The organism is Paenibacillus radicis (ex Gao et al. 2016) (genome assembly GCF_014641555.1).
GTDB lineage: Bacteria > Bacillota > Bacilli > Paenibacillales > Paenibacillaceae > Pristimantibacillus > Pristimantibacillus radicis.
The window spans coordinates 1-82,953 of record NZ_BMHY01000012.1 but is presented as its reverse complement, the minus strand read 5'-3'; the positions used below and the strand labels follow the sequence as shown (position 1 = coordinate 82,953).

The window sequence follows — 82,953 nt, the reverse complement described above, 5'->3', positions numbered from 1 at the left end:
GGGATCGCTGCGCGTTTCGGTTCATGCTGCCGTTCTTGATTCCATTGGCCCATCGCTTTCACGATAGTAATGGATAGCATCTGCAAAATGCCAGCCTGAACTCGAATCGCTCCGCTCTCCCTACTCGCAAACCACACAAACATTAACAATGTGTGGGGATCGCACACGCCGGGATCGCTGCGCGTTTCGGTTCATGCTGCCGTTCTTGATTCCATTGGCCCATCGCTTTCACGATAGTAATGGATAGAATCTGCAAAATGTCAGAATGAACTCGAACCGCTCCGCTCTCCCTGCTCGCAAACCACACAAACATTAACAATGTGTGGGGATCGCATACGCCGGGATCGCTGCACGTTTCGGTTCATGCTGCCGTTCTTGATTCCATTGACCCATCGCTTTCACGATAGTAATGGATAGCATCTGCAAAATGTCAGAATGAACTCGAACCGCTCCGCTCTCCCTACTCGCATCACACAGTTCATACAGCGAATACAAAGAAAAATATCATTGAATCACGAAGCTACAATTGTTTGCCGCTAGCAGAAGTTTCAGAATGAAACTACACGACGACGAAGAAGCAAAAATAGAGACTTCAACTGATCAAAATGTAAAAGTGCAGGTTGTCAGCCGAAATTTCGGCGATTTATCGCTTCAAAATGCAAATGTGCAGGTTGATCGTCCTAAAAAGCGCCGAAAGGTCCATATAGAGTGATTTCAAATGTACTTTTGCATTTTGATAGCTGTTTTAAGCCACTTTGAGGGTAATCAACATGCACTTTTACATTTTGTTAGAGATTCAGCACATGAAGTTAGTAAGAGAAAGGTAGTTAAAGCCTTGTATCACGCCGCTTATATCACCAGTTAGCGAGAGGAGGAGTTTAGCCCGAATCCTCATCAGAAAAGTGTGGCCCTTTAGCTGCTTTTTAGCGCAGAAAAATTGGCTAATCCCTTACATCTCGCAAAATCCATCAGTTAGCGAGAAGAGATTAGCCAGAGCTTTCAGCAAAGCAAAACGATATCTATATTTGAGAGGCATTAACCTCTCTCAACCTTACTTTTTAGAAATCTTTTTGCGCATCAGGTCCATTGGCTTCACTGGTTGCGCCGTCTGTATGCGAATCAACTGCAGTGGGTGGCGGGCTGCGTCCAGGGAATTGCCTTCGGAATCGGTAATTTCGCCGACCGTTTGTTTAAAGAATCGGCCGCCGGGTCCTACGAACTCGACTTCCTGCCCTGGCTTGAAGTGGTTCCGCTGCTGAATCACCGCGACACCGCTCGCCTCGTCGTATTCCAGCACGACGCCTGCAAAATCATAAGGCGCAGCCTTCTCTTCCGGCTCGTAAATATGATCCTCCGCCCCCGGAGTATCCAGGAAAAAGCCGGTATTCAGCGGACGGTTAGCCGCCTTATTGATCTCCTCCACCCATTCCGGCTTCAATACGTAGCCTTCCGGGTCTTCGAAATACGAATCGATCGCCTGGCGATAAGCGTTGACGACAGTCGCGACATAATGAAGACTTTTCATCCGGCCCTCGATTTTGAAGCTGTCCACGCCAACTTCGATCAGTTCCGGCATATAGTCGATCATGCACAAATCTTTGGAGCCCATCGTGAACGGATCGGCCTCCTCATCATAGAGCTGCTCTTCGTCGACATGCAGATCGTATTTCCATCGGCAGGACTGGCAGCAGCCGCCACGGTTGGAATCCCGATCGGTAAAATGATTACTCAATACGCATCTTCCGGAGAAGGAGGAGCACATTGCGCCATGTATAAACGCCTCGATCTCGATATCGACACGTGATTTGATTTCAGCAATCTCCGCAAAGCTCGTCTCGCGTCCAAGTACGACACGGGGCAAGCCCTCCTCTTTCCAAAACTGAACAGCCTGCCAGTTCAATGTGGATTGCTGCGTGCTCAGATGCACTTCAAGACCTGGTGCCACCCGCTGCGCTGTCTCGATGATGATGGGGTCCGCCGCGATAATCGCTGCGATGCCAACCTCTTCAAGCTTTTGCAAGTAATACTCCAGCCCATCAATATCCTCATCATGAGCATAGATGTTGGTGGCGACAAAAACTTTGGAACCGTATGTTTTGGCGAATTCGACGCCTTCCTTCATTTCCTCAAAGCTGAAATTGCCGGCATTGGAACGGAGGCCGTACTTTTGTCCGCCGATATAGACCGCGTCCGCCCCATAATGGACGGCAAACTTCAGCTTCTCCAGATTGCCCGCCGGCGCGAGCAGCTCGGGACGGTCAAGCCGGTGTCTTTTCCCCTTGTAACGCGGTATCGTTTGCTCTGCTGTTGTCATCATTGCTGCACACCTCCTGATCCATTAATACACTTGCTCTTTGTAAAAGAAACCATAGCTTAGCTCACGGTTCGGGTCCTGCACCGCTTTAATATCGTCCAGCCACTCCTCCTGAAAAGCATAAGCTTCAGGATCAGCCATATAAGCATCGATCGCCTGGCGATAAGCCCGGACAACGGCTTCGTTGTATTCGATAGACTTCATTACGCCTTCAATCTTCAAACTATCAACCCCGACCTCCAGAAGCTCGTGTACATTTTCCAGCATGCACAGATCGTCGGAGCTCATAATATGCGTGCCGTTCGCATCCTCGTATATCGGATATCGTTCACCTGGACGCTCATCTTCGGTTAAATATAGCCCCCGGTGCTGATCCAACTGATCAAGCCGTCCCGTATCCTGCTGATGGTCGAGGTAGCTGTTGACGAGAGAGCGTTTGGAGTGATAAATGTTCGTAATCCCGTGAACCTGCACCTCAAGCTGCAGCTTCGTCGCCGATTTCATCTCGATAATCTGATCCATATTCAGCTCGCGGGCAAGCACGAAACGGGTAGCGCCTCTCTTGCCCCAATACTCGGCGGTCCGATAATTGGTCGACGTCATTTCCGCATTCCAGTGCAGCGGAATATGAGGCGCTTCGGCACGAACCGCCATCAATACGGCCGGGTCGCCAAAGACGATCCCGTTGACGCCAGCTTCAGACAGACTCCGGACATAACCTGGCAGTGAATCCAGTACGCTATTGTCCATCAGATTGTTCAACGACACATAAATGTTGACGCCTCGGGGCGAAGCAAGCTTAACAGCTTCCGCTATCGCCGCAGGGTCAAAATCACCGCCCAGACGCATGCCATAACGGGCTTCCCCGATGACAAAGGCGTTGGCACCAGCGTCCATTAATCGCTTCAACTCTTCGATGGAGCCGGCTGTCGTCAGCAATTCAGGCTTGTAAGTCATGGCCTTTACTCTCCTTACTTAGCAGTCTTGTTGCTTTTCTCGATGTTACGCAAATGTTCTTTATAGGTAACGGCAAACAAATGAGTTTGCGAGCCGTCTTTTTTCGTCACGTAATAGTAATAGTCGGTCTTTTCCGGATAAAGTGCAGCTTGAATGGACGCCAGACTCGGATTCGCAATGGGACCCGGCGGCAAGCCATTTACTTTGTACGTGTTATACGGGCTCTCTACCTGCAAGTCTTTCTCCATCAGTCTTTCCTTCGGCTTATCAAGCAAATATTGAACCGTTGCATCAATTTGCAGCGGCATCCCTTTCGCCAGCCGATTGCTGATAATTCCGGAGACGACTGCCCGTTCTTCTTTCACCACAACTTCCCGCTCCACGAGCGATGCAATGGTCAGCAGCTGATGCAGCGTCAGCTTCCGTTCCGCAAGTACATCTTCCCAGTCCTCAGGCAGCTGAGAAAGCTTGTTGTCCAGCTCTGAGATCATACGCTGCAAAATATCAGCCTCCGTACTGCCGATCTTAAGCTCATACGTTTCAGGGAATAAATATCCTTCCAGCCGGTGATGCAGCTTGGTGTCAGCCGGTATGGAACGAACCGCTTCCGCATCGCCCCATGCCGTTTGCTTCTCAGCAAGATCCATGAAGACGGTTTTGTCGATCAGCTTATCTTGGGACAGTTTGTCCGCGATTTGGAGCAAAGTAAAGCCCTCAGGAATTGTAAACTTAATCGTTTTCTCGGCAACGGTCTCCCCGCTGTTCAGCTTGGCGATAATTTCGTCGTTCTTCATACCAGGTTTCAACTCATAGATGCCAGCTTGAAAACGGGAACCTTCTTTTTTTAGCTTTAAGTAATATTTAAACAGAAAGGAATTTTTAATGATGCCCTGTTCCTCCAGCACATCGGCTACTGCAAATGCTGAAGAACCCTTTTTAACTTCAATTTCCTTTACATCGCCGGCAGACGTTGGCTTAAGACCTGTCCATATATAGAGAAATACGCTGCCTGCACCAATGAGCATAATACTTAGCAAACTAATAATGACCCACATCGCGATGCGTGCCGGTCTTGGTCCGGATGAAGAACGTGCGGATTGATTCAACCTAAGCTTCCTCCCAAACGACGGTATTTTAATTCATTACTAGTACTTATTGATCTTTATTCCGCGAAAAAGAGCGGTGTGAGCCGCTCTTCGTCACTAGCTATCCTATTGTCAGGACTTCCGGCTCCTTAAGGCATTTCGTCGCCTGCAAAAAGCAGGTCATCGTAAGCCTCAGCCGCAAGCTCCCATTCCTCGTCATCTTCGATCGTCTCCAGCTGCGGTTCGCCGCTGTCTGACAAAATGACGCGGAACAACTCGACTTCCTGTTCTTTTGCCATCGCAGCCGATTGCAGCGAGGCATAGACATGAGGTCCAAGTTGAAATTCGGCCTTGATCTCATACACTTCCGGGCGGCCGTCTTCAGCAACAAGCTCAATCTCGTTGCCAAACGTTTCCTTCAACCGTTCCAGAGGTACAGGGACGAGATTGTCATTCATTAATTCTCTTCCTCCATCTCGCCAAGCAGCGTATTAAACGTCTCCTCAACGATGTTCCATTCTTCCTCGTCTTCGATCGTATACAGCTTCAGATCGTCGCCGTCTTCCTCGTAACGGAAAGCATAGACTTCGTCTTCCTCTTCATTCTCTCCAGAGAGCGGAACAACCATCATATATTTCGAATCAGAGCCGTCCACTTCGAACTTCATGATGACTTCGAATTCTTCTTCGTTGCCGTCTTCATCCGGAATATAAATGATTTCCGGTTCTTCGAACTGCATGTCATCCTTTGTCATCTTAACCCTCACCTTTTCGTTTTAGAATCGAGATAATTTTGCAAAATGAGCGTAGCCGCCATTTTGTCCACGACAAGCTTCCGCTTTTTCCGGCTAACGTCCGCTTCAATCAACGTTCGTTCAGCGGATACAGTCGTCAGCCGTTCATCCCAAAGGTGAACAGGCAAGTTCAACCGCGTCTGCAACTGCTCTGCGAATGCAATGCTTATTTCGCCGCGCGGCCCGATCGTATTGTTCATATTTTTCGGCAGCCCCACGACGATTTCCGTTACTTCATATTCTTTCACCAGCTCAGCGATCCGCTCCACCTCGCCGCCGTCTCTGCGCTTGTGAACCACTTCTTTCCCCTGCGCAGTCCAGCCGAACGCGTCGCTAATCGCGACGCCGATGTTGCGGTCGCCGTAATCCAATCCCATTGTCCTCATCGCTATGAACCGGCTCCCGACTTATTTCTTATTGTTCAAATAGAACCGGACAAGCTCCTCAATGAGTTCATCGCGTTCTTTTTTGCGAATTAAGCTTCTGGCGTTGTTATGCCGTGGAATATAAGCGGGATCTCCGGACAGCAAGTACCCTACAATCTGATTGATCGGATTATACTCCTTCTCCAGAAGCGCTTCATGCACCGTCAGCAAAATGTCTTGTGAGGAAGATTCTACGTCCTCCCCCTTTACACTAAACTTCATCGTTTTGTCCATGGAACTCATCGCCAGCACCTCGCTTTCATCCGCAGTTCTTTTTCCAAATTACAATATTATCATATCACATTTGATTGGGCTAGAACCAGTTCTTCCGCAAGTTTCAGCGCTTCTTCCAGTTTCGAAGCGTCCTTGCCCCCTGCTTGGGCCATATCCGGACGCCCGCCGCCGCTGCCTCCGCAGTGAACCGCAGCCTCTTTGATGATCTTGCCCGCATGGTAGCCTTTCTTCACCAAATCAGCCGATACCGCCGCTACGAGATTGACTTTGTCCTCTTGAACAGCGCCAAGCACAATGACTGCCGATGGCAGTTTCAGCTTCAGCTCGTCCGCGATGCCGCGAAGTGCATCCATAGAAGGCGCGCTAACTTTTGCAGCCAATACGGTAACTTCGCCAACTGTTTTCGCCTGATCCTCGAGGGAGCCCGCTTCAATCCGGCTCAGCTTCGCTTGGAGTGACTCATTCTCGCGTCCCAGCTCCTTCACTTGACCGAACAGCGCTTCAATCCGTTTCGGAACGTCATTGGCATTGGACTTCAGCAGGCTTGATGCTTGCTTCAGCAGGTCCAACTGTCCTTCCATGTAGCTGTAAGCATGACGGCCAGTTACCGCTTCGATCCGGCGAACGCCCGATCCGATGCCGCTTTCGCCAAGCAGCTTGAACAGTCCGATTTGTGAAGTGTTCGCTACGTGACAGCCGCCGCACAGCTCAATGCTGTACTTGCCGACTTGTACGACACGAACGACATCGCCGTATTTCTCACCGAACAGAGCCATCGCTCCCATTGCTTTTGCATCAGCAATCGCTTTGCTTTCGATGACAACACCCGTACCGAGCCATACTTGCTCGTTAACGCGGCGTTCGATTTCTGTCAGTTCCTCCGGCGTAATGCTGCCAAAGTGGGAGAAGTCAAAGCGGAGACGATCGGCTTCAACCAGCGAGCCCGCTTGATTGACATGATCGCCGAGTACTTCTTTGAGCGCTTTATGGAGCAAATGAGTTGCCGTATGGTTTTTAATAATATCCTCACGAACAGAACGCGCTACTGTCGCTTCTACCTTTTCGCCTGTGCGAACCGTACCCGATACGACCACTGCATGATGAACGTTTTGTCCATGAGGCGCTTTGGTCACATCTTCTACCTGCAGCTCGAAGCCTTTGCCGGTAATGGTACCGCGGTCACCGATTTGGCCGCCGCTCTCCGCATAGAACGGAGTTCGGTCCAGCAGTACGAGAACCTTGCTGCCTTCACCTGCAAGATCAACCAGAGCATCGTCGATTACGATTGCCGTGATCGCAGACTCTGTTACGAGTTCATTATAGCCAACAAACTCGCTTTTAACCGTTAATTCGCCAAGCGGACCGCCTTGAACCTTCATGCTGCCCGTATCCTGACGAGCGGCGCGAGCCCGTTCCCGCTGTCCTTCCATCGCCGCATCAAAGCCTGCGCGATCAACCGTTAGACCGTTCTCGGAAGCAAAGTCCTCCGTCAAGTCAAACGGGAAGCCATATGTGTCGTACAGTTTAAAAGCATCGTCGCCGTTGATTTCCGTTGAACCGGCTTTACGAGCGGCTTCAACCAGCTCTGACAACATCGTCAAGCCGTCCGACAGCGTCTCATGGAACCGTTCTTCCTCGGTGCGGATGACGCGCTCGATGAACTCGCGTTTTTCTACCACTTCCGGATAGTAGACGCCCATCACTTCGCCAACTGTAGAGGTCAGCTCGTACAGGAACGGACGGTCGATACCGATCGTTTTTCCGTAACGGACTGCACGGCGGAGCAAACGGCGGATGATGTAGCCCCGGCCTTCGTTCGAAGGCATTACACCGTCGCCAACAGCGAAAGCAACAGTCCGGATATGGTCGGCAATTACTTTGAGCGCAACGTCATGCTCTTCATTGACGTGGTATTTAACGCCAGCAATGCTGCAAGTTTGCTCAATAATCGGTACGAACAAGTCCGTATCGAAGTTGGAATCGACATCTTGAAGGATGGAAGCGAAACGCTCCAAGCCTGCGCCTGTATCGATGTTTTTGTTCGGAAGCGGCGTGTAACTGCCGTCTTTATTATGGTTGAATTGCGAGAATACGAGGTTCCATACTTCGAGGAAACGCTCGTTCTCTCCGCCTGGCCAGCATTCAGGATCATTCAGATCGCCGTATTTGTCGCCGCGGTCATAGAAAATTTCGGTACAAGGGCCGCATGGGCCTTCGCCGATATCCCAGAAATTCTCTTCCAGCTTGTAGATACGCTCCAGCGGCACGCCGATTTTCTCATTCCAGAACTTCAGCGCTTCCTCGTCTTCGGTATATACCGTAACCGACAAACGCTCCGGATCGAAGCCGATCCACTCTTTGCCCGTCAGAAACTCCCAAGCCCAAGTGATCGCTTCTTCTTTGAAGTAATCGCCGATGGAAAAGTTGCCGAGCATTTCGAAAAACGTATGGTGACGGCGCGTTTTGCCGACGTTCTCGATATCATTGGTACGAATACACTTTTGCGAGTTCGTAATGCGCGGATTTTCAGGAATAACGCGGCCGTCAAAATAAGCTTTCAGCGGTGCCATGCCTGCATTGATCCACAGAAGCGACGGATCGTTGTGCGGAACGAGCGATGCGCTTGGCTCGATTTTATGGCCTTTGCTTTCGAAAAATGCCAGCCATTTGGAACGGATTTCACTAGCTTTCATTGTTGATACGCCTCCATTGTGTTCGAATTTTTTGTTCGCAAATGCGAATGAAAACATAAAAAAGCCCCTGTCAGAGACAGGGACGAATTCACGATCGCGGTACCACCCTGGTTATCGCTCCGCCAGATCTGCAATGTGTTATGCAAATGGGCCAATGAGCAATCGCCTTATATGGACGTTAACGGATCCACCCGGTGAAGTTTGTTCACACTCCGAAATTAGCTTCGGCCGTTCTTCGCCATAAGAGCTTTCTCAGCCATCGCCTGAACAGGCGAAGAAGCTCTCTCTCTAGTTGACGGGCTGCGGCTTACTTCTTTTTCATCAACGTTTGTATAAAGTATATCGGCCGTTATGGCCGCTGTCAAATAATCTTTCTGCGCACGTAGTATGCGAATATATGCTGAACGACTACCTTTAAAGCGGCGAATATCGGCACGGCCAAAATCATCCCGACAACGCCTGCAATCTCCCCTCCCACAAGCAATGCGAAAATGATCGAGAGCGGGTGCATATGGAGCGTTCTTCCTACTACCTGAGGCGAAACAACGTTGCTCTCGAGAATTTGGCAAATGACGTTGACGACCGCCACAAGTATGACCAGCTTAATGGAAACGGTAGACGCCACAAGTATTGCCGGAGCAGCGCCGAAAAACGGCCCCAGGTAAGGAATGATGTTCGTCACCGCCACGACAGAAGCGAGAAGAAGCGGATACGGCAGGTCGATAATCGTATAGCCGATGTAAGCCAGGATGCCAACGATCGCACAGACGATGAACTGCCCCCGAATATAGCTCCCTAGAGCCGAATCGATATCTTTCAACAATCTGACGGCGTTTTTACGATGAGCTTTCGGTACATACGTAATGACCGTTCGTTCGAATAGATCAAAATCCTTTAATATGTAAAAGGCTAAAAAAGGAATAATGAACGCGATAAACAGAGCGCTAACGACGGAACCAATATTATTGACGAAATGGATTAGCGTTTCGGATAGCTTTTTCTCCATATGGATGAGCGATTTATTGATTCCATCCCGGAAGCTCTCTGGCAGGAAGGAAGAATTGTTCATGTCTGTGACAAGGTTCTGAGCCCGCATGGTTAAATCCGGCACATGATGGTTAAGCTCCTGCACCTGCTCGACGAACATCGGAATGACGTTAACCAGCACAACTGCAAGTCCCGCGCAAAATACAGCATAGATCAGCAAAACGGCGATGGTACGCGGCACTTTCCTCGCATGCAGCATGGAAACTACAGGATTGAGGACGTAAGAAATGATCATAGCGATCAGAAACGGAGCGAGTATCGCTTTAAAAAATACATACAGATGTATAATGATCGGTTTGACGAGCAGCAGCAAATATAAGGCCAGCAATCCAAGTATCAAATAAACAAGCCAAACGAACAGACGGCTTTTCGTAAACCGTTCCATCGCCTGCACCCCCCGCACTTTCGGATAACCCCTCCCGGGGACGGTCGCGATTACGGCTGCGGGCCGCATCTGATACAGTATATGTACAAGCGGGGAGCTTCATCCATCTGGGTGGTGAAAAGCGGACTTGTAACGTTCGCGCAGTTGAGCGGGAGGTCCCAACACCTGCATGCGTTACCGCCGGGGTCGCTGCGTGTTTCGGTTCGTGCCGCCATTCTTGATTCTATTTCTCCATCGCTTAAGCGATTATGAAAAAGTCGAATCTTCAAAAAGTCTACCCGAACTCGAAACTCTCCTCTCTCCCTTCTTCGGGACACATCAAGGTCGCTGCGTGTTTCGGTTCGTGCCGCCATTCTTGATTCTATTTCTCCATCGCTTACCCGATTATGAATAAGTCGAATTTTCAAAAAGTCTGCCCGAACTCGAAACTCTCCGCTCACCCTCGCTTCTGAACACATCAGGGTCGCTGCGTGTTTCGGTTCATGCTGCCATTCTTGATTCTATTTCTACATCGCTTACCCGATTATGAATAAGTCGAATCTTCAAAAAGTCTGCCCGAACTCGAAACTCTCCGCTCACCTTCGCTTCCTGTCTGCTCTTATCAACCAACTAAGGAAGTCTGATGATACGCGATATTCGGTACGCTAAAGTGATCATCAAGGTTTTTTACTTATTTGGTTGATGCGATGTCTAAGCTATGTATGCGGGTTCGGGTTCGGCTTTCCTTTTCGTCACCCTTACTTATTAGTGAAGCGACTTCGCAATTTAACGGAGGAAAGTTCATTAATTAGTCAACGAATCGGCGTGTTTTGGAGCTTTTGGGAGCAATAGAGGAAGTTTTTTCTCTGTTGAGAAAACGATGTACACTATAGAGTAAATTTATGCGCTACATCCTTTACGACCCTCTTTTGCCACCATTTAGAGAAATTTACTACGTTCATTAGCGAACTTGCTTCGCTATTGACCCATTGACGGACAACTAGAGATAGTAATTAGTTACTTTATAACAGAGTAATTGATCATTCAGCGATCCATTAGACGATATAGCTGCTCTGAAGTAATCCAGCCAGAACTTACAGCAGATTGGTTCGCCTGTGGGTCACCCACACTTATTAGCGAAGCTACTTCGCAATTTAACGGAGGAAAGTTCATTAATTAGTCAACGAATCGGCGTGTTTTGGGGCTTTTGGGAGCAATAGAGGAAGTTTTTTCGCTGTTGAGAAAACGATGTACACTATAGAGTAAATTTATGCGCTGCAGCCCCCACGCCCCTCTTTTTCCACCATTTAGAGAAATTTACTACGTTCATTAGCGAACCAGCTTCGCTAATTACGCCGATTCCCTTGCGATAAACAACAAAAAAACGCTCCCTAGTCAGGGAGCGTAACTTCATCATGCATATGCCATTTAATTGGCATGGATTTGCGGCATTTCTTCCTCGAAGAACAAGTCGTCGAGAGAGCTTAGCGTGCCATCCTCTTCCACCTGGTAGACCGACATTTTCTCACCGTTCACTGTCAGCTCAATGAAGCAGCCCCAGCAATAAAATTGATGGGAACCGATTTTACCAATATCTTTGGAATTGCAATTGGGACATCTCATCATCTTTCATTTCTCCCTATATTCTGAATTGGAAGCTGCGACAGGCTCCAATTCCGCTTCACTGACAGCAGGAACAATAATCGCGTCTTCCCCGAGCAGCACGGCCTCCGGATCTTCCGGGGCTCTAAGCCATTTGCGCCCTTCCATCAGATCCGATATAAAACCATCCGTAAGCTCATAGCCTACTATTTGTGTACCCTGAAACGGGTAAAAATAAACATCGGACACTCGTCCAAGCTGCAAGCCTTGAACGGTTACGACCGGCAAATCTTTAAGTTTTACGACTCCGGTCTCGAAGGATCTTAGAATTTCAGCCGATTTCACCGGCTTCACCGCTTCTTCTCCAGAGATAAGCACCGCGTCCTCGCCGCAGGTCAGCACATCCGACCATTTGACTGCCAGCACGGCCGATCCGAACCATTTGGCGTTCGAGAGAACCAGGCCGAGCAGCTTCCAATGCTCATCAAACCATGCATCCCTTACCACACCGGCATGTTTGCCGGAATGAATGACGATGACCGGAAGTCCGATTAGTTGTTGAAGTTTGATCACGCTGCGTTCGGAGGCCTCCTAGACGTTAGTACGGATACGAGCGGAAATCGTTTCAACGATTTTCGCAGCGTCTTCCAGTTCCTCCACAGTATTCCCCAAACCGAAGCTAAACCGAACAGCGGAATTCAATCTTTCTTCAGGCAAATCCATTGCACGAAGCACATGGGACCGCTCCAACGCGCCCGACGTGCAGGCGGAACCGCTAGATGCGGCTATACCAGCCAGATCGAGACTCATTAGCATCGTCTCTGTATCAATCCCGATAAAGCTGAGATTGACGATATGCGGCAGTCCGTCTGCCTCATCGCCGTTGACGATGATTTCAACGTCTGGCATAGCAGCTTTCAGCCGCCCTATCCACTCCTTACGAAGCTTGTCCATCAAAAGTTGCTTTTCGGCACGATTGTTCACACAAATGTCAACAGCTTTAGCGAAACCGGCAATGCCGGCGACGTTTTCCGTCCCTGCTCTCCGCTTTCGCTCCTGTGATCCGCCGTGTGCAATTGGCTCAAACGGTGTACCGTTCGCAATATAAAGCGCGCCTATCCCTTGCGGGCCGTTAATTTTATGAGCGGAAAAGCTCATGAAATCGACGGGAATCTGCTGCAGCCGATAGTCCAGCAACCCAAAGGATTGTACCGCATCAACGTGAAAAAGCACGCCTTGTGCTTTCGCAACAGCTCCAATCGCCTCGATCGGATTCAGCGTGCCTACTTCATTGTTCCCGTGCATAATCGTAATCAGACCGGTTTCCGGCGTAATCGCAGCCGCAACATCCTCCGGCGACACCTTACCTGTACCGTCGACGGGTAAGTAAGTGACGCTGAAGCCTTCGCGGCTCAAAAATTCACATGTATGAAGAACCGCATGATGCTCAGCAGTTGATGTAATAATATGGTTTTTCCCGTTTTTTCTCATCGCCATGGCTGCTCCGATGATGGCAGCGTTGTCGCTTTCCGTTCCACCGGAAGTAAATACCAGCTCGGTCGGCTTGCAGCCCAGAGCGGCCGCAATCGTATCGCGGGCGCGGCTTACTTGCAGCTTCGCTTCGCGGCCGAAAGCATGCATGCTGGACGGATTGCCGCCAGCTCCTTGCATAATCGCCAGCATCACTTTAGCGACTTCCGGATGCATGGGCGTTGTCGCCGCATGGTCAAAATAATAGCTTTTCATATCGCATACCTTCTTACATTAAATGTAAAACATATAATTGTCGACTTTGCCGGCATCTTGAAACGTTACAAGATCGGCAAGCGTCGTCGAATCCAGCACCTCTGCGATGCTGTCACGGATGCGCAGCCACAAATCACGTTTAGCCGGATCGTCTTCTTCCGTGAAATCAACAGGCGAAATTGGCCCTTCCAAAATACGAATAATATCTCCTGCTGTAATCGTCTCTGGCTCTTTAGACAAAATATAGCCGCCGTAAGCGCCACGAATACTTTTCACTTGACCTGCATTACGCAGAGGCGCTACCAATTGCTCCAAATAGTGCTCGGAAAGCTGGTTCCGCTCGGCAATGCTTTTGAGCGAAATCGGACCTTCTCCAAATTTAGCCGCAAGCTCCATCATAATCGTTAGACCGTAACGGCCTTTCGTCGATATTTTCATAATCTGCACCTCTCTTTGTTTAATAACTAGCTTATGTGAATGTTTCCTTGATCTCTTCGCTATAAATCATGGTATTCCCATATCACATCTATGTTAACATATTCGGCAGCGAACATGCGAGAAAAGGTTTGTGCTTCCATGAAAAAGTTTTTCTTCTATGATACAATGGTACGAGGCTCGGTTTCTGTCAAACAAACGCAACCGGCTGGAAGTTTGCAAAATAAAGGCGGTGCAACATAATGGAGCAATCGAATAAAAATACGAGAGTCGTCGTGGGCATGTCCGGCGGTGTGGACTCGTCCGTTACCGCGCTGCTGCTGAAGCAGCAAGGCTACGAAGTAATCGGCATCTTCATGAAAAACTGGGACGATACTGATGAGTTCGGCCACTGTACGGCGGAGGAAGATGCAGAGGATGTGCGCCGCGTATGCGACCAAATCGGCATTCCATACTACACGGTCAACTTTGAAAAGCAATATTTCGATAAAGTGTTTACTTACTTTCTCGATGAATATAAACGCGGCCGCACGCCAAATCCAGACGTCATGTGCAACCGGGAAATCAAGTTCGGCGATTTTCTGCAAAAGGCCAACGAGCTTGGCGCAGATTATCTCGCTACCGGACACTACGCCCGTGTGGAACGCACAGCAGACGGCGAGACGAAGCTGCTTCGCGGCGTAGACGGCAATAAGGATCAGACCTACTTCCTTAGCGCGCTCAGCCAACGCCAGCTGGCAAAAGCGATGTTCCCCATCGGTCATCTGCCTAAGCCTGAGGTTCGGCGGATTGCCGAAGAAGCCGGGCTCTATACGGCGAAGAAAAAAGACAGTACCGGTGTCTGCTTTATCGGCGAACGCAACTTCAAAACCTTTCTCGGCAGCTATCTTCCAGCTCAGCCCGGCGAGATGATTGACATTCGCAGCGGCGAGGTGAAAGGCCGTCATGACGGTTTGATGTATTACACGCTTGGTCAACGCCAAGGTTTGGGCATTGGCGGGTCCGGCAACGGCGAGCCATGGTTTGTCGCCGACAAAGATTTGGAGCGCAACATTTTGTACGTTATCCAAGGCGAAAACCACCCAAGCTTATACTCCACAGGCTTAACGGCGAGCGGCTTCAACTGGATCGCGCCTGCTAAGCCGGAACAAAGCTTCCGCTGCACAGCGAAATTCCGCTACCGTCAGCCGGACCAAGCCGTTACGGTAACTTTCGGAGCAGACGGCGAAGCGAGCGTCGTATTCGACAGCCCGCAAAAAGCCATTACGCCAGGACAAGCTGTCGTTCTATACGACGGCGATATTTGCCTCGGCGGCGGTACGATCGACAAGGTGCATAAAATCGACCCTGCCGTATACGAGCTTGCTGTCGCACAAGCTTAAATTAAACATTTTACAAGCAGCTTAACCCGTATCCGAACACAACAACGGGAACAGTCTGCTGATTAACAGAAAGGACCTCAAAATCCCACCAACCGGGAAGAGGTCCTTTTTTTCGCACGCCTATATTATAACTGAATTAATCGCTGCCGGGAGATGCATTTCCATACCGCCTTCCCCGGTCGCTATCGCTTCCATCACGACCCGCTCCGGCATTTTCACCTGTCTTCTCCACTGCAATTCGTGATATCCGCAAATGATCCGTTTCTTCGATGACAAAGACGATGCCTTCACCATAGGCGACCCGCTGCCCGCGCTGCGGCGGATTCTCAATTCGCGAATATACCCAACCGCCAATCGTATCATAATCATCGCTGTCGATATCCAATCCGAAGTAGCTGTTCACTTCCTCAATCAGCATAAGTCCGCTTATAGAAAAAGTGGAATCGTCCCGCTTCTCGATTTCCGGCCGCTCTTCATCAAATTCGTCCTGAATTTCGCCAACGATTTCTTCCATAATATCCTCCAGCGTCACAAGGCCGGAAGTGCCTCCGTACTCATCAATCAGAATGGCAATTTGCGACTTCCGCTTTTGCATCAGCTTCAATAAATTGCTAATCTGCATCGATTCGGGAACCGTCATGACCGGCCTCATCATTTGTCGAATGTCCGAGAGGGCATGGTCCGAATCCTTCAGCATATCTTTAATATGGACAAACCCGATAATATTGTCTTTCTCATTCTCGCATACCGGATAACGAGTACGCATATGCTCCAGCGCGATCGTCTTATTTTCCTCCAGCGACAGCTTCATATAGAGGCAAATCATTTCCGTGCGAGGAATCATAATTTCACGAGCCGTCGTTTCTGCAAAATCAAAAATATTGTCGACCAGCGTCAGCTCCGTATTGTCGATCAGTCCGCTTTTATGACTTTCTTTCATCAAAATCCGAATCTCTTCCTCCGTATGGGCGGATGCAAGCTCGGAGGCCGGCTCCAGTCCGAACCGCTGCAGCAGCCATCCGGCAAGCCCGTTCAGCACCCAAATAAACGGATACATCAGCTTGTAAAAGTAAACGAGCGGCAGCGCAGTCAGAAGCGTTACCTTCTCTGCCTTGCGGATCGCAACCGTCTTGGGTGCAAGCTCGCCTAGAACAATATGCAGAATCGTAATAAAGAGGAATGCTATAGCGAAGGAAACACCATGAACGAGAACGGCATTGCGGAAGCCGAGCGCATGAAACCACGGCTCGATCAAATCCTTAATCGCAGGCTCGCCGATCCAGCCAAGCCCGAGCGAAGCAAGCGTGATACCAAGCTGGCAGGCGGACAAATAAGCGTCCAGATTTGCTGTCAAATGCGTGGCAAGCTTTGCCCGCTTGTGTCCTTCAGAGGCAAGCGTGTCAATCCGGCTGCCCCTTACTTTCACCATTGCAAACTCCGCTGCTACAAAAAAACCGTTCATAAATACCAGCATCACGATAAGCGCCAACTGCCAAATGATCGGTAAAGGATCGCCCAACGATTCCTTACACTCCTTTTACAAGCCATATTTCGCGGAATATAAACTCCCTATGAAACCAACAGTATGGGATTCCAAGCTTTATCGTCAAATGCTGGAAATCGCAATATTGCCGATTAGGGTCGCAGTAATTCAATGTATTCGGTTCGCACGGCGCAATATGCGGCAAATGCTTGCAAATCCTTTCGTTTTTTGCGATTTATTGAAACAATGTTCATAAAGCCGCAATCAATTGCCCCTTTTTTGCCGTTCGCGGCCTCCATCTTTCTGTTATAATGCTATCAAATTCGATTATGACTAGCCTTTTGGGAGGAAATTCACATGCGTTTAAAAATGATGGCAAGCAACATATTTGTACTTTTGGCAGCCTTACTCATCCTGTTCCCATCCGCCGCTATGGCGCACTCCAAGATGGACAGCGCCGTTCCGGGGGATGGTGAAACTGTCAATGTCTCACCAAGTGAAATTACAATGACTTTCAATACAAAGATTGAAAAGCTCAGCAAATTTAAATTGCTCAACGAAGCCGCTGAAGAAGTGAAGACGGGCAAATCCGTCGTAGACGGAAATACGATGAGCGGCGATTTGCCGGAGAAGCTTGCTAACGGCAGCTATACGGTCAAATGGACGATCATGGGCGCTGACGGTCACACCATATCAGGCGATTATTCCTTTACTGTCGATGCGCCAGAGGAAGCAGCTGCCACGGCAACGCCGGATGCGACTCCGGTTCCAAGCGCTGATCCAACGGAAACGCCGGCCGAAACACCAACAGAGGTGCCAGCGGTACCCGATCAAGCTTCCAATAACGGAAACACTCCCACTACGCAAAATAGTGATATGGCACTTGGGCCGATTCTTGTTGTTGCCGTCGTCATTACAGTCATCGCTTTGGTAGCAGCAATCCTCATCTCGCGGAGGCGCAAAGGATGACCTATGTCAGCGAGGCGCTTCTTTATCTTTGCTTTGCTATACTGATGGGCACGTTTATCATTCGTCTCGTTCCAGAGAGTCGGCGTCCTGATGTCACCGTGCCAAACGGGTTGCTTCTGGCCTGCGTCATTGCAATCCCGCTGCTCTCCTTCGTGCCGATTCACCAGTCGGCGCTGCTGTTTGCCAAAGAATTCGAAACACCCTACGGCACGATGATCAAGAGCATTCTGATCGATATTAAAGCCGGAAAAGCATGGATTTGGACGCTGGTCGCCTCGCTTGGCTTAACCGTGCTGCTGGCGCTCCCATCGTTCCGCAATGACAAGCATATGCCCAAGGTCGGATTGTTCATCACACTGCTCCTGGCCATTTGGCTCGGGTATGCCAGCCACGCGTCAACGTTATATGGCACAAAAGGACTGATCGTCCACTCCGCTCATTTTATAGCTGTCGCGGTTTGGATCGGCATCCTGCTGATAGCAGGCTGGTTCTCGCGGAATGAGCACCATTGGGAGGCATTTCTCGGCTGGTTCTCACCTGTCGCGATAGGCTGTTTCCTAATCGCAATCCTTGCAGGCATTATGCTGATGGGCTTCACAACGCCGCAATATGTGGCTTCCTGGATGCTGCCCTACGGCCAATTATTGCTGATCAAACATTTGCTGCTGCTGCCGCTCGTTTTATTTGCATATTCGAACGGGTTTGGCTACCGCTCTATGATCAAGAAGAGCAGCAGCTTCAATCCTCGGCCATGGTTGAAAGCGGAAAGCGCGGTGGCGCTGCTCGTATTTATCGTGACAGGCATACTGGGTCAGCAAACACCGCCGCATAATGTTAAAGATACGCTGCAATCGGTATCGCCTTCGCCTTTGTTCACATCGATTTATCAAGGCAGTTTCAGCCCGGATCTGGTTCTTGGACTACACCCGAATCTGGCAAGCCTGCTGATGCTTGCGGCTGCATTGATTATGCTCGTCGGTTTCGTCCTCATGTACCGCAGTAACCGGCTAGCTCCGGCAGCCGCAATGGGTTTGCTCGCTTCGGTATTCGGTTATTTCACGCTTATGTTCGGCTTATCCGCCTAGCAAGCGACAAGTGGTTAGACGCAAAAAAAGGCTGTGGAACAAGCAGATCATTCTGCTTTCCACAGCCTTTTTCTATTAGGCAGCTAAATTAGTTTTTCAATTGAATGCCGTAGATTTCAGCCAGCTCAGTGAGCATCAGGTTCGCTGCTTTAATGCCGCCTGCCGTGTTCCAGATCGCATCGTTCACACGGTAAGCGCGTTTTTCTTTTACAGCGCTAAGACCTGTCCAGAGCGGGTCATTCGTCCATTCCTTCTCTTGGTCATTGCCTTTGCCGTCGCCTGTCTCATAGGTGAAATAGATAATGCGGTGAGCATCCACTTCTGGAAGGCGCTCTTTCGTAATTTCATCGGCAAACGTTTCTTTCGTGTTCAGCGTCATTTCGTTGCGGGCAAGACCGATTTGGCTTGCAATAATGCCGGAGAACGTATCCAGTTGGTACACACGGGTTTTACCGCCCATGAAGCGTACGAATGAGATCGTTTCTTTCAGCTTGTCGCCAGCTTGTGCTTTGAAATCTTCGATACGGGCATCGAAGTCCGCCAGAAGCTTGTCGCCTTCCGCTGTTTTGCCAAGCGCTTCTGCATACAGCTTGAAGTTATTTTTCCATTCGCCGCGCAGCGTCTCGGACTCTACTGTTGGAGCGATCGCTTTCAGCTGCTCATAGATTTTCTCATGACGCATTTTGTTCGCGATAATCAGATCCGGCTGAAGACCGGCAATCAGTTCAACGTTTGGCTGGCCTTCTTTACCCAGCACCTCCACGCCTTCCATCTCGGAAGCAATATGATCGTACCATGGATTGCCTGTAAAAGATTGAACCGCGCCTACAGGTTTGATGCCAAGCGCCAGAACAGCTTCCGTTCCTTCATTCGTCAGAACGACAACACGCTTAGGCGTACCTGTAATTTTTGTTTCGCCCATCGCGTGCTTTACAATGCGAGTCTCTCCGGAAGCTTGCTCGGAATTTCCTGCTGCTTCATTACCACTCTTATTAGTAGAGTTGTTTGCTTTAGCCCCACAACCCGTTGCAATTATTGCCAATACCAGTGCGCAAATAACCAATCCAACCGACTTCTTGCCCAACCATCTGTTCATTATTTTTGTACTCCCCCTGCTGATTATTATTCTCAATGAAACACTATATAGAGGGACGACCTAGAAGTCAATGAATTTTTTGAGAACGATTATCATACTCGTTGACAGGGGGAAGCCATTCCTCTAAACTGCTTTATAGAAGGTTTATAGCAAATTGAAGGGTCGGCTACATCTACTATGCGATTATTTGGACTACTACTTTCGATTCTACTGTTAGGTGCAGCGATCGTTTGCAGCATTGCTTTCGGCACAACAGACATTCCGCTCTCACAGGTTTTGGACTCATTCCTCCATTATGACGCCTCCTTGCAGCAGCACCTGGTTATCCAGACAACAAGACTTCCACGGGCCCTTATTGCCGGTGCGGTTGGCGCTTGTCTTGCGGTAGCAGGAGCGGTCATGCAAGTTATAACCCGCAATCCTATTGCTTCTCCAAGTTTGTTCGGCGTCAATGCAGGCGCTTCCTTTATGGTTGTTATCGCTTCCGGGTGGCTAGGCTTATCCGGCATGCAGCCGCTGGCTTTATTTGCACTGCTTGGCGCGGCTATCAGCGGCGCAATTGTTTTTGTGCTGGGAAGCATCGGACGCGACGGCATGACCCCGGTCAAAATCACACTGGCAGGCGCATCGATCTCTGCTTTTTTCGCTTCGCTGACGCAAGGCTTCATGCTGTCGAGCGGCAAAATGTTTGATCAGGTGCTCGTCTGGCTTGTCGGCTCCGTTGCAGGCCGCAATATGTCGATGCTGCAAGGCGTTCTTCCTTATATGGCTGTCGGCCTTATTATCGCACTAGCGCTTTCCCGCCAGCTTAACTTGCTTGGCATGGGCGATGACATTGCTAAAACGCTCGGCCAACGGACCGCTATGGTTAAAGGGCTGGCTTCAGTCGCCGTCATTTTGCTGGCGGGCGCTTCAGTCGCAGTAGCCGGTCCAATCGCTTTTATCGGCATCATCATTCCGCATATCGTACGTTTTCTGATCGGCAGCGATTACCGTTGGGTCATTCCATACAGCGCCGTCCTTGGAGCTGTCTTGCTCGTCGCCTCCGATATCGGCTCCCGTTACATCGCAATGCCTAAAGAAGTTCCAGTTGGCGTCATGACAGCCGTCCTAGGCGTTCCATTCTTCGTCTATATCGCCCGGAAAGGACGGAAAGCATTATGAGCAAATACAATACCATCCGTACGAACAAACCGAAGCTGAGCCTGCTGCTTGAGCGCAAAACGGTCATAATAGCGATTGTGCTGCTAGTGCTATGCGCCGCAGCCGCTGTCCTGAGCACCGGCATAGGAAGTAAATTCATCGCTCCGCTCGATGTTGTCAAATCGATCTTTGGGTATGGAAACCCGATGCATGATGTCATTGTGCTCAAGCTTCGTTTGCCGCGCATTATCATTGCTTTATTGGTAGGAGCTGCGCTCGCATCTGCCGGGGCCGTGCTTCAAGGACTGATCCGCAACCCGCTCGCCTCGCCTGATGTGGCAGGCATTACGGAGGGTGCTTCGCTTGGCACCGTGCTGTTCATGTTTTTTTTCAACGAGAAGCTTTCCATTCAATGGATGCCTTTGGCCGCTATTATCGGCGCGTTTGCCGTAACCTTCCTGCTCTATGTGCTCTCCTGGAAGGATGGTGCTTCGCCTCTGCGTATGGTGCTGATCGGAACCGGCTTATCGGCCGCATTCAAATCCATCTCTTATATGCTGCTGATCTCCGGCCCGTTTTTTATGGCAGACCGGGCGTTGACGTTCATGACTGGCAGCATTTACGGCGCCTCTTGGGAGAAAGACGTTTTCACGCTGCTCCCTTGGCTCGTCGTGCTTCTGCCGTTAACATGGCTCATGTCCCGACATGTCAATATTCAGTCTCTCGGCGATGAAGTAGCCGGAAGCGCTGGGGCCAGCGTACAGCGGCATCGGCTGCTGCTGCTCATCCTGAGCGTATCGCTTGCCGGTGCGGCAGTTGCCATTGGCGGCGCCATCGCCTTCGTTGGACTTATTGCGCCGCATATCGCCCGCAAATTGGTAGGCTCCTCCTTTGGAGGATTGCTTCCGGTAAGCGCGATGATCGGAGCCTTGCTCGTATTACTATCAGACTTGGCCGCGAGGACGCTCTTTACCCCGCTTGATATTCCCGCGGGTGTATTCACGGCCATTATCGGCGCGCCGTTCTTCTTATATTTATTATACCGTCATCGTAACCAATGAGAATGAGACTAGCAGGAGGTAAAGTGCAATGAGCTTGCTTGAAGCGAAAGAAATGGCGCTTTCCTACGGGGGAAACCACATTTTTGAAAACTTGAATCTAACGATACCCGAAGGCAAGGTAACGGTGCTGATCGGCAGCAACGGCTGCGGCAAATCAACGCTGCTCCGCTCGCTGGCCCGGCTGCTCAAGCCGACACAGGGCTCTATTACGCTGGACGGGCAGGATTTGCTGGCGATGGCGCCTAAAGCTGCGGCTAAGCAGCTCTCGCTTCTTCCTCAAGGTCCTGTGGCTCCGGAGGGACTGACTGTGCTCCAGCTCGTCAAGCAAGGCCGCTATCCTTACCAAAGCTGGCTGCAGCAATGGTCCAAGGAAGACGAGCGCAGTGTGCGCGAAGCGCTTCAAGCGACGGATATGGACAGCATGGCTGAACGCTCGGTCGACTCGCTCTCCGGCGGTCAGCGGCAGCGGGCGTGGATCGCGATGACGCTGGCGCAGCAGACCGGCATTATTTTGCTGGATGAGCCCACGACTTATCTGGATATGACGCATCAGATTGAGGTGCTCGATTTGCTCCAGGAAATGAATGAGCGGGACAATCGTACCATCGTTATGGTGCTTCACGATATTAATTTGGCTTGCCGCTATGCGGATCATATCGTCGCGGTCAAAGACGGCGCAATTGCCGCTCAAGGAGCTCCGGGCGAGATTGTAGATGCAGCGATGATCGAATCGGTCTTCCGGCTCAAATGCGAGGTTATTCCTGATCCGCTGTACGGTACGCCGATGATTGTGCCGCATGGCAGGAAGAAAAGCTCCTTATAGTGGATGCATAAGAGCTGCAAGGAAAAAGGACAGGCCTTCGGGTAAACCCGAGGGTCTGTCCTCTTTTGTTGCACAGGTTCGCTGCGCGTATTGGTCCTTACTGCCGTTCTTGATTCCACTGCCGCATCGCTTACACGATGAGTAGTGGATCGAACCTGCGAAAAGTCAGCAAGAACTCAATACGCTCCGCTCTCCCTAAAACCTATTTATCAAACACTACTTGCATAGCTCCGCTCCGCTCTCCCTACCCGCACCACACAGTCACAAACACGCAGCTCACAGCTTTTCTCTAATCAAAATGTAAAAATACAGGGTGTAAGCCGCTTTTTCAGCGATTTATGGCCTCAAAATGCAAATGTGCATTTTGAGTGGCTGAAAAAACCTCTGCTGAGTCAATTCGAGCGATTTCAAATGTACTTTTGCATTTTGAACGCCTTTTTAGAGCTTTTGAGGCGTATCAGCCTGCACTTTTGCATTTTGTTTCTCCTTTGGCACGATGAGACTGGTAGCGGCAGGGTGATTTCACATCTAATAGGCACAATAGGGAGGGAGTCTATCAGACGTTTGCAATATGCTTGTCTAACACTTGGCTTATGTCCTCACCTATCACTTCGTATACGCTAGCAGATCAGTTAGAGTATTCGTCTATGCATACCAAATCAATCACAGTATTCATCTACTAAGCTACTGCCTGGCAAGAAAGCTACTAAGATCCATTAACCGGAGTTTAGGGCATATTGGCTATTAATTAAAGAAGGGGCTGTCCCAAAAGGGGAAGCCAGAGTGAGAGAATCCCATAGTATGTGCAAAAGAACCTTCAAAACCACGAAGAAAGTGGATCTGAAGGTTCTTTTTTACGCGCATATTACACAAAAAGTGGGGGCTTTTTTTTTTGAAACTGCTTTTGAGAAAGCCCTTTTCCATCACATGATCTTATCAGCACAACGAGCCACAAAAGACGCGTATTATTTGTTCAGCAAATTGTAAATGATCTGAGCGGACTCCGCACGAGTGGATATGCCTTTGGGATCAAACACACCTGCACTCCGTCCTTTAACCAGACCAAGCTCAGCAGCCCGATTAATATACTCAATTGCCCAGCCGGAAGCCTCCGGCTCGTCTTCGAACGCCATCTCTTTGCCGGTCGCAGCCTGACTTGATCCTTGAGCCGCTTGATAGGCTCGTATAAGCATAGTGACCATTTCCTCGCGCGTAATTTGGGCATTCGGAGCGAATGCATGATCTCCCTTGCCCGCAACGATTCCGGCCTGTGCCGCTATTCTTACGGCATCTGCATACCATGCGTTCTCCGCCACGTCAGCGAATGCCGCTTGACCGGATTCAGCTTTGGTAAGCTTCAATGCGCGTACCAGCAGTGAGACAAATTCGGCACGGGTTATCGCCCGATTAGGTTCGAATGACGTGTCACTCGTTCCATTGACGATTTGCTTGGCCGCAAGCTCTTGAATGACGGTTTCCGCCCAGTGCCCGGACGGCACATCCGTGAAGCTCCATACCACTTCCAGTACTCCGTAGATGCCAAGCGCATCTGCTTCGCTTTGCCATTGGCCCCCATTCTCGGCCCCGCCTACATAGCTTGGCTTGGCATTGCCGTCCAGACGAAAAATCCCCGCAAGCTTAGAATTGATCACATTCCCGCCGCTCGTCTTCAAGCGCACAACGATAGGTTCATCTGCATAATCCGCTTTTATCGTTTTACCGTCGCTTCCTGTGAAAAAGAGACTAAACTCATACGCGGTACCCGCTGATGTCACCCGCGTCCGCTCGCCCGCTTTCAGCATCGATTGCAGCGCCGCACCCGATACCGGCTGGATGCCTATGGTCAGCTTGCCCTCCAACAACACGGATGCAACAGCCTTCTCTCTCAACTGCTTTACGAGCGCCGCCGGCAGCTCAAGTTCATAGTTTTGCGAGCGGATCACGATTCGGCTGTTCGCCGGCAGCTCCGTCGCTTCCAGAGGAAGGACGACCTGTCTGATGTTCCCCGCGACCGGTAAGATGACATTGCCGTCTTTTACCGATTGCAGCAGCTCCGCGGAAGACACTGTCAAGACATCAGTTGACTGAGCACCTCCACCTTCGCTTCCGCTTCCGCCTCCATTGCTATTGCCCCCCGTACCACCGTTTCCATTACCCGAAGCAGCCGTGCCAGGGACGATAACTTTCAGTGCGATTGTATCCGCTGTGCTTCCATCCGATAGTCTCGTTACGGTCAGTACAACCGTCACTTCCGTTGCCGATGAAGACGGCGTCAATCGTCCATTCAGAGCGATAATAGCCGGGTTGTCCGTGCTTTTGATCACTACCGAATATCCTGCCGGAACGACAGGAAGCTCCAAGCTCGTCTCGCCTCTGGCCGGCGCTTGCAGAGCCGTTATACCCGCCGCAACACTTGCTGCGCTTGGACCTTGCTCTGAGACCACCATCCCGAAAACTTTCATTTCGTAGATCGAATACCCCCATTGCCCGGACTTCACTGTACCTTGCATCCGGATATATCTTGCATCCTCATTCAGATCGATAATGTCCGTACCGCCATTGCTGTTGCTTTCGACAAAGGCATCCGTCCATTGCTGGCCGTCAGAAGAAACTTGAAGCTTATACCCTTTGGCATACGAGTCCTCCCAGTCAATCTGAACCCGAAAGATGCGATAGATTTGTTCCAAATCCACCTGTATCCAGTTGTCAGCCGACTCGCTTGCGCTCCACCGGGTAGACTGCTCGCCGTCAAAAGCCGCCGCGGCTGTCTGCTGCGGATTCGAAAAGGACGATGTCTGTGCAGGTTTGCCAAGCGCAAGGTTTGGCGCATCTTGACCGTAAATCTCCATCTCGTAAATCGAATATCCCCATTGCCCGGATTTCGCTAGCCCTTGCATCCGAACGTAGCGGCCAAGTGCATCCACCAAGATTTTTTCCGTACCGCCAGACGAATTTGCTTGTTCATATACATCCGTCCAATGCGTTCCATCAAGCGAGACTTGAAGCTTATATGCCTTGGCATACGAAGCTTCCCACTGCAAATTCACTTCGTCCAGCGCATAGATGCTGCCCAAGTCCACTTGGAGCCAGTTATCCGCACTTTCACTCGCGGCCCAGCGTGTAGCCGGATCGCCGTCGAAAGCATGATTGGCGCTTTGCTGAGCATTCGATTCCGAGGAGGCGCTGGCGGTTTTGCCCAAAGCCAGGTTAATCTTGGACGCATCCTTCAACTTGAGGCGGATTACCGCCTTCTTATTCGCTTCAAGCGGTATGATGCGTGCGATGCTGCCAAGCGGCGAGCTTGCAATCGTCACATCCTCACTTACGATTTCTTCGATACCCGCGCGCTGAATCAACGTCAGGTTCTGATCGATGGCAGACGTCAGCTCGACGTCGACCGTCAAGTTATCCATATTCCACTTGAGCTCGTCGACGGTCACTTGCCCTCTTGCGAGCATGCCGGAAATGGAGCCGTTAGTTAACGATTTAGGCAAAGCCGGCAGCAGCTCCAATGTGCCTCTATCGGAAATAGCCAGCATTTCCATCATAATCGTTGGAACGGAGTTGACAACGTCCGTAGCAAACGTGCCGTGGTTGTTATAGTGCGACGTCGACAGACTGGAATAGTAGTAATCGTCTTTGGCAAACCGTACGAGCTTGGCATTGACGGAATCCGCGTTGTTCAAGTTCGCGGCCGCCAGCGCGCTGTGAAGCAGCCCATGCCCGGCATTCTCATAATTGCCCCCGTCTTTTTTCTGTAAAGAAATACGGGCGGCATCGTACAGCTCCCGGTTTTTCTCCGGATTGACCTCGCGATATGGCCAGACAGGCATCATGGCGCTTGAATGGCGATGTTGATAATTGTTTTTGTTCATCAGATCCGGCCATGCCCATTCGGCAAACGCTCCATCGTCGTTAACCAGATAAGGCGGCAAATGATCGAGCAGCTCTTGCCAGACCGGTATCTTCTCTTCGTCCCGTCCAAGGAGGGTGCTTGTCTCAATCAGCGTCTCCAGGGCAAAACGCGCGCCGGAGATATCATAGACTGAGTTGACCGAAAGCGGTACGCCGCCGGCCGGCCTATTCTCGGGTGAAATGGATCCTGCGAAAATATAATGGCCGTTGCTATCCTTCTCGACCAGGAAATCCTCGTAAAAGTCGCCCATGTCCCGGATGAGCGGGTAATATTGATCGGCTAGGAAGGAGGTATCTCCCGTAACCTGATAGTGCTCCCAGAACGGATAGAGCAGCCAGGATTCACCGCCAGTCACATACTGGTACGGATAATCGAAATTAATATTCGAGATCAGTCCCTCTCCGTTAGGCGTATTGCCGCCTGTAAGCATGCCCCTTGTTCCGAGCAGTTTCTGCGCGTTGGTTCGGAAATCTTCCTGCCATTGATGATTAAGATAGTAGTACCCTTCCATCGCCTCCGGCATATTCCCGATGTTGCCGCCAGATATTTGCAAATTGAGATTGGCGTCGAGGTGATAATAGCCGTCCCAGCCTACGTTGCTGTCGCCTGTCCAGTTGCCGAGCAAGTCAGGCGCCGCTGTAGCGCTGCTTGATCCTAGCAGATGATAGCGGCCCGAATAGAACATCCGCTCGAACAAAGCCGGAATAGGCGTCGTTGATGCCTTCTGCATCGCGAGCAGCTCTTCGTTAGATTTGGAGCGGTCCCCCTCGCTTGCCCCAAAATCGATCAAAACGCGGTCGAAGATCTCACTGTGCATGGCGGTATGGCGGCTGAGCAGCGTTGCGTAATCATCAGCCACACCCGACAGCTCACCTTGAAGAAGCTCCTGATTCCATTCCTGTTCAGCCGGCAGCCCGCCCTCAAACGTCCCGTCATAGCGCTGAGTGAGGGACAATAGCATAACGTAGGTCGCCCCTGTGACGGACACCGCATCGCCATCCATCGTCTTCTGGCCGTCCGTCACGATGCGTGTGACGCCTTCGTAACCCGCGTTGTAGGTACCGTTAGCGTATTTCGCCCGCAGGTTGAGGTAATCGACCGAGGAATGGTTCTCGTACGTTACCCCTTTATTCAGCAAATTCATGCCGGGATCCATGCTGAGCGCCAGCTTGACATCCAGCGTCTCGCCGCTAGGAGCAGGCAAATATTGTACCGTCATTCCGTCTGGTCTCGACACGAACGACTTGCGCTCCCAATCCCCCTTGCCGTCTGTCCAGTTGACGGAGACAACGCCGTCGGAATAATCCGTTGAACGAACGTAATTCGAAATCGGACCGTTATCCGGCATCGTGATCGTCATTTTATAACCCGGATGCTTGCTTCCTTCTCCGCCTCCCCGATACCCTTGCACGTCAGCTGCAAGCTGATTGGCCTCCTGGTAACGGCCGGAAATGAGCAAATCTCTAATCTCTTCAATATCCGCTTCACTTACCGTATTAAAGGCGCGGTGAGGATTTGCTTCCGATCTTGCCATGAAGAAATCCCGGTCGTTAAAAACAACGGTTTCTTCCCGCGGATTGCCAAATACGATAATGCCCTGCTTGCCGTCACCAGCCAGCAGCCCTTCTTCCCAGTCCCCATAGTTGCGAGGATACGTAGTCGAAAGTGCTTTCGTCGCCGGATTGCCCGATGTTGTAAAGGTCTTCATCAGTCCCCCGCTTTCGTTCCCATTCTCATCAATCGCCGTTACTTTGATTGTATACGTGCTGCCGGCGTTCAGCCCCGCAGCCGTATAGCTGCGTACACCAGCAGCAAGCGAAGCGACGAGGGTACTTCCCAGATATACGTTGTAGCCGGATACCGTCCCATTATCTATTGCGGCAGGCCATTGGAGAGATGCCGATTCCGCCGTTAAACCCGTCAACTCCAGCGCTGCCGCTGCCGGCCATTGGGGTGCAGTATCGGCTGGCTTGACCTTGCCGTATACTTCAAATTCATACAGAGAAAGTCCCCACTGCGTTGCCGCTGTTACACCCTGCATACGGACGAAGCGTCCTGTTGCAGGCTGTTGAAGCTCGATGTCGTCCACATGATCGCCAGCCGGCGAAGCATCATCATGTTCATATACATCCGTCCAGACGCTGCCGTCATCGGAAACTTGAACCTTATATTGCGCTGCGTATGCTGCCTCCCAGGCAAGTACGATTCGGTCGATGACATGCGGCTGGCCCAGATCTACCTGAAGCCAATTGTCGTCCCCGCCGTTCGATCCCCAGCGTGTGCCGGTATTGCCATCGAACGCCCGGAAAGCAGAACGGTCCTTGTCTGGCTGACTGTTCTGTTCCCCGCTTCCATCATTGGACTGCGAAGATGCCGTATAAGCAGAAGGCGCCTTGTTCAATGCCACGTTCATAGGCACCTCCGGCTGAATTGGGGTGCCATACACTTCAAACTCGTACAGCGAATATCCGTAAGGCGTGTTTGGTACGACGCCCTGCATCCGGACAAATCTTACGTTTTGCCGGATCGTGACCGACTCGTTGCCGCCTGCACCGCTTGTCGTATGGTACACATCCGTCCAGCTTTGTCCATCATCGGAAATCTGGATAAAATATTCGCGGGCATAAGCTGCTTCCCACGAGAGCACGGCTTTCGAAACGTTATACTTGGCTCCAAGATCGACATAGATCCATGCGTTATTGTCGTTGCTGTGATCGCTCGACCAGCGGGACGAGCCGTTGCCGTCAATTGCCTTGTCAGCGGTCAAGTTGCTGTCCTCATAGGATGCAACAGCCACTGCATTCGAGCCTAACGATAAATTGAGAGGCACGTCGGTTGGCTGAGCCGGTGGAGACGGCACGGTCTGCCCTTGCGGCGGCCACAGTACGAATTGGTTAGCACCATTTTGCACGTTCGCGAACGGACCAGCCTTCACACTTCCCGCTGGGAATGCGTTGCCAAAAAAGTCGGTCGAAACATCCGCCGCAATGCTTTCATTCGCATTCGGTATCACGCCGACCCGTGCCTGCGTCACAATATCCAGACCATTCATCCCCGCAGCGTTCAGATTGAAGCTGATGCTCATCGCATCATTGGTCGTCGTGTACGCCACATCGGAGATTACATTTGTGAAGTTATCCTCCTTCACATGCGTTTTATTCGCCGCATCAGACGGCAGCACAGAGCCTTGTACCAGATTGTTGTACCAATGGAACTTTTGTACGGTGTTCATGGCATTTGTCTCGTTCATCGTACCGGGCTGAAAATAGTAATTTTCCCTTCCCCCGCCGTCAACGTTGATATTGCCGTTGTCGATGAACAGATTGTTCGCATACACGACACCTGTTGCGTCCAGCATCCGAATGTCGTTGTTGCCGATAAACACGTTATTGTCTACAAGGATAGGGCCATGAACCGCTTCTGCGTAGTAGCCCCACGGCGTGTTCATCACAATGTTGCCGGTAACACGCACATTCTGATTGCCCCAGTCCGTCCAGATGCCGGCGGAGTTGCCGCCCTTGGAGTTTTTAATATAATTGCCTTTTATGAGCCCTTCGTTCATGTAATGCACCTTGATCGGAGCCGTCTCCGCACCGCTGAATTCACCGCGGTAATTCGTATCCTCGATCCTGTTGTACATAATATCAGAGTTCCATGAGAACACGCCGGCGATGCCTGACTGGCCCGACTTGGCGATATAGTTATTGCGGACAACATGGGAACCGTACTTGTCCGTCTCCCTGAAATTCGTTCGCGTTACGCCCGGACGGTTGCCGGCCCATTCATCGTTGCCAAGGCCGATATCGATAGCAATCGTACGTGCATTTATGACGATATTGTTCTGAATAATCCACTTCAAGCCGCCATTAACGCTGATCGCGCCCGCTTGGCGTCTGGAAGGCGATCCTGGAAAGTCGGAATACGTATTGGCGGCATGCTTGACAGTAAAGCCGTCAACCGTTATGTAGCCAAGCCCCCAGGCATCCGGTGCGAACACTTGCCTGCGGACATTAATTTCCGCCAGCTTTTGATTCGGATCGGCTCCATCAAAGTTCGCGTAGATCGTCGTATTTCCGCCGGATACTTCCGCGTACCACGTATTCCCCGCAGCCAAGACATTGCTCAAGGAGCCTTTCTGATAATAGGCCTGATCGTTCAAATACACATCGCCAGCCGTATATACCGGGAAGAAGCCGCCTTCTCCGCCTTGCGGGTGTCTTGCCGCGAAAGGATTATAATCCCCGAAGAAGCTATTGGGCAAAGCAACCTGCCACACATCTCCGCTATAAGGCACCCAATCGTTGATTTCCTCCGAGCCTTTGATGACGACCTCGCCGTCGCCAGCGTTCGTATATACGATCCGATGCTCTTCATCCGTTCCTCCACGCGCCGGCTTTACCGTCTCCCGGTACAGTCCCGCATGTACAACGACGGTATCGCCGGGCTGCGCTTCCTCCGCCGCAAAGTTAATCGTTAAGTACGGCTCCGCTTCCGTACCCGGATTATTATTGCTGCCATCCTTCGCAACGTGAATGACGCGGCCTTCACTAGGCGACAGATCTGCGGCTGCTGACGGCAGCCCTACTGTCGTTAGCACCAAACCGGCGCATAACACGGTGTAGAATGTTTTTTTGCTGGCACGAGCTGCCTGCTTCCATGAACGTATCATTATTTTGTCCCCTTCCATACTTCTATTTTTCATTAAAGCAAACGCTTACATTTTTAATTGTAGTCTTGCGGTCACGCTATCGTAAGGGTAGTAATCTATAATTACATCCACTTTTTTAATACTTTCCTTTACAGCCAAAGAGGCAATGCCCTGCGCACTGCCTCTTCCTGGTCAGTTAGCCTAAAATAAAGTCCAAAAGCTCGTTGACCGGTACGGTTGCCAATCCGATCGAGGTATCACAGCAGCCATAATAGACGTACAGAATATCGTCTATGATGAGATTGGCTGTCGGGAAGACGACGTTAGGGATGACAAGCCCGGTTTTCTCGTAATATTCCTCCGGCTCCATAATGAATGGCTTGGTTCGCCCGATGACGATTTCCGGATTGTTCAAATCGAGCAGAAGAGCACCGACGCGGTAAATCGACGAGCCATCCACGCCATGGTACAGCACGAGCCAGCCCTTTTCCGTCCGAAGAGGCGTAGCTGCAGCGCCAATCTTAGCGCCCTCCCACGCTTCCTGCGCGACAGCCAGCAGCTTAGGCTCCGACCATTCCAATAAATCATCGGAGTAGGAAATCCACATGCCCGGCCTGTCCGTTCCATAGGCTTCACCCACGTATTCCATCGGTCTTCGCAGAAGAGCAAACTTCCCGTTTATTTTCTCAGGAAACAGGGCGTTGTCGCGATCATCAATCTCCGGCGGCGTCGTATAGCACAGCTGCTTGAAATGAATGCCATCCTCCGATACCGCAATGCCGGAACGAGTCAGCATCGGCTTCACGCCATTGCTTGCCCATTCCGGATAATGCTCAGGAAAATAATTAGGTACGGCTATGCCTGTCGGCCAGCAGTCGAACGCATACGGCTGCAGCGCATAACACATGTAATACAGACCGTCTATCTTGACGACCCTCGCGTCCTCCACGCTTCCTCCAGGAAAACCGAGCATTTCACCCGTAAATACCGCTTCCTCCTGAACCGGGGTGAAATGAATGCCGTCGTCGCTTTCCAGCAGACCAATGCTGGTCTGGAACGGCGTTAAAGAGCTCGCGGCTCTGTCATACATCCAGAACTTCCCTTGATCATGTATAACGCCGGGATTAAACGTAGCGACTTGCCGGATGGCTTCTCCCCCTGGCACAACGATCGGATTCGCCTCACAACGTGTAAATTTCATAACTGATATCCTCCTTTAATAGCTATCAATCCACTGCTACGCTTAGCATACGCCCCATAAAGGTTTAGAAAAATAGACATGACGGCCATTGTTGTGCAATAATGTCGCAAAAGTAGAAGGATTTATTCTCCCCTTGCAGAATGGTTACATTCGGAGGTCATTCAGATGGAACACTTGCAAAGGCATGAGCCGATACGCCATATGGATCTGGATATTAAAGTATCCATTGGCCATATCCGGTTTAATATTCTTTATATCAATTTCGAGCCGGCTACACCGGCCTGGCATTTCAAGAACCACAGCCATAGCAGCTATGAGCTGCACTTTATTCCGAGCGGGCGGGGCATGCTTCGTGTATCCGATCAGCAATTCCCCATTGAACCCGGCGTCTTCTACCTCACCGGACCCGATATCTACCATGAACAGCAGGCAGACGATGAAGACCCGATGTGTGAATACTGTATGAACTTCGAGCTTGAGGTAACCGGCCGGCGGAAGAAAAAAAATGATGACTATATTGAAACCGAAGTAGAGGAAATGCTGGAAACGCTGCGGAATACCCACTTTTGGTTTGGACGCGACGCGTTCGAAACGATTCCGCTATTCGAGCATCTATTTGCAGAGGTGTCCAGCCGCAAGCTCGGCTACTACGCCTACATTCAGAGTCTGGCATCCCAAATTATTATCCATGCCATCCGCAACTTCGCCGATGGGGATCGGGCGCCCAGCTATTATTTTCCGCGAAAAATACTGGACGACAGACGAAGATTTATTGCCGACAACTATTTCAAAGACAGCCACCAGATGCTGACTCCTTCCGAGCTGGCGGGTCTGATTGGCGTAAGCGTCCGTCAGTTGGAACGTATTATGCAGCTGTATTACAACAAATCGTTCAAGGAGAAGCTTCAAGAAAGCCGCCTCTCTCACGCCAAGAGTCTGCTGTCCAGCACCGCTCTTACCGCCAAAGACATTGCAGAAGCGACCGGATTCGCCTCGGCTCCTTACTTCTGCAAAGTGTTCAAAACCTGCATAGGCATGACCCCGCTTCAGTATCGCGCCAAGAAAAGATAAGCTCTCCACACACAAAAAAACGACCTGTAAACGTCACCCGTTTACAAGTCGTTCGTTTTGCTATTGATATCTCGTTTCCCGATACTCGGACGGCGATACACCGCATGTTTTTTTGAACACGTTTACAAAATATTTGTAGTCATTGTATCCGACACGATCTGCAATATCGGCAATTTTCATATCCGTGTCCCGAAGCAGCCCCTTGGCTGTTTCAATCCGCACGTCATTCAAGTAATTATTGTAAGACTTGCCCGTCTCCTGCTTGAAAATATGGCTGAAATAATTCGGCGTAATATGAAGCCTGTCGGCAATAGTAGAAGCCTTCAAATCCTGAGTAAATTCCTGGTGAATCCATTCCTTCACCCGATTGACGACCCAGCGGTTTTTCCCCACATTCGAGCTGTTCATAATCGTCTGGAGCGTCATAAGCTCGTCCCAGTACAGCCGCTCCAACGATGCATAGGAATTATGGACGAATAAGTCCGCATCCGTAAAATAAGAGTCCTTCTCATCAACCCGGACGCCTACATGCTTCAGACGACGATAAATGAGCACTTTAATGAGCTGACACACCTTCCAGCTCTCTTGCAGCAGAAACAGGTTTTCCTTCAAATAGAGAAAGAGCTCCCGGCTTGCTTGCCGCAGCTGCTCGACATCCTGTTGGAAAAACGTCTCCACGACCTGCTTCTCCAGCGCCTCTGGATAAGCCGACACGGCATCCGCTTCCTGTCTTCTCTCTTTGGTTCCCCCGTCCATCCCTATCTCCAGACGCTTCAATTGCAGCACGACCTGCTCGTACGCGTTCTTCAATGATGCGAGACTGGTCTGTGGCGGAGACTCACACACCCACAAAGGAATATCCGAGCCGTTCCATTCCAGCGTGCAGAACGACTGCGGAAAAACCTCCTCCTGCAAGCCGTCACTGCCGTAACCGTATATGAAATGCAGGTTCGGATGAACGAATACCGATATCGTCTCGTATCCAAGCCCCTTCAGTCTAGCCTCTATCCTATTCTGCCATGCCGCATGCAATTGCCGAACGGCTTCATCCGTCATCCCGTATGACAAATGATCATAGCTTGGCACAGCGCTGGCAAACAGCCGATATGGCAGCGGGAAGAGCATCTCCTGCTCCGGCATGGAAAGATCATGCACGCCTTCATGCGCCTGCATTAGCAATTGACGAAGCCGATGCTCCAGCTGATTGCGAAGCTCGCTGCCCTGCTTCTCACGCGCTGCCCGAATCGTCCGGCAGACCGATTCCACGGTTCTCATCAATTGATCAACATCTACCGGCTTAATCAAATAATCTCTCACATTATATTGAATCGCTCTTTTTGCATATTCGAATTCTTCGTATCCGCTGAGCAGAATGAAGGAAGCAGGATGCTCGATCTCATGCAGCTTGGCCGCCAGATCCAACCCATCCATCTCAGGCATGCGAATGTCACTCAGAATGAGGTCCACCTTTTCTTTCTCCAGAATAGCCAAAGCTTCCAGACCGGAATAAGCCTCACCTGCGATTTCGATATCGAGCTCATGCCAAGGCAGCGTTTCCTTCAATCCCATACATATAATGGGCTCGTCGTCCACGATCAGCATTCTAAGCTTCATTCCCATGTTCCTCCCTTAGATGTCCAGATGCTGCTGGCTAGCCCTTAACGGCACCCGCCGTCATTCCTTTAACCAAATAACTTTCAAGGCATAGAAAGACGATAATGACCGGAATGAGTGCCATCGTCAAGCCTGCCATCTGCGTCGTATATGATGTGGTATATTGACCTACGAAATTAGAAAGCCCGAGCGGAACGGTTTTCAAATCCGGATTGCTCACAAGCACCAAGGCAAATGAAAACTCATTCCAGTTGTTGATAAAGTTAATGATGACGACCGTTGCGATCGACGGCATCGACATCGGCAATATAATGGACCAAAAAATACGCAGCGGCCCGCAGCCATCCATGATGGCAGATTCCTCAATATCTTTGGAGAAGCTCTTCATAAAGCTTACCAGAATAAATATGGTGATCGGCAGTCCAAAAGCGATATAGGGCACGATCAACGACAGATACGAGTTTTGCATATGCAGCTTGTTTTCGAGTATAAATAACGGAACGAGTGTCGCATGGATCGGAATCAGCATGCCAAACACGAAATAATTGTAGATTTTCGTCTGATGCTTAAATCGGAATCTGGCCAGAAAATAGGACGCGAAGGCGCCTAATAGTACCGTAAACAAGACAGCCAGCACGCCAATAATCATACTGTTGGAAAAGTACAGGCCTAGCTTGGCTACTCTCCATGCCTCCGCATAATTGGCGAACAGCCATTGCTTTGGCCATGCCAGTACACTTTGGGAAAAGGCGTCATCCGACTTAAAGGAGTTCATGAACATCCACAGGATCGGGAATAAATTGACTATACTATAGGCGGTTAAAAAAATATAGACGACTAGCTTGAGTATCTTTTTTCTCATCGAATGTCTCGTATCCCTCTCTAGCATCGCTTTCTCTGGGGGAACGGTAATGGTATGGGGCATCTCTCGCCTCTCCTCTCTTAATCTTCTTTCGCTTTCAGCAATCGTGAAGCAACGGAAATCAATAGCAGACTGACCACGAAGATGGCAACGGATATCGCACTACCGTATCCATACTGAAAGGAGGAGAATGTTTTGTTGAACATATAGATGGCCATGACATCGGTCGTATGAGCCGGTCCTCCGTTCGTCATGACATAGATTAAATCGAACGTTTTTAAGCTTCCGCTAATACATAAAATAACTGAAACCAGAATCGTGCCCCATATCATCGGAATAATGATTTTAACCGTTTTGACGAAGCCGGTTGCCCCGTCGATTTCCGCTGCCTCTAGCGTTTCCGCCGGGACGTTTTGCAGCGCTGCCAGAAAGATTACCAGATACAAGCCGACATATTGCCATATAATCGTCAGACATACCGCCAGCATGGCCCATTTCGGATCGCCCAGCCAATTGTGTGCCAAATGATCCAGACCAACCGCTTTGAGCAGCGTATTAATTAATCCGTATTGCGTGTTATAGATCATGTTCCAGGTCAATGAAATAATGACCGTCGAGATAGCTACCGGCAGGAAACCTACCGTGCGGAAAAACTTAGCGCCTCTCAGCTTACTGTTCAACAGCAAAGCGAACAACAAAGCGATCGGAATTTGTCCAAGCACGGACGCCAGCAGTACGAACATATTATTTTTCAGCGAGCTCCAAAATACTTGATCTTTCATTAAAGCCGCAAAGTTGTCCAATCCGATAAACGAGGGGTCGGAAAATCCGTCCCAATTCTGAAAGGAATAATAGAAGGAAATGCCAATAGGAATCATGCAAAACAATGTGTACACGATAAGGGAAGGAGAAATTCCCAGCCAGATCAGCCACTTGTTGCGATTTAATAGATGCATGCGAGAGATTGCTCCTTTCTTAATTAAAGCGGAGAATCAAGGAATACCCCTGATTCTCCGAAGTTCGTTCCTATATGAACTATTTAGCCTTAGCCGCTTCCAGCTCGCTTGCTACTTCCTCAGGCGACTTGGTGCCCATCGTGATGGACTGAAGTCCATTGTTAATAATTTCGGTTAACTGAGGGGTCAGCACCGCATCATATACAGGAGCCACGCCACCGCTGGTCAGACTAATGAGCTGCTTCAACGTATCGGACGCATCAGACGGAACCGTCACAGTTGCCGGAACAAGCTGATCCTTGGCCAGAAGACGATTATACGTATCCTCGCTGCTCAGGAACCGGATAAACTGGCGGGCTGCATCCAGCTTGGCTGGATCGATATCTTTGTTAATCGCAACGCCTTGTCCCGTAACCCCCGACAAAGCTTGCGGGTTGCCTGCTCCGCCTTCAACAGCCGGGAAGATGGCAAGACCCAGATTACGATCTTTCGGCAGCTTCTCTTGTACACCGCCAAGAGACCAAGTGCCTTCAACGAACATAGCCGCTTTACCTTGGACAAAATAATCCAAATGCTGATTGTTGTCGATCGTATTCAAATCTTCATTGAATGCTTTCAAATCCGTCAGTTCTTTAATGACATTCAAACCGCCGACGAACTCAGGATCGGTAAACTTCTTCTCTCCGCTCATCGCTTTGACCAGGAAGTCGCTTCCTGTCATGCGGTCGCCGATCGTGGAGATGTAGCAGGATTGAAGAACCCATTGCCCTTTGTTGCCGAGAGCGATTGGCGTAACTCCCAACTCACGGACTTTTACAACCATTTCCTTGAATTCCGTATAGGTCTTCGGAAACTCGCTGTAACCCGCTTGGGCCAAAATGTCCTTATCGTAGTAAATCATATGGGTATATACGACAATGTTAGGAATCGCGTATTGCTTGCCATCAATTTGATAGTCGATCAAGTTGGCGCTCGGAATGAGCTTGTCCTTATATTCCGCGGCAAGATCATCGATTGGCAGGACCGTATTGCCGTCTACCATCGGCTTCAGCTCTGCGCCTGGCCATACGACGAACATATCCGGCAATTGCCGGCCTGCTGCACTTGCCTTTAATTTCAGCTTGTACTGGTCATGCGGCATTTGCTCGATTTTGACTTTAATATTCGGGTTTTCTTTCTGGAATTCGCTTACCTTATCATTCAGCACGCCCATGTACGCATCTGACCCGTTCCAAATGTTCCAGAACGTCAATTCTACGTTTTTGGCCGGTGCTTCTGTGGTCGTTCCCCCATTGCTCGGTTTATTCTCCGGTTCGTTGCTGCTGTTGCTTCCGCTTCCGCATGCCGTTAAACCAATAGACAAGATCAGAACCAGCATGATGCTGACAGCTTTACTTATGACTGTGTGTGCGCGTTTCATCGTAATCCCCCTCATTTTTGTTTTGCGGTGTTTGTAACCGTTATCATTATTGTAGGGAAAACGGTTCCAGCCAGAAACCGATTAAATTAACTCAGCATCCACTATTTTAAACTTACTGTGAAGATTCGGCTGGTATCGTATCGACGAATGGAATCGTTAACCGGATATGGGTTCCTGCCGCTGCCGGCAAAAACTCCATACGGAACCGGTCGCCAAACCATAGGGATAACCGCAGATAGACGTTGCGCATGCCGTGGCTCCCTTCGCCTGTGTAGGCGATCAAGTCGGATAACGCCTGAGTATCAGCGCCTAAGCCGTCATCGATAATATCAATATGATAGGCGTCGCCTGCAGAAAGCCGCGTGCTCCGTACCGTTATATGCATCGGCTTTTGCTGGCCCGGCATGCCATGAACGATGCTATTCTCAACAAGCGGCTGCAAAATCATCTTTGGTACATAGGAAGCCAGCAATTCATCCTCTATATCGATCTCGCAGGTCAATCGCGCACCCAGCCTTTGCTGTTGAAGATCAAGATAGCTCCTCACGTACAGCGCCTCGTCCTTCAGCTCAACCCAAGTTCCCGATCGGTGAAGACTCAAGCGGAACAACGTCGATAACACTTGAATTAACCGGCTCGTTTCCATCGCTTTTTCAATTCTGGCCTTCCAGCGAATCATGTCGAGCGTGTTGTACAGAAAGTGGGGATTGATTTGCATCTGGAGAACATGCAGCTCAATTTCCTTCTGCTTGAGCGTCAGCTTGTATTCCTTGTCGATAAGATCGTGAATCCGGTCCATCATGGCGTTGAAGTTCGCCGCCAGCAAGCCGATCTCATCCTTAGAACGAATCCCGGTAATTTTTCTAAAATAGTTGTCATCCACTTTTTTCATCATTTTGGTCAATCTTTCAATCGGCTTAAGTATCCAGTTGAAAATAAGCCAAGAAGCGTAAAGCACGGTCGCGATCGATATCGCCACGATCAGTATCGTATAGAACTGGATCGACCTTGATTCTTTGAACAGATGATCCTTATCGACCCAGGAAATTAAACCCCAGCCGGTATAGGCAATTTTTTTGTACAACAGCAGATTATCTTTGTCATCGACAGGCTTTCCTTCACTGTTGACAAGCTGCTGTATGCTGCTGCTATCCAGTTGAAACTTGTCTCCCGGCTCAGACCGTTGTTCCGTAATCGAATTGCTGTCATGATCGAGCAGCAAAGTGCCCGCGATAGCTCCTGAATCCTTGCTTTGAATAAGCTCATTCACCTTGGAGACCTTTAGGCGGATAATGACGATGCCTAGCGCCTTATCGATCGCATTATAGTCATTAATGACGCGGACTAGCGAAATGATCGGTTCATGATGGATATCACCGTTCTCATAACGTCCTGTCCAGGTGATTTTCCCTCTCTCTTGAACCGCTTTGTCGATCCATTCTTCTTCATTTCCGATAAATCGGGAGCCATAGGCGATCTGACGGTCGTCCACCCCTCTAAACTCTACGGAATGAATGTAGCCCTTGGAAATTAAAATAAATTCGATAAATCCTTTTATGTTATCGATAAGCGCCGATGCGAGCTTCGGATCGGAATCGACGGAGGTCATCGTTAAGTAGCTGCGAATATCTTTATTGACGATCGCGTAGCTTGAGGTCGACTCTACCTCGCGGATAACGGATTCAATATTCGCTACGTTGGCATCCAGCAGCGTCGCCGTCGATTTCACAGCCTGATTCGTCATCGCTCTCGTTGAAATGTTGTAGGACAAGGTGCTGAGCGCAATCAGCGGCAGAAAAATCAAGACGCAAAAAAGAATGAGCAATTTGGTCCGAATACTAATAAACGCCGGCTTCTTCTCTACCTTCATCATCTAGTTCCCCTGTTCTATACTATTATTGGCTGGAATGTGCATCCATTGTCGCTCAACTCTATTAAAATTGGCAAGAGGGGGAATGTAGCGATGCGTTGTAGATTTGTATAAAAAAGAAGCCGGAGCTTGGAAGCACCGGCTTTGTTTTAAACCTATAAAAAAGGCTGCGTTCTTTAGCAGACTTCAGTTATTTTCCTCTATCATAAATGAACTGACCGACTGGTCCTAATTTAACATTAAGTTTGTTAACTGATGCAATGTACATGCGAGAAAAAGCTCTATATACAAAATATCCGATAAGTGTTCCTGTGAAATTAAAAATAACATCATTAATATCAACAACCCGATATGGATATCTCATGCTGATACTTAATAACAGCTGGGTTAATTCAATAGATAAACTACCAAATAACCCCAGGAGAACAACCCTCTTCAGGGTAAGATTAAATAAATAATTACTCAAATAGCCCAAAGGTACAAATAAACATATATTAAGAATTTGCTCTTTAAGCGGGAACAAAAAGGTCTCTGAAAGCCAAAGTGGCTTATAATTAAGCTGCAATATAGTTCCGTTTCTTACGACTTCTAGATACTCCCTAATTGGAATAGGTAATAATGTGAACTTCAATACATACAGCGAATAAATAAAAAATAAAGAGCTGAAAGCAATATAGGCCATATTCTTTTTAGCGAAAAGCTTTAAACATACGATTAGAATCAATAAAAAAGGGAATTGGAAAATTAATAAATCAGGTATATTTATATAAATTTTGACCTCTCCTTTATACTTACTGTAATTTAGCCTTTTTTCAATTAAATACAGCAGAAAGTACGGAGAAGCAGGCATTTGATAATTATAGAATACGTATTGCTTTACTATACAAATCATTTAAACATAGCACCATCTTTGGCATATTGGACTATGCGGATAAAAAAGGCTGACATCTTTGTGATCACAATTTTGATACAAAATAACTTACATTTACATAATTTACTATTCTGCACAAATCCCGATGTTCCTCTCGGCAGGACAAAAAATTGTCGAGATATAGAAAAGCAACTCTGGAGCGCCCTTACAATAGGCATTGGAAAAACCCCCTGACCGAATAAATTCTAGGGGGTTCATTTTTTATGGCGAAGAGGGGACAAGCGTTAAGTTTGACCGTCTATTTCAATAATTATTTCTTCCCTTTGCCTCGCAGCTGCTGGTTATGCGCGATCTTCTGCTCCATCCCCTGCTCTGACGCTTTGTAAAAACTCATGTTCCTGAGCATATCCGGCAAATACTGCTGCTCTACATAATGCCCCGGATAGTCATGCGGATATTTATAGCCCTCATGCCCAAGCTGCTGCGCCCCCTTGTAATGGGTATCCCGCAGATGGAGCGGCACTTCGGCGCTGCCCATCCCTTCAATCGTCGCTGTCGCCTTAGCGATCGCCATTGCCACGGCATTCGACTTTGGACTTTCCACTGCGAATAGAATGGCTTGTGTAACATTATACTTCGCCTCGGGCCAGCCGATCTTGTGATAGGCGTCCATTGCTGTCACGGCCTGAATCATCGCTTGCGGATTGGCTAGGCCAATATCCTCACTGCAAGCGACGATTAACCGGCGGATGAACGTCATCGGGTCCATGCCCAGCTTCTCTACCGCATAGAGAAACCAGAAAAGGGCAGCGTCGCTGGAGCCTCTTACGCTTTTATGAAACGCCGAGAGCACATCGTATTGCGTGGAAGGATCGGCCCGCAGCGCTTTGTTGCGGATCGATTCCTGCGCCACTTCGATTGTAATATGGACGGACCCGTCCGGCTCCGACGGCGTCGTTACGGCGGCAAGCTCCAGCGCATTGAGCGCACGCCGGATATCGCCTCCTGCCATTGCTGCGAGATGCGCTAACGCATCCTCCTCGACCTTCAAATTCATAAAGCCAAGTCCGCGGTCCTTATCGTTCAGCGCCCGCTTCATCGCCTCCAGCGCATGCCGCTCATCAAGCGGCTGGAGCTGAAACAGCGTAGAACGGGACAGCAACGCTCCGTTCACATGATGAAACGGATTTTCCGTTGTCGCCCCAATAAATATAATGATACCTTGCTCAACCGCAGGAAGCAGCGCATCCTGCCGTGACGTATTAAAACGATGTACCTCGTCAAGAAACAGAATTGTTTTTTTCCCGTACAGCATCTTGCTGCTGCGCGCCCGGTCGATCACTTCGCGAACGTCCTTCACGGAAGCGTCAACTGCATTCAGCTTCACGAAATCACCTGCCGTACGCTTGGAAATAATGTTCGCCAGCGTCGTCTTGCCGCAGCCCGGCGGCCCATAGAGCAAAATAGACGACACCTGGTCGCCTTCTATCGCTCTTCTAAGCAGCTTATCTGGTCCTATTATATGTTCTTGCCCAATATATTCGTCGAGCGTCTCCGGCCTCAGCCGATCCGCCAGCAGCCTCGCACGCGGCGTTTCTGCTTCCTGGTAGCTAAATAAGTCCATGCGCATTCACTACTTTCTTTATCCGTTACTACGATCATAGCATATCGTACAAGTGTTCGCCAGAACTCAAGAATTCCCGGGAATGGGCCTTTTGTTTCACTATATCTTCACAATCCCTAGGTAAAACGTAGGTTTTAGGTATTAACATTTTTATTGAATATACCGATAATAATTAGTGGTAAATTATTCTTTTATGCAACATCGTACGATCGACTTGCTGTATGGAGAGGGAACAAGTAGAGACTAGATAACTAATCTGTAAAGAGAGAGAGGATAAGAGGAGTGCTGTCGATTGTTCAAGAAAGTCGAGACTGAATGGGAACTGACGATGTTCAACAGTATTTGGACCACCGTATGGAAAGAAAAGGGCTATGAGCTGGAGTATGCCGAGCAAGCGCTGGAGAGATACGTTGCGATCTCCCCGGAAGGCCAATACGTCGGCACCTCCGAGATCAAAGCCTATACACCTGGTGTTAGCATAATTGATTCTGTTGCGCCTTTCCATAACCATCCGAAAATTGCAGCTGATCCTGCACAAGTAGCCGAAATCGACAAAATCGCAGTCATTAAGCAATACAGGGGCCATCCGATAACGGACCTGCTCTCTTCCGCCGTTTTTAGCGCAGAGACGCATCAATTCCGATACTTTATATCTTTGCTGGAGCCGGTATTTTACCGCGCGCTGCGCATTACATTCCACGTGCCGATGGAGAAAGCAGGAGAAAAAACCTTTTATAAAGGCGATTATGTCATTCCGGTTATTTTCGATATGGAGCGCATGTACAGCAACAAAGAGCAATATGAGTGGCTTGCCTATCCGGACAGTCATAGAATTGGATCAGGCATAACCACTACCTAAAATTCAATAGTCGGGAAGAGAAGGTAGATGACGATGAAGAAAGAACTGACTGTGCTAGACAAAAGAAATCGTTTGTTCATAAAAATATTATGGGGCTTGCTCGCGCTCGGTATCGTTGCCGATATCGGCGCAGGGCTGGGCACCGATATGATCTTGCTGCTTGTGATAGTAGGCACAGTCAGTATCGGCATTGCTACCTTCATGACTTACAAAAGAATTTTAGTTTCTTACATTATGTATTATGTACCGATTATATTAATGGCGATTACGACGCTTCTTATCGTATCCGATCCAAATCCGATCATAAGCACATACTTCTTAACATTCGTTGGCATCGCACTTATGACGCTGTATGCGGACTATAAGCCTATTGTGTTCTCCGGGCTGCTTAGCATGGGTCTTAGTACTTATCTGTTTTTGACCCCGAAATACAAAGATATCTTATTCCCTAACGATTCGCTGATCTACTTGTATTTGTACATTATTTTCATCACGATTGCGCTTGCTTCTTCGGCCAAGTTTAGCCAGAAGCTGCAAGAGGAAGTGCTAGTAGAACGAAGCGATGCGCTTGCTTCCAAGGAAATGGCTGAGCAACTGGTAGAGAAAATGAAATCTTCGATTCTCGTTCTTGGAGAATTCAGCAGCGAGCAGAAAAATACGGCGCAATCCACCGGACAGATTTCACGCGAGGTTACAACGACGTTTACGGAAATGTCGGCTTCCATCGAGAAGCAAACTGGTATGGTGCTTAACGTCAGCAGCTCTGCGCAAACGATTGAAAGCGCAGTGACGCAGCTTCTGGAGGGTGCTACCCGCCTTCAGCAATATTCGGCGGATACAGCCGCACTGACTGAAGATGGAAATACGCTCGTCCATACGTTGTCTACAGAAGTGGAACGCGTGCGCGCGATCATCTCACAAACGGTAGAAATGATGAAGCAATTGATTGAACAGAACGAGCGTGTCAGCTCCATCGTTGGCTCTATCAGTGAAATCTCAGAGCAAACGAATTTGCTGTCGCTCAATGCTGCAATTGAAGCGGCTCGTGCCGGTGAACAAGGACGCGGCTTTGCCGTCGTAGCCGGTGAAGTGCGCAAGCTAGCTGATAATGCCAGTCTGGCTGCCAATGAGATCAACGATATTCTCGGCGCCATCCATACACAAATTAGCGCAGTCAGCGAGCAAGTCAATCTCGGCGACCAGGCTGCCGATGTGAGCTATAACGCAGCGCAGCAGGTCGAAAAAATCATTCGCAGCATTAACGGCAACACCGAGCAAGTGAAGCAGCAATCGGATACGGTTGGCGTTTCTTCCCGTCAGCTGCATGAACAATACTCGTCCATTGCTGACGAAATGACATCCATGGCTGCGACGACAGAGCAAAATATGGCTTCCGTCGAAGAAGTTTGTGCGAGCATGGAGAACCAGGATTCTAAAATCAATCATCTCGTTGACGGCTATGGCAAGCTGGATTCACTTATCTCTGAGCTCACTCAGCTGGTCGAGCAGAAAAAAACGAAACAAAATTAATCACGTTACGATTGCATTGAAAAAGGGCGGTCGCAGGAGGGAATTCCCTTCTGCGACCGCCCTTTTCTGTTTCATTAAACTTCAATACCAGCTTTGCTCAACATATCCTGCACCACAACGCTGACCATAATCAGTCCGGCAACCGGCGGCACGAATGCGTTGCTTGCCGGAGGCTGCTTCGCTTTACGGATTTCCGGAGCGTTCTCCGGTACGATCCGCTGCGTTACATCCTCACGCGGCTTTTTCGGAAGCTCGTCCGAAAATACGACCTTCACGCCCCTCTTGATGCCATCCTTGCGCAGCTTTGTGCGAACGACGCGGGCGATCGGATCGGTATGGGTTTTGGAAATGTCGGCTACACGGAACCTTGTCGGGTCCATCTTGTTCGCCGCACCCATGCTGGAAATGATCGGAATGCCGCGCTCGAGGCATTCCTTGATAAGATGCACTTTATACGAAATCGTATCGGATGCATCTACAACATAATCGAGCTCATAAGCAAATAATTGCTCGTACGTCTCCTCCGTGTAAAACATCCGCAGCGACACGGCATCGCAATCCGGATTAATGAGCTTAATCCGGTCGCGCATCAGGTCAGCCTTAGGCTGGCCTACCGTCGTCGTCAGCGCATGAATCTGACGGTTAACATTCGTAATATCAACGACATCCTTATCGATCAGGATGATGCGTCCTACACCCGTACGGGCGAGCGCTTCGGCTGCGATAGAACCTACCCCGCCGATGCCGAGCACAGCAACCGTGCTCCCCTTCATCAGCTCAAGTCCTTCAGGACCTATCGCAAGCTCTGTACGCGAAAATTGATGCAGCATATCGTGGCCGCCTCCTTCGCCTTATTCCTGCGGTTTAGCCGCTTCAGGCTTTGGTTTCAGAACCGTGCGGATATGAAGCTGCTCCAGCTGCGACTGCTCGACAGTGGATGGAGCGTCCATCAACAGGTCGGTTGCACTTGCCGTTTTCGGGAAGGCAATCGTCTCGCGCAGGTTCGTTCTGCCTGTAAGCAGCATCACAAGACGGTCTAAACCGAAGGCAATGCCGCCATGCGGAGGCGTGCCGTATTCGAACGCGTCCAGCAGGTAGCCAAAGCTTTCATGCGCTTCTTCCATCGTGAAGCCCAGCGCTTTGAACATTTTTTCCTGAACATCACGTTTGTAGATACGCATCGAGCCGCCGCCTACTTCATAACCGTTGAGCACGATGTCGTACGCTTGCGCACGGATTTTGCCCGGATCGGTATCGAACAGGTGCACGTCTTCGTCCTTCGGACGTGTGAACGGATGGTGTTCCGCTACATAACGCTTCTGATCCTCGTCCCAGCCAAGCAGCGGGAAGTCAACAACCCATGCGAATTTGAACTTCGAATCGTCGATCAAGCCAAGCTCGCGGCCTACTTTCAGACGCAGGTTGCCAAGCACGTCGGCTACGACTTTTTTCTTGTCGGCCGAGAAAGTCAGCAAGTCGCCTTCTTCTACTTGCAGGCGCTCTGTAAGAGCTGCGATTTCTTCCGGCTTCAGGAATTTAACGATTGGACCTTTCCATTCGCCTTCTTTAATCGTAATCCACGCCAGACCTTTACCGCCGTAACGGGCAGCGAATGGCTGCAGATCGTCAAGCTCTTTGCGGCTCCAGTGGCCGCAGCCTTTTGCGTTGAACGCCTTCACGACGCCGCCGCTTGCCGCAACGCTTGCAAATACTTTTACATCGCTCGTTGCAACGATATCCGTAATGTCTTCAATCTCCATACCGAAGCGAAGATCCGGTTTGTCCGAGCCGTATTTGTTGATCGCGTCTTCATACGTAATACGTTGGAAAGGAAGCTCCAATTCTACGCCAATCGTCTCGAGGAACAGACGTGCAGCGAGCTGCTCCATCATGCCCAGCAATTGATCTTGCGACAGGAACGAAGTCTCGATGTCGACTTGCGTAAACTCCGGTTGACGGTCCGCACGAAGATCTTCATCACGGAAGCAGCGTGCGATTTGGTAATAGCGCTCGATACCGCCGACCATAAGCAGCTGTTTGAAAATTTGCGGCGATTGCGGCAGGGCGAAAAATTCGCCTTCATGCACACGGCTTGGCACCAAGTAATCACGCGCGCCTTCTGGCGAGCTTTTCGTCAGGATCGGTGTTTCTACATCGATAAAGCCTTCGTTATCGAGGAAGTCGCGGAAAATTTTCGATGCTTTCGAACGAAGCAGCAATGTTTTTTGCATTTCCGGACGACGCAGGTCGAGGTAACGATATTTTAGGCGAAGCGACTCGTCAACTTCAACGCTGTCTTCAATTGGGAACGGAGGCGTCTTCGCGCTGTTCATTACTTCGATTTCCGTTACGCGGATTTCAATCTCGCCTGTCGCGAGGTTTTTGTTAACCGTTTCCGCATCACGTTCAACGACTGTGCCGGTTACCGCAAGAACAAACTCGTTGCGGGCGCGGTCAGCAATGGCCAGTGCATCGCCGGAGAAATCCGGGTTGAATACGGTTTGAACAATGCCTGTACGATCGCGCAAATCAATAAACAATACGCCGCCAAGGTCACGACGACGCTGAACCCAGCCGTTCAATGTTACGGTTTGGCCGATATCAGCTTTCGTTAAAGTACCGCAATGATGAGTTTTGAGCATCATAGAGTTCAATCTCCCTTTTTGATCAGATAATGTTGGAATTGCTGTTGGAGCTTGTTGCTTGTTTGTTTGTTTACTAAGACTTCACTTGGGCGGAGAGCTGATCAAGCGCTACGAAGCGCTGTTCGCCGCTCGCCATGTCTTTCAGTGCAATTTCTCCGCGCGACAGCTCGTCATCGCCAAGAATAGCGGTGTACCGGGCTTGCAGACGGTCGGCCGATTTCATTTGCGCCTTCATTTTCCGGCCCAAATAATCCCGCTCCGCACGAATGCCGTCCTGACGAAGCTGATAAACAAGTCTAGCCGTTTCGCGTTCCGCCGCCTCGCCAAGACCAACGAGATAGACGTCCACCTGAGGCTCGCTTGCTTGCTCAGCTTGCTTGTTGAGCAGCATGATCGTTCTCTCGAGGCCAAGACCGAGACCGATGCCCGGCTGATCCGGACCGCCGATTTCTGCAACCAGACCGTTGTAACGCCCGCCGCCGCCGATTGTATCGATAGCGCCGATGCCTTCCGACTTATACTCGAAAGCGGTATGGGTGTAGTAATCCAATCCGCGTACAAGACGTGAATTGATTGTGTAAGGGATGCCCATATCGGAAAGGTATTGCTGCAGCTTGTTGAAATGCGTGCTGCACTCCTCGTCCAAGCTGTCGAGAATCGAAGGCGCCCCCTCGAAGTGATGCTGATCGTTCTTGCAGTCCAATACGCGCAGCGGATTGCGGTCCATACGCGATTGGCAATCCTTGCACAGCAACTCGCGTTTTGGCTCGAGAAAAGCCAGCAGCTTCTCACGGAAATCGGCGCGAACCTTAGGTGTACCGACGGAATTTATCTCCACGCGGACTCCCTTCAGGCCAACCTCTGTATAGAAGCTGTAACCAAGCGCAATGACCTCAGCATCAATAGCTGGATCAACCGAACCCAACGCCTCGACGCCAAACTGGTGGAACTGGCGATAACGGCCGGCTTGCTGTCGCTCATAGCGGAACATCGGACCGATGTAATACAGCTTCGATACATCCGGCTCGCCAAACAGCTTGTTCTCAACATAAGATCTGACAACGCCAGCCGTTCCTTCAGGACGAAGCGTCACGCTCCGGTCCCCGCGATCGGTGAACGTATACATTTCTTTCTCGACGATATCCGTCGTCTCGCCTACGCCCCGCTGAAACAGCTCCGTCGATTCGAACATCGGCGTTCTAATTTCACGGAAGTTGTACCGCCGGCAAATATCACGAGCTTTCTGCTCCACATACTGCCAACGCTCCGACGCTCCAGGCAATATGTCCTGTGTGCCCGGCAATTTCTGAAATGCCATGCTTTTCCCTCCTGACCCCTGTCCGTTCTTTGTTGCCTTCATCTGGAACGCAAAAAGACTCTCGTCGCTGACGACTATTCATCGCCAGGGACGAGAGTCTGAACTCCCGTGGTGCCACCCAAATTCCGGACTGTCTTATAAGACCTGTCCGCTCATAAACGGTTAACGCCCGTTACACGCATATCGGCTACTCAATGTCAGCTCTGTTCAACAAAGCTATTCTCGTTCGCCGATTGTTCTCCGGAAGGTCTCTTCATCCTGCCACCATAAGGATGCTTGCAGCCTAGGCATCCATCTCTGGGTACGTGCACGGGATTACTTCGTTCCATCAACAAATCATTTTTATGATATTAAGGCTTAATATTACCCGTATACGGCCGAAAAGTCAAGCAAACATTTCCTCTACAAAAGCAATCCAAGCTTTAGCCGCCAGTGACAAATACCCTTCCCGCCTCCATACCATAACAAGCTCCCAGGGAATAATCGGCTCTATCAACGGAACTGAACTGATTTGCACAGGATCCAGCGCTCGGCAGATTGTCTCCGGCAGCATAGCAATGCCAAGACCGGACGCCACCATCTCCGTAATGAAATCCCATTGTGAGCTTTCGTAGACAATCTGAGGTGAGAAGCCTGCGTCACGGCAATGTTCGATAACCCGATCATGAAGGGTAAATTCATTGCTGAACAAAATAAACCGCTCGGAAGAAAGCTCTGATAAGGCAATCGACTGTCTGCCCGAGAACGGATGGGAAGTCGGCATGATGACATTTAGTTTCTCTCTGACGAGAGGGATTGATTCAAAGAGTTCCGTATCCACAGGAGTCAGGACGACGCCAACATCCAGATCACCACTGCCGACGCTTTCTTCAATTCGGACTGCGCCGTACTCCACCATCTGTACGGAAATGCCGGGATAACGCTCCTGGAAACGCTTGAGTACCGAGGGGAAAAACCGCGACCCTGCCATTGGCGGCAATCCAATCGAGATCGAGCCTTTATGAAGGAACGACAAATCGTTAACCTCCGCCGTCAAGCTGTCGAACAGCTGCAGAATCGGCTGCGCGTAGCGATACACCACTTCTCCGGCATCCGTCAGCTTCACCGCTTTGCCATCCCGGTTGAATAACTCAAAGCGCAGCTCATTCTCCAAATTACGGATCGATTTGCTGATTGTAGGCTGGGCAACATGCAGCGACTCTGCCGCTTTGGTGAAGCTGCGCTGCTTCACGATTTCATTAATGTACTGCAAATGCCGGATATCCATGTGAGCCCTCCATTTATATCATAGCCGAATGGAATGTAAATCATTCTGTATATTCATTTTACCTATAATACAACTTGCAGTACACTAAGAAAGCAACAAGAAGAGGAGCTGAACCACATGTACAGAAAAACACTTCGCACGATTGGGCAAGTTCTGCTGCTCATCGTTATTTCCAAGCTTTCAGCTCTGGCCGTTCAACTGCTTCATTTGCCCATTCCGGGCAGCGTTGCGGGTATCGCTGTATTGTTCACCCTGCTGAAAACAAAACTATTGCGCATCGAATGGGTCGATGCCGGAGCCGCTTGGCTGCTGGCCGAAATGCTGCTATTCTTTATCCCGTCCACTGTAGGGATCGTCAATTATAAAAGCTTAATCGTCTCAAGCGGTCCTGTAATTTTGCTCGCTATTATCGGCAGCACGGTCGCAGTCATGCTCTGTGCTGGCATGATTGCACAGCGGATCGCGCCTAATGAAGCTGCTGTGGCAGGAGCTGTTGTTGGCGGCGGAAAACGGGAACAACGTGAAGGAGGGGTGGCAGGATGATTGAGGCTGCACTATGGCTGCTGGCTACGATTGCTGTATATGCCTGTGCAAAGCGTCTCTACCGCTTTTATCCGAAGCTGTGGCTAACTCCGCTTCTAGTCACACCAGCTATCATCATTATCGCAATTGAGCTGTTAGGCGTACCGTTCAAGCAATATAACAACGGTGCAGGTGTACTAACCGACATGATTGAGCCAGCTACTGTTGCCCTCGCCGTCATTCTCTACAAGCATCTTGATGTGCTGAAAAAAAATGCCCTGCTCATTGCGGTTAGCGTCAGCTCGGGCGCTATCGCAGCCATTATCACTTCCGCCGGGTTGGCCCGGCTGCTTGGGCTGAACGCACAGATGATGGAGACGCTCGCCCCTCGCTCGGCTACAACGCCGATCGCGCTAGCCGTTTCCAATATGCTTGGCGGATTGCCGACCATTACCGCCGTTGCCACACTCATCACCGGCCTGCTCGGCATGATTGTCGGCCCGCTAATCGTCCGCTGGTGCCGAATTCGGAATCCGATCGCACGAGGCGTTCTCTTCGGAACGAGCGCCCATTCCGCAGGGGTCAGCAAAGCATTCGAATACGGCCAAGTGACCGGCTCGGTAGCGGGCATCGCCATGCTATTGACTGCTTTCGTTACGCTTTGCACAGCGCCTTGGATTGTATCTTTGTTTCTATAAACTAAAAGACAGCATCAATGGACCGGGAAGTTGGTCTTTGATACTGCCTTTTTATTTTTCATTATCCTGTGATGTCACCACTTAAGTCCGTAAAAAGAAAAAAACCTACAAACGAGTTGTAGGTCCAAGAAATTTATATTTTTAAAAAGGGGGTCGAGTTCTATTATAGGTTAACGATATTAAGGAACGATTATAAATTGATTACAGCATTATTACAAAATAGAAAGCGGTTGCGAGACTCCGTGGCTTCGGTCCATGCTGCCATTCTTGATTGCCTCCGATCGTTAACTCGATCGGGACGATGCAATCATCGAAAAGTCATCATGAACTCGAAGCCACTCCGTCTGTTGGTTTAAGTTCAAATTCAAGTTCAAGGGCACTGGACTCCGTCGTTTCGGCTCATGCTGCCGTTCTTGATTGCCACCGATCGTTAACTCGATCGGGACGATGCAATCATCGAAAAGTCAGCATGAACTCGAAGCCACTCCGTCGGTAGGTTTAAGTTCAAGGGGTAGCTATTGCACAGGAGAAGGGACAATTACAAACCGCAAACCTTTAGCTACTTTAGAGTTACGTCTTGTAAGACCCGGCTCATCCGTCTGTTGGAGATTGCCAAAGCTTCATCCCTGCTGTTTGCAGGCGCACTGAACATCAATCCGTCCTCCGCTCTCCAAGAGCCTGAGGATGATTGTTCCTTTCGATCAAAGATTGCGATGGTTACTTCACTGAAATTTGAATTGGTGTAAAGTGTTCCGTAACTATACATGACGGGTATCCCCTTATCATTATAGTTATATATAATGATGCCCGAGCCATCACGCTGCAGTTTGATTTCTAATTTCCTATGCTCTTTAGGCACAGGATTATCATCACCTGATATATCTATCGTTCCAATGAAGGTTCTCTGACCGGTAATGCTTTTCTTCACCTTGCCATCGATTTTTAGCACCGCAGACTCCGAGACCTGTGCATGTTCTTCGCCTAGCTGATACTTTAATCCTTCTAAACTGACATTATACCCTCTAGCAATGTATAGAAAACATATTAAAAAGACAGCAATTATAATACCAATTATAGTTAGAGGTAAACCTAATTTCCTTTTCATAACTAAGCCAAACCTCCTCCCTCAGGTAAAACAATTATAGTATTATTTTCTATCTATATCCATATTTATTGATGTATTTCACCTTCCCCCCTGCCCTGATTCTCTTCTCTCCGGATCGTATATGATCAAAATGCAAAAGTGCATTTTGCCACGCACTTTTTCGGCTTAAATTGCCTTCAAAATGCAAATATACAGTTTGATTGGGCTAAAATGAGCCAAATAGCCCCTTTGGGGCCATTTCACCTGCACTTTTACATTTTGATCGCCTTTTCAGCCTAAAAATGGCCAATCATCAAAATGCACTTTTGCATTTTGACATACCTAACCCCTAATAAAAACAAAATTGTCCTAAGCGAAACAGCCTTATACTCTTCCGCAAAATAAAAAAGGCACCCCCTTACGGGAACGCCTTCCACTCACATCTCCATTTAACACACATTCAGTTTGCTGCTATTTACTGGGCTGGTCGTGCTTCGTACCCATTGGGGTCACTGCCCACTCTTCGGCTGCTTCGATGTCGCCTTCGAGCTGCGACCAGATCAGAGCCTCTCTACGGTCGGCATGGATCAGTCTGCGCGCCGTTCGCTCCATGCCTTGCTCCTTGCGGGATTGATGCATATGCTTGGGACTCCTTCGCCTGATTGGATAGCAAGCTTGCCCCTTTAAGTCGGCTGTTCCGCTCCTTCTCACCACGCGATGAAAATGCACCATACTGCTTCTCCGCGGAGAGCAAAGCCACACAGTCAAACAAAAAAGGGACGCGTTGCCGCTGTCCCTAGTGTTGCCCGCTCCCGTCGCTCGCATTCAAGCTGAATATGCAGCAGTCGGAGAATAGCTGCAACTATTCTCCGACTAGCCATAACCGTATACAAGCCTGTATGTTTAAACCGGTTTAACATGTATCTCAATCCATGCAATTTATAATGCTGCATCATACCTGCGTAAACTCATTGCACCCCGTGCGGTTTTGCAGGATCGCGGTGGACCAAATACTGGCCCAATCACGTCTCAAGCCTTTATACAGCATAAGCTGCATAAAGCCTGAACATACTCACCGCTCGCGGTGTAACGATGCATATCGGTAATTCAACCACATGCCCTAATCACGCTCTCAAGCCTTGCTATCCACAATGAGCGTAACTGGCCCCCAGTTGACGAGAGAAACGTCCATCATAGCGCCGAATACGCCAGTCTCCACAGTTAGCCCCGACGCCCGCAGCGCCTCGTTAAATCGCTCATAGAGCGGCTGGGCCTGCTCCGGTCTTGCCGCGGCCATGAAATTCGGCCGCCGCCCTTTCCGGCTGTCGCCGTATAGCGTAAACTGCGAGACCGATAGGATCTGACCGCCGATATCAACGACGGAGTGGTTCATCTTGCCATTGTCGTCTTCAAAGATTCGTAAGCCGGCCACCTTCTCGGCCATCCAGCGCACATCAGCTTCCGTATCCTCATGAGTTATGCCGACAAGCAACACGAGACCAAACTCGATTGCACCTGTCACGCTCCCGTCAACGGTCACTTCGGCGCGCTTGCTCCGCTGTATGACTACTTTCACTGCCGTAAACCTCCGATTAGCTGTTCATAATACGTTGAACCGAATAAATATCCTGCACCCGCTTGATCTTCTCGACAACAGAAGACAAGTGGTCGATGTTGCGGATAAGCACCGTCATATGAATCATAACCATTTTATTTTTGACCGAACGTCCAGTGACGGCCGATATATTGGTCTTGCTCTCCGAAACCGCCTGCAGCACTTCATTCAACAAGCCGTCGCGGTCATGTCCGGCAATTTCAATATCCACACTGTAATTGGATTCGATCGAAGCTTCCCATTCCACTTCAATAACGCGTTCCGCTTCTTCACCATCCGTGCCGAACGGAATGTTCTGGCAGTCCATCCGGTGTACGGAGACACCGCGTCCGCGCGTAATATAACCGACGATCTCATCACCCGGAACTGGATTGCAGCAGCGTGCAAAACGAACGAGCAGATTATCGATACCTTTAACGGTTACGCCATGCGTCGGACGGTTTTTACGGCTGCTCGCTTTCGATTCCTTCTCGATAATGAGCTCATTGCTTTTTTCTGCTTCTTTGCGCAGCTTTTCCGTCAGCTTCGTACAGATCTGTGCCGCGGTAATGCCGCCAAAGCCAATCGCACTCATCATATCCTCGATATCGTTGAACGCAAATTTCGCAGCCGCTTCCTGCAGCTTATCATCCGCCAGCCAAACGTGCGGCTCCAGGCCAAGACGCTTTAACTCGCGCTCGAGCATATCGCGGCCTTTGGCAACATTCTCTTCACGCTTCTCTTTCTTGAACCATTGGCGGATCTTACTCCGTGCATGGGAGGATTGCGCGATTTTAACCCAGTCTTGGCTAGGTCCGTAAGAATGCTTGGAGGTCAAAATCTCAACGATATCGCCGGTTTTCAGCTTATGGTCAAGCGGCACAATCCGGCCGTTCACTTTCGCGCCAATCGTCCGGTTGCCGACTTCTGTATGAATCCGGTAAGCGAAATCAAGCGGCACGGATCCAGCCGGCAGCTCGATGACTTCGCCGTTTGGCGTAAAGACGAATACCAAGTCGGAGAAAAAGTCCATTTTGAGCGATTCCATAAATTCTGCCGCATCGCGAGTTTCGTTCTGCAGCTCCAGAATTTCGCGGAACCAGGACATTTTATCCTCGAAATTGCCTCCAGGAACAAGTGAGCCTTCTTTGTATGCCCAGTGAGCCGCGATACCGTATTCCGAGGTACGATGCATATCGACGGTCCGGATTTGCACTTCTGTCGGTTCTCCGTTAGGTCCGATTACGGTCGTATGCAAGGACTGGTACATATTCGCCTTCGGCATCGCGATATAGTCTTTGAAGCGGCCAGGCATTGGCTTCCACAACGTATGAATAATGCCTAGCGTAGCATAGCAGTCTTTAATGTTCTCCACGATGATGCGGATTGCCATCAGATCATAAATTTCATTAAACTGCTTGTTTTTCGCCGTCATCTTTTTATAAATGCTGTATATATGTTTAGGACGTCCGGATATATCTCCTTCAATGCCCATTTCCTCAAGCTTTTCTTTAATACGGAAAATAACGTCAGAAATGAATTGCATCCGTTCCGCACGTTTCTTCTTCATTAAATTGGCAATGCGGTAATATTGCTGCGGGTTCAAATAGCGGAGGGCAATATCCTCCATCTCCCATTTGATCGCGGAAATACCGAGCCGGTGTGCAATTGGACAAAAGATTTCAAGCGTTTCGTAAGCGATTCGCCGCTGCGCTTCCTCTGACTGGAATTTCAGCGTACGCATATTATGGAGCCGGTCGGCCAACTTAATGAGAATGACGCGAATGTCTTGGGCCATCGCCACGAACATTTTGCGGTAATTCTCATTCTGCTGTTCTTCCTTCGAACGAAAACGAATCTTCTCCAGCTTTGTCAAGCCGTCGACAAGCATTGCGCAGGTTTCGCCAAATTTCGACCGCACTGTCTCCAAATCCACAGTCGTATCCTCAACGACGTCATGCAGCAGCGCTGTTATAATCGACAGCACGTCCATCTGCATATCGACCAATATATCGGCTACCGCAACCGGGTGCAATATATAAGGCTCCCCTGATTTGCGCACTTGTCCATGATGGGCTTGCTCCGCAAACTCATAGGCTTCCCTTATGCGTAATAAGTCTTGTTCCTTCATATAGGCCGATGCCTTTTCGAGTAACTGCTCAATGCCCATGAAAATTCCCTTTCTGAAAAGCCTTCGGTTCGACTCCGATTCCGCATTTTCCGAGTTTTCTTAATATTATCCTGTAAGAGCGGCGTTGCGTCAACTATGGAGTCATGGTAATCGCCCGAAAATCGTTAACTTTCCGAATTAGCGATTGGATGGATCTGCGCCGGAATCATCACTTGTACACAAGTTCCTTCACCCGGCTCACTCTCAATGGCAACGCCGTATTCTTTGCCATAGTAAAGCTGGATGCGCTCGTGAACGTTGCGGATGCCGTAGCCACTGCGCTCAGCGGCCGCCGTCTCGTTAAATATGCCATCTATTGTCGACTGCGGCATGCCGCTTCCATTATCGATAATGTGGAAGAAAATCATCGCATCGTCCTGCCAGCCTCCGACAATTCGAATCTGAATTCGATCGCCCCGCCAAGCGTGCTCCAGAGCGTTCTCAATAAAGGGCTGCAGGATGAGCTTCACGGCCGAATAAGGAAGTATCGACGGATCAATCTCATAGACGACCTCGACCCGCTCCGCGTATTTGATTTGCTGAATATCCATATAGGCCTTCACTTGCTCGATTTCCTTAGCGATAGGAATGATCGTCTGCCCTTCGTTCAGCGTCAGCCTGTAGAACTTAGCCAGGTTCATGACCATCTGATGCTGCTTGTCCACCTCGCCGAATTTGGCAAGACGGCTAATCGAAGAAAGCGTATTGTATAGGAAATGCGGATTGATCTGCGCTTGCAGCACTTCCAGCTCCGCTTCCTTTTTCTTCAAGTTCGTTACATACACCTCTTCAATCAAGCTTTGCGTCTTTTTCCCGAGCTCGTTCAGCGAAGCTGCAATCGTCGTAAACTCATCATTGCCGCTGTATTGGATGCGTCTATGAAAATCTCCCTGACGGAAAGATTGAAGCACCGATACAACCTTCAGAACACGACGGGAAAATGTACGGGACACGAAGGCTGCGACAAAAGAGATAACGATACCGCATAGCAGGCAAATAATGATCGTCAGCCTGTCGACCTTCTTCCTATCCTCCTCAAATACGGAAGAAGGGATCAACGCCGTCAATTTCCACCCTAAGCCCGGAAGCGTCTGATCGATCGTTAAATGGCTTCCGCTGCTCGCCTCATTGCGGAATTCATCCTCTGACTGAACAGCACTTCCCGATGAATAAAGCAGATGGCCGTTTTCATTCGTAATGACGAGCGTGCTGTCGCCACCGATTTTATGATAATCGACGCTCTGAAAGATGTCGTTCAAGTAAGTGCTGATTCGCACAAAGCCAATTTCCTTTAGCTTAGTCGGGTCCGTCGTATCGACGATACGCCGCAGCAGCGAAATCCGGCCGTACTTGGCATCATCCTCAACCTGCTTCCATTCCATCGTCTCGCCGAATTTTTCCTTCGGAAAATCAGCATACCATTCCTTATGCTCGATCCGCTTCAAATGCATGACATCAAAGAACCGGCCCTTAATTCTCAACGGATCGATATTTGAGGTGTCATAATAGATTTCCGGGAGTGTTTCGTTGCTGAAATAGATCGTCAGCCATACGTTCCGATTGGTCGATTCAATTGTCTGCCAGAACTTAGGCATAAGCAGGTTGGTCGTCGCTTCATAGCTCACCCATCCCTCTTCGTAATGCATCAGCTGCTTGGACAGCTTGGAATCGAAATACAATAAATCTGAGAGTCTGGTCGTATCGTCGATCTTGTACATCATATTGTCCTGAATCTGCTGCAGCGTGCCCTTAATCGCCGTTTTCGTCTGCGTACGAATCGAATCTACCATAATGGAATTGGCGATATATCCGAAAATAAAGATCGGGATGACGATCAGCAGAATGTACGATACGAGAAGCTTCACGCCAAATGGAATGAAGCTTCGTTCTTGCTTATGCAGAGGTGCTCCAGCCATCGTCAAATTTTTCTCCTGAATTCGATCGGTGTCATCCCGAACGTCTCTTTGAATTGTCTGCTGAAATAGGGCATGTACCGATAGCCGACGAGATCGGCAACCTCGTAGATTTTCACCTTTGGATCTTTAAGCAGCTCTCCTGCCTTCTCCATCCGCAGAGAAATAACATATTCGCTGAACGTTTTGCCCGTCTCTTCCTTGAACATTAACCCCAAATAGTTCGGCGAAAAACAAAAGTGGTCTGCCACTTCTTTGAGCGTCAAACTCTGATTCATATGCTGCTTCATATATTGGATCATCTCATGAATGAGCTTCGTATTCTTCTTTAGTTCACCGCCCGCATTGAACAACGGGGGCACAATGGCAGCGGTTTCTTTGTTTTGATGCTGAATCGCTTGCAAGTACGTATCCCTGAGCTGTTGTTCCTTAGCCTGACGTTCCCGTTCCTGATTCAAATCCTTCGTTATCGCAACAAGCGCCTTAATGAGTTCATTATCGTCCATCGGCTTCAGCACATAGCTGTAGGCCTTTAATGACAACGCTTGCTTCACGTAGTGAAAATCCTGATAACCGCTTACAAAAACAATCCGCAAGTCGCTGCATCTGCCTGAATCAAGCGCTTTGCGAGCAAGCTCCAGCCCGGACATGCTGGGCATATGGATGTCTGATACGAGAATATCAATCTCTTTCTCCATTAATACATCATAAGCGGCAAAGCCGTTATGAACTGCTGCGACCACTTCCAGTCCCAGTTCGGTCCATGGAATAAATGTGCGCATTCCTTCGAGATCTAATACTTCATCATCCGCAATCAATACTTTATACATGGGATCATCTCCGTTTGAAAAAGAATAGAAATGAAGGGACAGGCTCAAAACGGCATCGCCGTCCCTAAGAGGACGGCGACCGTTTTTACCTATTATAACCCGAGATAATGCCCGATGTTAATTACCTTGCATGCTTTTCAGGTTTTCTTGCCATTTTGCAGTTTTGTAAGCGAGCAATTTGTCGTAGCCGACCGCTTGCGCGTCCTTCTCCGCTTTATCGAGGATCGAAAGGACTTCCTCGTCGCTTTTTGCATAAAGCGCTTTGGCTCTAGCTTCTTTATAAATCTCCTCGAAGCTTGATGCAATGATGCCTTCCGGGGAATCCGGAGCCGGCGCCATGTTGATGAATTGCGTCGCGTTGTCCTGCGTTTTCCAAGTAATCTCGTTTTGCCAACGAGCTTCCCAGCTTTGTTTCTCAACTGGAAGCGTGAGCTCATGCTTCATTTTCGACTTATCGATAAATACGCTGTTGCCGTTCCATTGGAAGTTAACAGTCGCATCCATCATTTTCGTACGGCCTTCTACGTCTGTATCGTATGCTTCCGTAAAGATAGGAGCACCGTCTTCGTCATGTCCGTTCCAGTACTTGCCTTCAGGTCCCCAGAACAATGTCCGTGTGCCTTCTGGTCCAGTCAAGTAGTCGAGGAATGCGAAAATTTTCTCAGGATCTTTAGCGGATTTCGTAATGACGCTTACGTTCCAGCCCAGTTGGGTGTACGTACCCGTCCATACTTTGTTTTTGTCCACGCCTTCTTTGTGAACCGGCCAGATCATAATGTAGCCGTCGTTTGGATCTTTTTTCTTCAGCTCGGCATCGCCTACTGCGCCGTACTCTGTCGGGCTGGCGCCTGCAAATACAGCAGCTGTGCCGTTATAAGCTTGCTCTTTCACTTGGTCCTTCGTTTGTGTCAAAGCGTCCTGCGACATCAGCTTCTCGCGGAACAGCTTGCTTGCATATTGCATCGATTCGCGGAATACCGGGTCTACAAACAGAGAAGTCAGCTTGTCGCCTTGCGGTACAGCGCGATTAGCTACGTAAGCAGGCGTGTAATCATTTGCGAAGCCGCCGAACAATACGTCCAGACCTTGACCGTCAATCGCCAAATCCGGGTTAAACGGCGTTACGTTCGGATATTTTTCTTTCACTTGTTTCAAGTAGTTGTAGAAATCGTCAGTTGTCTCAATAGCAGGCGAACCAAGCGATTCATAGATTTTTTTGTTCACCAGGTAACCGGAGTTGCCGATTGGCTGCGACGTATACCAGTTCGGGAACTGATAGATTTTGCCGTCGCTGGAGCGAAGCATGTTAATCGCTTCTTCGCCTACCCACTTCTTAAAGTTCGGATATTTATCCAAATATTCATCGAAAGGAACGAGCATGTCTGCTGCACGCAGACGTTCTACATCGGCGCCGCGGTCAAGCCAGATGACGTCAGGCAGTTTGCCCGAAGCGATCATCGTGTTCAGCTTTTGAGCAGCATTGCCGCCGGATTGAACTGGCGTAATGTCGATTTTTTTGTTTTCTTTAATCCATTTTGTTGCCTCGTCGCCGCCCCAAGGCGGCATTGTGTACCAATCATAATGTCCATAGAATGAGAAGCTGAGCGGCTCGCTGCCAAGCTCAAAACCTGCAGCAGCCGTTTCACCGCCGCTATCCGTTGTCGTGCTAGGGGACGGGCTTGAATTGCTATTCCCATTGTTTCCTTTGCCCTCATTCGAACTGCTGCAGCCGGCCAGCGCCGCAACTGCTACGAGCATCAAGGCCAATACTAGAAATGCCGATTTTCTCCATCTGTTCATTCTGTAAACCCCTCTCTTCATTTAATTATGTTCAGCGGAAACGGATTTGTCGACCATGAGGTTTAACAATCCGTCTCACGTTGAAGATAAAGCAAGCTACTCTTTCAAAGATCCGACCAGAACGCCTTTTACAAAGTACTTCTGCACAAATGGGTATACCATGATGATCGGCAGTGTTGCGACCATCATCGTCGCCATCGACAGCGATTTGCTTGTAATGCTCTTCATCGAGGAAAGCCTGCTTTGCGAAGCGGAGTCGAGCTGCGACATCTGCTCGCTCATAATATTGGAATTCAGAATTTGCTGAAGCATCGTCTGAATAGGGATAAGCTTTTCTTTGGTAATATAAATGCTTGGGTAGAACCAGTCGTTCCAGTGACCCACCGCGGTGAACAGGGCGAGCGTTGCAATAACCGGACCTGACAAAGGAAGTACAATCCGGAAAAACGTCGACCAATAACCGCAGCCGTCGATTTTCGCCGATTCTTCCAGACCGGCTGGAAGCCCATTGAAGAATGTACGGAATATGATCATGTTCCACACGCTGATCAAACCAGGAATGATAAACACCCAGAATGAATCCATCAGACCTAGGCCGCGAATAACGAGGAATGTCGGGATGAGACCACCGCTGAAATACATCGTAATGATGCAGGCGATCATATAAAATTTACGTCCCATCAGCTCGCGCTTCGTCATGCCGTAAGCGAATATCGCGGTCATCAGAATGGAAGCGATCGTCCCGATCACAGTTCTCATGACTGAAATATAGAAAGCTTCCAGTATCCGTTTGTCCTGAAACACGACTTCATAGTTTTCTAAAGTGAAAGCACGGGGCCAGAATGTAATACCCCCAAGCGCCGTGTCCATCCCTTTGTTCAATGAGACAACTGCGGCGTTCCAAAACGGATAAAAGGTAGTAAAAGCAATGATTACTAATGCTGCGTATATGAATAGGGTTAAACTTCGGTCGCCGAAGCTTGCTTTTATTTTCACGGCTGCCGTGCCTCCTTCACCATTCTCATGCTGTTGCTGCTAGTACGATCTACCATAAGCTGTTGCCAGTTCTGCGAGCAAGTAAGTTGGCGAAAGTAAGCAAGCCTACGCTAATTATCGCTTTGAACAAGCCAACCGCCGTGGCGTAGGAGAACCGCTGACCGCTTATACCTGTTCGGTATACGTACGTATCAAGCACGTCCGCCACCGGCTTTAACACCGGATTGACGCCGAGGAGCAAGAGATCCTCGAAACCTGCGCTCAGTAGATTGCCGATAGCCAGAATCATAAAGATGATGACGACAGGCATAATCGTTGGAATCGTAATGAGAAAAATCTGTTTGAACCGGCTTGCTCCATCGATGGAGGCCGCTTCGTACATGCTGGGATCAATGCCTGCAATCGCTGCCAGATAGACGATAGATCCAAATCCAATTTCTTTCCAAACCCCTGTGGTGACGATAATCGTCCAGAAGTATTCCGGTATGGACAGAAACCCGATCGGCTCGTCGATCAGTCTGAGCGACTGAAGCAAAATATTCAAACTGCCGTTTTCCGTCGACAATATCGAAATCGCAAAACCCGAGACGATTACCCAGGACAGAAAATGCGGCAAATAGCTGACGGTCTGTACAATTCGTTTGAAATACATGTTTTTCACTTCGTTGAGCATGAGCGCTAGAACGATCGGCGCCGGGAACCCGATGACCAGCTTCAGAAAGCTGATGACGATCGTATTGCGCATGACTTTGTAAAACTCAGGAGCATGGAAAAACATTTCGAAATGTTTGAATCCTGCCCATGGACTGTCTAGGAACCCCTTGAAAATGTTGTAGTCTTGAAATGCCATAAGTACGCCGTACATCGGAAAATAACTAAATACAAGAATCAGCAGAAGCGCCGGGATTACCATTAATTGCAAATCCCATTGTTTAAGTAATCTGCCCAGTTTTGTCTTCTTCTTGAGCGCTTGTTGTCTCTCCGTTATTGCTGCAATCTCTGCCATCTCATTCCCTCCTCACATGTTTTATTGTAAGGGGGGATGTTCGCCGTTTCTATTTGCCAGACCAACGATAAATGATACTTTTCAATGAAATGTTACTATTCATCACATTATTGCATGCTAAAATCACATTTTTGAAAGAAAAGATGAAAATGAATCCGTTTGCAAAAATGAAGCGAAAAAATGAATCCGTTACCATCTAACATGAGTCTTCCGTACATATTAATAAATAACATATATCTAACATCATTTGCGATTTATCGATTGCTTTAATTATCACCCCTTTCATAGGCAACAAAATGAAGCCACTCATTTGAGTGACTTCATGAAATACTTTAGATTTTCGTTTATCAATGACAAATTTCCATTTTAATGTCATAGCAATAAACAAATTGCGTATAATACATCGTTACATACTTTTCCTTAATTAATATTTCAAAATATGAAGGGAGGTGTTTTCTATGAAAAAAATCGTTTTAATTCTATTAATCGCTTGTTTCTCTTTCTCTACTCATGCATTTGCCGCCTACACAGCGACTTCGCATGAATTGACGGTATATCAACCAGCTCAGTATAAATTAAATGCTGCTGTATGGAGTGGTACTAATGATACCGTTGTCCTTTCGCTATATTCCAAATCGCCAAATGGTCAACTTTCCAAAGTATTTTCAACTACCGTGAATATTACTCCAACATCGAGTCCGATAGACATATCGTTAGGATATCTAAGCTCAGGTACTTATATTCTTAAAGGAGATTTCCAAGGATCTAATGGCGGTGTAGAGCCAGCTAGTTTGCATCAAGTTTATTAGCCAATAATATGGATTGAGAGCGACCAAGCAGATGACCTCTATCGTTTTTACATCGCGGGCAACCTGCTTTGCCTGGAATCTCTTTCGCATAAAAGAAGCACCTCAATACCGCCTTTACAGCGGAATTGAGGTGCTTCTTTACTACAATATTGTTCGATACAGTTCCGTTCTTCTGACGAGCAGCTATCTTCTAGTCGTAGTTAATAAGCGAAGCCACTTCGATGCCGTCCAATTTCTCCCGGCCCGTTAAGTAAGTAAGCTCAATCAAGAATGCTGCGCCAACAATCTCTCCGCCCAGCTGGCGAACCAGATTGATGGAGGTGGCAATCGTACCGCCTGTCGCAAGCAAGTCGTCGGCAATGAGCACACGTTGACCCGGCTGGATCGCATCCTTATGCATCGCAAGGCTGTCCTTGCCGTATTCCAGATTATAACCTGCCTCAATCGTCTCGCCTGGCAGCTTGCCGGGCTTGCGAATTGGCACGAAGCCTACGCCAAGCGCTAACGCCAACGGTGCGCCTACTACGAAACCGCGAGCCTCAGGGCCGGCGATAACGTCAATTTGCAGGTGCTCGACGAGCTTGCGCATTTCCTCGATCGCGGCGCGGTATGCAGGGCCATCCTTCAAAAGTGTCGTAATGTCCTTGAAGCGAATGCCCGGCTGCGGATAATCAAGGATTACCCGGATATAATCTTTAAAGTTCAAACTCATTTAACATTCAATCCCTTCTGTTCGTACAAATCCATTATGCCAATTCTTCATACACGACATGCGGTGCAGACTCTGCCTTGCGCTTCTCCGACCGGTAATGCGCAGAGGTGCTTAGATCACGCTTCTGCGGAGAAGGGACGACAGATACATATTCATTATCCATCTCAATAAATGCCAAATCGCGAAATACGAGCAGCATCATCCCTACCGTCTCGGGAGCCCAGCCGCATAACGGCGAGAGACGCTCCGTAAGCCCTGCTAAAGGGACCTGCTTCCACTCCCGCAGCAATTGATACACTTGTCCAAAATGCTGCCGTTCCGGAAATTTCACCGCATTCTCGCCGACATACAAGTCTTGAATGAGCAGCTGCGGCTTGCGCTGGCCGTTCCATTCATTGATCGACAGCTCGCCGATCACATCGATAGGCGTACCATTTTGCAATTGGGCGGATAAGTCCCCCATGCTGAAGCCTACAGCCTCCAGAGCCGCACGGCTTCGTGAGTCACTGCTGCGGAGCGAGAGCTTCAGATGCTTCGATTCTTTGCCCATCGTACGACGCTCCGAAAGCTCTGCTCCTTGAAACAGCAAGCGCGGGGACGGATTTCCCGCACCGAAAGGCTCCAGCTGCGACAGCTGGGTGATCGTTTCCACGCTTGCATCGCGGACATCGCATACGAGGTCCACGGGTGTTTTTGGAATCCAATCCTGCTCCGTCAGCCACTCATCAGCTAGCAAACCAAGACGGCTCTCCAGCTCGGCTAAACGGTCCCGGTGCAGGCTCATGCCAGCAGCCGCCTGATGCCCGCCATAATGGTCCATCAGCTCGTCGCACTCAGTAAGCGCCGCATGCAGGTCATAGCCATCGATGGACCGTGCCGAGCCTTTGCACATGCCGCTCTCGCCGTCTATTCCGAGAATGACGACGGGCTTGTAGTGACGCTCCAGCAGCTTGGAGGCTACAATGCCGATAACACCGACATTCCAGCCTTCGCCGGCCAGCACAATAACGGAGGGAACAGGTCTTCCCTCCGTCTTCGCCGCCACACATTTCTCATCCCATTGCTGCGCAGCTTCCTTCGTAATGCTCTCAACGATGCGCTGGCGATCCTTGTTCAAGACATCAAGAGATGATGCCGCTAGAATGGCATCATCGTAATGGCTTGTCGTCAGAAGCTCCACAGCCCGCTTGGCATGATCGAGTCGCCCCGCCGCATTAATTCTCGGAGCCATACTGAAAGCAACCGTCGTGGAGGTTACCCCCTCAAGCTCGAAGCCTGCGGCTTCCGCAAGCGCGCGAAAACCGATGTTGCCCGTATCACGCAGGCGGTCTAATCCGCAGCGGACGATATAACGGTTCTCGCCGACCAGCGGCATAATATCCGCAATCGTGCCTAAAGCGACGATATCCGTCCACTCCATCGGAATCCGTCCCATCAGCGCTTGCGCCAGCTTGAAAGCGACGCCTACGCCAGCCAAGCCTTTGAACGGATAGGAGCAATCCTCCCGTTTCGGATTGACGACTGCACAGGCATCGGGAATCCGCTCTGGCGGCTCGTGATGGTCAGTTACGACAACGTCGAGACCTAACTGCTTAGCGAATTCGATTTCTTCATAGGCGCTGATGCCGGTATCCACCGTAACGATTAGTTTCACGTCATCGGCAGCCGCCAGCTCAAGTGCCGTACGATTCAAGCCGTAGCCTTCCAAAGCACGGTGAGGAATATAATAATCGAAATGATAGCCAAGCTCCCGGAAGACATGAACGAGCAGAGAGGTGCTTGACACCCCGTCTGCATCGTAGTCTCCGTATATTCGTATTTTCTGGCCTTTGTCTGCCGCTTCCTTGATGCGGGCAACCGCCTCTGCCATCCCTTTCAATAGAAATGGATCATGCAGCTGCTCGTCGCCGCCCCGGAGAAAGGCTTCGGCCTCTTCAACTTTGCCGTAGCCCCTTTGTACGAGCAGCTTAGCAACGAGAGGCGGGACGTCCAGTTTCTCTCCCAGCAGGTCAGCGGCCAATTCATGTTCATTGCTCCAAGGCGCCAAAATCCAGCGTGTCTTTGCTTGTATCACGCCGAGTTCAACCCCTTCCTGACATTCCGTTCGTTACTTCTATTGCAGCAGCGTCGGCGCATGCTCTTGATTCGGATCATGGTTCGATTTGTACGGATAACCCGGATCATAGGGCTCGACATGAATCGTAACATCCGTCAAATGGGTGAACCGAAGCAGCAGCAGCTGTTTGACCCGCTTGGCAATGTCATGCCCTTCCAGCACGGAAATACGCGGATTGACGCTAATAACAACATCAGCTACCACGTAATGGCCATGCTCCTTCGCCTGCAGCGATTCTACCGTTATGACGCCTTCTACCCGTTGGATCAGCTGCATAAGATCATCCGCATCCTCGTGCTGGACGCTGGCAGCGTATTGCTTGCGAGATGCTTCCGCTAGCAACTTGCAGCCGCCCGCCGCTAACATGACCGATATAGCAATCGCCGCCGCCGGTTCAAAGTAATAGAGCGATTTGACGCCTATCGCTTGGCCGACCAAAGCACCGCCCGTACCGATCAAGGCAGTAAGTGAAGCCAGCAAGCCCCATTGCCTCTCCCTGACCGGCAGCAGAAGCTGCTGCACGACAATGCCCGCGACAATGGCAGCCAGTGCGCTCCAATGCGGTGCCTGAAGCGGCTGCTGCCCAGCCATCCAAATATCTTTTCCCGCAGCGATGCCGATTTCCACTCCCGCGATAATGAGAGCAATCGGCAGTATGATCGCAGCGATTCGCGAAGCTGAGCCCTTGCCGTCCTCCGAAGCCTCCCGCTTGCTGCTCCGAAGCCGAATGCCGGTCAGTGCGGCAAATGCCGCAACTGCTTGCCCCGCCGAGCGAAACGCGTCGGCGAGGAGCACTTTGCTGCCCGACAATACGGCGACAATGCCTTTAAACAACGCGAGCGCCGCATTTCCCCACAAGTCCGAGCGACTAGCCGTCTCTGCATCAGCATACCGTTGTTTGATTGACATATAGCCTCCAGCGTGGTATTCCACTTCTTTAAATAGTTAAACAGCCGATTTTGCCGGTTGGGACGTTTTTGGCTTTTGTTTGCCTTTAAGCACCAGCCAAAGCGGAGCCGCGATACAAATGGACGAGTATGCGCCACTTGCCAGACCGATCATTTTCGCCAAAGCAAACAGTTTGATCGATTCGCTGCCGAAAATGAATAAGCAGACTGCAATTATTAATACGGCCAATACCGTATAAAGATTCCGCGCCATCGTCTGCCACAAGCTTTGGTTAACCATTTCCGCAAGCTGCTCATTGTTTTTAAACTTGCCGAAGCGCAAATTTTCCCGAATACGGTCGAAGATAACGATTTTATCGTTGATGGAGTAACCGATCGTCGTCAAAATTGCTGCGATAAATGGCAGATCGACTTCCAGCCGGAAGATCGAGAAGATCGTAACAACGACAAAAGCATCATATAAAATCGCGATGTTTGCCGCAAGCGCAAACCGCCATTCAAATCGGATCATCACATAAAACATGATGAGCAAGCTGGCTACAAGTACAGCAACAATCGTCTTCTTGCCAAGCTCTTGCGCCATGTCCGGCGATACGATATTGACTTCGGATGATACATTTTCGCCATATTTTGCCGTAAATGCACCTTCAATTTCTTTTACTTTGTTTTGCTCCAGCACTTCATCGAAGCGCGCGGATACCCGGTCGCCCTTGTCGCCGCCGACTGTTGGAATGACATCTGTAATACCAACGCTCTCAATTACAGCCTTCGCATCGGCTTGCGTCAATTTTTGACCAACCGAAATATCCATATTCGTGCCGGCTTTGAAATCGACCCCGTAGTTCAGATTGAATACAAGGAGCGACACAATACCAAGCACCGTCAAGATGATCGAGAATGAGAAAAACTTCTTGCGGTGTTTAATAAAGTCGAAATGCACCGTCGTATTAAAGTTCACGGATTTCTGCCTCCTTCACGCCGAAATAGCTAGGTTTCGTAAACAGGTTGCTGCGAATCAGCAGATGGATTAGCAGGCGCGCCAGGAAAATATTCGTTACGATACTGACGAGAATACTGTAAATCATCGTCAGCGCAAAGCCGCGGATTGCCCCGTTGCCAATGTAGTAGAGAACACCGCTGGCAATAATGTTCGTAATGTTCGCATCCATAATGGTACGGAACGAGTTTTTCGAGCCGGCTTTAAGCGACGACAGCAAGCTTTTGCCGCTTCGGATCTCTTCCTTTATTCGCTCATACATAATGATATTGGCGTCAACCGCCATGCCTATACCGAGTACGAATGCGGCTATGCCCGGCAAGGTTAAGGTAGCGTTCAAGAGCTCGAAGACGAGTACAAGAAGCCATGTATACGTTAATACCGTGATGCCGGCAACAACGCCCGGGATCCGGAACAGGATGACGAGAAACAACAGAACGATAGCTGTACCGATAAGGCCTGCGCCAACGGTATCCTGCAGCGATTGTTGTCCAAGCTTGGCTCCGACGCTTTGCGTGTACTTCTCAGTCAGCTTCAGCGACAACGCGCCCAAGTTGATCGTATCTCTCAGGTTATTGGCTTCGTCATGAGTGAAATCACCCGTAATTTGAGCGGAACCCCCGCTAATCGGATAGTTGACCATTGGATTGGAGAGTTGTTCTTCATCCAGATAGATGGCCAGTCTCTTGCCTGTCAGCTCCGTCGTTACCTCTTCGAATTTCTTCGCGCTTTTCAGCTTGATCGTAACGATTGGGTTACCCACTTGGTCATACTCGACTTTAGCCGCGTTTTGCACGAAGTCGTTACCGTTCAGCATAATTTTGCCGTCAGGATCGCGGAACGTCAGATTGACAGGTTTGTTAATAACCTTTCTGACTTCTTCCTCATTGGAGACGCCGGCAAGTCTAACGCGAATGCGGTTGGTGCCCTCAGTCGTTACTTCAGGCTCTGCGATACCAAGCTTGTCCGCCCGGTCTGCCAGACTGCTTGCCGTTTTACGAAGCGATTCGGGAGTAACCTTCTCTCCGCCTTCCAGTGGAGAAGCTTCGTACAAAACTTCAAATCCGCCTTTCAAATCCAGCCCCAGTCGCATATTTTTGACCAATGACGGGCTGCTCCAAGCGATCACGCCAAACATAATGACAACGATCCCAAGGAAGGCTGCTAATCTCTTCCAATTCATACGTTCATAGTCCCCCTTATGATCTCAATATTCCTATTATACTTGCGAGTAAAATGCGAGTCAAAAAAAAGAACCCTTCTGATGAGGATTAGAAATGGGTTCCCCGGTAAGCGTTTAACGTCATGAAATTCATAAATTTAGTCACCTTCAGCGACAAAATGTCATTTACGATTTGATGAAGTTCAGGCTGTCCGGTTTTGTTGTACTTCTCGCTGACGCAAGCCCAGACTTCCCTCGCCGTCACATGCTCGTACCCGATGAGATGAAACTCCTCCGCTTTGCTGCTGCACAGTTGCTCGATCATGCTGTTGAGCTCGTCATCCCTCATGGCGCTTCCTCCTGCTCTTGTACTCGTAATTCAATACCCGCATCGCACGCTACATATTCGCTATGCCATCTTCATATTCCTGCATGGATTTTCGAATTGATAAATTTGGATGATTCATGAATCGGACATGCCGCGCATAAAGATGTACGGGAAGCCTGTCTCCATCGCATCGGCTAGATTTCGGACGGGCGCGAGTCGTAGAAGAAGAGATGAGGGAATTGGATGACGAAACAAAATTTCATTAAAGGGGCCATGATTTTATTAGCTGCCGGCGTCATAAACCGGATTCTCGGATTTGTGCCGCGCATTGCTCTTCCTCGCATTATTGGCGCGGAGGGAGTCGGACTCTATCAATTAAGCTACCCGTTTCTTGCCGTCATGCTGACTGTAATTACCGGCGGGATTCCGCTTGCTGTCGCCAAGTGGATCGCCGAGGCAGAGTCCCGAGGCGATTCTGCGCGCGTAAAACAAATTTTCCGCAATGCAATGGTACTTACCGTGTGCCTTGCGCTGCTAATGACTTCTGCGCTGCTGCTGTTTGCGCCATGGATTACAGCACATTTGCTGCCTGACGCCCGTGTATACCGTACTCTGCTAACGATGACACCACTGCTGCTCATTGTCGGCATTTCTTCGGTCTACCGGGGCTACTTTCAAGGCAAGCAAGATATGGTGCCAACCGCCGTATCTCAGATAACGGAGACGGTCATTCGTATCATCTGCTCGCTGACTTTCGCTTTCCTGCTCCTGCCTAAAGGAGTAGAGTGGGCAGCGGCTGGCGCCATGCTTGGCGTGGTCGTTGGCGAAATCGGCGGCTTGGCCGTCATGCTGATTAAATACGCGAATGAACGCATGAAGGAAAAACGGCAGGGACACGCAAGCAGCAGCAACGAAAACGGAGCTGATGCTGATTCCACTGAGGAAGATGCATCTCTCCCGCGCACTCCGGTTATGCGGCGTTTGCTCAAGCTTTCCATTCCAGTGACGGCAAGCCGTATGGTCGGCTCTTTATCCTATTTGCTGGAGTCGATCTTTACAGCGCGCAGCCTGGCTGCGGCAGGAATTGCCACTGGTAAAGCTACCGCACAATATGGAGCACTGCAAGGCATGATTATCCCTTTACTGCTGCTGCCTACAGCGCTAACTTACTCATTGGCCTCCTCACTCGTCCCATCCCTTTCGGAAGCGGCTGCACGCGGCGACCGGATTACCATTCATAAGCGGATGCATCAATCGATGCGGCTGGCGCTCGTTGCCGGCGCTCCGTTCGTCGTCGTCATGGGATTGTTTGCTGAGCCGCTATGCCGCCTTATGTACAATCACGCAGAAATTGCGCCGATGCTTCAACTGATGGCACCAATCGGCCTCTTTATTTATTTGCAGGCTCCCCTGCAGGCAGCGCTTCAGGCACTAGATAAGCCGGGAACAGCGCTGATGAATACGTTTATCGGTGCGGTTGTGAAACTTGTACTCATCGTACAGCTTGCCTCCAAACCCGAATTCGGCATTTACGGAGCTTTGATTGCCATCAACGTCAATATTGTGCTCGTTACCGGCCTTCATTATATAAGCGTTCTCCGCTTTATCGGTTTCCGGATGAAAATGCTCGATTTCCTCAAAGTTGGCGCGGCAATGGTCGTCATGGGCGCAGCCGCCAGATGGACGATGAACCGTGAGCCGCTTCCGGCAGAATGGAGCAATTTATTGATTGCCTGCGCCGCCAGTGTAATCGTTTATTTACTGCTCATGATATGGATGCGAATCATCGACCGTTATGATATCGCCAGAGTTCCTTTACTCGGACGATGGTTCAAGTAAAAGAAAAAAAGCCGCGCCTGCAGCAGAAGGGATAACTCCCTTCCCGCTACGGTCGCGGCTTTCGGTCGGAATCGATAAACACTCGGCCTTTGTGATCAATCGTACAAAGAAACACTTCTTTGAAATCGTTGACGCCTTGCTCCTGAAGCACGTTTTTTAGCCAAAAACGCGTTTTTTCTAATTGCGTTAAGTTATTATCCTGCACTTTGCCATCCATAATAAGCGGAACAGGCAGCGTCTCAAACCGGTATTTAGGGGGAATATTTGACGATCCGTTTTTGTTATCGTCTATAACGCCCAGCTCGGATTGATGTGCATGCGACATATCGTGATCCTGGTCATCCTTACTTTCCTTTGGAATGACAGACAGCTTGCCTGTCGTCTCCAAAATAGCAAATTCCACATCCGCGAGCCGGCTCATTCCATTCTCGCGCAGCTGCAGCATCAAATCATCCAAGTTGTAGCGCTGCTTCCGCATCACATCGCGGTTGAGCTTACCCTTCGCCATTATAATGCTTGGCTTGCCGTCGATAAGCTGGCGAAACTTGCGATTTTTCAGTCCAATTATCGCCATCCCCACTTGAATGGCAAGCAATACAACCATTGGCATAATGCCCTCCATCATCGGACGGCTCATATCCTCAATTACGATAACCGCAATTTCCGCGATCATGACGGAAATGACAAGGTCAAAAACCGACAGCTTCCCGATCTCCCTTTTCCCCATCGCCCTCATGATCAAAAATACGATGAAGTAAATAATCACGGTTCGGACCAGCAGGCCCCAAAAATCCAATGAAAATCGCCTCCTCGACATGGCTGCACCTGCATCAGATGAGATCCGAGCAGCCAGTACAGCTATTCTGGCCTGGAGGCGACTGCGTCATACGATCAAGCAAGGTACGAAATTATGGCAGGTTTGTACTATTATGACCGGCTTGGCCATATGGATTAGTAATCGATACTATTTGTAGGGAGGGGTAGGATTGAATCCGATCAAGCAAATTGCTAAGCCGCCACAAATCGGCTCTCCAGTGTTGGCTGGCATCCTGTTCGCCATATTATGGCTTGCTGCCGGAGCTCTGCTGTTGTCGCTGCTGCTTCACTTCGGCAATATGAAGGAGAACAGCCTTCCGGCTTTCTCCATGGGCGTGCATGGTCTTTCCTCGCTTGCAGGCGGGTTTGTATCCGGCAGACGCTCAGGAAAAAGAGGCTGGTACTACGGCGGGGTGCTTGGCGTGTTATACGGACTGCTTATTCTAATTATCGGATTTCTTGCAGCGAATGCCGATCTTAGCTGGCACAGCGGCCTGCTGCTTGTCGTAGCCTTCCTGGCAGGAGCGTTCGGCGGGATGATTGGCGTCAATACGAAGAAATAATAAACGGAAGCCATACCAATCTTGGCTAAAAAACCTTGTAAGCGGCATACTAATCCAAGTTCGACACTGGATAAAGTAACCGGCTTAGGAGGTTTTTTTATTGATACTGTTCCAAACGATGGGATCGGTCGCCGTTTATACGGCGCTTGCTGCTTTTATGCTCATTTGGCTTGGCGCCGGATTAAACCCCTTCGCGGCATCAGCCAAATTCATTCGCAGCCTGATCATTTCCAAGCGCTACGCCTTTCATTTCTTCGCTCTAATTATCATCTTGCTCTGCAATAAGATGGAGCTGCGAATCGAGAGCCAACTCATTACACAATATAATTTCACTGCACTCTTTCATGCTTTGGAAGGCAATATCGTCCATTCCATTCAACAGCTATTCCACCATAAATGGCTGACTCCATTTCTCTCTTTCATGTACATCGTTGTCTTTCAGGCACTTATGCTGTCTTCGCTGGCGGTCTACACGATACAGGAAAGAGGCCGTAACAGCCACCGTCTCTATTACGCAACCTGTTATGCCATTATGCTCAATTACTTCGTCGCCATCCCGTTCTTCTTATTCTTCCCTGTACAGGAAGTATGGTCCTATCAAGACAGCGGAGCTACCTTCTTCCTGCTTGAAGCGTTCCCGTCCTTCGAAAGCCAATACCGGCTGCTTTCGGGTTTGGACAATTGCTTTCCCAGTCTGCACACTTCGATGTCCGTTACGCTCGCCATTCTGGCATGCAGCTCTGCCAATCGCAGATGGGCGGCCATCGTATGCAGCTGCTCAGCGGTTATCCTCTTCTCGATCTTCTACCTCGGGATCCATTGGATTACCGATATGCTAGGAGGATTAACGCTAGGCGTATTTGCCAGCACCGCAGGTCTCAAGCTCAGCGAATGGTCGGCCTATGCAAAAAGAAAGCCTGTCATCTGAAGAAATGCTTCAGATGACAGGCTTTCGGCGGCAGTGCTGCTGCCAGAAAAGATTACTCTGCGGAAGCGGCAGGTGCGCTTGTAATAACCGTGTTGATGGCGCTGCGCTCGAACGTTAGCTTCGTCGTATCATTGACGCGAAGTACGACTGTGTCGTCTGTCAATTCAACGATCGTGCCGTGAAGGCCGCCGATAGTCGAGATTTTATCGCCTTTTTTAAGCTGGCTCAGCAAGGAGCTGCGCTGCTTTTGCTTCTTTTGCTGCGGACGAATAAGCAAGAAATAAAATACCGCGAACATCAGGATGAACGGCCAGATCATGTTAAAAATGCCACCGCCGCCTTCTGCTGCTGCTGCTAGATAAGTAGACATCGTATTGTTTTCCCCCCTTTCTAAAACCCTTTGTCGTTATCGTGCAGGCCGTACGAGGTGAAGAAAGAGTCTCGGAAATCAAGCAGCCGATCCTCCATAATCGCCTGACGAACATTCCGCATCAGTTCAAGCAAGAAATGCAAATTGTGATACGTCGTCAAACGGATACCGAAAGTTTCATCCGCTTTCAACAGATGACGAATATAAGCTCTCGAATAGTTCTGGCAAGTATAGCAGGAGCACTCAGGATCAAGCGGTCCAAAATCATCTGTAAATTTGGCATTGCGGATAACGAGACGGCCTTGGCTTGTCATCGTTGTCCCGTTGCGGGCAATACGCGTCGGCAATACGCAGTCGAACATATCAATGCCACGGATAGAGCCCTCAATCAGCGCATCGGGCGAACCGACACCCATCAGGTAACGAGGCTTGTTAGCCGGCAAAATAGGTACAGTATGATCAAGCACGTCATACATCAAATGCTTAGGCTCGCCTACGCTCAGTCCACCAATAGCATACCCCGGGAAATCCATGGAAGTCAAATCCGTTGCGCTCTGAATACGCAAATCTTTGTGCATGCCGCCTTGCACGATAGCAAAAAGCGCTTGATCATGTGGTCTTGCGTGCGAATTCAGGCATCTTTCTGCCCAACGCGTCGTACGCTCCAGCGATTTCTTCACGTAATCGTATTCCGCCGGATAAGGCGGACATTCATCAAAGGCCATCATAATATCGGAGCCAAGGGCATTTTGAATTTCCATCGCCTTCTCCGGCGACAAGAACAGCTTGTCTCCATTGAGGTGGGAACGGAAATGAACGCCTTCTTCTGTAATTTTACGCATTTCACTCAAGCTGAACACTTGAAAACCGCCGCTGTCTGTCAAAATCGGACGGTCCCAATTCATAAATTTATGAAGTCCGCCCGCGCGCTTCACGATGTCATGTCCCGGACGCAAAAACAGATGATACGTATTGCTCAAAATAATTTGCGCGTCCATCGATTTCAATTCTTCCGGGCTCATCGTTTTAACGGTAGCCTGCGTGCCGACCGGCATAAACGTCGGCGTCTCGATGACGCCGTGGGGGGTGTGAACCCGTCCCAGACGCGCTCCCGACTGCTTGCACTCTTTAATCAATTCATATTTTACAGCCACTGTTTCACTCGTCCTGTCTGTTTAAATTCTAATAGATAATCATTGCATCGCCGAAGCTGAAAAACCGGTACTGCTCCTCGACTGCTTCCTTATATGCATTCATGATGGAATCTCGGCCCGCAAGGGCGCTAACGAGCATCACGAGCGTAGATTTCGGCAAATGGAAATTGGTAATGAGCGAATCGACCAGCTTAAACGTATAGCCAGGGAAAATAAAAATGTCGGTCCAGCCGCTGCATGCCTGAATCGGCCCGCCTTCGAACCTTCCCGCTACCGTCTCCAGCGTACGCGCTGAAGTCGTCCCTACTGCAATTACTTTATGGCCGCTTGCTTTAGCCTCGTTAATAATACGTGCGTTTTCCGAATTCAGTTCATAAAATTCCGAATGCATCTCATGCTCTTCGACTTTGTCCACTGACATCGGCCGGAACGTGCCTAACCCGACATGAAGCGTTACGAATGCAAGCTTAACGCCTTTATCCTTCAATTGCTGCAAGAAAGGCTCGGTAAAATGCAGACCAGCAGTCGGAGCCGCCGCGGAACCTTCATGCTTCGCGTAAACCGTCTGGTACCGCTCCCGCTCTTCCAGCCGTTCCTTAATATACGGCGGAAGCGGCATTTCGCCAAGGCGATCGAGCAGCTCTTGGAAAATGCCGTCGTAATGGAAACGGATCGTACGCCCGCCCATTTCTCCCTCGCTTTCGGCAACGGCACGAAGCAAAGGAGCTCCGTTGCCGTCATCGCCGAACCATACTTCCGATCCGGTTTTGAGCCGTTTCGCAGGCTTAGCCAGCGCTTCCCATCTGTCGCCTTCCAATTGGCGGAGCAGCAGCAGTTCTACCTTGCCGCCTGTTTCCGGCTTCATGCCCATCAATCTTGCCGGGATCACTCTCGTATCATTCAATACGAGAACGTCCCCTTCGTTCATATAATCAGCCACGTCGGTGAAGCGGCGATGCGCCAGCTCTCCCGAATGCCGGTCCAACGCCAGCAGTCTGGAATCTGTCCGGGTCGCAAGCGGCGTCTGCGCAATCAAATGCTCAGGCAGCTCGAAATCAAATAAATCTACATTCATGATTCAATCATTCCTTAGCGATGGTTACATCTTTATAGTAGTATTGCAAAATATAGGAATAGTCATACCCTTGCTGAGCGAGACCCAGCGCCCCGTACTGGGACAAGCCGGCGCCATGGCCGTTGCCCGTACCGATAAAGCGGTAGGCTGCATCCTTGGTCGTCGCCCGGACTTTGCCCTCTCCGTTCATGACGAATGTATTGCCGTCGGCCTGCTTGACGTTCCCGTCCGCACCTATGATATAGACGGGTTGGGAAGCGTTCGTTTTCGTACGTTTTTCTCCGCCTGCGCCAAGCATCGCAACTTTTCCGGTTTCGTCAATCTGGAACAAGGTGCTCGGCAAACCGCCCAGCGCCGAACGCAAGCCGTCCGGATATTTGATCGGCAGCACTGTGCCGTTCACTTTCATTTCCGTTACGCGTCCAGAGAGGCCTTGCTTGCTAACTTCAAGCGAATAGATCGGACCGCCTACGGCTGAACTCGTCTTCCCCTTCATAGAGTCTACCAGCTGTTGAGAAGTAAACGGCCCCCTGATCCAGGACATTTCGTTGTTCTGCACAACACGCTCCAGCACGGTTACTTCGTCGCCGGCATTCAGTTGACCGACGAGCGGCACCGCATCTTGAACGATTGGAAGCACACGCACTTTCGTGCCTGCTGCGTTGACCTTCATTAGTTTGACACCCGCTGCATTCGTCGCCCCCGTTCCATCCAGCAAATCTTCCCGGATATAGCCCGTCAAGCCGCTGGATAGTACGACGCGATACCAGCCGTAGAGCGACTTCTCCGACGCAGCGTCAGCAGGACTTGGGACAGTTTGCAAGTAAGCGACGGAGTTGCCCCAAATTTCTTTGGCGTCGGCGGACTGGCCGCCTGCGTTGGAAGAGAACAAAGCTTCAATCAGCTTGCCATTATACAGGATCACTTCTCCCGCTGTCGCATCAACGGCTTGTATCGTTGCCGCTTTCTCTGTGCCCGTGCCGCTGTAAACCTGGCTGTTGACCGAATCGACCACATGAGCGATCTGGAAACCAAAGCCTTGGTACAGCGCATAAGTGCGGGCAGCGACCGCTTGCGATTTCAGCGCTTCAAGCGGCCAGGAAGCGACCATCTCAGCGCCAACTACCGAATACAAATAGTGCTCGAATGGCAATTCGTTAACAACGGCCAGCTTGCCGTTGAATTCACTCAATTCGAACTCACCTCTATACGTCCGGCTGAATCTTTCCGTCAGCTTTATTGGATCAGAAGAGCCGGGAGACACCCATACCTTCGAAGTTCCGGACGGGAAGGCAAATTGCGTTGCCGGATTGGCAGCTTTGCCGCTTAATGTATGATCGTTGCGGAGCAGCAAGTAAGAGCCTGCTGCAGCTTGCTTCAGGCTGCTTCCTGCCGCCCCTGCCTTCTTCTTGATCAGCTCCAGCCCCGCTGCGGAAGTGGCTGCACCTACCATAACGGTATAGCTGCCTGTGCCGCGCAGTGCGACGAAAGCATCGACGCCTGCCGCTCCGAAGGTTTGCGCAGCTTTATCCGCCGCGCTCTTAGACGTATACGTGCCGCTTTCCAAATGAAGCGGACCTTGTACAGACGCTGTAATACCGCCGGAGGAGCTGTTCAGCTCGCCATCCGCGCTCCATTTTTTCAATGCCGTCTGGCTTTCTGCTAATGTATTGTAGCTGCCTTCCGCAACCTGATAGACCGTTTTTCCGCCTTTAGACAAGGAAGTAATAAAGCCGGTACCGGAAGCTGCTTGCAGCCGTTTATACGCTTTAAGAGCCGTATCGAAGCTTTCGGTCTCTGATACAAGCACCTTATAATTATCAATAATGAACCGGGCTTGCGCGCCAGCATCGAGGCTTAACCATTGCTGCATACCCGAAGGCTGGCGCATGCCGACAGACAACCCGCCTGTCGAAGATAGCGTAGCGACGGGGGTATTTACTTGATATTTCCCCGGCAATTGCAGAAAAATAGCGACTCGTATCGAATCCAGCTGCGGCACCGCACCTTGTGATGGCTTGACCGTCCATAGCGAAACGAGCAATAGTCCAATCATCGTCAATATCGTCAAGCGGCGGTACGACAGAAGTGTCGTTCTCATCCGTTTACATTCCCCTCTCTTGAGACGGCTCGCCGAATGCGGCCGCCTGGTCGTCATTTGGTTTTTACCGTTCAGGAACCGGAAGTCCCAGATGCTTATAGGCTTGATCGGTCGCGACCCGCCCGCGAGGCGTACGCTGCAGGAAGCCAATCTGCATCAAGTATGGCTCATATACATCTTCAATCGTCTGGCTTTCTTCTCCGATGGAGGCAGCAATCGTGTCCAGACCAACCGGACGTCCTGCAAAAGTCGTCATCATCGCCAGCAGCATTTTATGATCGATGCTGTCGAGTCCCATCGGATCGACCTGCTGGAGCTCAAGCGCTGCTATAGCAATTTCATGCGTAATAATGCCGTCTCCCCGTACCTGTGCAAAATCCCGGACCCGCTTGAGCAATCGGTTCGCGATCCGCGGCGTTCCTCTGGCGCGCATCGCAATTTCCATCGACGCTTCGCCGATAATGGAAATATCGAATATTTCTGCGGAACGGCTTACGATATAAGCAAGCTCGTCCACCGTATAAAACTCTAATCGGCTAATGACGCCGAAACGGTCACGCAGCGGCGCTGACAGCAGTCCGGCTCTGGTCGTCGCTCCGATTAATGTAAACGGCGGAAGATCAAGCCGTACAGAACGGGCGCTTGGCCCCTTGCCGATCATAATGTCGAGAGCATAGTCTTCCATTGCCGGGTATAAGACTTCTTCAACCGTACGGTGCAGCCGGTGAATCTCGTCAATGAAGAGCACATCGCCCTCCTGCAGGTTCGTCAGCAGCGCGGCCAAGTCGCCCGGCCGCTCAATTGCCGGCCCCGACGTCGTCCGCAAGTTAACGCCAAGCTCATTGGCGATAATGTTGGAGAGCGTCGTTTTGCCCAGCCCGGGAGGGCCATACAACAGAACATGATCCAGCGCTTCTTTACGAAGCTTTGCTGCATCGATATATATTTTCAAATTTTCTTTCGCTTTGGACTGCCCGATGTATTCCGCTAAATATCGGGGGCGCAGGCTTAATTCTATCGCCTGTTCGTCCATCATCAGGTTGGCGGATATGATTCTATCATCCAATTGCGGTCATCTCCTTCCGTTACCCTTTGAACAGCTGCTGCAAGGCCCGCTTCATTAAGGAATCAACCGTTTCCTCTGCCGTAACGGACGATTGCAGGCCATGCCATGCGCGATCCAATTCAGCGTCCGTATAACCGAGCGACCCCAGCGCTTCTCGCGCTTCCTCCCAAGCAGTGCCCGCTCCTTGAGCATCTCCGCCCGCTTTCGCACCGATTGGCGAAAGACCGGCGACGGCAAGCAAGCCTTCGTCGGAAATAAAGCCTGACAGCTTGTCCTTTAAATCCAGAACCATCCGTTGTGCAGTCTTCTTCCCGATGCCGGGCAGCTTCGTCAGAAAAGCGAGATTCTCTTGATGAATGGCGGCAACGACCGCATCCGGGCGTCCTCCGGCCAGTATGCCAAGCGCCACGCGCGGGCCGATGCCGGATACCTCCAGCAGCTTGCGGAACAGCGATTGTTCTTCTCTCGTTTCGAAGCCATACAGCAAAATGGCATCTTCACGTACATGATGATGAATATAGACCGTGATGGCTTCTTCCTTTGCTGCAAAAGCATACGGATTAGGAGTAAACACCCGATAGCCGACACCTTGTACATCCAATACGATATATTCCGTCTCCAAATGGGCAACCAGCCCGCGTAAAAAATCGATCATCGACGCACCTCATTTATTTTTTGCACCATTACGGCGGAATGGGCGTGGCATATCGCGACCGCAAGCGCATCGGCAACATCATCAGGTTTCGGGATAGCCGAAAGCTTTAGAAACATTTTCACCATCTCCTGCACTTGTCGCTTCTCTGCTTTACCATAGCCAACGACAGCCTGCTTCACTTGAAGCGGCGTATATTCAGAAACCGGAAGACCCCGTTGAGCCGCTGCCAAAATAATGACGCCTCTCGCTTGCCCAACATCAAAAGCCGTCGTTACGTTGCGGTTGAAAAACAATTTCTCAATCGCTACGGCGTCCGGCTTGTACTTGTCGATCAAGGCAACAGCCGAGTCATATACTTGCAGCAGCCTCTCCTGCGAGGGCGTGCCCGCTGCCGTCTGAATGCAGCCGTATTGAACCGGGGTAAGCTTGTGGCCGACTTTATCGATAAAACCAAAACCCGCAATGGCAATGCCGGGATCGATCCCTAATACTCGCAAATGCCCAACTCCTTCAATGATGCGAGGCTTCAGCCCTTCGCAAACTTATGTAAGCAATAATTAATCGCATTATGACTTCGCAACCTCCATTATAGCAAAAATTGCACCCCATGAGAACACGCGTTTGACGATTCCGGCGGGATGACTTTTTTCAGTCTTGCTGTCCGCTGCGATGCTACGCTATACCATTCGGGCAGATCGCTAGATACAATGTCATTCCGTATACTGTGAGACTTATAAGCGCAAAAAAAACGCGAACCCCTAATCGGGGCCGCGGTGTGCTGGACATCATCTATTTGTACCTTGCTGCTGCCGTGAATGATTAATACGTAGTCGGTGTCAGCGCTTTTTCTTCGGCTTGCAGGGCAAAGTCGCTGAATGTGGACAATACGCTGTTATATTCGTCGATATCGGATACTTTGATTCCTTGGGCAAGCTCGTCCACTTTTTCATGGGGCAAACTGCTCTCCATGTACTGAACGTCTAGCTGAAAAAACGTGCGCAGCACCTTTTCCTTGCTTGGCTCACCCTCGAATAAAGAAAAGTAGCCTTTCTTATCTAATCCGAAATAAGCATGCGACCTGCACTCCTCGGACAAATCCTCGACCTGCTCTTCCAGCAAAACGGTCTGACCATCGCGGTCCATTACTGCCGTCCATTCCGGATGCGCTCGGAGAAGCTTAACGATTTGCTGCGAAGCAAGCTGTCCGAGCGGGCGGGTCTCATCCCCGCAGATATACACTCGTCTGAGCTTAACCGCAAGCGCCCCTTCCTGTCCCTCCAGCGCTTCGATGATGCTTGCAGGCTTCGCTTCCTCAGGTTCGACGGACGCTGCAACGGCTGTAGACGGGCTCCCTGCTGCCAACAATGCGGCTGTAAGCCATATCGTGAAGGAGCCTAATATCCATAGCGAGCGGCGGCGACGGCGAAGACGTTTTCTGACCTGCTTCCATATGCTGAACTCCATCATGATAAAGGCCCCTTTGCTTCATTTTGACAATAGTGTTTCCTTAGCTTCCATATCTATGCATGAAGGTTGAATATTGTCGAAAACACATGAAAATGCCCCTCCGTTTTCGTCATACGGAGGGGCTTTTATTTGCAAAATTAGCGGTTAATCCATGGTTTGCTGCCCGTTTTATGCGATCTGGAGCGAGCCGCTACTGTACGAATGACGGCTTTTTTGGGCGCCGATTTTTTAGGTGCCGATTTTGGCGCTGATGTTTTCCCGGCTTTCACCGTCTCGGCAACCGCAACCGGCTGCTCGATTTCATCTTCGCGTTTCCCGCTGCAGCCGCAAGGCTTTTCAGATACGCCTGCAACTCCGCCTGGCCATCCCCCTACAGGCGGGAATGGAGGGAACGGCGGGAAGCCCCACACTGGATAACCATAGCCGCCGTATGGACCTGTGGCAGCAGGAGAAACCGCCCCCGGCCCATAGCCATAGCTTACTTCAGGGCCAATGTTCGACGGGCCGATGTTCGATGGGCCGATGTTCGACGGACCGATGTTCGACGGACCGATGTTCGACGGACCGATGTTCGACGGGCCGATGTTCGATGGGCCAATGTTCGACGGGCCAATGTTACTGCCGGCAACACTTTCAATCGATTCATTGGAAGCTGGCGATACCGCTGTTGGTCCCCAACCGCCGTAGCCATAGCCTCCTGTCGATTCTGGCGATACATTTGATCCCCAGCCGCCGTAGCCATATCCGCCTGTCGATTCCGGCGATACATTTGATCCCCAGCCGCCGTAACCGTATCCGCCTGTCGATTCTGGCGATACTGCATTTGGTCCCCAGCCGCCGTAACCATATCCGCCTGTCGATTCTG

General features: G+C 49.9%; 67 protein-coding genes and 1 pseudogene. 15 read left to right on the top strand and 53 right to left on the bottom strand.

Annotated features, from left to right (window positions below):
* Positions 1-1,051: 1,051 nt before the first annotated feature.
* The 13 genes from IEX98_RS23520 to cymR form a co-directional block, all read right to left on the bottom strand.
* Complete coding sequence (locus IEX98_RS23520; RefSeq protein ID WP_188892172.1) at positions 1,052-2,314, bottom strand: peptidase U32 family protein; 1,263 nt, start codon at positions 2,312-2,314, stop codon at positions 1,052-1,054.
* Between the two features lie 24 nt (positions 2,315-2,338).
* Positions 2,339-3,271, bottom strand: a complete 933-nt coding sequence (locus IEX98_RS23515; protein WP_188892104.1) for a peptidase U32 family protein — start codon at positions 3,269-3,271, stop codon at positions 2,339-2,341.
* 14 nt (positions 3,272-3,285) lie between these two features.
* Entirely contained in the window at positions 3,286-4,377 is a 1,092-nt protein-coding gene (gene mltG, locus IEX98_RS23510; protein WP_374705377.1) for an endolytic transglycosylase MltG, read from the bottom strand.
* A gap of 128 nt (positions 4,378-4,505) precedes the next feature.
* Positions 4,506-4,814, bottom strand: a complete 309-nt coding sequence (locus tag IEX98_RS23505; RefSeq protein ID WP_042164603.1) for a DUF1292 domain-containing protein — start codon at positions 4,812-4,814, stop codon at positions 4,506-4,508.
* Positions 4,814-5,110, bottom strand: coding sequence for a DUF1292 domain-containing protein (locus IEX98_RS23500; RefSeq protein WP_188892102.1), 297 nt, complete (start codon positions 5,108-5,110; stop codon positions 4,814-4,816). The genes IEX98_RS23505 and IEX98_RS23500 overlap by 1 nt, the downstream gene beginning before the upstream one ends.
* Positions 5,111-5,118: 8 nt before the next feature.
* Complete coding sequence (ruvX, locus tag IEX98_RS23495) at positions 5,119-5,535, bottom strand: Holliday junction resolvase RuvX (RefSeq protein WP_042164607.1); 417 nt, start codon at positions 5,533-5,535, stop codon at positions 5,119-5,121.
* A gap of 21 nt (positions 5,536-5,556) precedes the next feature.
* Positions 5,557-5,817, bottom strand: coding sequence for an IreB family regulatory phosphoprotein (locus tag IEX98_RS23490; RefSeq protein WP_188892100.1), 261 nt, complete (start codon positions 5,815-5,817; stop codon positions 5,557-5,559).
* Between the two features lie 50 nt (positions 5,818-5,867).
* Positions 5,868-8,501, bottom strand: coding sequence for an alanine--tRNA ligase (gene alaS, locus IEX98_RS23485; RefSeq protein ID WP_188892098.1), 2,634 nt, complete (start codon positions 8,499-8,501; stop codon positions 5,868-5,870).
* A gap of 361 nt (positions 8,502-8,862) precedes the next feature.
* Entirely contained in the window at positions 8,863-9,933 is a 1,071-nt protein-coding gene (locus IEX98_RS23480; protein WP_188892095.1) for an AI-2E family transporter, read from the bottom strand.
* 1,407 nt (positions 9,934-11,340) lie between these two features.
* Positions 11,341-11,538 carry a hypothetical protein gene (locus IEX98_RS23475; protein WP_042164616.1) on the bottom strand — a complete coding sequence of 66 codons (198 nt, stop codon included), beginning with the start codon at positions 11,536-11,538 and terminating at the stop codon, positions 11,341-11,343.
* Between the two features lie 3 nt (positions 11,539-11,541).
* Positions 11,542-12,087, bottom strand: coding sequence for a PRC-barrel domain-containing protein (locus tag IEX98_RS23470; RefSeq protein WP_188892093.1), 546 nt, complete (start codon positions 12,085-12,087; stop codon positions 11,542-11,544).
* Between the two features lie 18 nt (positions 12,088-12,105).
* Positions 12,106-13,260, bottom strand: coding sequence for a cysteine desulfurase family protein (locus IEX98_RS23465; RefSeq protein ID WP_188892091.1), 1,155 nt, complete (start codon positions 13,258-13,260; stop codon positions 12,106-12,108).
* A gap of 18 nt (positions 13,261-13,278) precedes the next feature.
* Positions 13,279-13,698, bottom strand: a complete 420-nt coding sequence (cymR, locus tag IEX98_RS23460; RefSeq protein WP_188892089.1) for a cysteine metabolism transcriptional regulator CymR — start codon at positions 13,696-13,698, stop codon at positions 13,279-13,281.
* Positions 13,699-13,937: 239 nt separating this feature from the next.
* On the opposite strand from cymR, the gene mnmA reads away from it, so the two are divergent.
* Positions 13,938-15,077: a tRNA 2-thiouridine(34) synthase MnmA gene (gene mnmA, locus IEX98_RS23455; RefSeq protein ID WP_188892087.1), complete on the top strand. Its 1,140-nt coding sequence runs from the start codon at positions 13,938-13,940 to the stop codon at positions 15,075-15,077.
* Positions 15,078-15,213: 136 nt separating this feature from the next.
* Here mnmA and IEX98_RS23450 read toward each other — a convergent pair whose 3' ends face one another.
* Positions 15,214-16,596, bottom strand: a complete 1,383-nt coding sequence (locus IEX98_RS23450) for a hemolysin family protein (RefSeq protein WP_229692352.1) — start codon at positions 16,594-16,596, stop codon at positions 15,214-15,216.
* Positions 16,597-16,917: 321 nt separating this feature from the next.
* Between IEX98_RS23450 and IEX98_RS23445 the strand changes: the two genes are divergently transcribed.
* Both IEX98_RS23445 and IEX98_RS23440 read left to right on the top strand, forming a co-directional pair.
* Positions 16,918-17,529: a copper resistance CopC family protein gene (locus IEX98_RS23445; protein ID WP_188892085.1), complete on the top strand. Its 612-nt coding sequence runs from the start codon at positions 16,918-16,920 to the stop codon at positions 17,527-17,529.
* The gene (locus IEX98_RS23440) at positions 17,526-18,614 is read left to right on the top strand and encodes a copper resistance D family protein (RefSeq protein ID WP_188892083.1); all 1,089 of its coding nucleotides are present in this window, start codon (positions 17,526-17,528) and stop codon (positions 18,612-18,614) included. Before IEX98_RS23445 ends, IEX98_RS23440 begins: the two co-directional genes overlap by 4 nt.
* Positions 18,615-18,702: 88 nt before the next feature.
* Here IEX98_RS23440 and IEX98_RS23435 read toward each other — a convergent pair whose 3' ends face one another.
* Positions 18,703-19,710, bottom strand: a complete 1,008-nt coding sequence (locus tag IEX98_RS23435) for an ABC transporter substrate-binding protein (RefSeq protein WP_188892081.1) — start codon at positions 19,708-19,710, stop codon at positions 18,703-18,705.
* A 177-nt stretch (positions 19,711-19,887) separates the two neighbouring features.
* Between IEX98_RS23435 and IEX98_RS23430 the strand changes: the two genes are divergently transcribed.
* Genes IEX98_RS23430 through IEX98_RS23420 form a run of 3 tightly spaced genes read left to right on the top strand, consistent with a single transcriptional unit; the run spans position 19,888 to position 22,737 of the window.
* Positions 19,888-20,874, top strand: a complete 987-nt coding sequence (locus IEX98_RS23430; protein ID WP_188892079.1) for a FecCD family ABC transporter permease — start codon at positions 19,888-19,890, stop codon at positions 20,872-20,874.
* The gene (locus tag IEX98_RS23425) at positions 20,871-21,914 is read left to right on the top strand and encodes a FecCD family ABC transporter permease (RefSeq protein WP_188892076.1); all 1,044 of its coding nucleotides are present in this window, start codon (positions 20,871-20,873) and stop codon (positions 21,912-21,914) included. The genes IEX98_RS23430 and IEX98_RS23425 overlap by 4 nt, the downstream gene beginning before the upstream one ends.
* Positions 21,915-21,942: 28 nt before the next feature.
* A complete protein-coding gene (locus IEX98_RS23420; RefSeq protein ID WP_188892074.1) occupies positions 21,943-22,737 on the top strand; it encodes an ABC transporter ATP-binding protein in 795 nt (264 codons plus the stop codon).
* A gap of 965 nt (positions 22,738-23,702) precedes the next feature.
* Here IEX98_RS23420 and IEX98_RS29295 read toward each other — a convergent pair.
* Positions 23,703-31,322 carry a discoidin domain-containing protein gene (locus tag IEX98_RS29295; RefSeq protein ID WP_229692351.1) on the bottom strand — a complete coding sequence of 2,540 codons (7,620 nt, stop codon included), beginning with the start codon at positions 31,320-31,322 and terminating at the stop codon, positions 23,703-23,705.
* Positions 31,323-31,497: 175 nt separating this feature from the next.
* The gene (locus IEX98_RS23395; protein ID WP_188892072.1) at positions 31,498-32,502 is read right to left on the bottom strand and encodes a glycoside hydrolase family 130 protein; all 1,005 of its coding nucleotides are present in this window, start codon (positions 32,500-32,502) and stop codon (positions 31,498-31,500) included.
* Between the two features lie 165 nt (positions 32,503-32,667).
* Here IEX98_RS23395 and IEX98_RS23390 point away from each other — a divergent pair, with 165 nt between their 5' ends.
* Positions 32,668-33,573, top strand: a complete 906-nt coding sequence (locus tag IEX98_RS23390; protein ID WP_188892069.1) for a helix-turn-helix transcriptional regulator — start codon at positions 32,668-32,670, stop codon at positions 33,571-33,573.
* A 60-nt stretch (positions 33,574-33,633) separates the two neighbouring features.
* Here IEX98_RS23390 and IEX98_RS23385 read toward each other — a convergent pair whose 3' ends face one another.
* The 7 genes from IEX98_RS23385 to IEX98_RS23355 all read right to left on the bottom strand — a co-directional run bounded on the left by IEX98_RS23385 (position 33,634) and on the right by IEX98_RS23355 (position 42,790).
* A complete protein-coding gene (locus IEX98_RS23385) occupies positions 33,634-35,187 on the bottom strand; it encodes a response regulator transcription factor (protein WP_188892067.1) in 1,554 nt (517 codons plus the stop codon).
* Positions 35,188-35,224: 37 nt separating this feature from the next.
* On the bottom strand, positions 35,225-36,049 hold the full coding sequence (locus IEX98_RS23380) for a carbohydrate ABC transporter permease (RefSeq protein ID WP_188892168.1): 825 nt from the start codon (positions 36,047-36,049) through the stop codon (positions 35,225-35,227).
* Between the two features lie 80 nt (positions 36,050-36,129).
* Positions 36,130-37,005, bottom strand: coding sequence for a carbohydrate ABC transporter permease (locus IEX98_RS23375; protein ID WP_188892065.1), 876 nt, complete (start codon positions 37,003-37,005; stop codon positions 36,130-36,132).
* A 79-nt stretch (positions 37,006-37,084) separates the two neighbouring features.
* Positions 37,085-38,425, bottom strand: a complete 1,341-nt coding sequence (locus IEX98_RS23370; protein ID WP_188892063.1) for an extracellular solute-binding protein — start codon at positions 38,423-38,425, stop codon at positions 37,085-37,087.
* 112 nt (positions 38,426-38,537) lie between these two features.
* Positions 38,538-40,298, bottom strand: coding sequence for a cache domain-containing sensor histidine kinase (locus IEX98_RS23365; RefSeq protein WP_188892061.1), 1,761 nt, complete (start codon positions 40,296-40,298; stop codon positions 38,538-38,540).
* Positions 40,299-40,485: 187 nt separating this feature from the next.
* Positions 40,486-41,187: a VanZ family protein gene (locus IEX98_RS23360; RefSeq protein ID WP_188892059.1), complete on the bottom strand. Its 702-nt coding sequence runs from the start codon at positions 41,185-41,187 to the stop codon at positions 40,486-40,488.
* Between the two features lie 289 nt (positions 41,188-41,476).
* Complete coding sequence (locus IEX98_RS23355; RefSeq protein ID WP_188892057.1) at positions 41,477-42,790, bottom strand: replication-associated recombination protein A; 1,314 nt, start codon at positions 42,788-42,790, stop codon at positions 41,477-41,479.
* Between the two features lie 292 nt (positions 42,791-43,082).
* On the opposite strand from IEX98_RS23355, the gene IEX98_RS23350 reads away from it, so the two are divergent.
* Both IEX98_RS23350 and IEX98_RS23345 read left to right on the top strand, forming a co-directional pair.
* Positions 43,083-43,649, top strand: a complete 567-nt coding sequence (locus IEX98_RS23350) for a hypothetical protein (protein WP_188892055.1) — start codon at positions 43,083-43,085, stop codon at positions 43,647-43,649.
* Between the two features lie 33 nt (positions 43,650-43,682).
* Complete coding sequence (locus IEX98_RS23345) at positions 43,683-45,179, top strand: methyl-accepting chemotaxis protein (protein WP_188892167.1); 1,497 nt, start codon at positions 43,683-43,685, stop codon at positions 45,177-45,179.
* Positions 45,180-45,253: 74 nt separating this feature from the next.
* Here IEX98_RS23345 and IEX98_RS23340 read toward each other — a convergent pair whose 3' ends face one another.
* The 4 genes from IEX98_RS23340 to IEX98_RS23325 form a co-directional block, all read right to left on the bottom strand.
* A complete protein-coding gene (locus tag IEX98_RS23340) occupies positions 45,254-46,009 on the bottom strand; it encodes a tRNA threonylcarbamoyladenosine dehydratase (RefSeq protein ID WP_188892053.1) in 756 nt (251 codons plus the stop codon).
* Between the two features lie 21 nt (positions 46,010-46,030).
* Positions 46,031-47,824, bottom strand: coding sequence for an aspartate--tRNA ligase (gene aspS, locus IEX98_RS23335; RefSeq protein WP_188892051.1), 1,794 nt, complete (start codon positions 47,822-47,824; stop codon positions 46,031-46,033).
* Between the two features lie 73 nt (positions 47,825-47,897).
* Positions 47,898-49,142: a histidine--tRNA ligase gene (hisS, locus tag IEX98_RS23330; protein WP_188892049.1), complete on the bottom strand. Its 1,245-nt coding sequence runs from the start codon at positions 49,140-49,142 to the stop codon at positions 47,898-47,900.
* 385 nt (positions 49,143-49,527) lie between these two features.
* Positions 49,528-50,409 carry a LysR family transcriptional regulator gene (locus tag IEX98_RS23325; protein ID WP_188892047.1) on the bottom strand — a complete coding sequence of 294 codons (882 nt, stop codon included), beginning with the start codon at positions 50,407-50,409 and terminating at the stop codon, positions 49,528-49,530.
* A 117-nt stretch (positions 50,410-50,526) separates the two neighbouring features.
* Between IEX98_RS23325 and IEX98_RS23320 the strand changes: the two genes are divergently transcribed.
* Positions 50,527-50,952, top strand: coding sequence for a CidA/LrgA family holin-like protein (locus IEX98_RS23320; RefSeq protein WP_188892045.1), 426 nt, complete (start codon positions 50,527-50,529; stop codon positions 50,950-50,952).
* On the top strand, positions 50,949-51,629 hold the full coding sequence (locus IEX98_RS23315) for an LrgB family protein (RefSeq protein WP_188892042.1): 681 nt from the start codon (positions 50,949-50,951) through the stop codon (positions 51,627-51,629). The genes IEX98_RS23320 and IEX98_RS23315 overlap by 4 nt, the downstream gene beginning before the upstream one ends.
* Before the next feature lie 559 nt (positions 51,630-52,188).
* Here the strand turns inward: IEX98_RS23315 and IEX98_RS23310 are convergent.
* The 9 genes from IEX98_RS23310 to IEX98_RS23270 all read right to left on the bottom strand — a co-directional run bounded on the left by IEX98_RS23310 (position 52,189) and on the right by IEX98_RS23270 (position 62,929).
* Positions 52,189-52,734: a hypothetical protein gene (locus IEX98_RS23310; protein ID WP_188892040.1), complete on the bottom strand. Its 546-nt coding sequence runs from the start codon at positions 52,732-52,734 to the stop codon at positions 52,189-52,191.
* A 450-nt stretch (positions 52,735-53,184) separates the two neighbouring features.
* The gene (locus IEX98_RS23305; protein ID WP_188892038.1) at positions 53,185-53,352 is read right to left on the bottom strand and encodes a hypothetical protein; all 168 of its coding nucleotides are present in this window, start codon (positions 53,350-53,352) and stop codon (positions 53,185-53,187) included.
* 493 nt (positions 53,353-53,845) lie between these two features.
* Complete coding sequence (dtd, locus tag IEX98_RS23300) at positions 53,846-54,289, bottom strand: D-aminoacyl-tRNA deacylase (RefSeq protein ID WP_188892036.1); 444 nt, start codon at positions 54,287-54,289, stop codon at positions 53,846-53,848.
* 16 nt (positions 54,290-54,305) lie between these two features.
* Positions 54,306-56,477 (bottom strand): RelA/SpoT family protein, encoded by a 2,172-nt coding sequence (locus IEX98_RS23295; protein WP_188892034.1) that lies wholly within the window; start codon positions 56,475-56,477, stop codon positions 54,306-54,308.
* Between the two features lie 125 nt (positions 56,478-56,602).
* A complete protein-coding gene (locus tag IEX98_RS23290) occupies positions 56,603-58,393 on the bottom strand; it encodes a cache domain-containing sensor histidine kinase (protein ID WP_188892032.1) in 1,791 nt (596 codons plus the stop codon).
* Between the two features lie 2 nt (positions 58,394-58,395).
* Complete coding sequence (locus tag IEX98_RS23285; RefSeq protein ID WP_188892030.1) at positions 58,396-59,220, bottom strand: response regulator transcription factor; 825 nt, start codon at positions 59,218-59,220, stop codon at positions 58,396-58,398.
* Between the two features lie 117 nt (positions 59,221-59,337).
* Positions 59,338-61,020, bottom strand: a complete 1,683-nt coding sequence (locus IEX98_RS23280; protein ID WP_229692350.1) for an extracellular solute-binding protein — start codon at positions 61,018-61,020, stop codon at positions 59,338-59,340.
* Between the two features lie 96 nt (positions 61,021-61,116).
* Positions 61,117-62,016, bottom strand: a complete 900-nt coding sequence (locus IEX98_RS23275) for a carbohydrate ABC transporter permease (protein WP_229692349.1) — start codon at positions 62,014-62,016, stop codon at positions 61,117-61,119.
* 49 nt (positions 62,017-62,065) lie between these two features.
* Positions 62,066-62,929: an ABC transporter permease gene (locus tag IEX98_RS23270; RefSeq protein ID WP_374705379.1), complete on the bottom strand. Its 864-nt coding sequence runs from the start codon at positions 62,927-62,929 to the stop codon at positions 62,066-62,068.
* 551 nt (positions 62,930-63,480) lie between these two features.
* Between IEX98_RS23270 and IEX98_RS23265 the strand changes: the two genes are divergently transcribed.
* Complete coding sequence (locus tag IEX98_RS23265) at positions 63,481-63,831, top strand: hypothetical protein (RefSeq protein WP_188892026.1); 351 nt, start codon at positions 63,481-63,483, stop codon at positions 63,829-63,831.
* A gap of 190 nt (positions 63,832-64,021) precedes the next feature.
* On the opposite strand, the gene IEX98_RS23260 is transcribed toward IEX98_RS23265, so the two are convergent.
* The 6 genes from IEX98_RS23260 to IEX98_RS23235 all read right to left on the bottom strand — a co-directional run bounded on the left by IEX98_RS23260 (position 64,022) and on the right by IEX98_RS23235 (position 70,075).
* On the bottom strand, positions 64,022-64,537 hold the full coding sequence (locus tag IEX98_RS23260) for an adenine phosphoribosyltransferase (RefSeq protein ID WP_188892159.1): 516 nt from the start codon (positions 64,535-64,537) through the stop codon (positions 64,022-64,024).
* A gap of 40 nt (positions 64,538-64,577) precedes the next feature.
* Positions 64,578-66,617, bottom strand: a complete 2,040-nt coding sequence (gene recJ, locus IEX98_RS23255; RefSeq protein ID WP_188892025.1) for a single-stranded-DNA-specific exonuclease RecJ — start codon at positions 66,615-66,617, stop codon at positions 64,578-64,580.
* 39 nt (positions 66,618-66,656) lie between these two features.
* On the bottom strand, positions 66,657-67,568 hold the full coding sequence (locus IEX98_RS23250; protein ID WP_188892024.1) for a cation diffusion facilitator family transporter: 912 nt from the start codon (positions 67,566-67,568) through the stop codon (positions 66,657-66,659).
* Between the two features lie 36 nt (positions 67,569-67,604).
* Complete coding sequence (gene secF, locus IEX98_RS23245; RefSeq protein ID WP_188892023.1) at positions 67,605-68,525, bottom strand: protein translocase subunit SecF; 921 nt, start codon at positions 68,523-68,525, stop codon at positions 67,605-67,607.
* Complete coding sequence (secD, locus tag IEX98_RS23240; RefSeq protein WP_188892022.1) at positions 68,515-69,747, bottom strand: protein translocase subunit SecD; 1,233 nt, start codon at positions 69,745-69,747, stop codon at positions 68,515-68,517. Before secD ends, secF begins: the two co-directional genes overlap by 11 nt.
* A gap of 88 nt (positions 69,748-69,835) precedes the next feature.
* Positions 69,836-70,075, bottom strand: coding sequence for a post-transcriptional regulator (locus IEX98_RS23235; protein WP_188892021.1), 240 nt, complete (start codon positions 70,073-70,075; stop codon positions 69,836-69,838).
* Positions 70,076-70,297: 222 nt separating this feature from the next.
* Here IEX98_RS23235 and spoVB point away from each other — a divergent pair, with 222 nt between their 5' ends.
* Positions 70,298-71,893, top strand: coding sequence for a stage V sporulation protein B (gene spoVB / locus IEX98_RS23230; RefSeq protein ID WP_188892020.1), 1,596 nt, complete (start codon positions 70,298-70,300; stop codon positions 71,891-71,893).
* A 46-nt stretch (positions 71,894-71,939) separates the two neighbouring features.
* On the opposite strand, the gene IEX98_RS23225 is transcribed toward spoVB, so the two are convergent.
* Positions 71,940-72,629 (bottom strand): DUF421 domain-containing protein, encoded by a 690-nt coding sequence (locus IEX98_RS23225; protein WP_374705378.1) that lies wholly within the window; start codon positions 72,627-72,629, stop codon positions 71,940-71,942.
* Between the two features lie 250 nt (positions 72,630-72,879).
* Between IEX98_RS23225 and IEX98_RS23220 the strand changes: the two genes are divergently transcribed.
* Complete coding sequence (locus IEX98_RS23220) at positions 72,880-73,272, top strand: TIGR04086 family membrane protein (protein ID WP_188892018.1); 393 nt, start codon at positions 72,880-72,882, stop codon at positions 73,270-73,272.
* Positions 73,273-73,372: 100 nt separating this feature from the next.
* Complete coding sequence (locus IEX98_RS23215) at positions 73,373-74,200, top strand: phosphatase PAP2 family protein (protein WP_188892017.1); 828 nt, start codon at positions 73,373-73,375, stop codon at positions 74,198-74,200.
* Between the two features lie 52 nt (positions 74,201-74,252).
* Here the strand turns inward: IEX98_RS23215 and yajC are convergent, their stop codons facing one another.
* The 9 genes and pseudogenes from yajC to IEX98_RS23170 form a co-directional block, all read right to left on the bottom strand.
* Positions 74,253-74,570: a preprotein translocase subunit YajC gene (yajC, locus tag IEX98_RS23210; protein ID WP_188892016.1), complete on the bottom strand. Its 318-nt coding sequence runs from the start codon at positions 74,568-74,570 to the stop codon at positions 74,253-74,255.
* Positions 74,571-74,590: 20 nt separating this feature from the next.
* Entirely contained in the window at positions 74,591-75,724 is a 1,134-nt protein-coding gene (gene tgt, locus IEX98_RS23205) for a tRNA guanosine(34) transglycosylase Tgt (protein WP_188892015.1), read from the bottom strand.
* A 28-nt stretch (positions 75,725-75,752) separates the two neighbouring features.
* Entirely contained in the window at positions 75,753-76,799 is a 1,047-nt protein-coding gene (queA, locus tag IEX98_RS23200) for a tRNA preQ1(34) S-adenosylmethionine ribosyltransferase-isomerase QueA (protein WP_188892014.1), read from the bottom strand.
* Between the two features lie 7 nt (positions 76,800-76,806).
* Entirely contained in the window at positions 76,807-78,900 is a 2,094-nt protein-coding gene (locus IEX98_RS23195; RefSeq protein ID WP_188892013.1) for a SpoIID/LytB domain-containing protein, read from the bottom strand.
* Positions 78,901-78,964: 64 nt separating this feature from the next.
* Positions 78,965-79,966, bottom strand: a complete 1,002-nt coding sequence (ruvB, locus tag IEX98_RS23190) for a Holliday junction branch migration DNA helicase RuvB (protein WP_188892012.1) — start codon at positions 79,964-79,966, stop codon at positions 78,965-78,967.
* A gap of 19 nt (positions 79,967-79,985) precedes the next feature.
* Positions 79,986-80,621, bottom strand: a complete 636-nt coding sequence (ruvA, locus tag IEX98_RS23185; protein WP_188892011.1) for a Holliday junction branch migration protein RuvA — start codon at positions 80,619-80,621, stop codon at positions 79,986-79,988.
* A complete protein-coding gene (ruvC, locus tag IEX98_RS23180; RefSeq protein ID WP_188892009.1) occupies positions 80,618-81,118 on the bottom strand; it encodes a crossover junction endodeoxyribonuclease RuvC in 501 nt (166 codons plus the stop codon). Before ruvC ends, ruvA begins: the two co-directional genes overlap by 4 nt.
* A 322-nt stretch (positions 81,119-81,440) precedes the next feature.
* Positions 81,441-82,088 (bottom strand): BofC C-terminal domain-containing protein, encoded by a 648-nt coding sequence (locus IEX98_RS23175; RefSeq protein ID WP_188892007.1) that lies wholly within the window; start codon positions 82,086-82,088, stop codon positions 81,441-81,443.
* A 137-nt stretch (positions 82,089-82,225) separates the two neighbouring features.
* Positions 82,226-82,953: pseudogene (locus tag IEX98_RS23170) on the bottom strand (hypothetical protein); the annotation flags it as partial.

What these genes read in the sequence shown, in the direction of transcription:
- IEX98_RS23295 (WP_188892034.1), bottom strand. Translation starts at nt 56,477, where the DNA reads ATGGGCATTGAGCAGTTACTCGAAAAGGCATCGGCCTATATGAAGGAA.
- IEX98_RS23175 (WP_188892007.1), bottom strand. Translation starts at nt 82,088, where the DNA reads ATGATGGAGTTCAGCATATGGAAGCAGGTCAGAAAACGTCTTCGCCGT.
- IEX98_RS23370 (WP_188892063.1), bottom strand. Translation starts at nt 38,425, where the DNA reads ATGAAACGCGCACACACAGTCATAAGTAAAGCTGTCAGCATCATGCTG.
- IEX98_RS23355 (WP_188892057.1), bottom strand. Translation starts at nt 42,790, where the DNA reads ATGGACTTATTTAGCTACCAGGAAGCAGAAACGCCGCGTGCGAGGCTG.
- IEX98_RS23225 (WP_374705378.1), bottom strand. Translation starts at nt 72,629, where the DNA reads ATGAGGGCGATGGGGAAAAGGGAGATCGGGAAGCTGTCGGTTTTTGAC.
- IEX98_RS23520 (WP_188892172.1), bottom strand. Translation starts at nt 2,314, where the DNA reads ATGACAACAGCAGAGCAAACGATACCGCGTTACAAGGGGAAAAGACAC.
- IEX98_RS23195 (WP_188892013.1), bottom strand. Translation starts at nt 78,900, where the DNA reads ATGAGAACGACACTTCTGTCGTACCGCCGCTTGACGATATTGACGATG.
- IEX98_RS23480 (WP_188892095.1), bottom strand. Translation starts at nt 9,933, where the DNA reads ATGGAACGGTTTACGAAAAGCCGTCTGTTCGTTTGGCTTGTTTATTTG.
- IEX98_RS23420 (WP_188892074.1), top strand. Translation starts at nt 21,943, where the DNA reads ATGAGCTTGCTTGAAGCGAAAGAAATGGCGCTTTCCTACGGGGGAAAC.
- IEX98_RS23315 (WP_188892042.1), top strand. Translation starts at nt 50,949, where the DNA reads ATGATTGAGGCTGCACTATGGCTGCTGGCTACGATTGCTGTATATGCC.
- IEX98_RS29295 (WP_229692351.1), bottom strand. Translation starts at nt 31,322, where the DNA reads ATGATACGTTCATGGAAGCAGGCAGCTCGTGCCAGCAAAAAAACATTC.
- hisS (WP_188892049.1), bottom strand. Translation starts at nt 49,142, where the DNA reads ATGGCATTTCAGAAATTGCCGGGCACACAGGACATATTGCCTGGAGCG.
- IEX98_RS23320 (WP_188892045.1), top strand. Translation starts at nt 50,527, where the DNA reads ATGTACAGAAAAACACTTCGCACGATTGGGCAAGTTCTGCTGCTCATC.
- IEX98_RS23465 (WP_188892091.1), bottom strand. Translation starts at nt 13,260, where the DNA reads ATGAAAAGCTATTATTTTGACCATGCGGCGACAACGCCCATGCATCCG.
- IEX98_RS23375 (WP_188892065.1), bottom strand. Translation starts at nt 37,005, where the DNA reads ATGCATCTATTAAATCGCAACAAGTGGCTGATCTGGCTGGGAATTTCT.
- IEX98_RS23290 (WP_188892032.1), bottom strand. Translation starts at nt 58,393, where the DNA reads ATGGCTGGAGCACCTCTGCATAAGCAAGAACGAAGCTTCATTCCATTT.
- IEX98_RS23515 (WP_188892104.1), bottom strand. Translation starts at nt 3,271, where the DNA reads ATGACTTACAAGCCTGAATTGCTGACGACAGCCGGCTCCATCGAAGAG.
- IEX98_RS23445 (WP_188892085.1), top strand. Translation starts at nt 16,918, where the DNA reads ATGCGTTTAAAAATGATGGCAAGCAACATATTTGTACTTTTGGCAGCC.
- IEX98_RS23365 (WP_188892061.1), bottom strand. Translation starts at nt 40,298, where the DNA reads ATGATGAAGGTAGAGAAGAAGCCGGCGTTTATTAGTATTCGGACCAAA.
- IEX98_RS23385 (WP_188892067.1), bottom strand. Translation starts at nt 35,187, where the DNA reads ATGAAGCTTAGAATGCTGATCGTGGACGACGAGCCCATTATATGTATG.
- IEX98_RS23235 (WP_188892021.1), bottom strand. Translation starts at nt 70,075, where the DNA reads ATGAGGGATGACGAGCTCAACAGCATGATCGAGCAACTGTGCAGCAGC.
- IEX98_RS23490 (WP_188892100.1), bottom strand. Translation starts at nt 5,817, where the DNA reads ATGAGTTCCATGGACAAAACGATGAAGTTTAGTGTAAAGGGGGAGGAC.
- alaS (WP_188892098.1), bottom strand. Translation starts at nt 8,501, where the DNA reads ATGAAAGCTAGTGAAATCCGTTCCAAATGGCTGGCATTTTTCGAAAGC.
- yajC (WP_188892016.1), bottom strand. Translation starts at nt 74,570, where the DNA reads ATGTCTACTTATCTAGCAGCAGCAGCAGAAGGCGGCGGTGGCATTTTT.
- secD (WP_188892022.1), bottom strand. Translation starts at nt 69,747, where the DNA reads ATGAATTGGAAGAGATTAGCAGCCTTCCTTGGGATCGTTGTCATTATG.
- IEX98_RS23265 (WP_188892026.1), top strand. Translation starts at nt 63,481, where the DNA reads ATGAAAAAAATCGTTTTAATTCTATTAATCGCTTGTTTCTCTTTCTCT.
- IEX98_RS23505 (WP_042164603.1), bottom strand. Translation starts at nt 4,814, where the DNA reads ATGAATGACAATCTCGTCCCTGTACCTCTGGAACGGTTGAAGGAAACG.
- IEX98_RS23280 (WP_229692350.1), bottom strand. Translation starts at nt 61,020, where the DNA reads ATGAACAGATGGAGAAAATCGGCATTTCTAGTATTGGCCTTGATGCTC.
- queA (WP_188892014.1), bottom strand. Translation starts at nt 76,799, where the DNA reads ATGAATGTAGATTTATTTGATTTCGAGCTGCCTGAGCATTTGATTGCG.
- IEX98_RS23435 (WP_188892081.1), bottom strand. Translation starts at nt 19,710, where the DNA reads ATGAACAGATGGTTGGGCAAGAAGTCGGTTGGATTGGTTATTTGCGCA.
- IEX98_RS23250 (WP_188892024.1), bottom strand. Translation starts at nt 67,568, where the DNA reads ATGTCAATCAAACAACGGTATGCTGATGCAGAGACGGCTAGTCGCTCG.
- ruvX (WP_042164607.1), bottom strand. Translation starts at nt 5,535, where the DNA reads ATGAGGACAATGGGATTGGATTACGGCGACCGCAACATCGGCGTCGCG.
- IEX98_RS23380 (WP_188892168.1), bottom strand. Translation starts at nt 36,049, where the DNA reads ATGAGAAAAAAGATACTCAAGCTAGTCGTCTATATTTTTTTAACCGCC.
- IEX98_RS23500 (WP_188892102.1), bottom strand. Translation starts at nt 5,110, where the DNA reads ATGACAAAGGATGACATGCAGTTCGAAGAACCGGAAATCATTTATATT.
- IEX98_RS23430 (WP_188892079.1), top strand. Translation starts at nt 19,888, where the DNA reads ATGCGATTATTTGGACTACTACTTTCGATTCTACTGTTAGGTGCAGCG.
- IEX98_RS23440 (WP_188892083.1), top strand. Translation starts at nt 17,526, where the DNA reads ATGACCTATGTCAGCGAGGCGCTTCTTTATCTTTGCTTTGCTATACTG.
- IEX98_RS23325 (WP_188892047.1), bottom strand. Translation starts at nt 50,409, where the DNA reads ATGGATATCCGGCATTTGCAGTACATTAATGAAATCGTGAAGCAGCGC.
- IEX98_RS23345 (WP_188892167.1), top strand. Translation starts at nt 43,683, where the DNA reads ATGAAGAAAGAACTGACTGTGCTAGACAAAAGAAATCGTTTGTTCATA.
- IEX98_RS23340 (WP_188892053.1), bottom strand. Translation starts at nt 46,009, where the DNA reads ATGCTGCATCAATTTTCGCGTACAGAGCTTGCGATAGGTCCTGAAGGA.
- spoVB (WP_188892020.1), top strand. Translation starts at nt 70,298, where the DNA reads ATGACGAAACAAAATTTCATTAAAGGGGCCATGATTTTATTAGCTGCC.
- IEX98_RS23305 (WP_188892038.1), bottom strand. Translation starts at nt 53,352, where the DNA reads ATGCATCAATCCCGCAAGGAGCAAGGCATGGAGCGAACGGCGCGCAGA.
- IEX98_RS23285 (WP_188892030.1), bottom strand. Translation starts at nt 59,220, where the DNA reads ATGTATAAAGTATTGATTGCGGATGATGAAGTATTAGATCTCGAAGGA.
- IEX98_RS23475 (WP_042164616.1), bottom strand. Translation starts at nt 11,538, where the DNA reads ATGATGAGATGTCCCAATTGCAATTCCAAAGATATTGGTAAAATCGGT.
- IEX98_RS23395 (WP_188892072.1), bottom strand. Translation starts at nt 32,502, where the DNA reads ATGAAATTTACACGTTGTGAGGCGAATCCGATCGTTGTGCCAGGGGGA.
- aspS (WP_188892051.1), bottom strand. Translation starts at nt 47,824, where the DNA reads ATGATGCTCAAAACTCATCATTGCGGTACTTTAACGAAAGCTGATATC.
- ruvA (WP_188892011.1), bottom strand. Translation starts at nt 80,621, where the DNA reads ATGATCGATTTTTTACGCGGGCTGGTTGCCCATTTGGAGACGGAATAT.
- IEX98_RS23360 (WP_188892059.1), bottom strand. Translation starts at nt 41,187, where the DNA reads ATGATTTGTATAGTAAAGCAATACGTATTCTATAATTATCAAATGCCT.
- IEX98_RS23390 (WP_188892069.1), top strand. Translation starts at nt 32,668, where the DNA reads ATGGAACACTTGCAAAGGCATGAGCCGATACGCCATATGGATCTGGAT.
- mnmA (WP_188892087.1), top strand. Translation starts at nt 13,938, where the DNA reads ATGGAGCAATCGAATAAAAATACGAGAGTCGTCGTGGGCATGTCCGGC.
- IEX98_RS23270 (WP_374705379.1), bottom strand. Translation starts at nt 62,929, where the DNA reads ATGGTAATCCCGGCGCTTCTGCTGATTCTTGTATTTAGTTATTTTCCG.
- IEX98_RS23425 (WP_188892076.1), top strand. Translation starts at nt 20,871, where the DNA reads ATGAGCAAATACAATACCATCCGTACGAACAAACCGAAGCTGAGCCTG.
- cymR (WP_188892089.1), bottom strand. Translation starts at nt 13,698, where the DNA reads ATGAAAATATCGACGAAAGGCCGTTACGGTCTAACGATTATGATGGAG.
- IEX98_RS23310 (WP_188892040.1), bottom strand. Translation starts at nt 52,734, where the DNA reads ATGAAAAGGAAATTAGGTTTACCTCTAACTATAATTGGTATTATAATT.